This is a genomic window from Leptolyngbya sp. O-77 (assembly GCF_001548395.1).
Classification (GTDB): domain Bacteria; phylum Cyanobacteriota; class Cyanobacteriia; order Elainellales; family Elainellaceae; genus Thermoleptolyngbya.
Genome location: NZ_AP017367.1, coordinates 4,588,488 through 4,703,830 on the forward strand (window position 1 = coordinate 4,588,488; position 115,343 = coordinate 4,703,830).

The window sequence follows — 115,343 nt, forward strand, 5'->3', positions numbered from 1 at the left end:
CCGTCACCCCGTCACCCCGTCACCCCGTCACCCCGTCACCCCATCCCCTTCACATAACTCACTCTTGCAAACTGGGGTGCAAACCCAACCGAGTGATAGAGATCGTAAGCGGCGTTGGGGTTTTGGGTGTCTACGCCCAGCAGCGCCGTGTCCATGCCTTCAGCCTTTAGCTGGTGCAGACCGGAAAGCAAGAGCGATCGCCCCAGCCCCATCCGCCGAAAGCCCCGACGAGTACCCAGCGAGCCGATCCAGCCTTCGCGGCGGTCAAAGTGGGCGTTGGTATGGGTGCTGATGTAGCAACTGCAAAATCCTGCCAGTGTGCCGTCAGGCGCGACGGCCATCAGGTCTAGGTCGGGTCGATAGTCGGCTTCGGCAAGCCAGTGTTCATACACCTCCACCGTCAGCGGGTGAAAGCCCCAGTGATCGATAAAGGTCTGGTTGTACAGAGCCACCCAGTCTTGGGCAGGCACGCGGCGGATGTTGTCGATGATTTGAAACCCGTCGGGCAGTTGCACGGAGGAAATCGGGTCGAGGAGCGATCGCGCTTCGGTGAGAAAGCGGCGCTCGTACCTGAACCCGTTGCGTTCAAACAAGGCGAGGCGATCGCTCTCTGTGTCACGGCAGTGGACATAGAGCCTGGTGGGCAGGCTGCGGGCGCTGCCGATCTGGAGCAGGCGGCTTTCGCCCCAGCGCAACATATCGGGTTCCAATTGGCCGCGCCAGTCGGGATGCACCCGCAGCGACAAATGCCCGTCGAGGATGCCGTCGATTGGCTCTTTTGAACCCCAAAGGGACGCAATGCCCACGAGTTGTCCTGTTGGGTCTTCCCACAGGCGGCGATCGCGCTCTGGGTCAAAGTCGGGGCTGGTGGCATCATGGGCCAGTTCTTCGGCAGTAAAGAAATACTCGCGGTAGGTCGCGGCTTCGCAAAGGTTGAGAAAATCTGCAATGCGCTGATAGTCAGCGGCGGTGCTGACTGAGCGCTCGACTAAAGTCATCATGTCAAAAACTCCGGGCGAGGATGGATAAAACGCCATCTATCCAGCAGCTTTGTTTTGGGCAAAAAACAGTCAGAAATGATGCTTTTGAGCTTGTTTAAATGCACGCATATGGCACATAAAAGATCACGCTAAAAAGCAAGCCTTAGAACAGTCGCCGCTGCTGATAGTGACTGGCTCTGGATCGGTTCATCAGCTCTCTCGTATGAATATGTTGCTGATGCTCTAGCTGATGCGTTTGTGGGTCGAGTGCTGCGTCGGATTGGGCGGGCGCAGCGGGCGATTCGCGAAGGGATCGCTTCGCGAATCGCCCCCGTTGGGCTTTGTCTTGTGGCGGCAGAGCCACATCGGGCGCGTCTGCCGAAATCGAAGCAGGCAAAGGTTGAGATTCGCGAAACATCGTCGTTGCACCTCCGGCTTGAAAAATTCTGTAAAAATCGCGTGAAATCGTGAGAAAACCGCGCAGTGCAACTCACGCTGTCCACTACGCCCTCTCAGCCCGTAAAGGTCATGGGTGTTTTAATGCTACGAAAACTACAATATACTACAAGCCTGGGTCGCACTATCCCCCGATCGGGTAAGTTGCCCTTGCTAAGCCTGCAACGCTACCCGCCGCGCCATTCTCAAAAATCGGCAGCAAAAATCGGCAGCAAAAATCGGGTTCCAAGAGTGCCGCAGTTGCGACCCAGCTCAGAACCCGACTTGGACGGTTTATTCAAAATGGTCTATTCGAGCGAATCTGTTTAGCAGGTCTGTCGATATTGCCTATCAGTAAAGCGGCCTCAGGAAGAAAGCCTGACGAATCAGGCGGAACCCCGTCGCTTCAAGGAGGCAATCATTTGCTGCTTGACCGCACCAGCCCACTCGTCAAAGTTGAAATCTTCGGCCGGAGGGGTTGCAGGCACTTTGGGAGACAGCGGTTGCTTGGTGTCTTTGAGGTTTTGGCGGGCCATAAGGATCTCCAGCGATAGCGATGTTAAATGAAATTACCAAAGGGGAAAGTTCTATGCCTGTATCCGCAGGATGATCTGTAGCTATAGATACAGAACTTTTCTTCCATCATAACCCTATGCTGCCCAGCGGGTCACTGCTTCTAGCTTCCCAAATCTTCAAATACCCCAAATTCCCCCGACCAGGTGACTCCACGCCCCGCAGTGGCTGAACGTTGGCTGAACTTTCTTCGGCAGCTTGGCGGAGGGCGATCGCCCTGATTCCCCGCCAGCCATCACAGCCGAGGCTCTAAGGCATCCATTCACCCACAGCCGTTCAGCTTTTTAGAACCAACCTAAAACCGATTGAAAAAATGCCGCAGCCGCACCTTGCTGGAAATGTAAGGCGGAAACTGGTAATGCTCTGCCAGCAGCCAGGCGACCATCAACAGGTGGGCGGCAAACGTAATGCTGACCCAGACCACCGGAAACCAGGACCAGGGGCTACCGGGCAGCGGTGGAAAGGTGTAGGACGACAGCCAGACTATCCCCGTAGGCAGCACCACTAGCACCACCGCCACCAGCCAAACAAAGGTAGTGAGGTTGGGGTCCGTTTGATAAGCAGATTGCCAGTTCCAGCCTGTCCAGCGCCAGACCATTGGCTGCACGCTATCTGCCACCTGCACTGACTGATCCGCCAGATTTGCTGTAAAAATATGCCGACAGAAGTTGCAGGCGAAGGCATCCATCAGCGTCAGCCCGGTGATTTCACCGTGACGGCAAACCGGACAGGTGTATCGATCGCCAAAATCCAGCAGTCGAGATCGAGAGTTGGCCTGTTGGGAGCTAGCAGGCGATCGCTTGGAATGTTCGCTCTGTGGGGGGTTTAGACCTGGCATCATAAACGGACACTCCTGGCGACAGGCCGCGTGTCTGGTGGCCTTTAACGATAGCTCACTTCTCTAACGATAGCTAACTAGCGTGCTGCGATCGCCCACTGTGCGAACGATCTCTTGTCCATTGTGTTCCAAAATCACGCGGGGTTCCTGACCGTTCATTTCCACCCGCTTGATTAACACGGTGCCGCCTGCGAGGCGATCGCCCACCGAGGCATAGCGGCTGCCTTCTCCCGGCACTTCGACAATAATGCTGTAGCGGCCGCCCATTTGCAGCGCTCCGGTAATCTGGATGCTCTGAGGCACGCTGACGGGCGGCGCGGTGGGCACAGGCAGAACGGGCGGCGCAGCAGCCACAGCAACGGCGGGCGGCGCAGCAGGTACGGGCACCAGCGCCGGCAATTCGGGCAGAGACTGGGGCTGGGGCACTTCAGCAATCGGGCGATCCTCCGGCGGCACAGGTGGAATGGCAGGCTGGCGAATCACCACGGGCGTTGCGTCCAGCGAGGCAAACGGGTCGCTGCGGCCGGCGCTGACCTGGGGCAGGCGACTGGGCACGGTCGTAGATGAGATCAGTCCGGCGGCCAGTTGACCCGGCGGCAAGGGCTTGTCTGCGGCGGCACCGGGAGCTGCGGGCACGGTGGGCGATGCAAACATTTCAGCGGAAGTTCCAGCGGGCGTTGTGACTTCGGGTGCTGCTGCGATGGGCGATTCGGCGATGGTTTCTGCTGCCGGGTCTGGGTTGGCCGCTTCTGGTGTAGACCCGCCGCAGCTTGTGACGAGCAGCCCCAGGCAGCCTGCGATCGCCACCACAACGCGACCTTGCTGAGTCGCCCTCTGTCGAGTTTTAGGAGAAACCGGGTTCGGAAACTGTTTGCTCATTGCCGAGTCATTCCTCACAATCGCCCACTTGGCTTGAAAATTTATAACTCCCAAGCATAGCGCCGATTTCTCTGGGGCGATCGCCTGAATTATGAAGAATTCCAGGATGCTTGCGTTTGCAGATCCTGGTTTTCGCAATATCGCCGCGAACTCGCGCCGCCCCCGCTTGTGTGGTATTAAATCGCTGTTGGCAAGTTTTGCGAGGCGAGGATGGCAGGTCAAATTCCAACCGATCGAAACACAGGACGCATCGCCGACGAGGGCGTGCTGGATGCCTGGGTGAGCTATGAACCCGTTGAGGCGGCCTATTTTGAAAAGCGCCAACTCCGCCGCAATGTCGGCTGGGGGCTGCTGTGGGCGCTGGGCGTGGGTGCGGTGATTTCGGGCAATTTTTCGGGATGGAATTTTGGGCTGGCGGCGGGCGGCTTTGGCGGCATGGCGATCGCCACGCTGCTCACGGCCATCCTCTACATCTGCCTGGTCTACACGATTTCGGAGCTGTCTGCGGCGCTGCCCCACGCAGGCGGCTTCTATTCCTTTGTGCGCCATGCCTTTGGGCCGCTGGGCGGCTTCCTTTCCGGCATCACCGATTTGATCGAGTACCTGATTACGCCAGCGCTGATTGCGTTTTTCATCGGCGCGTATCTGAACAGCCTGTTTCCCGCCGTGCCGCCGCCCATCTGGTGGCTGCTGTTTTACGCCATATTTGTCGGCATTAATATCCTGGGTGTTGAACCCAGCCTTAAGGTGGGGCTGGTGTTTACGGTGATCGCCCTGGCGGTGCTGGTGGACTTCTACCTGGGCGCTATGCTGAGCGGCAAGTTTCAGCCGGGGTTGTTGCTAAACATCGCCCCCACCGAGGGAAATCCTGCCTGGTTGCCCAATGGGGTCAGCGGCATTTTTGGCGCAATTCCCTACGCGATTTGGTTCTTTTTGGCGATTGAGCAGTTGCCCCTGTCGGCAGAGGAAGCGACCGACTCTCGCCGCGACATTCCCCGCGCCCTGCTGTGGGGCATTGCGACGCTGCTGGGCGTTTCGCTGCTGACGCTGGTGCTGAACTCCGGCGTGCCCGCAACCCTCGTCACCGCAGACACCAACGAAACCTTTGTCGGCGCAGCGGCGATCGCCCGCACCACTGCCCCCCTGGCCGACGGACTGCGGGCCGTGTTTGGCGAAGGCACAGTGGCGACGCGCACGCTCACCTTTTTGGCGCTGGCGGGGCTAGTCGCCAGCTTCCATGCTGTCATCTATGCCTATAGCCGTTCTTTGTTTGCCCTGTCGCGGGCGGGCTACTTGCCCCGCTGGATTTCCGTCACTAGCCGCTACAAAACTCCGGCGATCGCCCTGCTGGTGGGCGCGGCGGTGGGGCTGTTCTGTATCGGGCTGATTGAACTGGCGGGTCAGGCCATCGGCCCGGCGCTATTGAATATGGTCGTCTTTGGCGCGGTGCTGTCCTATATTCTGGTCTTTGCCAGCTATCTCAAGCTCAAGCGCGATCGCCCAGAACTCTATCGCCCCTACCTCAGCCCGCTGGGGTCGGCGGGCGCATGGGTGGGGCTGGTGCTGTCGGTTGTGGCGCTGGCGGCCAGCCTCGCCGATCCAAGCTATCGCCCCGGCATTCGGGGGGTGCTAGTGGTAATCGCCATCCTGCTGGCTTATTTTTTCCTCTATTCGCGCCGCAGGCTGGTGTCTCGTGCCCCAGAGGAGGAAACGGCGCTGCTGCTGCGGGTGCTGCATGAATTGCGATGAGAGCGGTTTTAGATTTTGGATTGGCGATTTTGGATTTTGGATTTCTGAAATCACCAATCTAAAATCCAAAATCGATGTTAATCGGCGCGGCGCAGGAGCAGGTAGGTTTTCATTTGCCCTTTGCCCTTCACGTAAATCGTGCCACGCTCTTTGAATTCGTAGCGATCGCACAGCCGAACATACACCGCCTCCGTCACCTGGATCATGCCCGGAAGCCCCTGCGACTCCATGCGGCTGGCGGTGTTCACGGTGTCGCCCCAGAGATCGTAGATAAATTTTTTCACGCCGATCACGCCCGCTACGACGGGGCCCGTGTTGATGCCGATCCGCATATTAAACGGCGTGTTGTTTGGCGTTTGAAATTGGGCGATCGCCCGCTGCATGTCCAGCGCCATATTGGCGATCGCCTCCAGATGGTCTTCCCGCTCGATGGGCAGCCCGCCCACCACCATGTAAGAATCGCCAATGGTTTTGATTTTCTCCAGTCCGTGCTGCTCTGCCAGCAGGTCAAATTTGGAAAAAACCTGATTCAGCAGCCGCACCATCTCCTCCGGCGGCACGCCCGCCGACAACTCCGTAAACCCGACAATATCGGCAAATAGCACCGTCACTTCTGGAAAATGCTCGGCGATTGTCTGCTGGTTTTGCTTTAACTGCTTCGCCACCGACTCCGGCAAAATATTGAGCAGCAACCGCTCCGATTTTTCCTGCTCTGCCTCTAGCGCCTGCCGTGCGCGAAATTCTGCCCGTTGCAGCCGTTCATAGAGAAACACTGACAGGTTGCAAATCGCGCAAAACCAAAACAGATACAGCCACAGCGTCGCATCCCACATCGACCCCGCCGCTTCGCCTAATCCCAGCAGCGAGTTCACAATCAGGTAATAACCCAGCAGCCCTGCCTGGGCCATCAGGTGCAACGGCCAGCGCATGGGCAGCAGCGTCGCCTGCACCAAAAACACCAGCGTCCAGGCAAACACGCCGGGAAATGCCACGCCTCGCAGCGTTGCCCAAATCTGCTCGATCAGCGTGATCGACCAGGAACAGCCCAAAAAAATCAGCGCTGGATAGCGCCGCCCGATCTTGCCCCGATGGAGAATCAGGCATAGCACCAGCCCTAGTAAGGATGCACCCGCCATCGCAAACCAGCTTGGCGGAACCGTACTGCGATTGACCAAAACCAAAAGCACCCGCAGCAGAATAAACGTGAGATAAGCCAGAATCCCAATTCGCAGCGACAAACTCAGCCGTCGCCGCATAAAGCTCTGCTGCCACTCCAGATAGGCGGGATCTTCGTTGCCAAGGTCTGAGGGGAAGAGGGCTTCCCGAAATACGCTGGGCAGTTGGTGGAGGCGTTGAGTCAGCGACGAAAGGTTCACAGAACGCGGCTGGGGGAGAGGAGGTTCGGGGGGACGGAGACTCAACAAAAACTTAATGAGTATTGGCAGATGAGTATTGGCAGTAGGTGGGCAGCCAAATCGCAGACGCTTAAATGGCGCTTAATACAGACGCTTAAATCACAGACGCTTAACTGTAAAGGCTGATCCCAGTTCAGTTTGGATGAGTGATTCGCTTGAGCTATTCGTTCAGTGGCATCAGCCGCAGGGCTTGCTGAAATTCAGCTAGTTCGTCACGATGCCCAGTCACCACCAGCAGCGGCCCACGAATTTCAAGAGCGGCATCAGGGGTCAGATCGGCAATTTTTAGCGACACCTGCTCGGGTCGGGTAGATCGTTTCCAGTAGAATACCCCCGCCAGCGGAGCCAACAGCACCAATCCTAAAAATAGGTTGCCAACCGTGGGAAACAAAAACGAGAAGACAAGGGACAGGCACAGTAGCCCTACCGCAGCGAGAACCGAAAGAAAAATAGCCAGAAATGTGCTGGCGCGAACCAGTCCCTCATAGGTCACTTGGTTCTGGGCGGCATCCACGGCGGCGATGCGATAAGCCCGCTGGGTGAAGTATTGCTGGATGGCTTCGAGTAGGTCTTCCTCTGGGCGATCGCCCACCAGCCTTGCAACCTCAATCCGATCTTTGGTCGAAGCCCGAATAAAGAACAATAAACCTATTGCGAGTAATACGGTCAGCAGTGCAGTAGACGACAAGACCGGAAGTTCCATACACCTTAGCCAGGTTCTCTCTTGAAGGACATTGCTGTGGGGGTTAGATCCGCCCCCTTTAATGTACGAAAGATTGTGCCCTGATGGGTGATTTGGCCACAGTTCGCAGTCGGGGTCGAGTGGCTAAGAGTCAAAACAATGGCAAAAGCAGAGTAGCCGTCTGTGCAGCCACTCTGCAATCATTCTCGCAACCAGGCGGAATGCATAGGAAATCTCAGGTAAAAATCGTAGGGGTAATGATGATTGCTTAATTAAGACATAGGCTGAACGAGATCAATCAATTCATCATCAATCAATTCATCGTCAATCAACCTATCAGCCCCTACACAGCGATGGGATGCTCTGCTGAATTAGTCGGATGAATTAGTCGGATACGCCCACAGGAACGGTGGCATTGTTCTGGGTGTAGCTTTCCCACAGGCGGGACAGTTCCTCAGCGCGATCACGCCATTCGGGGGTAATTTGATACATCCGACGAGGACGACCGCGGCCTTCCACCTTCTTCCAATAGCCGATCACGGCGGCTCCATCTTCCAGAAACTTGAGGGCGCTATAGAGTACCGTATCCGACAGCCGATAGGCAGGATATTCCGTCTCTAGCAGGCTAATGAGCTCCGTGCCGTAGGAGTCCTGCTTGAGCAGCACAGACAGCACGTAGCACACCGCCAATTCCTTGTTCAGGTAGAACGGTGGCGGATTCTTGAAGAACTTGTAGATTTCGTCGAGTGTGGTTGTCATAAGGCTCAGCCCAATCACGCAAAACTAAAGGTTGTGGACAACTCTCCTGAGAGAGCCTAGAAAATACGTCGGAAGAGTGAAGTCTCAACAAGAGAGACACAGTTGGAAGTACGCTTGCCTTTGCCAATGCGCTCCAGGAACTCAAAGCACGTCGCCTGCCGAAATTACAGGCACAGACAAAGACCACAGAAGGGAAGACGGATGAGGGCGATCGCAGTTTGCCCATTGTTGTAGCCAACATTTAAGTAGACAGCGTTTAATCCTCAGACAGTTCCAAAAAACCTGCTTTAGTGTCACAAGTTTATCGGCAATATCCACAGGGCGGCTGTACTCAAAGTGACTCAGTACAATCTCATCTGCGACCCCAATCATCGACTGGAACAAAAACACAGTCCTCGCTGATAAAGCATGGAGCCATTTTGTGTAGGCAGATTGCGAGGTCTGCATACCGATGATTCTAGCCAGCCAGACAAAAATTGGCCCTCATTCTCTGGAGGTATTTGCTCTCAAGAGCAAGTATCTGGATATTGGATCTTAGTATCATAAGACGACATCCTGCAATCGGGTGATTTCAGAAATCTTAAGTATCAAATTTGCTACACCAGACCAGCCCTAAGAGCCACGACCGCGGCCTGCACGCGATCATCTACCGCAAGCTTGTTCATAATGCCGCGTACATGGGTTTTCACGGTGTTAGGGCTGAGGTAGAGCGCAGTGGCGATTTCAGGATTGCTCCGCCCTTCGACCATCAGCTTTAGCACTTCTAGCTCCCGCTGAGAGAGCTGCCCAACGGCGATCGCATCTGCGGCACTGGTGGGCGATTTGAGGTGATCCATCACCAGTCGGGCGACTAGTGGGTCGAGATAGCTGGCTCCCTCCCGTGCCGCCTCAATGGCTGCTAGCAGGCGCTCGACGGTCGTTCCCTTGACGCAATAGGCATCGGCCCCAGCTGACAGGGCCGCGATCACCTCATTTTCGGTGGTGTGAGATGTGAGCATGACAACTCGCACCTCAGGCAGAGATTCTTTGATCTTTTGCGTTGCGGCAATGCCGTCCATGCGGGGCAGCCCGATGTCCATTACCACGATATCGGGCTTGAGCTTCAGGGTTTCTTCTACTGCAAAATAGCCGTCATCAGCCCGACCCACGACCTGGATGCCCGGTTGGTTGCTCAAAGACTGCTCCAACCCAAGCTGCATCATGGGGTCGTCTTCCACGATTAAAACCCGCACCAGTGTTTGATTTGATGCTTGACTTGAGGCTTCACTCACACTGACTTCCTCCCTCAATCGCCAGATTTCTATGCCAGATTCCCAGACTAAGGCTATGACAGGCGGATATCCCTGTATCAGTAGTCTAGCGGCCTTAGAGCGAATTAAGGAACTTTAATAGTGCAGTGCGATCGCCCTCTGGCATAGTTCTAAATGCCTCGCGAGCGGATGCTGCCTCGCCCCCATGCCATAGGATAGCTTCTGCTAGCGTGCGGGCGCGACCATCGTGCAAATAGCCAGAATAGGGCAAAACGGTTTGCACCAGCCCAATGCCCCACAGCGGCGGCGTGCGCCACTCCTGCCCGGTTGCCCGAAAATCGGGACGATGGTCGGCCAGCCCTTCGCCCAGATCGTGCAGCAGCAAGTCGGTGTAGGGATGGATAGTCTGGTTTTGTAGCGCTGGAATTTCGTGCGGCCCAGTGTTTAGCGTTGGCACATGGCAGCCCGCACAATTCGCTGCATTAAACAGGCGCTCTCCTTGCAGCACCTGGGGATCTTGGCGTTGCGTGGGTGCAGGCACTGCCAGCGTTTGCACGTAAACCGTATTGGCCTTCAGCGTATCGGCATCAACCTCGTAGGAGCCATCAGGTTCCGGAAACAGGGGATTCGTCACGCCCATATCGTTGATATAGGCAGAGGCCCCTTGCTGAAGCAGGGTGGGATTGTTAGCCTTCCAGCCAAAGCGTCCCAGTTTCTCGCTGTGTTGTTCCACATCCCACACGAAATTCGGGCGGCCTGAAATGCCGTCTTGATTGGCATCTTCGGGATCGGCGAGCGCCAAAATTTCTGCCTCAGGGACGGCTTCTAGCAAACCTGTGCCAAATACGGGCGATGGGATGCGGGGCGACACGAGGATCTGTGACGGCAGGGGATCGCCGCTGGGCAACGTGATGTCGAACTGGGGCGATCGCAGCGAGTAGGGCGTTCCGTCGGCATAGGTTCCTGGTTGCTCTTGCCAGCGCAGTTTGACCTGCGCTTCGGGCAGGTAGCCATAGACTGCCTGATCCTGGATTTGTGTGCCAATGCCTGGCACGGGCGGCGCATTGCCCAGGCTGACCGAGGCCTCCAGGTGAGCATTGGCTTGCAGCACAGGTGCAGCCTCAGTCGGAGTGGACAGCACAGCTTCCGGCGAATCGAGCAAGCCCTGACGAGGCAGGCTGACTCGCAGCAAAAGCTGTCCAGGAACGGGCATTCCCCGCCCATCTCGAATGTGACATCCGGCGCAGGACGTGTTGTTAAACAAGGGGCCCAGTCCGCCATTGACCGGGGCCGGCGGCGTGACAAAGGCCGCTTCAAAGTGGCGATCGCCCACTTGATGCAGCGCTAGCCACTCGCGGCTGAGGTTGGGCGCAGGTTGGGAATAGCCCTGAGAAGTGCGGTTTTGAATCGTGGTATCACCACCCGCCAGGATCAGGGGCGACTGGGCCCAGCCCGTACCATGCAGCAGCAGCGAGGCCAGCACGCCTGCAATGGCAGAAAGGAGGGCGATCGCCCCAAATTGTCTTCTGGCGCGACGCAACCCAGCAATACGAGCTATTAAACGAGCCATCACTCTAATCACTCCTGCACCAGTGGCATAATCCACTGCTCAAACACGCCCCGCAGCGTCAGCAGCGAATCCCGCGCCGCTGCAATTCGGGGCTTTGCAGCCGGGTCACAGAGGGTTGTTTCGATAGGGCCAGGAATCGCCTTGACGGCTGATTCTGCGGCCAGCAGATATTGCCGCACCTGAGCATCCAGGGCTGGATCAATGCTGGCGACATAGCGGCTGAGGCTGTGGCGACCGGGGCGGCTGGCGCTGCCTGCAAAATAGGTCAACTCTACGCTGCGGAGGTTTTGATAAAAATCCTGAAGCGAACTGTGGCTAAAGCGGCTTTCCAGCAAGAAGGGATTTTGAGCATCCAGGGCCTCGCCAATTTTGACCGCGCCCAACTCATCCAGAATATCGATGATGCCCTGCACCAGTTCGGTTGCCGCCGCCTGGGGCGTGGGATACGCAGTGCTGCGATCGCCCGCCTCCACAAACTCTTTGCGATAGGCCGGATAGCCCTCTACGCCCTCGGCCCAGCTTGCCAACAGGTTCTCGGCTGTGGCTGCAAAATCCGCCCCAATCAACTGCAAATATTCCAACTCGCGGGGTGTGAAATCTGCCAGTCGCTTGTCGTTATTCCGCCCAAACAGCAAAAACTCAATGGTATGAAAGCCTTTTTGAGACGTTTGCAGTGTTTCCAAATAGTCAGGCGTAAGGGCATCCTGACTTTGCAAAACGGCAATCACGTCTACCTCATTCACGGGCCAGTCATCCAGGCCAGCGTCGTAACCCAGCGATGCCGCCGGGCCAAAGGCAAACGCTTCGCTGCTTTCCCAGGGCAAACGAGCCGCCAGCCAAGCTTGTCGGGCGGTCTGCAAGTTTGCCTGGGTGGGGCGAGCAGCAAACTCGGCGATCGCCCGATTCAGCCGTTGGGCAGCGCTGGTCAACTCGCCATAGGTGGGCAGCAGCACAGCATCCACGAAACTGGCAAGTACCTGGCGATCGCCAAAGGTCGAGCCTGGAACGGCTGCTGCACCATACACTCGCACCGGGCTGCTCACGGGCTGCACCGCTCCCGATTCGCCGCCTTCACCACCCCCCTCCACAGCAATTGCGGCGCAAAAGCCGACCGACTGGGGTGAAGCTCCCTCACCGCCTTCGCCCCCTTCACCGCCCGCCTGAGCCACACTCAAGGGAGCCGGGGCAACAGGATGGGGCTGCGTAGCGCTCGGGCGATCGCCCGTGCTAACTGCTTCTGGGATAGGGTCAGCGATCGCCTGGGTGCTAGCCTGTGTAATGACAAATGCACCAATGCCGACCCAAAGCTTCATCCGTCCGTTCATATCTCGATTCGTAAGGGCTTTCAACGGAGTAACTCCTATGTCATCTTCAAAAAAGGAGCAAAGATATCCTGAAATCGTTCTTCTGGGTTTATGCTCCAATGCTCAAACTGCAATCGCGCTGGCTTGCCCAACCTTGACCCCACCTTGACCTGTCTGCTGCACTGCCATGATCCTTTGCCTTGATGCCGTATTGACCGCTGAAGAGCTACAAACCATCTCTACTGCGTTGCAGTCAGCTTCTTTTGCAGATGGGAAAACGACTGCTGGCTGGTATGCCAAACAGGTCAAGCACAATACTCAACTCGAAGCGGGAAAAATTGCAGAAACCGTGCGATCGCTCATTTTGGCAGCATTACGGCGCAACGCCCTGTTTCAAATGGCCGCCTATCCGAAAGTCATTCGTCCGCCGCTGATCAGCCGCTATGAAGCTGGCATGAGCTACGGCACGCACGTAGACAATGCCCTGATGGGTGGGAGCGCCCTTTTATCCGGTGATTCTCAACAAACAGACCTGATGCGAACGGATCTGTCACTTACGCTATTTCTCAACTCGCCAGACGATTATGACGGTGGAGAACTGGTCATCGAAGATACGCTGGGGCATCACCCGTTTAAGCTGCCAGCAGGCGCAATGGTGCTATATCCCGCCACCACGCTGCACCGGGTAGAACCTGTAACACGCGGTGTGCGGCTAGTCGCTGTAACCTGGGTGCAAAGCCTGGTCAGAGATGCGGGCGATCGCGAGCTGCTGTTTGAGCTAGATACCGCCCGCCAATCCCTGTTTCGGCAGCATGGCAAAACGCCCGAATTTGACCAGATTACGAAATGCCACGCCAACCTGCTGCGCCGCTGGGTCGAGATCTGATGAAAGGCTAAAGAAACGGTTCAATTCCTCCAGCCCCACCAGCGCTGGCACTATTTCCAGCCGCCCCGATCCATAATCCGCAGTGCCTCGGCGTTGTTGCGCCCAAAGATCGCCGCATTTAGCTCGTCTTCCTTAAAAGAGCCAAAGCCCTCCACCACAGAATCAAGCGCCACACCAGACAGCACCGGATACTCGTTATTGCCCTTGGCAAAAATCTCCTGAGCCTGGCGACTGGCCAAATGCTCAATGAAACGCACCGCAGCTTCGCGGTTCTTCGCGTTTTTCAGCACGCCCGCGCCGCTGATATTGATATGGGTGCCGCGATCGCGCTGGTTGGGGAAGAAAATACCCACCTTATTCACCACGTCCTGGTCGGCAGGGTCGGTGGATTTCACCAGACGGGCAAAGTAATAGGTGTTGGCGATCGCAATGTCGCCCAGCCCCGCTGCAACTGCCTTGATCTGAGCCGTGTCGTTGCCTTCTGGCGGACGGGCAAAGTTTGCCACCAGCCCCCGCACCCAGGACTCAGTTTCCCGCGGGCCGTGGACATGCAGAATTGACCCCGTAAGCGACTGGCTATAGACATTGGTCGAAGAGCGCGTCAACACCTTGCCGCGCCACTTAGCGTTGGTTAGGTCTTCGTAAGTGGAAAGATCAGCCGGATTCACACGCTCCTTGCTGTAGTACAAAACTCGCGCTCGCTTGCTCAGCCCAAACCAATGGCCGTCTGGCTCTCGCAGATAGCTGGGAATTGCTGCTTCTAGCGTCCTCGACCGAATGGGCTGCAAAATACCTTCCTGCTGCGCTCGCCAGAGCCGGCCTGCGTCTACCGTAAGCAGAACATCCGCCGGGCTATTTGCGCCTTCGCTCTTGATGCGCTCGATCAGTTGGTCAGCCTCGGCTTCAACCAAATTGACCCGAAAGCCCGTCGCCTCAGCAAAGCTCTGGTAGAGGCTGTCATCGGTGTCATAGTGGCGAGATGAGTAAAGATTTACAACGCCTCGGCTTTGTTGGGCTGTGGCACGGCGACCCAGTTGCCCAACGGTCGTGGCGGCCAAGGCACTACCAGTGGCGATAAACACTCGCCGGGTCATTTTTCCCATAGGAATCTTCACTCCTGAAATTTGAAGAGATTAAAACAAAAGCGATGCAGGCTGTGAGGGAGAAGCAGGCTGTTACAAGGACAGCCCCAGTAGCTAGCTGTTTTGACCGGCCATAGCCAGCTTTCCCGGATTAGGTTTCGGCTACTGTGCCGCCGTTGAACGATAGGCGCAGCCAAAACCAATGTGTATTGTACCCTTAGTGCTATAAATTCTCAATTGATCTTTAAGGCTATGTCTGCTAAATGAATCTTATTCTAGAAGGAAACACCCTGTAAGCTTAGAACAAAAAGCCCTAAATAATTGTTCTGTCAAGGATCAAACAGGCATGATTTAGAAAAAACTTCTAAAATTTAGCGATTAGCTCCTATAGCAAGCCATAAAGATTATCATTAATTGGATCATTAAATTGGCATCCTCCGTTTTGATTGGGTGTCTTATGCGGTTCTCTGAGTCCACCTGCGATCGCCAGTAGAGCCTCTTTTGCACCTGCTTTTGCACCTGCAAAGACCCCTGCAAAGGTTTTGTTGTGCCTCCCTGTCGCGCCTATCTACCGTCTGTGTCTGTCACTTTTCCCATGCCTAAAGCCCGCACCCAGCGCGATATGCCAGCACTGATGCAGGCTCTATTTCGCCCGTGGCTGCTGATGTCGCTGGTGCTGCATACAGTAGTGCTGGTTCTGCCGCTGCTGCCGGGAGACTCTGGAGCCGATCCATCTCAATCCTTAGAATCGGACAACTCAGCGCCTGACCCGCCAGAGTTTTCGATTGCCCTATCGCCTACGCCAGCGAGGACTCCGGCGACTACTCCACCAGTGGCTCCACCGTCCCCCCCGCCTATCGCAACGCCTGCGCCCCTGCCCAGATCCGAACGGGCTGTCGTGCCCCGCCCGACAACAGTGTTACGACCGCCCGCCGCAGTGCGACCGCCCGCACCAGCCCCAACGCCCACGCTATCGCCCCAGCCAACTCCAACTCCGGCTGCTAGCTCTGCGCCCCCCGCCGCTTTGCCCGCACCGACCACCGCACCGACCACCGCACCGACCGCCACACCTACCCCCAGCCCGACGCTAGTGCCAATGTCCAGCCCCGAAGCATTGCCAGAGGTTGAGGAGTTGCCCAGCCCGATTCGCTACGCAAGCTTTCCCCATCCAGCAGGAGCGAGCAATGACTGCAGCGGGTTTCTGAACTGCTGGCGGCTCTCGGATGCAGACGGGCGACCAGTGCGGGCGATCGCCCGCGATCTGCAAGCCACGCTCCAGACCCAGGGCTATCAAACCCAACAGTTGGAACCCGCTGACGATACGGGTTCTAGCCTGTATCGAGTAACTCCTCCTGACGAACCGCCCTACTATGTCAACGTCATTTCCACGTTTAACCAGGGCACGGTGTATTTGCTGACCGATGAACCGATGACCGCTGCTGAAATCGCCAACGTGCGGGAGGGGCGCACTCCCATCCCCGAAGCCTCCGATGCGCCGCAGCCCCCGACCAACTGAAATCCTCCCTTCGGGTGATTCCACCGTTGCAATGAGACAGGCAGTATAGGGGATACCTTCCTCTCTTGCATGAGCCTTGCTACTCATGCTCCACATCCCCAGGTGCTTTTCAGCCCTTGCCTGAGAAGTGTCTGGGCTTTCCATTCTTACCAAATCAATCGCTTCAACCTAAACTCGCGTCCCTCAAACTTGCACCCCCCAACTTCCACCCATGCACATCGACCCTGAGCAGGTTCCTGCAAAAACTGGAACCGTCTATCCAGAGCCGTTTAAGGCGCGGCTGGCAGGTCGCATCAAGCGCCGCTTGGGAGATGCGGCTGGGCTAAAAAACTTCGGGGTGAACCTGGTGACGCTAGAGCCGGGGGCGATGTCGGCGCTGCGCCACTGGCATCAGCGCCAGGATGAGTTTGTATATGTGCTGGCGGGCGAGGTGGTGCTGATGACCGACGCGGGTGAACAAGTGCTGAAGGCAGGCATGGCGGCGGGGTTTCCGGCAGGTGAAGCAAATGGGCATCATTTGGTGAACCGCTCGACGGCCCCGGCCACGTATCTCGAAGTGGGCGATCGCACGCCAGACGACGAAATTACCTATCCAGAGGATGATCTGGTCGCTGGAGCAGGAGAGGCAGGCTGGGTGTTTTTCCATAAGGATGGACAGCCCTACTGATCCTCTCCGTCAACTGTCTGAGCTAGTTCAGAGGGGCGATCGCCGCCTTCCTGGGGAGAAACAGAGCTAAACGGCTAACTGGATTTGTCCAATATCTTTTGGTTATGTAGCTTAGCAATCTTGCATTTAGTTGCGCGATATACTTCTACAGCAAGTTTTTAGCAAGTTCTGGGGAACACTGGTAGTGACAATTTATTTTTATTTCTCGGCTGGTTCCCTGTGCAAGCTGATTTACCAAACTCTCTATTTCAAACGCTGCAAGATCCGGATGCTCGGTGCAATCTGCTGCAATCGGTCGTGCTTCATGCCAACGATTCGATTGTGATTACCGAGGCAGAACCGCTCGATGCGCCCGGCCCGCAAATTGTGTTTGTCAATGAGGCCTTTTGTAGAATGACGGGCTATCGCCCTGAAGAGGTGATTGGCAAAACGCCACGCATCTTGCAGGGGCCCAAGACCGATCGGGCCGCCCTTGCCCGCTTAAAGGACTCGCTGCGGCGGTGGCAGCCCGTCCTGGTGGAACTGCTGAACTATCGCAAAGACGGCAGCGAGTTTTGGGTTGAAATTAGCCTCGTGCCGGTGGCCAATGCCGACGGCTGGTACACTCACTGGATTGCAATTCAGCGGGAGACGAGCGATCGCAAAGCGACTGGAAGCAGACTGCTGAAAACGCTGCAAAAAGAGCGAGAACTCAACGACCTGCGATCGCACTTTGTCACCATGACATCCCACGAGTTTCGCACGCCGCTGACGGCGATTTTGACGGCGGCAGAAATGCTGGAATACTACGGTCGTCACTGGACAGAGGACGATCGGCTAGAGCAACTGCGGCTGATCCAGGTGATGGTGCATCGCCTGACGCAAATGCTAGACCATATGCTGCTGCTACATCGGGCAGATGCTGGCGACCTGAAACCTGCACCCGTTTGGTTTGACCCAGAAGCCTTTTGCAAGGCGCTGGTAAGTGAATGTCAGGCGGAGAGCAATCACAGTCATCACTGGAAAATCCTTAACCACTTGACCGAGCAAAGGGTTTACCTGGATCAAACGCTGCTGCGGCAGGTGTTGCTCAGTGTGTTGTCAAATGCGGTCAAATATTCCCCTGCCTATAGTTGCATCACGCTAGAAATGAGCGATCGCCCTGGAGAGATAGAGTTTTGTATCCGAGATGAGGGCATTGGGCTAGATCCGCAAGACCAGCCCCGACTAGGCGACCTGTTCTATCGCGGCAGCAATGTTGGCACAATTCCCGGTGCTGGGTTGGGGCTGGCAATCACCAAACGCTGTCTGGATCTGTGCGGTGGCAAAATTCGCTTTGAAAATTTGCCTGAGCGAGGAATTCAGGTGGCGATCGCCTTGCCCTGCCCCAAAGCATCACAATCCAGTTCATAAAGCGTTAAAAAGCCTGAAATTTGGGCCCCCTAATTTGGGCATCCTAAGAAGAGTCCCAGTTCGTGCTGGGCCGGCATTTTACCATTCTTTGCTCTAGCCCTCTCTGCAATTCAGAGGTGGCCTTTGTTAGGTGTGCAATTCGTCCGTAACTCGTTCATAATCCCCCCACACAACTCCAAGCTATTTGTATTTCGCCTCCAAGTTTATGGCCAAAATTTTAGTCATCGAGGATGACTTGACGATCCGCACGGCGCTGCTCAAAATGCTGAGTGCAGAAAATTACGAGGCGATCGCCGCCCCAGAAGGTCAAACCGGGTTAAACCTGGCCAAGGCACACCAGCCAGACTTGATCCTGTGCGACATCATGATGCCTGGTTGCGATGGCTATGAGGTGCTGACCCAGCTCCAGCAAAATCCTGCAACGGCGGGCATTCCGTTTATCTTCCTCACGGCCAAGGCAGACCGTCAGGACATCCGCCAGGGCATGGCGATGGGCGCAGACGACTATCTCACCAAGCCTTTTACCCGACAAGAGTTGATCGAGGCGATCGCCACGCGGCTGAGCAAACACGCCAGCATCAAGCAACCCTATATTGAGGAAATGAAGCAGGCCGTCGATCGGCTTAACCAGATTGCCTATCGCGACCCCGCGACCCAACTCGCCAACCGCATCCTGTTTCACCATCGCCTTCAGGAGCATCTGGAATCGGCAAAGGGGTTGGTGGCGCTGCTGCTGCTCAAGCTCAACGCCACGATGCCCGACGGCACGCCGCTGGACGAGGCAATGACAGAAACCCTGGCCGCAGTAATGACAGAAACCCTGGCCGCGGTGATGTCAGGCCGCTTGCGTAAGGCAATTCCCCAAGAAGCGGCGATCGCCCGGCTAAATAGCAACACCTTTGGCGTGTTTCAGTCCGTTGCCCACCGCCGCGATGCTGCCACGCTAGCCCAAACCCTGCTCAGCAGCCTGAATGAACCCTGCTTGATCGATAACTACACCCTGCATCCCAAGCTTTGCATTGGCATTACCCTCGCCCTCGACAACGGAGTCACTGCCAGTGAGATAACCGAACACGCCCGGCTGGCGGTGCAAACGGCCCATCGGCAGCCCAGCCGCTACCAGTTTTATAGCCTGGAAGTGGATGCCCGGAACAGGCAGCGGGTTTGGGTGCTTCAGCATCTCGAAAAGGCGATCGCAGAGGAGGAACTGTACCTGCTCTACCAACCGCAGGTAAACCTGATCAGCGGCCGCATCATCGGCGCAGAGGCGCTGCTGCGCTGGCAGCACCCGGATGTGGGAACGGTACACCCAGCCCAATTTCTTGCGGTTGCAGAAGAAACGGATTGGATCGAGAAAATTGGCGAGTGGGTACTGCAAACGGCCTGCGCCTGCGCCGTGCGGTGGAAAGAGGCCGGACATCCCAGCATGAAGCTGTCGGTCAACCTATCAGCGCGTCAGTTTCGCAAGCTCGACCTGCCAAGGGCGATCGCCCAGGCGACGACACAAACCGGGTTCGACCCGCAGCTTTTGGTGCTGGACATCACCGAGGCAACGTTACACGAAAATCGAGGGGTCGAAGGAAAAACCATGCAGGAACTTCAGCAATTAGGGGTTAACCTGGCCCTGGATGACTTTGGCACAGGTTATTCCTCGCTTTGTCATCTCCGACAACTGCCCCTCGACTGCGTGAAAATCGATCGCACCTTTGTCGCTGATTTGGGAGAACACGAGGAGGCGCTGTCTATTGCAAAAGCGATTGTGGCGATCGCCCAGGCTTTACAAACGCGGGCGATCGCTGAAGGGGTAGAAACCGACGCTCAGCTTAACCTGCTGCGGCAAATCGGCTGCTACGCCGCGCAGGGCATCCGCTTCAGTCCACCGCTCTCGGCTAGCGATCTTCAGCAATTGCTCCAAACCAACCCACGCCTATGGAAAAACGCGCAAGCAGTCTAGCGGAAATGGGTTAGCACCAGGTATAGCAATACGCAGGTTAGTGAGGACGTTCGTAATGAGGACTTAAGTCCTCACTAAGAGCCTCAATAGCAACTATGCCCGTCCTACATGTCCTAACCAAACAGTTAGCTGCTACAACACCTCAAAACCCTACGCAGCAGTACGTTATGGCTGTGCCTACAGTTTACAGTAGTCCTTAAAATCGCAGGGATGAGTCGCGAACCGCGCTACCCATCCCTATTCTCAAAATCACTGTCCTTCAAGCATTACTACAAGCATTACTAGAACTTAGGTTGGTAGTCAGCGCTTTAGCGCTGAAGCGCTGACTACGAGCCGAGGCATCACCCTAAAACTAAACCGTGACACTGCACTAGCCAGATTCGTCAACATCCAACCAGCTAGCGAGGCGTGATAACCAGGGGCGGACTTTCCGAAAGATCCTCACCTTCGCTCAGATCCCGATCCTGAGCGGAGTCAGTTAATACAGAGCCTCTGCCTTCAGGAGCCTTGGAAGCCTCACTGGCATGGGCTGCCCCATGATGAAACCGAATCCCCAAAAACAGGTCATACAAAAAGTTCAAGAAGTCCTTCGCCTTTAGCAGCCCGAGGGACTGGTGACAGCCCTTCGCATCCAGCAGCGGCCGAGTTGCATAATACGCCGCCTGGTAGTTATACCAAGGAATCGAGGGCCAGAGGTGATGAATCAGGTGATAGTTCTGCCCCATGATCAGCACATTCAGCAGCGCTCCAGGATAAACTCGCGCATTCTTCCAGCGGTTGCGCTCCTGAAACGGACGATGAGGCAGATAATCAAAGAACAAACCCAGCGCCAGCCCCACAACCAGAGCCGGGGAAAACCAAAAATTCATCAGATAGCTCAGAAACCCGTACTGCACTGCGTAATAGATCAGCAGCGCGACGGCAAGGCGGGCTAAAAACCACTCCAGAAGCTCGTACTTGCGCCAGAGCCTCCGCCTAAAGAAGAAAATCTCGTGATAGAAGAACCGCGCAGCAATTAGCCATAGCGGCCCACCCGTAGACACAAAATGGTCGGGGTCATTTTCTGGATCGTTTACGTTTGCATGGTGCTGCATATGCACTCGCGTAAAAACTGGGAACGAAAATCCCAGCATAAGAGCGCTGCCGTGGCCCAGCACAGCGTTCACTACGCGATTTCGATGTGCGACGTTGTGTGATGCATCGTGAATCACGGTTCCCACCAGGTGCAGCGCTACGACGTTTAGCACAAAGCACACCCACCCCAACCAATGCCAGCGCCAATACCCACAGACCGAAAGCGTTGCCAAAACCACTGCAAGCATAAAAATGAGCAGGGTTGGGTTGAATTTGCCGGGTGGGCCGAGAAGCTCTCTCGGGACGGTCGCGGTTGTCAGGGGCTTAACGGCCTCCGACATGATATATCCACTCCTCGATAAGTATCCTTCGGTAGTATAAGCCACCTAGACTCAAGAATGAAGTTTTGTGAAATCAGCTCATCTGATTCATAGGTTGATCGCTCATCGCACTCCTTAATACCTAGACCCGGCGAAGCAGTCTCGACAGATCTCTCGTTTTTTCAGTGACCCAGAGGAAGAAGCCAAAATAGTCCGAAAAGATCGCTCGAAAAGGTCGCCCGAAAAAACTGCCATTGGTATGACCGTCGGCTGCGCTGGGGGTCGCTTAACAATAACTCGCTTACCAGTAATTCGCTTAACAGTGGGTTGCTTGACACAGCATTTTCTGGCGGGGTGAGGCACGCACAGTCCTAACGAGGCAAACGCTTCTTGACTATCTACGGACCTCACTCGCTTCAAAAACGCTGTAGTGAGTTGCTTAATAGTTCCTAAGCTCAGTAGTTCCTAACATTCCATAGTTCTTAAACAGTTCTTAAACAGTGGGCTGACGTTTGGAGAGAACAGGAGGCGATCGCCCTTATTTTCCCACGGGTTTCCCCTGTCTCCCGATTAGCTCTGCCCCTCCAGTTACAACGTGTAAATTACTACGTGTAAATTGCAAAGCATAACGTAGTAGGGCGTTTACTGCTGCCTCAAAGCCTCATGCCATCAGGCTTGAGTGGTCGGCTGAGAAGCCGGAGCGCAACCATAGGGCTGGGCTGGTGTGCTACTAAACTGGCAGAACCTACGGGGATAGCTATACTGCTCTATTACAGGTGTCTATTACAAGTGAGTTCTCCCTCCATTTGGAAAAACAGGATCGATTAGTATTCGCCGATTAGAGGTTGGTCTGCGCCCTTGGATGTTTCAAAAACGACGCGAGCAAATTTTGAACGACAGATTCGCGGGCTACAGCGCGACGTGCTTCGCATGGGCGCCCTTGTAGAGCATTCCTGTCTGCTGGCCCGCAAGGCAATGTTTGAGCGCGATCTGGATGCCGCTCGACAGATCGCCATTCAAGACAAGCAAATCGACCAGTTCTATCGTCAGATTGAGCAGGATTGCGTCAAGCTGATGGCGCTTCAGTCGCCGGTCACACAAGACCTGAGGCTGCTGAGTGCGCTGATGCAACTGGTGCGAGATTTAGAGCGCATTGGCGACTATGCTAAAGATCTCGGTGAGGTGGCCATTAAGCTATTCCCCTACCCCACCCATCCGTGCATGGGGCAAATCCAGATCATGTCTGATCGGGCGAGGGCAATGCTGGCGATGAGCCTGGCGGCGCTGTCGAATCTAGATGCAGAGTCTGGGCTAGATGTAAAGCATCGAGATGATGCGGTGGATTCTGACTACGAAGAGGTGTATGACCTGCTAGCACACCAAACCAATGTGCAGGGTGTGATTGAACCCTATGTGCTGATGGTGCTGGCGATTCGCTATTTGGAGCGAATGGCAGATCACGCGACCAATATTGGCAAGCGGGTCGCCTATGTGGTGACAGGAAAACGCTGAACGCTCAACCCGCAAGCTTGTTGGATTGAGCAGTGCCCCAAGGCAGTGCCCAAAGGCAGAACCCAAAATTTGTTTGACACATGCGACTTGATGGGAAAGTATAAATACAATAGATGAAATGTGGAAAACAACGGAGTTTCTACTTTTGCATCTGTTCTCGTCCTGAGTGAGCGTGTGTTTAGAGCGCCAACGCCTTCCTTGCCCTGCGGTGGGTGATGTTGGCTCTGGGCATCTTTCGGGTAAACGCCTGAAGGGGTTTTCTTGGGCTGTTCTGGTGGCGACTGAGTGGATGTTTCATGCTAAGGGCGATCGCGCTCTTGGTCTGACTCCTGGTTTGTACCCAGTTTTGCACCCAGCCATCAAGGGGGCTGGAATCCTCTAGAACAGCGTGGGTAGCCTTAATCGGACTCGCAATCTGACTGGCTTCGGGCTGGCAATCGGACTGGCACTGCTGAAGCCGTTGCACAAGTAGTAGCCGCATCAGCAGCGATCGCTAAGCGGCAGTCTCTATACCTATCGCTCGGTCAATCAGCGTTGCTTTAGCGCCTGTATGGGCTGTTGCCGTTGCCAGCGCTGGACTGTGGGTGTCGCTTCTAGGTTGTGAATAGACTGCCAGACTGCAACCCCGTTTCACGGCGCGGGTAACGCAAGATGAAGAACGAAATGACCGCTAATCAGGCTTGAGAACTATCATTAACAGCGTTCGGTCGCGTTTGCTGCCGCAGCCGAGCGTTTTGCTTGGAACACCGAAGCGGGCTTCGACCGGGCAATGTTGCACCCTAACCCCTCCCAGGACTAGACGCAAGGATTAAGACGCTACATGGACTTTTCGATCGCCTCACTACTTTCCAACTTCCCAGACGACAAGCTGGTCGCTCCCAAGGCTCTAGAAAAAAAGCTGAACTGTGAAGACGATGCCAGCCTCCGCCGTTTGCAAATTGCGCTGGATGCCCTGGAGAAAATCGGCATTTTGGTGAAGGAGCGGGGCAAATATCGCCGCGTCTTTGAGGAGGACGTGGTGGAAGGGAAGCTGCGCTGCTCTAGCAAGGGCTTTTGCTTTGCAATTCAGGACGTTGAAGGGTCGGAGGATATCTACATTCGCGAGAGCCAGTTGAATACTGCCTGGAATGGCGATCGCGTCTTGGTGCGCGTGACCAAAGAGGGCAGCCGCCGCCGCAGCCCAGAGGGCGAAGTGCGGCTGATTTTGGAACGCTCTAATGCCTCCGTGCTGGCACGGGTAAAAAAAACCGAGGACGGGCAGTATCGTGCTCTACCGCTGGATGATCGCCTCCTGTTTGAGCTAGAGCTAGTGCCCGACGGCGAGCCGCTGGAGGAAGCGGTCGATCAACTGGTGCATGTAGAAATTGCCCGCTATCCGCTGGGGCAGCATCCGCCTATTGGCCGCGTTGTCCAAATCCTTGGCAGCGATGCCCAGGCGGCCTCAGATATCGACATCGTGTGCTGCAAGCATGACCTGCCGCGCGGGTTTTCCGAAGCCGTGCTGGAGGCAGCCAAGGCGCTCCCGACCAAGCTCCGTAAGACAGACTTAAAAAAGCGGCTGGATTTGCGGGAACAACTGACCGTTACCATCGACGGGCCCGACCATCCCCATAGCCCGGCCATCGATGATGCCCTGAGTGTGGAAAAAGTGGGCGACGATGAGTGGCGCTTGGGGATACACATTGCCGACGTGTCGTATTACGTAGCAGCGCGATCGCCCGTCGATCTGGAAGCCCAAAAGCGGGGCACGTCGGTCTTCCTAGGAGAATTGGTCGTGCCCATGCTGCCGGAGCATCTGCATCGCTGCTGTTCGCTGCTGCCCGGTGAAGACCGTCTGGCCATTTCGGTACTGGTGACGCTGAACGCCGCAGGCGAGGTGCAGGATTTCGAGATTCAGCCCAGCGTGGTGCGGGTGGATCAGCATCTGGACTACCAGCAGGCCCAAGCGGTGCTGCTGCGCGACGACCCAGAAGCCGCCGCCGAAGCCCGCTACCCGTTGCCCTCTGCCAAAGAGCTAAAGCATCTGGAACCCGTATTTGAACTGGTGGACAATCTGTTTGCCATTAGTCAGGCCGTGGCGGCGCAGCGACTAGCGCGGGGTGCGTTTGACCTGAACTTGCCAGAGAGCATCTTCCCCGATGAACACAATCCCGAACTGGGCAAGTTCCTCTCCACCAACTTTCAATACGACGACGAGGGCGAATTGGGGGCAATGGTGGTGTCGTCGCTGCTGCCCGCCCGCACGATCGTCACGGAACTAATGCTGCTGGCGAACCAACTGGTGGCGCTGCATTTGCAATGTCTCCAGGTGCCCGCCATCTACCGAGTTCACCGCACGCCTGACCCGTCGGACGTGCAGGAACTGGTGAAGCTGGTAAACAATATGGACATCGAATACCAGCTTGAAGACGAAGAGGTGGTGCATCCCCGCGACTATCAGCGGCTGACGCAGCAATTTGCCGAGTCTCACGCTGAGCGCGTTCTGACCTATCTGCTGCTGGAGACGCTGAAGCCTGCGGTCTATAGCACAACCCCTGGTACACACTTTGGGCTGGCGCTGGACAACGGTTATACCCATTTCACCTCACCGCTGCGCCGCTATCCTGACCTGCTGGTGCATCGGGTATTGCACGCGGTGTTTGAGCATGGGCGCGATCGCAAATCTACCCGCTCGAAGGATAAAGTAAACCTGTTCAGCAGCGAATGCCACGGCGCAATCGACTGGAAGGTGCTGCCGCCGGAGGTTCACGACGAGCTAGAGGAATATTTCAACAGCATCGTCAATCACCTCACCGAGCGCGAAAAGCTGGCGCAAGAGGCAGAATCTGACCTGGAAGGGCTGAAAAAAGCCGAATATATGCAGGAGCGTACCGGCGAAACCTTCCACGGGCTGATTACAGGCGTGCAGTCTTACGGGTTCTTTGTGGAAATCGAGGAACTGCTGGTAGAAGGGCTGGTTCACGTTAGCTCACTGAAAGACGACTGGTATGAGTACCGCTCGCGCCAGCAAAAGCTGGTCGGCCGCAAGAACCGCAAGCAGTATCGCCTGGGCGATCGCGTCGAGGTGCAGGTGAAGAGCGTGGATTACTACCGTCAGCAAATTGACCTGGTGGCTGTGGGCGGTGGCAGTGAGGCCACCGATGACGACGAGGAGGATCTGCTGGAAACTGAAGCCGACCTGCTGGAGGCAGAGGATCTATCCGCGGAGGAAGAGTAGGTCGATGCACCGCCCTCAGCGGATTGCAATTGTCGGTACGAGCGGCACCGGCAAAACCACGCTGGCGCAGCAAGTGGGACGACAACTCGGCATTACCCATGTTGAGCTAGATGCGCTGCACTGGGAACCGAACTGGACTGCTGCGCCACCGGAGGTGTTTCGGGCGCGGGTCGCTGAAGCGCTGACGGGCGATCGCTGGGTGGTTGATGGCAACTACAGCAGCGTCCGCGATCTGGTTTGGGGGCGGGCCGATACTATCGTGTGGCTGGACTATCCGTTTGGGCTGGTGCTGTGGCGATCGCTCCGGCGGGCAATTTGGCGCAGCACTTCGGGCATAGAACTCTGGAGCGGTAACCGCGAAACCTGGCGGCAAACCTTTTTCAGCCACGACTCCATTTTGCTGTGGGTGCTGCGAACCTATCATCGGCGGCGACGCGAGTATCCGCTGCTGTTTTCTCAGCCAGAATACGCCCACCTCAGGGTGGTGAGAGTGCGATCGCCCCAAGAGACCAGAAGTTGGTTAATCGGGTTAGCAGGTGACGGAATCAGTGACGGAATCAGTGACGGCGTAATAGATGGATGATGGATTGCAATGACTCCAGCACGCCCACCCACTCCCTATCGCTCCTCTAGCGCCAGCTTCACCAGCCGATCAACCAGTTCTGGGAAGGGCACCCCGCTGGCAGCCCACAGCATGGGATACATGCTGGTGGCGGTGAAACCGGGCATGGTGTTGATTTCATTGATGAAGACCTCGCCTGTAGACTCGCAATAGAAAAAGTCCACGCGGGCCAGACCGGCTGCGTCTACGGCTTCAAAGGCGCAAATCGACATATCCTGGATCTGGCGGGCGATCGCCGCTGGCAAGTTTGCCGGGATATGCAGGTCGGCCAGACCTTCGGTGTATTTCGTCTCGTAGTCGTAAAAGTCGCTGCTGTAGGTGATCTCGCCCACGACCGATGCCTGAGGATGGTCATTGCCCAGCACAGCGCACTCCAGTTCACGGGGTGAGGGCGCGGCCGCTTCCACAATCAGGCGGCGATCGTAGCTGGCGGCGCTGTCGAGGGCAGCTTCGAGCTGGGCGCGGGTGCGGACTTTGGCAATGCCGACGGAGGACCCCAGGTTAGCGGGCTTGACAAAGCAGGGATAGCCCAGTTCGGCTTCAATCTCGTCGCACAGCTTAGGGAAAACACAGGGATTGGAATAGACCTGCGATCGCCGCACCACCCTATAGCCCACCTGGGGCAGCCCCGCCTGGGCAAACGCCATTTTCATAGCGATCTTGTCCATCCCCAGTGCCGACCCCAGCACCCCCGACCCCACAAACGGAGCCTGCATCAGCGTCAGCATTCCCTGCACCGTGCCGTCTTCGCCGTTGGGCCCGTGCAACACCGGGAACCACACGTCCACGCCGCTGACCTGCGCGGTCGATTGCCAGCGTTCTACCGCCGCCACCGTTGGCACTTGCAGGGCGCTGGTTTCGCCCGACGGGTCTGCCGGAGCATCCGAACTGCCCAATTCCAGCGGCACTCCCGCCGATAGAACGTGAATAGCAGACTCTCCCGCCAGCCAGCGGCCGTCTTTCTGGATATACACGGGCGCAAGTTCGTAGCGGTCTGCGTTGGCAGGGTCGCTCAAGCCACGGGCGATCGCCTGTGCCGAGCGAATCGATACCTCATGTTCTCCCGAACACCCACCAAACAGCAGCCCCACCCGCAACTTCGCCATTGCCTCGCCCCCGTCTAAAACGTACAGAATCTATTAATCGGAGATAGCGTATCATCTTCGCGGTGGTTTTAGGAGAATGAAGTGACGGGCTACAGAAGACGCGGAGACAGAAGACGTAGAGACAGACGGATAGGTTTAGGTTACAGTTACTCCAGCCTTCTCACTGCATCACTCCATCAGCCCAAAACATCAATATGACCCAAATACGGCCAAATACGACCCAAATACGACCCCAATGACCCAAAACCCTTCCTCCCAAGCCACGCCCACTCTCGCCGCATTGCAGCGCCTGATCGACGTGGTGGCAACGCTGCGATCGCCCGACGGCGGCTGTCCGTGGGATTTAGCCCAAACGCCAGAAACGCTGATTCCCTACGTGATTGAAGAAGCGTATGAAGTGGTGGATGCAATTCGCCAGGGAAACCCAGAGGCGATCGCCGATGAGCTAGGCGACTTGCTGCTGCAAGTAGTGCTGCAAGCGCAGATTGCGTCGGAGGCGCAGCAGTTTTCGCTCAAGGAAATTGCCGAGGGCATTACCGAAAAGCTGATCCGCCGCCATCCCCATGTGTTTGGCGAGGTGACGGTGGCAGATGCGAGCGAGGTTGTGCAGAACTGGGAGCAAATCAAAGCCGAGGAAGAAAAGGCATCGGGGATTGAACGGCTAACCCCCCGGTTGGAACGCTACGGGCGATCGCTCCCGCCCCTCACCGCCGCCCTCAAAATTTCTCAAAAAGCGGCCAAAGCTGGCTTTGAGTGGGACAGCATCGAGGGCGTGTGGGACAAGTTTCACGAGGAGCTAGAAGAATTTCGGCAGGCGATCGCCCACGAACCCAAAGCCAACCAGCAAGCCGAACTGGGCGACCTGCTCTTTACGTTGGTGAACCTCGCCCGCTGGCACGACCTCAACCCCGCCGAAGCCCTCCACAGCACCAACCAGCGGTTTATCCAGCGCTTTGCCTTAGTAGAAGAGGCGATTTTGCAAGAGAGCGATCGCCCTTCAGGCGGTACAGAGTACCCTCGCCCTTTAGCCGACTACTCCCTAGAAGAACTCGAAGCCCTCTGGCAAACAGCCAAAGCTCGCCTGAAGCAGCGCGAGAAATAAGTTATGGACTCGATAATTTCAAAATTTGTCTCTAGAGCGTGCAAAAATTAGGACAACTGATTAAACTCAACGTCAGAATAGAGCAAGAAACCTTCTACTTTCCCAATTCACCTAAAAAGCGAAATACAGCGTTTTTGAAGCTAGTGAGGCACACGGATGGTCAATAAGCCCTTGCCTCGTGAGGGCGGCATGTGCCTCACCCCGCAAGAAAATGCTGTATCACTTAAATGGCTGCACTTTTATCTTAGCCGCCCTCAATCCAATCCATATATCTTGGTACACAAGCTGTACGTAAATTACGCAAATTGCTGTCATCAGAGACAACTGCTTTAGACATTTGAAGAAAAACGACAATTAGGTGAATCGATACTCAAAAGAAATGGAAACGATTCGACAGGTTGTGACCATAACCAGCGATCGCAAGATCGAAGTGACGCTGCCAGAGTCCGTACAGCCAGGACGGGTAGAAATCGTCATTGTGCTACAGCCGATTGCGGATGAATCTGTCTCTGTCCAGCCACCCAATTTCAAAGAGCTACTTGGCTTTTTGCCCAAACGGGTCGATCCGCTAGAATTTGAACGACAAATTCGAAATGAGTGGAACCGCTAATTCCTATTTGCTAGACACGAATATTTTCATCTATTACTTCAACGGTGAAGCTTTGCTAGAACCCCTGTTTGAAGATATTTTTTCAGGCAGGGCGATCGCCGCTTATTCTCCAATAACTTGGGTTGAGTTGCTTTGCTATCCCGCACTGACGGAAGCCGAAGCAGATCAAATTCGGTCATCCTTAAAAAGCCTAAAGCGTGTAGACTTGACAGAATCAGTTCTGGATACCGCTGCCCAAATTCGTCGAAGTGCGCGGATTACCTTACCAGACGCAATCATTGCCGCTTCTGCTCTCGAAACAGCGAGTCAACTCGTGACCAGAAATATCGCAGACTTTGCGCGAGTTGAGAGCTTAACGGTACTGAATCCTTTTTCAGAAATTTAATTGCGGAAATCTAAGCTAGAGCGATCGCCCTTCAGGCGGTACGGAGTACCCTCGCCCTTTGGCCAACTATTCCCTAGAAGAACTCGAAGCCCTCTGGCAATCAGCCAAAGCTCGCCTGAAGCAGGGTTAAACTGACGCAAACGAAACAGTTGGGCGATCGCCCCGCCGCTATGCTGACGGTCAACTGTTTCGCTCAGAACCTCTGATAGTCACTCACTCCCCCATTTCTCGCCCCTACGAGCCTTTGAAGCACCAGACGCTCGATCTCAAGGCCGCGCCGGATCTTAAGGAAAGCATTTATATCGGGCTGCATCGCGGCCCCGACGACCCGCTAGTACAGGCAAACACACCCAACCACGGCCCCAACCGGTATCCCCGCAACCTCCCCGGCTGGCGCGAGGCGGTAGAGCAATATTTCGATGCCATGCTGGACTTGTCCTACCAACTGATGCGGGGGCTGGCGCTCTCGCTCGACCTGGAGGAGCATCACTGCGACTCCCTGGCCGACGACCCCATGCCCATTTTGCGACTGCTGCACTACCCGCCCCATCCCGTACAAGCAGACGATCGCACTTGGGGCTGCGGCGCTCATACCGACTGGGGCTGCCTCACGATCCTGCTGCAAGACGCGGCGGGCGGCCTAAAGGTGAAAACCGCCAGCGGCGACTGGATTGCTGCCGAGCCGATTCCCGATACCGTTGTGATCAACATCGGCGACATGATGGCCCGCTGGAGCAACGACCACTATCAGTCCACGCCCCATCGCGTGGTGAACCGTTCGGGGGGCGATCGCTACTCCGTTCCCTTCTTTTTCGACATCAACTACCACGCGCTGGTCGAATGCCTGCCCACCTGCCAGAGCGAAACGAACCCGCCGAAATATCCGCCCATCACCGCAGGGGATCACATTGTTGAAATGTATCAAAAGACTTACCAGCGAGTAATGGGTTAGCGATGAGGAATAGCGCCCTCTAGTCCCTGGGGCCTGCGGCGCACCCCCAGCACCGACTTCACCGGCCGCTGAATCGGGCTGCCCTGAGCATCGACGCGACCCAAGACGGTGTTCCCGCTGACGTACAGCGAAGCGGAACTGCCGCCATCCAGGTTCATCGCGTTTACCACACCGAGCGATCGCAGAAAGTTCGACAGATCCACCAGCGACAGCCCAGAACTGGTCGGCGCGTTGGGGCGCTGAGCGGCCATCGCTAGCACAATGTCTCCATTGGGCAAAATCCCGACGGCAGAGCGGGCATTGGGCTGGGTGCTGCCAATGGCATCGCGGCCTGTGGCGGGGTCGGCAAAGCCTTCGGCTTCGAGCGTTAGGTCTGGCAGCAGGCGCGGGCCACCGCCAATCGCGTCTTGCAGCGTACAGCCGAAAGGGACGGCTTCGGCATGAAGGGCGATCGCATAGTGGTCGCGTTCCTGCCCCGGTTGCCCACAGCGATAGCGGCGAAACTCCGAGCGGTTCAGGATTTTGGGCAGGTAGGGCGTGAGGCTGGGGTTTTGCATGAGGCGATCGTTTTGACGCGGGTCGGCGACGAGTTGCCCGTTTTGCACGATGTAGGACGTGGTGAGTCCGTTCACTGGGTCAAAAAAGCCTGCGTTGATGGCTGCCACGGTTCCCGACTGCGCGGCAAACTGGGGCAGCGGCTGCAACGCTTGGGCGATCGCGGGCACAACCTCAAACGTGCGAATCGGCACTATCACCCAATGCACGTCCGCCGTGGGCAGGGCTTCTACGCGATATTGCACGTCATGCTGGTCATGCTGCACATCTGGGGAAGCTTCTGGGGACGAGTCTGGGGCGAGTAGCGCTGATAAAGCCGATAAACCCGTCGGGCTGCCTGCGCCTGCAACAGGGCGATCGCACCCCGCCAGTCCGCCTGCCAGTCCAGCAGCTAGTCCGGCAGCCAGTCCGGCAGCCAGTCCGCCTGCCACTAGCCAGCCCAGCCATCGCCCTTGCCAAACTCTCATGCCTGCTAAATCTCTAAGGTTTAACCCCAATTTGCCTCAGCGTTGTGAAGCGATATGGCTGACCCCAAGTTCCTGAGTCCCAGCCTATTACAGCAGATTTTTGAACAGCAGCACTACCCGTCCTGCGAGCTGGTCAAACAGGGGGCGATTTTGCCACTCGGCATAGGTGAGACACTGGCTATCGGCGATCGCCCCAATAAAGAACTGCTCCAGGTTTTGAGCCAGCGCCGGATAGCGCCCCGAAATGTTGAGTTCGTCATTGTGAAACGCACTGCGCGGGTCGAGGTTGGCGCTGCCCGTGCTGCCCCAGGCCTCATCCACCAGAATTAACTTAGCGTGCATCATGCTGGGCTGATACTCGCAAATCTCCACGTCTGCTCGCAGCAGGTTGCCGTATAGCTCTCGACTTGCCAGATGCACGAATTTTTTATCGGTCGCGTTGCTCATGGTCAACACGCGCACCTCAGCGCCGTTTTCGCGGGCGCGGATGAGTGCCTGGGTGATATTGCCATCGGGCACGAAGTAGGGGCTGGCAATCCACAGGCGATCGCGGGCTGCTAGCGCACTCAGTTGCACCAGCAGGCGAATCGACGACTCACTTAAACTAGACGTGCCGCTGGTGATGCATAGCGGGACTTCGCCTTCCGTCTGCACCGGGCTAATTTCCTGAGCCAAGTCTAAATCGCCGCCGCTATAGGCCCAGTGTTTCAGAAATTTGCCTTGCAGCAGCGTCACCACTTCGCCCTCGTAGGCCACTTCAAACTCTGCCCAGGGTGCAGTGTCGTGGTCAAATTCAGTGCCGTCCCAGTGGTTCGACACACCCGCCCCGCCGATCAGCACCTGCCGCCCGTCGATCATCAGCAGTTTCCGGTGCAGTCGCGAGTTGTATTTCAAGGGCGATCGCCAGTCGGGCGGCCGCAAAAAGCGATGTGGCCTGACGAATCGCGGCATTTCGGGCGGCGTAAATTTCATCCACAGATCGCCAAAACCCAGCCATGCGCCCAGTGGTGGATTCTGCACTGGTTAACCCCTCCACGCTCAGGGTAAAGCGGGGCTCGCTCAAGTCTGGTGCATTGGCGATCGCATATTCTGGCTGTGCCTCAAACACGCCGCGTAGGTATGCATAGCCGCCCGCCGTCAGCACCAAAAGCCCCAACCCCGCAGCCAGCCAGCCCCGCAGCCTGGCGAGAAGGGAAGATTGCTTTGGCCTCAGTGCCCTCTTGAAAACAGGCATAGTCAGGATATCAGGCAACAACGAGTTGATCTGTTTCTAAAATATCGGCTGGCGCAGGCCCGCCCTCTCTACCCCAGGGATAGCAAACAACTAGACAAGGGGCAGAGTCCGAGTTTCTGGAGTGCTGAAAGCGATCGCAGGGAGCGTTCGTCAGGCTACTCCTTCTCTTTCCGAGTTCTTTACCAGCGATTGCCTATGGTGTAGATGAACAAAGTCTGAGAGGAGTTTGAGATGCGTTTCTTAAATCGAACCGGTTTGATAGTTGTCGGTGCAGTCGGGCTGGTGGGCCTAGCCACGCTGGCGGGCTGCTCTACCCGGACTCAGGAAGCAGCGTCGGGGCCACCTGCCACACCGTTAGAATCCCCTTCTCTCACTGCTGCCGCAGACTATTCGGCGCTGACATCCGTTGTAGACAAGACAAGGGCTGCGATTGAAGCTGGGGATTTTGCAAAGGCTAAAGCCGAATTTGAAACCTTTGAGTCGGTTTGGGCCCCTGTAGAAGATGGCATCAAAGCAAAGTCATCGAGTGCCTACGACTCAATCGAGGAAAGCATGGACAAGGTTTCAGGCGCATTGAAGGCATCGCAACCCAACAAGGATGAAGTCCTGGCCGCCTTGAAGACAATGGACGAGGCGATCGCCAGCGTCTCGAAGTAATCGCCTTTTTCTTGCCTATCCAGAGTAGGGCGCGGAGGTAGTCACCATCGTGCCATGCTGCCTTCGCGCCATTTTTTTGCTCATTTCGTTTGCGACCGCTGCCATCTCTGCGATCGCTCCAACTTCTACTATTTCTGCAACCTCTAGAAGCCACAGGTAATTTCTATGAAACGAGCCTTCCGCAAATATCATCGACTGCTGGCGATCGCCCTCTGTTTGCCCCTGGGCTTAACGGTACTCAGCGGCATTGCCGTGACGCTAGTAGCGGAATGGGGCCTCGGCGGCGGGCTGATTTCTCGCAGCTTTTTACTCAGCCTCCACACCGGCGAAATCTTTCATTTAGAAGCAATTTATCCGCTCCTAGACGGAGTGGGGCTAGTGGGGCTGCTAGCCACTGGGCTAAGCATGACGGGGCTATTTCACAAAAAACACCCGACTCGCCTAGCTGGCTCCGCTCGGCACGACGATTAAACGGCCTACCCTTAAGGCGCAGGAGTTGATTCCTTGGGCACAGGAATTGATTCCTCGGTCACAACCAGTGCAAAGAATCAACTAACGAACTCAACTAAAGAACTCAACCTTTGAAACTGTTGCAGGTCGGCAGGCGAACGCAAAAGGTACTGCCGTCCCCCAACTGGCTTTGGACGCTGATTTGCCCGTGGTGGGCATGGGCAATGCTCTGGGCGATCGCTAGCCCCAGTCCTGTGCCCCCTTCTCGCTGCGATCGCGCCGGATCAGCCCGCCAAAATCGGTCAAATACATGGGGGATGTGTTCAGGTGCGATGCCCATGCCCGTATCACTCACATCGACCACCACCCATCCGCCCTCTGAGCGAGATTTTACGGTGATTTTTCCCTGACTTGGCGTATATTGCACGGCATTGCTCAGCAGATTAGAAAACAGGCGACGAAGCTGGGTCGCATCGCCACGTATGATGCTGCAAGACTGAAGCGAAAACTGGAGGGCGATCGCCTTTGCGTCTGCCTGGGGCACAAAGCTATCGACCAGATCTTCTAGCAAGTCGTCTAGTGGAATGTCAGCCGCCTGGTTTGCGAGGGGTGTCAGATTGCCATCATGCCGCGCCAGCAGCAGTAAATCATCCACCAGTTGCGTCATCTGGTCGGTGGCCGAGGCGATCGCCGCCAGCTTATTCACATCAGCCGGATGCACCCGTTCTGGATGGCTCTGCATCACATCAATTGAGGTCTTGATACCCGCCAGCGGATTGCGTAACTCATGGGAAGCGTCGGCAGTAAACTGCTTAAGCTGCTGAAAGCTTTGCTCAATCGGTCGGAGTGCCTGCCGTGTAAGCCAACCGCTTCCGAGTCCGCCGCCCACCAGCGCCACCAGCCCCCCCAACACCAGCCCCGCCCGCAGTCGCGACAGTTCCGCCTCGGTGCTTTCGATGGACTCGCTGACTCGCACATAGCCTTGAAGGATTGTGTTGGCTGGTTTTAAGTGGCTGCGATCGCCTGTTGAGGGGGTGTAAACGGGCACAGTCAGCATCCAGCACTCGTCTGTCCGTAGCCAATCTGCAACCGGATCAAGCGGTAGGGCAAAGAAACTCCGTCCGGCTTGCCCCAGGCGATCGCCCTCCGCATTAAACCATTCAATTCCCTGCGACGGCTTCCGCAAATCTTGCCACGGTAAATCCAGATCACCGTCATCGTCCAAGACACGATCAGGCTGCATGGAAACAGCATCAGGCTGTTTGAGCAAATCAGGCAGGCTGTGGGCAGCAGCATCCGCCAGCAAAATCAACCGGCGATCGCGCTCCTGCTTTAGACTATGCGACACAAACTGATACACGGCTGCTTCGGTTGCTGCCAGCGACAGTCCCAACACCGCCAGCGACGACAGCAACAGTCGCCATTGCAACGCACGAAAAGCAGGACTGGTCATGCAGCGATTTATCCAGATTGCTTAAGTCGATATCCTAAACCATACACAGTTTCAATAAAATCTGGCTCTGCCCCTGCTGCCATCAGCTTATGCCGCAGACTCCGCAGGTGAACCTTCACGGTCTCTTCGCCAGGGGGTTCTTCGGATGCCCAGAGGTGGTTCAAAATAACGCTGCGACTGAGGGTGCGTCCGCCGCTGCGAAGAAATAACTCTAGCAGCCCATATTCCTTGGGGGTCAGTGCAAGGGGCTGCCCGTCGTAGCTTACCTCAAAGGTTGCAGGGTTCAGACTCAGGCATCGCCACTCCAGCACAGGCGGCAGGGTGGCTCCGCTTCGCCGCAGCAGCGCTCGAATCCGCGCCAGCAATTCCTGCAAGTCAAACGGCTTGACGACATAATCATCCGCACCAGCATCCAGCCCGATTACCTTGTCGCTGCTGGTGTCTCGCGCTGTCAGCAGCAGCACTGGCGTCGAATCGTCGCTCTGGCGCATTCGCTGACAGAGTTCTATACCGCTTAGCCCTGGCAACATCACATCTAGCAGCACCAGACTATAATCATATGCTTCGAGCAAGTCCCAGCCCATCGGCCCATCGGCAGCCAGATCGACAGCGTAGCCTTGGTCAGTTAGGGCTTCGGCGAGGGCTTGCGAAATTCGTTCATCATCTTCTACTAGCAGCAGTTTCATGTTGAGTACTAACAACCACCTCCAGAAAGTGACTCCTATCATAGAAAGACTGGCTAAGAACTGACCGGATATGAAGACCAACGCCGCCCGCGCCCTGGATAAACTGGGCATTGCCTATGAGCTGCTGGAATATGAAGTAGACCCTGATGATCTAGCGGCCGAGTCCGTAGCGGCAAAGATTGGGCTAGAGCCAGAGCGCGTGTTCAAAACGCTGGTGGCCAGGGGCGATCGCACAGGTGTCATTCTCGCCGTCATTCCCGGCAACATGCACCTGAACCTCAAGGCGCTGGCCGCCCTCTCCGGCAACCGCAAAGTTGAAACCGTTCCACTCAAAGAGGTGCAGCCGCTCACGGGCTACATTCGCGGCGGCGTGACGGCCCTCGCCTGCAAAAAAGACTATCCCGTTTATATAGACGAGCTAATCGAGCTATTCGACACGATCACCATCTCCGCCGGAATGCGCGGTCTGCAAATCTTGATTGCGCCAAGCGACTACATTCAGGCTGTGAGCGGAACCGTCGGGGCGATCGCCCAGGAGAAGGAAAGTTAGAAGAGAGAAGAGAGAAGAGAGAAGAGAGAAGAGGGAAAAGGTGTCTTGAGATTTTCTTTTTTCGTTCTTCCTTTTTCTTTTTTCCTTTTCCCCCGTCACCCCAACGCCTGTCCGCTACGGCGAGATCGTGATATCAATCTGCTGTGGGCTGCTTCCTAGTGTCGAAAGCGGTGGCTGAATTGCAGCACTATTGCCCACTACAAGCGTCACCAGTTTGTCGGGCTGGAGATAGGTCTGGGCGGCACGGAGAATATCTTCGGCGGTGGTGGCTTCGACCTGCTTCTGATACTGGAAGATAAAGTCTTTGGGGTAGCCGTAGTATTCGTAGCGCATCAGGCGAGAGAGTGTCTGCCCCGGCGTTTCAAAGTTGAACACAAAGGCGTTGAGGGCTGAGTCTTTGGCCTGTTTTAGCTCCACGTCGGAAACGGGCGTGGTGCGGACTTTTTCGATTTCCGCCTTGAGCGCCTGGATAAAGGGAACAGTTGCATCAGAGCGGGTCTGTCCGCCGCCCACAAATACGCCTGGATAGTCAAACTGAGGCGACCAGTAGGCATACACCACATAGGCCAAGCCCTGGCGCGATCGCACTTCGTTCACTAGCCGCCCGCCAAAGCCGTTTAGCACGTCGTTTAACACCGTCATGGGTGCATAGTCCGGATCGCTCAGCTTGCCGCCGAGGTGCCCAATCAGCACGCTGCTCTGGGTAAGCTGGGGCTGATCAACCAGAAAAATGCCGCCGGGTTGCGCCTGGGCGACCGCAGGCAGTGGGTTGAAATCAGGATTGTCTAGCGCGGGGTTCCGCGCCCAGTCGCCAAACTGCGCTTCGATGAGCGATCGCATTTCGGCGCTGTCAAAGTCGCCCACGATGCCCAGCAGCATGTTGTTGGGATGGAAGTAGGTGCGGTGGTAGGCGATCGCATCTTCACGCTGGATGCGGTCGAGGGTGGCGTATTCTGTCGTGCGAGCGTAGGGACTTTGCGGGCCGTAGATTAGCTTGAAAAATTCGCGGCGGGCGATGTCTTCAGGGTCGTCGTTGCGGCGGGCGATGAAGCCACGCCGCTGACTTTTCACTAGCGCAAACTTGTCGGGTGCAAAGGCCGGCTGGCGAATCACCTCGGCAAATAGCCCAAACACCTCCGGCAAATCTTCGCTGAGGGCATAGAAGCTGGCATTGCCCGACGCATTGCTGATGCCGGTTTCCACATAGGCAGCGCGGCTTTCTAGCAAGGTGTTCAGGGCATCGGGCGTGTGTTTGAGTGTGCCCCCACTTCGCATCACCTCGCCCGTAATGCCGCTCAGTCCTACCTTGTCGGCGGGTTCCCAGCGACTACCCACGCGAAAGAGGGCCGTGCCGCTAACGAGGGGCAATTCGTGGTCTTCGACCAAGTACACCATCAGCCCGTTGTCTAGCTGAAACTGGGTGTATTCCGGCAGTTGCACAGGCGGCAGCGGCGGAAAGGTGAGTTGGTCGTAGGGCAAGGCAGTCGCCGCCCGCACCGGATCAGGCGTGAGCCAGAGTCCTAGTAGCAGCAGTGGGGCGATCGCCCCCCAAGCCAGTCGCCGCAGCCATTTCGAGCGCAAGCCGAGCCGCCAGTTCGATCGCAAAGCCGTCATCCACACCTTCCTCATGCCCTTAATCCTAACTAAGCTTTCCTGCTCTGACGTTGCAGCATCGACCCCCAACCCTTACTCCTCCGGCAGGAGTTTACCAATTGTCAGCTTTTGCGGCACAAATAGCGACTGGGCGACCCGCTGCACGTCTTCTGCCGTCACCGATTCAAACGCCTTCAGGTCTTCAAATAAATTGCGCCAGTCTCCAGTATTTGCTTCATATTCCGGCAGCAGGCTAGCCATCCCCCGGCCAGATGCCAGCAGTTGCAGCATTCCTGCCCGCGCTTGGGTCTTCACCCGCTCTAACTCTTCGGGCGCAACTGGCTCCGTTTTTAGCCGATCTAGCTCAGCGTTGAGGATGGCGGCGATTTCCTCGATGGTGTGTCCCGGCGCAGTTTGAGCAAAAAACAGCATCATGTTGGAATAGCGATCGCCCGGAAAGCCATTTGCCACATCCGTACTCAGCGAGATGCCTGTTTCCACGAGCGATTTGTAGAGCCGAGAGGTGCGGCCACCCGTCAGCACAGAGGCCAAAATCTGATAAGTAGCATTGTCGGCATCGTCGCTAGCAGGGCGCTGATAGCCGACCAGATACCAGGGTTCCGTCTTTTGTCGCAGCACCACCTCTCGCGGCCCAGTCTGGTTTGGCGCAGGAGCCGTAATGTTTGGGGCGCGGCTGCGGGTGCGGAAGCGACCAAAGTAAATCTCTGCCAGCCGCTTCACCTCGGCGGGATCAACGTCGCCCACCACCGCCATTGTGATGCGGTCTGGCGTGTAATAAGTGTCGAAAAAGTCCTGAATATCTCGGCGGGTCAGGTTGCGAATATCTTCTTCGTAGCCGATGATTGGGCGGCCATAGGGATGATCCGGAAAGCCCGCTTCTAGAAATGCTTCCACCATCTTGCCGATGGGCGAGTTGTCCGTCCGCATGCGCCGCTCTTCCAGGATTACGTCCTTTTCTTCGTAAAACTCACGAAAGACGGGATCAAGGAATCGGTCGGACTCCAGCGACATCCACAGTTCCAGCTTGTTGGACGGAAAGCTGTAAAAATAGCGCGTTGCATCCGCGGAGGTGGTCGCATTTAGCCCGACACCGCCTGCCCGTTCCACCACCTGCCCATATTCGTTTTGGCGGACGTACTGCGCGGCTTGCGATCGCACTCGGTCAAACTCTTCCTCTAGCTCGGCGGCGCGGCCGGTCTGTCCTGCGGCCTTGGCCGCCTGGATGCGGTCAAATAGCCGATCCAGTCGAGCCAGCAGCGGCCGCTCGGCGGCGTAGTCGCTGGTTCCCAGGCGCGTTGTGCCCTTGAATGCCAGATGCTCCAGGAAATGGGCGGCTCCGGTCTTGCCTTCGGCTTCGTAGGCTGCCCCCACATTCACATAGGTCATGAACGAAATCACCGGAGCCTGATGCCGCTCTAGCACGATGAATTTCATGCCATTGTCGAGGGTGAATTCGGTGACGCGATCGACCACCCGATCGATGTAGGGCTGGATCGACAGCGGTTCAGAGCGGGGAGCCGTGCGGGCGATCGCCACGGTCGGAAACAGGCTCCACAGGCCCAGCAGCAGGGCCAATGCAACCGCAGGAATCAGGGCCAATCGTGCCCGATGAGTCTTCAAAGTCATGCAAGCTGGGCGCAATCTATTCAGCGCAGTAAATTCCACAAGTTTCACGAAAAAATCCACAAGCCTCTTGCATAGTATCCACCGCAGGGGCGAGGCTGCCGCAGTAAATCATCGAAAATCTTCGATAAAAAAGGGTTTTCTATAAACTATTCTCGATTGTTGAGGCTTCTCAATCACCAGAATACTCGGGATGATCGGGATGCTTCCTACAGCGCCTCGCTCCAGTCTGGGCAAATCTCACCCTCCCAGCCAAAGGGATGAAACCCGCAGATCAGCAGTTGACGGCGATCGCCATAGCCATAGGCAACCCCGTGATAATGCTCGCAGCCCAGGCAAGACTTGGGGCGCGACGGCGGTGTTTCGGTAAACCCAAGCTGCGATCGCAAAATATGCAGGCGACTTTGGTGGCGATGCCAGCTTGCATGGTCGGCTTTTCGGAAGCTGTCGTTAGCGCGCCTGAAGGCATTGCGGGGAGCATTCATAGGTCTGCGCGGAGAGTAAAAAAACAAGCTGCTCAAGCAGAACATGCAGACGGCGGACATCCAGCCTGCTTCATCTACATTTTATAGTTCCCCGCAGTCTCCCACGGGCCAACAGCAATGAACCGCAAACCACCGAACCGCAAACTAGGGCTTAGAACCCGTCGTGCCGGGCTTTTGCCAAGTCGATGTTATGCAATATCCGGCGGTACTTGCGCTTTGCCCTGAGACTGCTGCAAAAACGCCTGAATCAGCGCTTGCAGGTTGGCACGAGTGACTTCAGTACCCGTATTCAGGTTCCCTGGTACTTCAAAAAAGATGATGCTGTCTACGCTAGTCATCGCTACCAGTTGAAATAGGATATGGGTGACAGGCATCGGGAACGCCATAATCTGGGGATCTTTTGCCAGCGGATTGGCCGTTGCGTCTTTCAGGCTGGCAAATGCATAAACCACGTTTTTTTGAGCATTGGTCTGGCTGCGATGGTTTAAAGTCGTCATCACCCATTGCTGCTCAAGGGTTTGTAGTATGTAATACTGGAGATGACGAAGCTGCTGAGCAATTTCCTTAAGGGCTGGGGCGATCGCCACCACTGCTGCTGGCGTTGCACCATCCTGTGGCGCATTCTGAACGAGGTCTTGAAGCTGCTGATCCAGAGTCATACCGTTTGTTAATGACGTGTGTCTTGATTGAGCTGTGTGCGCTTTGGGCTATCATCCTCATCAGTCTAGTTCAGAAGCTCGTTTACGCGTCCAGTTTGCCCGCCTGATGTTTCGGTACGGATGCTTTTTGTACAGATTTTGTACGGATGGCGGGCGATCGCCGCTGAATCACTCCTAAAGGTGACAACTTTAGGTGGCGGCTTTAGGCGGCGGCTTCAGTAAAGCAAAGCGGTAAAGCAAAGCTTGCTGAAGCAACGGCTTTTCCCCTCAACGCGCTATAATAGCGCCCTCCAGCAACCCGTAGGTTTGCTGACTCGACTTGAATCAGGCTGTTGATCGAGAACGCCAGTCTGGACACAGACTGGGGCTGCACTACCCCACCCTTGCCACTCCGTAGGGGTGTGTTAACGTTGTAACGATCTACATCCATCAGGGAGAGAGCACCCAAGGCGTGGAGGCTATTTTTAACCTGGTTTTTAACGAGCTGAAGCAAAGCACCCGTGCGTCTGAGCAAAACTGCCGCGACGTGACCTCCCGCATTACCGGAGAGGTCGCCCGCATTTGTTCAGAAAGCAAGCGCATTCAGTCGTCCGGAGAGGTCGAAGCCTGGTCAATCGCCCTTGCTCGCCACCGACTCAAGCAGTGTTTGAAATATTACCAGCTTGGGTCGCGCCGGGGTCGGGTTGACCTGCACAGCACCCTCAGCGCCGTGGTCTATCGCTACATCACGCCGCCCCAGGTGCAATCCAGCTATCAGGCGCGACTAGGGCTGATCGAAGATTTTCTGCAAATCTTTTATATCGAAGCCATCAACGCCTTCCGGCGCGAAAACCAACTTTCCCCCACCTACAGTCCGCGCACAGCGCTGGAACTGGCAGAATACATGGCTTTTGCCGAGCGCTATGGCAAGCGGCGGATTCCGCTGCCGGGTCGCCGCAGTCAGCAGTTGATCATTCTGCGGGCGCAGACCTTTTCGCAGCAGCAGCCGCCTGAAACGATGGTGGACATGGAGCAGGCGGCCGAAGGCGCAACTGGGGAAACCGACCAGTCGCGCAGCGGCGCGCCCATGCAGCAGGTGCGGGAACAGATGGTCGCCCAGGAGCCAGAGGTCGAAGAAGATTCCCTGCGGCATACTGTCGTCGCAGAACTGTTGAGTTATCTAGAAGAGCGCCAGCAAAAAGACTGTGCCGACTATTTCACGCTCCGGCTCCAGGATTTGCCGACGCAGGAAATCGAAAAAATTCTGGGACTTACGCCCCGCCAGCGCGACTATTTGCAGCAGCGGTTCAAATATCACCTGATTCGCTTTGCCCTGTCGCATCACTGGGAACTGGTGCATCAATGGCTAGAGGCAGACCTAGAGCGAAATCTGGGGCTAACGCCGCAGCAGTGGGACGAATTGCTCAGCCGCCTCAGCACGACCCAACAGGAAATGCTAAAACTCAAACAGCAGGGCAGACCCGACGGGGCGATCGCCCAATCTCTCGGCTGCACGGCAACCCAAGTGCAAAAACAATGGTCTAAATTGCTAGAACTTGCTTGGGAAATTCGTAACAATGTTGTGTCCGGAGCAGGAGTAATCGGGGATGAATAGTGACTCAGAAGCTGAGGATATTGTTTCCTGGCTCCTACAACAGCTAGATCAATCGACTGCTGCGCCATCAGGGGAAGCCGGTTTAGAAACCGGACGTGATGCGTTGGATGCAGCACATCCGCAATCGAATCACGATAATCTGCTCGACTCGGAACAGCTCAACACGCTGTTGAACTACTTGACCGAGTCGGACATTTTTTCTTTTCAAGACACACCATTATCCCATTCAGGAGAGATACCTGCTGTGCAAGACCGTTTTTATGCTTTGTTGAGACATCGGTTGCGGGAGGAAATCGAGCGCCGACCGCCCCTCTATCCCTGGGAAACCGAAGTGCGAGAGTATGAAGATGCCCTCGCGCCAGAGCTAGCGACTGCAACTGTCTGGGCATCCCAAATGCAGGCACTCAACCTGCCCGTGCCGATGCCCGAAGGCGTGCTAAATCGCCTGTTTGAACAGTGCCAATCGCTGCTGCAATCCTCGTTGCAGGAAGGCAGAAAGCTGGTACAAGCTGTGGAGTCTTTGTTTCCTGGTGAGTCGGCCGCGCTAAATCACCTCGCTGGCTATGTAATGGCGGCTCCTGCCCGTTCCGGAGCGTCTGCTCCTGTTTTGGAAGGCGTGCCCGATCATTATGATGCAGCGACCCAGCCTCAGCAAATGCTGCTGTCGCTGGTGGCAGCGCGGGAAATTTTGAATACGCTGGTGTTGACTGTTTCTCCTGCTCAGCCAGTGCTAGAGCGCGAATGGCATACCACGGCTGGCTTGCTGACTCTGCGGGCAATGCTACTGGAATCTGGTAGTTTGCGGCTGGTGGCCCAACTGCCCTGCGCCGGACGGCTAAAGCTGCAAAGCAGCGAGGTCGAAAAGAGCGCCCATCGCGCCAATGCTGGCCCAGTCAGCCTGGAGTTGCTGGAAGTGGAAGCATTGCAATCCTACTCGGTGCAAGTTGAACTGGAGCAAGCAGGCACGAAGTCGCTGTCGTTTGCGATCGCCATTGGTGAGTAAGTCAGATTTGTCGTGTGCCAAGACCGCACACCCAAATTGCACAGACTTATACAGCTAGCTAACTAATCGATTCAATCCCGTGTTTCATAAGCGCGGGATTTTTTTGTGCAGGATTGTATCTTGCACTACGCGATATTTGGCTATGAGTATCTGGCTATGAGTATCTGGCTACGAATATCTGGCTATAAGTATCTGGCTACGAATATCTGGCTATAAGTATCTGGCTAAGTATCTGGCTACGAATATCTGATGAGTATCCGATCCTACAAGCAACGCTAGAAACAATTCAGCGTGTCGCGGGTGTTGCGCCCGGTGACCGGATTCGTGCCCTGAGCCACCGCACAGAGCTTGTCCTGCATATCTTCGCGCAGCAGGACATCGGTAAAATCTGCCCCGTCGATGATTGCACCCTCGAATCGGGCGTTAAAGGCAAATGCGCCTTCCAGAATGGCGTTTTTGAGGTTAGCTTCGACCAAGCGGGCCGAATCGAGGGTGGCGTTGGTCAAGTTAGCTGCTTCCAGGTTGGCGCTCTCCAGATTTGCCGCAAAAAAGCTGACACCCTGAAGTTGGGTGTGGCTGAGGTTTGCGTTGCGGAGGTTAGCCTTAGTAAAGCTGGAGTCGGTGAGGTCGCGCCCCGAAAAGTCAGCATCGACGAGGTTTTCGCGGTTGTAGTCGAGCGCCTGAGCCGGAGCTGGAGAAAGTAGGGCGATCGCCCCCACCAGCACCAGGCTCCACCCCAGCATCCGCCAGCCAGACGAAATCAGGGGTTGCAACACCTGCCAAACCTCAGCGCCACCGACACGCAGCACCAAACCCGAATAAAACCCACGCATCATCTTCCTACCTGGCACAGTAAGTTATGTTGATTAAGTTACGTTGATTGCAGAAACGCCTTATATCGATTCTCGATTTTGGATTTGCGATTTTAGATTGCCCGTCAAGCGTCTGCGGGACTTCCAGCAACTCCATCCGTAGCTCTGCTTGGGGGAGTCGATATCAGACAGATTCCTACTTAAAAGATCCTACCCGAATCCCCGCGCAAGTCTGCGGCCGCCTGTTTCAGAATCCGTCGCCATACCCATGCCCAAGCCTGCTCCTCAGCCAGTCCCCAATCCTCGAAGCGCCGCAGCAGGCGAATTTGGGCTATTGGCCGAAGCGCTGGTGGCGCAATGGCTCATCCAGCAGGGCGCAACCATTTTGCAACGACGGTGGCGCTGTCGCTGGGGCGAACTGGATCTGATCGCCCAGCTACCGCCAACCGCAAAGGCTGCTGCTACGCTAGCGTTTGTCGAAGTGAAGGCGCGACAAAATGCGGGATGGGATGCGGGCGGGCTGCTGGCCGTGACCCCACAAAAACAGGCAAAGTTGTGGCAGGCGGCGGAGTTGTTTTTGGGAGAATATCCAGAATTATCCACAGGAAACTGCCGATTTGACGTGGCGCTGGTGTGGGGGCGATCGCGCCCCATGTCGCCCACCCGCTCAGCGCCTGCGCCCCACCTCCACATTCCAGACAGCCCCATCGAGCCGGGTCAACCCGTGGCGATCGCCCACTACACCCTCACCCTGCAACACTACCTCCCCAACGCCTTCAGCGCTATCTAGCTGCTCCGGCACCCCATCAATCCAACATCCCATCAATCCAACACCCCATCAATCCAACATCCCATCAATCCAACATCCCATCACTCCAACATCCCATCAATCCAACATCCCATCAATCCCAATGCGCCTCCACGTCATCAACCCCAACACCAGCCGCGACATGACCTACTCCATCGAGCAGATTGCGACGGCGAACGTTTCTGGAGAAACAGAAGTCCTCACCACCTGCCCGGCCCACGGCCCCGCCTCGATCGAGAGCTACTACGACGAATACCTGGCGATTCCCCATGTGCTGGCGGAGGTGCAGCGCACAAAGGCAACGACCGACGGCTATGTGCTGGCGTGCTGGGGCGATCCGGGACTGGATGCGGTGCGCGAAGTGACGACCAAGCCCGTGGTTGGCATTGCCGAAGCGTCGATGTATGCGGCAAATGCGATCGCCCCCCGCTGGTCGGTCGTGACGACGCTGCGCCGCAGTCACCACATGGTCGAGGCGATTGTGAAAAAGACAGGACTGATGGAGCGCTGCGCCTCGATCCGCTGTGTGGATATGCCCGTGCTGGCGTGCGAAGCAAACCCCGATGCGGTGATGGAAGGACTGGTTCACCTAGGCAAACTGGCGCTAGCCGATGATGGCGCAGAGGCGATTATCCTGGGCTGCGCGGGCATGGGCGGCATGGCGGAGTATCTGAGCGAGGAACTGGGCGCACCGTGCGTCGATCCGGTGGCGGCGGGCGTGCGCTTTGCCGAAATGCTGGTAAATCTAAACCTGCAAACCAGCAAGTGGTTAACCTACAAATTTCCAGAAAAAAAGCTTTTCAAGTAAAAGAGTTTCTGGTGTGAACTCTCCTGATTCTTTGCGTCTTTACTGCATCAGGGAAAACTCTCAGGCAGGCTCGATATTGGCAATGCGGAAGCCCATCTGACATTCATACTGCTCCGGTAGGTTTTCTGACGGCTTGCCCAAGGCGCGGCCACAGCGCAGTCGCCCCTGTTGCCAGCGAGGTTGACCGCTGCGATCCGCCATCAGGCAGCTTTGACACACTTGCTGCGGCTGAAGCAGTTGATCCTCCATAAGGATGACAAGCATAAGCACCTCCCGCAATAAGGGTAGGGTTGGTCTTACAACAATACCCTCGCCAATATCTTCCCAGTACCTTTATTGTATGGCAGGTTTTTTGAACCGCTAGTTAAGTTTATCAGAGGTTTATGACGGGCTTATGGGGCGTTTAGGGAGTTGCTCGCAAGAAACGGCGGGCAATCTCGCGCGATCGCCCAAGCGCCGTCGAATGGCTGATGGGGAGCTGCATCAGCCACTTTAGGGCGCAGGTTTGATATCAATAAACGATATCCTTAACCTAAAAGGATAATATCACTTCTAGATATCAAGTCAAGGTTCGATTGTAAATCACTGAAAAGCCACTCTGGAAAGCGATTAGAATAAAAGCGAGTAAGAAATGGAATATTCGGCTAAAAAGCTTTCCACACAAGCATTTGAGTATTCATTCGGTAAATCAAGATACAAAATGAGGCGTTTGATGCGTCTTATTTCTTTCTCTAGTATTTCTTTCTCTAGACAGATTTAGATAGGTTTGTAAAACGCTGTATACCGTATACAGGAAAGCGACAGACGGAGATCTATGCAAAACCTGAAGGCGATCGTGATCGGGGCTGGGATTGGTGGCTTGACGGCTGGCATCGCCCTGCAACAAGCCGGATATGAGGTGGAAATCTATGACCGCGTGAAGGAAATGCGCCCAGTGGGGGCGGGAATTTCCGTCTGGTCGAACGGCGTGAAAGTGCTGAACCGTCTGGGGTTGGGCGATCGCATGGCTAGCATTGGCGGCATCATGAACCGGATGCAGTATCACACCAAGGCGGGAGAACTGCTCAACCATATCGAGCTTGCGCCGCTGATCCACAAGGTGGGGCAACGCCCCTATCCGGTTGCCCGCCGCGATTTGCAAATGATGCTGATGGAAGCCTTTCCCGGCAAAATTCACCTGGACTGTCGCTGCATCGGCGTGGAGGAAGACGACCACGGCGTGACGGTGCAGTTTGCCAACGGGCGCGAGGCGCGGGGCGATTTTCTGGTGGCGGCGGACGGCATCCGCTCGGTGTTGCGGAGCTACGTGGTCGGGCGCGAGGTAGAGCCGCAATATGTGGGCTATGTGAACTGGAATGGACTGGTGCCTGCCGATGCTGATCTGGCTCCGCCGGAGAGTTGGGTAATTTACGTCGGCGAACACAAGCGGGCCTCGATGATGCCGGTAGCGGGCGATCGCCTCTATTTCTTCCTGGATGTGCCGCTGCCCAAGGGCACACCTGCCGATCCAGCAAATTATCGCGACGAGCTAAAGGCCCATTTCGCGGGCTGGGCCGACCCCGTGCAGCGGCTGATCGACCGCTTTGATCCCTTCGCCGTGGCGCGGCCCGAAATTCACGATGTCGGCCCGATCGACCGCTATGTGCGCGGGCGGGTAGCACTGCTGGGCGATGCCGCTCATGCGACCTGTCCTGATCTGGGTCAGGGCGGCTGTCAGGCGATGGAAGATGCGCTGGTGTTGGCAAACTATTTGCTGACCACGAATATCAGCATCGAGTATGCCCTGAAGCGTTACGAGTCGGAGCGCATGGCCCGCGCCAACGCGGTGGTAGAAAAGGCCCGCAAACGGGCCGAGCAAATCCACGGCAAAGACCCTGCCGTGACGCAGCAGTGGTATCGTCAACTGGCGACCGAAAAGCCGACCGACGTGACCGATGCCATTAGTAAGGTGATTTTGGCGGGGCCGCTGCGCTAGGCGGGTTGGGAAGCGGGGTTAAACGCTGGGATGTAGAGCAGGGTTAGAAATCGAGAAACGGGAGACAGCGTGATGGCGGGTAAGCTTACGACTCATGTTTTGGACACGGCGCATGGCCGTCCGGCAGCGCAGATGGCGATCGCCCTCTACGCGATTCACGGCGGCATTCATCCGAATGGCGACGGCCGCACCCTGCTGAAAACTGTCACCACCAACGCCGACGGCCGCACCGACGCGCCCCTGCTCAGCGATGGCAACTTGAAGGCTGGTGTGTATGAACTCGTCTTCTCGGTTGCCGACTACTTTGCCCAATTTCCTGACGCACTGCCCGAACAGCCATTTCTCAGCCAGATTCCCATCCGCTTTGGCATTGCCGATGCCGACGCGCATTATCACGTCCCGCTGCTGGTGTCGCCGTGGTCATACAGCACCTATCGCGGAAGTTAAAGCAAACGTTCCAGGCGCAACGCGCCTGGAACGTTTGCCAGTTCTAGCCAGCCTCCGCCTGCGCCACATCCAGCCAGGTCTTCACCACCGTATCCGGGTTCAAGCTGATGGAGTCGATGCCCTGGCTGACGAGGAATCGGGCAAAGTCGGGATAGTCGCTCGGCCCTTGTCCACAGATGCCGATCTTGCGACCGTTGGCTTTGGCTCGTTCAATCACGACGCGAATCATCGTTTTCACGGCTTCGTTGCGCTCGTCAAACACGTTTGCTACCAGCGCCGAGTCGCGGTCGAGTCCCAGCGTGAGCTGCGTCAGGTCGTTGGAGCCGATCGAGAAGCCGTCGAAGATTTCGCTGAACTCGTTTGCCAAAATAACGTTGCTGGGCACTTCGCACATGACATAGACCTGCAAGCCGTTTTCGCCACGTTTTAGGCCGTTGCGCTCCAGTTCTGCCATCACCTTGCGTCCTTCCTCCGGCGTGCGGCAGAAGGGAATCATGGGAATCACGTTGGTTAGCCCCATGTCGTTGCGGACGCGCTTCAGCGCCTCACATTCCAGCGCAAAGCCGTCACGATATTTCGGGTCGTAATACCGCGCTGCACCGCGCCAGCCCAGCATCGGGTTTTCTTCGTGGGGTTCAAAGGACTTGCCGCCCAGCAGGTTGGCGTATTCGTTGCTCTTGAAGTCTGACATGCGAACCACGACGGGCTTCGGGTAAAATGCGGCGGCGATGGTGGCCACGCCCTGGGCCAGCTTGTCTACAAAGTAGTCTGGCTTGTGGTCGTAGAGATGGGTGAGCTGGGCGATCGCCGCTTTTTCGTCATCCTCTGGCAGTTGATCATAGTTCAGCAGCGCCAGCGGATGCACACGGATATGGTTGGCAATGATGAACTCGAACCGGGCTAGACCCACGCCATCGTTGGGCAGGGCCGACAGGCGAAACGCCTCTTCGGGATTGCCTACATTCATGAGAATCTGCGTGCGCGGGCGGGGCAGGTCTTCGAGCGGCGTTTCCTCAATCTGGAACGGCAGGAACCCAGCATAGACGCGCCCTTCTTCGCCCTGAGCGCAGGAAACCGTCACCTCTTGCCCCGTTTGCAAGACCTGAGTCGCGTTGCCGCAGCCGACGATCGCCGGAATGCCCAACTCCCGCGCAATAATCGCCGCGTGGCAGGTGCGGCCACCCTGATCGGTGACGATCGCCCCTGCTTTTTTCATAATCGGCTCCCAGTCTGGGTCGGTACGGCTCGTCACCAGCACATCGCCTGCCTGAAACGTGTGAATATCCGCCGGACTGAGAATGACTCGCACCCTGCCCTGGCCGATCATTTCGCCCACAGCGCGACCCGTCACCAGCGGCTCGTGATGCGTGTAGGTGGTGTCTTCGGTTTTTGCGCCTGCCTCGCGCTCTAGGCGATAGCGCCGCAGTACGGTCTGCGCTTTTTGCGACTGCACGGTTTCTGGCCGCGCCTGCACAATATATAGCTCTCCAGTGATGCCGTCTCGCGCCCACTCCATGTCCATCGGCGTGTAGGTGCCGTGGGTTTGGGAATAGTGGTCTTCGATGATGCAGGCCCATTCCGCCAGCTTGAGAATGTCGTCGTCGCTGAGGGCAAAGCGATCGCGCTCAGTTTGTTCCACCGGCACCGTCTTGGTTAGATGTTCCCCGTCGGTGTCGTAGACCATTTTGATTTCTTTACTGCCCAGTCGCTTAGCTAAAATCGGTCGGAACCCTTCTCGCAGCGTCGGCTTAAACACCAGATACTCGTCCGGGTTGACGGAACCCTGCACCACCGTTTCGCCAAGACCATAGGCTGCCGTCACCAGTGCCGCATCGCGGAAGCCACTCTCGGTGTCGATAGAAAACATCACGCCCGATTCTGCCAGGTCAGAGCGCACCATTTTCTGTACGCCCACCGACAGCGCTACGCTGAAATGGTCGAAGCCCTTGGTGGTGCGGTAGGAAATGGCGCGATCGGTAAAGAGGGAGGCAAAGCAGTGGCGGCAGGCATCCAGCACAGCCTCAATGCCGTGGACGTTGAGATAAGTTTCCTGCTGGCCGGCAAAGCTGGCATCGGGCAGGTCCTCAGCAGTGGCACTAGAGCGCACGGCGACATCGGTTTCGGGCCCGTAGCGGCGGCAGAGTTCGGTGTAGGCCTGGGCGATCGCCTCTTCCAAATCTTGGGGAAAGGGGGCGTTGAGAATGAGCGATCGCGCTTCCCGCCCGTGGGTCTGCAAATTCTCTACATCATCCACATCCAGCGTGGCAAACAGGCGGTGCAGCGCGTCTTCTAGCCCTGCGCTCTGGATGAAATGGCGATAAGCATGGGCGGTCGTTGCAAACCCACCCGGCACCCGCACCCCCTTGGAGGTGAGCTGACGAATCATTTCTCCCAGCGAGGCATTTTTGCCGCCTACCAGCGGAATATCGTGAATGCCGACATCCTCAAACCACAGCACCAAACTCTGATCGTGCGGCATTGCGACGCTGCGTTCGGATAGCTGAACCATGAGTACCTCCTTGAGGCAAGCGTGTGGAAGCGATGAGGGACTGGTTGCATTGGCCCCCTCTTCTTCATGCTAATCAACCGGGCTGGAGGTGTCCTGATGGCTACAATTGAGCGGAGTCAACGAAAATTGCCCAAGCCTAGGTGCTGCCTGAGTTCGAGCAAGTGTTAAACTGTATAATTAATTACAATTCTTGACGAATCGGTCAGGGATCGACAAGAACGCTCCAAGAATTCACGCTTTTGGAGGCTGCGGTTTTTGGGTTTTGAGGTTTTCGCAGAGGGCGATCGCCCTTTGAAAAAATTTAGCTGTGCCTAAAATGACAGGGGTTTTCTGATAGAAAACAACCCCCTTTTGGGCGAATTCATTGACTGACTTTTTAACCTAGAGAAGTAGACTCTGACCTAATATCTTTGACCTGTATCTTTATGTGTGCATCCTCACACCAATCACTCAAAAGATTCCAATCACCCAAAAGATTCCGTTAGCCCAAATACTTTTTCAGCAGCAGTTCCAGCCTGGCTTTCGTCTCGGCGGGGGCTTTATCCAAGGGGGTGAGGATGGCGTATTTCAGCGCGTGGTGGGCTTCCGAGGGCGGCGGATTTTGGGCCAGGCGGCGGACGGTTTCCTGAATCACGCGCTGAGCATTCACCGCATTTTTCGTCAAGTTGCTAATCACCATTTCAACGGTCACGCTGTCGTGGTCAGGATGCCAGCAGTCATAATCTGTCACCAGCGCCAGCGTTGCGTAGGCGATTTCGGCTTCGCGGGCCAGCTTGGCTTCGGGCAGGTTGGTCATGCCGATTACCGTTGCGCCCCAGCTTCGGTAAAGGTTCGACTCGGCGCGAGTAGAAAAGGCCGGCCCCTCCATGCAGACGTAGGTGCCGCCCTGGTGTAGCCTTACATCGGGCAGATCGAGGGAGGCGATCGCCTCGCCCAGCACCGCCGCCAGGTTCTTGCACACCGGATCGCCAAAAGCGATATGCGCCACGATGCCTTCGCCAAAGAAGGTCGAGACTCGCCCCTTCGTGCGATCGATAAACTGATCTGGCAGCACCATGTCCAGCGGCTTTGCCTCTGCTTGCAGCGACCCCACCGCCGACGCGGAGATCAGATATTCTACACCCAGCGACTTCATGGCGTAGACATTTGCCCGAAACGGCAGTTCCGATGGCAGCAGCGTGTGGTTGCGCCCGTGCCGCGCCAAAAAGGCAACGGGCGTACCCTCCAGCGTGCCCACAATCAGCGCGTCCGACGGCTTGCCAAAGGGCGTTTCCACTTCGACTTCGCGCACGTCCTTCAGCGCCTCCATCTTGTAGAGGCCGCTGCCGCCGATAATGCCAATTCGCACATCTGTCATAGTTGCCGTCCTTAATCGTCCTGAAAAGATTCGCCCAACAGTAATCGGTAATCGGTTTAGAGATTACCAAGGGATGCTCTGCTTCCTAAGATTACAAGGGGTTTGGTTTTGCAGGAAGGCTTCGGCAGTTGAAGTATTACAGCATTTTCTTGCGTTCTTGCGGGGTGAGGCACGCACAGTCCTGACGACGAGGCAAACGCTTCTTGACTATTCACGTACCTCACTAGCTTCAAAAACGCTGTACCTGCTTCCTAAGCTTACAGGGGTTTAGAGGAAGAAATGGGAGAGGACGTAAAAGTCTGGCTCAACCGTTTGGCGATCGCGCTGGCATCGCAGGGCACAGGAGTCAGGCTGTTTTGGCTCATAGCACTAGCGCGGGCGTGACCTGCTGAAACTGCGCCCGAATTGCCTGAATGCACTCCAGCGTTGGCGTTGGGGTGCTGCTGAGCTGATAGTCGTAGCCCAACTGTTGCCACTTGTATTCGCCCATTTTGTGAAAAGGGATAATTTCTATTCGCTCCACGTTCTTTAAGCGGGCAACAAACTGGGCGAGTCCGGAGACATTATCTAGATTATCTGTTAGACCCGGCACGACCACAAAGCGAATCCAGGCAGGCTTGCGGCAATCGCTGAGATATTGCGCGAAATCCAGGGTGGGCTGGAGGCTAACGCTGGTTACCTGAGTATAAATCGACGGATTGAATGATTTGATATCCAGCAGCACTAGATCGACAAACTCTAGCACTGGATGGGCGATCGCCAGCGGACAGTAGCCCGACGTATCCAGCGCGGTGTGAATGCCCAGCGCCTTGCACTGCTGCAAAATCTCCTGCACAAACTCCGGCTGCATCAGTGGCTCGCCGCCGCTAATGGTCACACCACCGGGCGGGCGAATGTAAGAACGATATTTCTGAATCTCGGCGACGATTTCGTCGGCAGTGACCTCAGTGCCACCCGATATCTCGCGGCAGTCGGGGTTGTGGCAGTAGAGGCAGCGCAGGGGACAGCCCTGAGTAAACACCACGACTCGAAGGCCGGGCCCATCGACCGTGCCACAGGTTTCGATGGAGTGGATGCGTCCGGTGATTGACATATAAATTACCGTTTGGAGTCTTTTCGCCCTGCGTTGCGTCGGCTGAACGTCTTAAATGAAAGCGAATCTCTAACGAATGTCATCCGCGCCTAGACGCGATCATGAAAGGTGCGGCTGATGACATCCAACTGCTGCGCCTTGGTGAGCTTGATGAAGTTAACCGCGTAGCCCGACACTCGAATCGTGAGTTGTGGATATTGTTCAGGATGCGCCATCGCGTCGAGCAAGGTTTCTCGATTGAGTACGTTCACGTTGACGTGATGCCCCCGATCGTGGAAATAGCCGTCTAGTAAGCTCACCAGATTTTGGATGCGATCGCCCGTCTGCTTTCCTAATGCGTCGGGCACGATGGAAAAGGTATAGGAAATGCCATCTTTGGCGTGGGTGTAGGGCAGCTTGGCGACAGAGGCGAGGGAGGCGATCGCCCCCTTGGTGTCGCGGCCATGCATCGGGTTTGCACCGGGGGCAAAGGGCACGCCGGCCTTTCGCCCGTCGGGGGTGCTGCCCGTCTTCTTGCCGTAGACCACATTGGAAGTAATCGTCAGCACAGACTGGGTGGGCACGGCATCGCGGTAGGTACGATGCCGCCGCAGCTTGTTCATAAAGGTCGTCACCAGGTTTGCGGCAATGTCATCTACCCGGTCATCGTTGTTCCCAAATTTTGGATAATCACCTTCCACGTCATAGTCCACAGCAAGTCCAGACTCATTCCGCAACACTTTCACCTTGGCATAGCGAATCGCGGACAGCGAATCCGCCACCACCGAAAGTCCTGCAATGCCACAGGCCATCGTGCGATAGACCTCCCGATCGTGCAGCGCCATTTCTATCCGCTCGTAGCAGTACTTGTCGTGCATATAGTGAATGACGTTCAGCGTGTTGATGTATAGCTCTGCCAACCAAGTCAACAGTCTGTCGAATTTTTCCATCACCTCGTCGGGATTTAGATAATCCGACAGGATGGGGCGGAACGGGGGCGCTACTTGTTCGCCTGTATTTTCATCTCGACCACCGTTGATGGCGTAGAGCAGGGCTTTGGCCAGATTGACCCGTGCGCCAAAGAATTGCATTTGCTTGCCCACGCGCATGGCAGACACACAGCAGGCGATCGCATAATCATCGCCAAACTCAGGCCGCATCAGGTCGTCGTTTTCATACTGAATTGAACTGGTTTCAATGGAAACCCTGGCGCAATATCGCTTGAACGCTTCTGGCAGTCGTTCAGACCACAGCACTGTGAGGTTGGGTTCTGGAGCCGGGCCCAGATTCTTCAGCGTGTGCAGCATTCGGAAGCTGGTTTTTGTTACCAGCGGCCGCCCATCTTCTCCCATGCCGCCAATGGATTCCGTCACCCAGGTCGGGTCGCCCGAAAATAGCTCGTTATACTCCGGCGTTCGCAGGAACCGCACCATCCGCAGCTTCATAACAAACTGGTCGATGAGTTCCTGAATGTCGATTTCCGTAGCCGTGCCGTTTCGCAGATCCCGCTCGCAGTAGATATCTAGGAACGTAGACACCCGCCCCAGTGACATCGCCGCGCCGTTTTGCTCTTTCACGGCGGCCAGATAGCCAAAATAAAGCCACTGCACGGCTTCTTGGGCATTGGCGGCCGGGGCGCTGAGGTCACAGCCGTAGCTGGCGGCCATTTGCTTCAGTTCCTCCAGCGCCCGGATCTGTTCCGACAGTTCCTCCCGCAGCCGAATGGTGGGTTCATCGCTGAGGGTTTCAAGCGACCGCTTCTGGTCTTTCTTATCTTCAATCAGGCGATCGCACCCATACAGCGCCACTCGCCGATAGTCACCAATAATCCGCCCTCGCCCATAGGCATCGGGTAGCCCGGTGATAATGCCCGAACGCCGTGCCATCCGCATTTCCTGGGTGTAGGCATCAAATACGCCGTCGTTATGTGTTTTGCGATATTGCGTGAAAACGGCTTCTGTCTCTGGATCGAGCGTGTAGCCGTAGGCATTCAGCGCTGCCTTCACAACCCGAATGCCGCCAAAGGGCATAATCGCCCGCTTCAGCGGTTGGTCGGTTTGTAGCCCCACAATCCGCTCCAGTTCGCGGTTAATGTAGCCCGGCGGGTGGGAGGTGATGCTCGACACCACCCGCGTATCGGCATCCAAAATGCCCCGTTCTCGCTCAGCTTGCATGAATTGGGTCACTTGCTGCCACAGGGTGCGCGTGGCAGCGGTGGGACGTGCTAAAAACGCCTCATTCCCGGTGTAGGGCGTGTAATTTTTCTGGATAAAGTCGCGCACGTCAATCCGTTCTACCCAGACTCCGGGCACAAACCCGTCCCAGGGCGATCGCGCTTGACTGGCATCCGGTTCTAAAACAAGCGTTGGCATAGTGCCTCCTTGAACGTAAGACCTGAAGGTAAGACTTGAACGTAAGACTTGAAGGTAAGACCTGAAATTAGAAAAAGCGGCGGGTTCGCAGGGCCAGCCAGATTCCGGGCCGGCCCCGCGCCGGGGGGCTATGAGTCGTCCGCCGCTACAGAGGGAATTGAGGGCGGAATCGAGGGCATCTCCGCCATCACCGAGGCAGACAGATCGCCTACGTCCGCAGGTTCATGCTCGCTGGGGTTTGGCGCAAGCTGCTGACTGGCGCGGGCAATTTCTGCGCGATAGCACAGCGGCACGTCGTCTGGATCGGCCTGGGGCCCCTCATAGGCCAACACAAATAGCTCCTTCAGGTCTTGGATCAGCGGGTAGCGAGGATTTGCCCCCGTGCATTGGTCGTCGAAGGCGCGGTTGGCCAGGTTATCAAGCTGGGCATAGAACGAAGCGCGATCGCCCCCCGGATAGGAGGACTGCCCCATCTGACTGAGCGCTTCCGCCAGGGTTGCCGGAATCTCGACATTGCGCTTTAGTTCTTCCACCGCGATGATCAGCCGTTCCACCTTTTCATCGGTTGTGTTGCCCCCCAGGTGCAGATGGTCGGCAATTTGGGCATAGCGGGCCTTGGCGTTGGGGTATTTGTATTGCGGGAAGATTGCCTGCTTGAAGGGTTGATCTGTGGCGTTGTAGCGAATTACATGGGAGATCAGCAGCGCATTAGCCAGTCCGTGTGGAACATGGAACATCGCGCCAAGCTGGTGCGCCATCGAGTGGCAGATGCCCAAAAACGCATTGGCAAAGGCCATGCCCGCAATCGTGGCGGCATAGTGAATCCGCTCGCGGGCTTCAGCGTCACTAGCTCCGCTGCGATAGGAGCGCGGCAGATATTGGAACAGGAGGGCGATCGCCTCTAGCGCCAGCCCGTTGGTAAAGTCCGTCGCAAACACCGACACATAGGCTTCAACTGCATGGGTCAGCGCGTCAATCCCGCTCCAGGCCGTCAGCTTGGGTGGCATCGTCAGCACCAGATCCGGGTCTACAATCGCCAGACTAGGAGTCAGGGCATAGTCTGCTAGGGGATATTTAATGCCCTCCCGGTCATCCGTAACCACAGCAAAAGGCGTGACCTCAGACCCCGTTCCTGAGGTGGTCGGAATCGCCACCAGCAGGGCTTTTTGACCCAGCGGCGGCAGTTCATACACCCGCTTGCGAATGTCCATAAACCGCATCGCCACGCCCGCAAATTCCACCTCCGGCTGCTCATACATCAGCCACATGATCTTGGCCGCATCCATCGGCGAGCCGCCGCCCAGCGCAATAATCACGTCCGGCTGAAACCGCCGCAACTGCTCCAGTCCGCGATTCACATTCGATAGCGTCGGGTCAGGTTCGACCTCGTGAAACACGTCGTAGCGAATTTTCAAATCCTCCAGAACCCGCGTGACAGGGTTGACCATGCCCAGGTCAAAGAGCGGCTTATCGGTCACAATAAATGCCCGCTGCCTGCCTACCAAGTCGCCCAGCGCCATCGGCAAGCAGCCGCTCTTGAAGTAGACCTTGGGCGGTACACGGAACCAAAGCATATTTTCGCGCCGCTGCGACACGGTTTTGATATTCAGCAGGTGATGCACGGTGACATTGCCAGAGATTGAGTTGCCGCCCCAGGTACCGCAGCCTAGCGTCAGCGACGGATCGAGCCTGAAGTTATACAAATCACCAATTGCCCCCTGGGAAGCTGGCGTGTTGATCAGCACGCGCCCTGTTTGCATCCGCGTTTCAAAAAGCTGAATTTCGGAACGCTGGGCGGTATCGATGTAGAGGGCGGCGGTGTGCCCCTTGCCGCCAAAGTTAATGAGTTCTTCGGCACGGGCGATCGCCCCTTCAAAGTTGGCTGCCCGATAAAACGCCAGAATCGGCGACAGTTTTTCCCAGGCAAACGGCTCATCCAGGGCCACTCGGTCGGTTTCAGCCAGCAGCACCTTGGTTTGTGGCGGCACGGAGATTCCCGCCAGTTTTGCCAGCGTTTGTACCGACTGTCCCACGATGGCCGCATTCAGCCGCCCATTCTGCACAATCTGTTCACCCAGTTTCGCCTTCTCCTCTGGATTCAAGAAATGGGCCCCTCGCGCTGTAAACTCTTGCTTGACCGCATCGTAAATAGAATCAACCACAATCACCGACTGCTCTGACGCGCAAATCATGCCGTTATCAAACGTTTTGCTGAGTAAGATAGAACTCACCGCCGTCTGAATATCTGCACTTTCGGCAATCACGGCGGGCGTGTTGCCTGCGCCCACCCCCAGCGACGGATGCCCGGATGAGTAAGCCGCCTGCACCATTCCCGGCCCACCCGTTGCCAGAATCAGCTTAATCTTTGGATGCTGCATCAATGCCTGCGATAGTTCCACGGACGGTTCATCAATCCAGCCGATGATATGATCTGGCGCACCCGCAGCGACAGCGGCCTGAAGAATGATTCGTGCCGCTTCCACAGTACAGCGTTTGGCGCGGGGATGGGGCGAAAAAATGATGGCATTGCGAGTTTTTAGAGCAATTAGCGACTTGAAAATGGCGGTCGAAGTGGGGTTTGTTGTAGGAACAATACCCGCCAGGATTCCCACAGGCTCGGCAATTTTTTGAATGCCAAAGGTGTCATCTTCTTCGATCAGCCCGCAGGTGCGCTCATGCCTGTACCTGTTGTAGATAATTTCCGAGGCAAAGTGGTTTTTGATCACCTTGTCCTCAACAATGCCCATCCCGGTTTCTGCAACGGCCAGCTTGGCCAGATCAATCCGGTGGGCGTTAGCCGCTTGGGCAGCTTGCTTAAAAATCCAGTCTACCTGGCTCTGGGTGTAGGTTGCGTATTGAGCCTGGGCTGCCTTGACTCGTTCGATCAGCGTTTCCAATTCTTGAATCGTAGTAACCTGCATAGGGACTCCTTAACTGGTGTGAGTAGGTGTGGATCTGAGTCGGCGGTGTAGCGTCTACGATCTTCAAGCGTTAGCGCATCGTGTGTCCAAATACGTTTCCAGATACGTTTCCAAATGCGTTTCCAGACGTGCTTCCAACTGCGTTTCCAAATGCGTTTCCAACTGTGCTTCAGTAAAAACAGCAAGAGGATCTTTGGGCTTCACAAAACCATCTCTCTAGTTTCCTCACAAGCCGAACAGTTCCATCATCAATCCCTACAAAATTCCTGCAACGTGAGGGTCAAGGCAAGCTCAGGGTCAGGCTCGATACGCATCTGGTTTTGAGGCTCTTTGAGGCTCTTTCATGCTCTTTCTGAGCCTGACTCTCCTAGCTATGAGCGCGTCACGACTTCTTTTTCCTCAGCTTTCTCAATCAAAACTGGCTCTGCGACGGTGTTTGACGGCAATTCCTGAAGAGGTTCGTAGCCGAGTCTGCCCGTATGGTCTGCTTGCTGGCAGGCCACCATCGTTTTTACGTGTTCTCGCTCGTCATCGCGAATGGCAACAAACACGTCATACAGATTGTTAATTGCTGGACGACGTTCCTGCGGACGATGGGCCGTTTGAAACGCGTCAAATAGATACAGATCGCCCGTTTGGTAATATTCAAGGGCTACTTGAGGAGCAGACTGAGCCTTTAGGGTTTCGCCTTCCTGCACCAAGAACAGGTCGTAGGTATGATAGGCATGTTCCTCTACTAGCTCCATAAAGTGATACGCCGACTTGGGTGAGATAATATACAGCGCCACGATAATCCAGTAGTAGAGCAAGGCAACGCTGCGGGCTAGAAGGCGATCGCCCCAGGATTGGCTACCCCCCAACGCTTCCATAATCAGCAGATGGTGTAGCTCGTTCCAAGACTCGGCAAAGTGTACCTTGAGCCACTCCACACGCCGCCACAATCCCAGCGTCTCGTACAAATGCAAAACCGACAGGTAAGAAAAGTAGGGAACGCGAGCTACAGTTTCCAGCACGTAAAACCGAGGAATCGGACGATCGCGATAAATCTGGTTGATCACAAACACCAGCACGCCAACGAGTAACTTAACCATTCAGCCAATTCTCCAAAAAGTGAGTGTGCAACGGGCAGCTTGAAGCGGAATGGGATGTACCGGATGCACAAGTGCCCAGATGACAGCAGGACTAAGGCAGCGGTTTGTTGAGTACTTGCCTTTGCCCCCATGATGAAAGACACGCCTCAGGAGGACAAGACAGTTTCCAAAATGCACACCCAGTTACCCAGAGGAAAAGAATCAGATGGGTGCTGGATTTGGACGGAACTGGAAGAAAACGTTAAACCTGACGAATTCGTATCCCTTGCACTAATAGCCTGGTATCGGGTCGAAGAAGCTATTGGATGGATCACTTGCTAATCCTGAGATAGATCAATTGCACCCCTACAGTTCAGGAGATAGTCCGTTGGATTCTCGCTCTCATTCTTCCTCTGATTTCAAATGCCCGATTCAGTTTACGCTCGACTTGATTGGCAGCAAGTGGGCCATTTTGATTTTGCGCGAGCTGTTTGCCAGTGGGTCAAATCAGAATGGTCGCCCTGCCCGCCGAACCCATGAATTTCTCGATGCACTGCCAGGGCTAAGCACCAAAACGCTGATGGTGCGGCTGCGGGAGCTAGAAGAACACGGACTCATAGAGCGGACGGTCTATGCAGAGATTCCGCCCCGTGTGGAGTATCGGTTGACGGACAAGGGCCGAGAAATTCAGCCCGTGATGGCGGCGCTGCATCAGGTGGGGATGCGCTGGCTTCAGCAGGGGGTCTGCGAGTGTCCGCTGGATATGCCTCATCAGGAAGCGCCGCAATCCGACGCTTTGCCCGACGCTTTGCCGGCGATCGCCCCCAACACCCAGCCCCATCTCGCCGCCTGTAGCAGTAGCAGAGTAGAATCACAGGTGTAATCGCTGATTGCAATGCCGGCTGCAATCCCTGGCTGCAATCCCTAGTTGCGATGCTGGTTGAAATTCCGGGTTGCAATTCTTGATTGTAATTGCGGTTGCAACCGTCGCAATGCTTGCGAGTCTGTTCTTGAGTTGGGGCTGTTTGAACCAATGGATTTAACGGCTGCTTTGCCTGCATTTGTGGTGACGTTGCGCGAGGGCGTGGAGGCGGCGCTGGTGGTGGGCATCGTGCTGGCGTGCCCTCAGCAAAGCGGGGCAGTCGCGGCTGACTCGTGGGTGTATGGCGGTATCGGCGCGGGGCTGGCGGGCAGCGTGCTGGTGGGCGTGCTGCTGGGCGGCGTGCTGGCGGCGCTGAACCAGTCGCAAGAGAGCTATGCCCCCGTGCTGAAACAGGCACTAGAGGCGGGGTTTGGACTGGTGGCGATCGCCCTGCTGAGCTGGATGCTGGTGTGGATGACGCGGCAGGCCCGCAGCCTCAAGGCCGAGGTGGAAGGCGCAATTAACTCAGCGTTGCAGCAGGATGGCGCGGGCTGGGGCGTGTTTGGGCTGATTACCATCGCCGTGCTGCGCGAGGGATTTGAGACCGTGCTGTTTTTGGCGGCGCAGTTTCAGGAAGGGCTGGCTCCGGCGCTGGGCGCAGTGGCGGGGCTGGTGGGCGCGGTGATCATCGGGATTCTGCTGTTTCAACTGGGCGTAAAAATCAACCTGAAGCGGTTCTTTCAGGTGATGGGCGTGCTGCTGCTGCTGATTGTGTCGGGGCTGGTGATTTCCATGCTGCGTCATGTGGACATGGCGATCGCCGCCTGGGTGCAGCTTCACCCCGATTTGTCCTATCTCTGCTTTAGCGCCGGGCCAGACTGCGTGCTGGGGCCGCAGGTGTGGGATGCCCGCGCCGTGCTGCCCGACAAACAATTTCCCGGCGTACTGCTGAAGGCGCTGCTGGGCTACCGCGATCAGCTGTATCTGGGGCAGGCGATCGCCTATCTCGCGTTTTTGGGAACCGTTGGCTGGCTCTATTTTCAGAGCCTCAGCCCAGCCGCGCCCAAAGCCCCGTCCCTACAGCAAAAAGCGTAGAAACAGACTCGCCAAGCCTCCAAGGGCACTCACTACATTGCCAACGCCGTTGCTGCGCCGCTGGGCCCGCCGTTCCCGCTCTTCGGCTGCTAGGACTTGCTCAATCCCAGTGACAAACCGCTCCGAAAGCTGCTGCCCTGGAATGTTTCCCTGAGCCAAAAACATTTGTTGCGCCCGCCGTCCGTCTTCCATCGCCCCTGCTTCATCGCCCAACTGGAGCCGCGCAATGCCCCGCGCCAGCATCGCGTTTGAAAAGTCGGGCTGGCGGCTGAGGCTCTGGTTGAAATACTGAATCGCATCGGGGAAGTTGCCGCGCTGCGCCTCTGCCAACCCCCAGAGGTAAACTTGCTCCACCGACACCAGGGTTTCGGGCAAGCCGATTGCTCGCCACAAGTTTGCCCCGTCCAGCAGCGCCCCGGTCAGGTTTGCGCCATAGAGATAGGCTTCGCGCAAGTCTGCCCCGCGCAAATCGGCCCCGCGCAGGTCGGCTCCGCCCAGATTGGCATAGGACAACACCGCGCCTTGCAGGTTTGCCCCTTGCAGGTTTGCCCCTTGCAGGTTCGCCCGGTTCAAATTCGCCAGACTCAGGTCAGAACGGCTGACATCGACCCCCGACAGGTTTGTAAACACCAGCCCCGCCCGGTGCAAATCACACTGCTGGCATTGGCGATTCGCAAGCAACCGTTGCACATGCTCAAGATTTTCAGCGCGGGCAGGCAGGGCCAAACCTAGCGCAGCCAACAGTCCTAGCGAAACAAGTTTGGAGTTCATAGCGTTGTTCAAAACCGGGTGGAGGAGTTCCGCGATATCGCTGCAATACGGTGTGAGTCAACTATGGGATCTAACCCTGGGAATCAACCGCTGCAACATCACATTGCCCAAAAGTGTACTGAGAAATCGCAAAACCGGCGCATTAATTTTAATTTTGGCGCTGCACTAGGATAGCTGCTCTATGATAGAGTACATTTGTTCTTTTTTTGGAGGCGATCACGATGGCAGTCAAACCGATTCCTGATGGATATTCAGCGGTGACCCCGTATCTGATTGTGCATGACGCAGCCGGGGCGATCGCCTTTTATGAGCAGGCATTTGGGGCAACGGAGCTAATGCGTCTGGCAGACCCATCGGGCAAGCTGGCTCATGCCGAAATCAAAATCGGCAACTCGCCCATCATGCTGTCCGACGAGTTTCCGGAGATGAACCATCTTAGCGCTCAGGCAATTGGCGGTACGCCTGTCAACCTGATGGTCTATGTGGAAGATGTGGATTCGCTGTTTGATCAGGCGATCGCCGCAGGCGCGACGGAAATTCGCCCGGTTGAAAACCAGTTTTATGGCGATCGCGCGGGTACGCTGGCCGATCCGTTCGGCCATGTGTGGACGCTTGCGACCCACGTCGAAGATTTGTCGATGGAAGAGGTAAATGCCCGGTTCAGCGCAATGGTTTAGCGCAAGTTGGGGGTAGATCAAGAAGCAAGGAGGGGCGATCGCCCTCAACCCAGGCAACCGTCGAAGCGCTACTCGCTGGGCAACTCACCAAACCGCGCTCGATATTGCGCGAGGAGCGCTTCGGCCTGCTCTGCCCGCTGTCTTTCTTCCTCAGCGCGAATCCGTTCTTCCTCAAACCGCTGCCGCTCGATGGCGGTTGCCTCTTCGGGAAGCAGCACAAGCTGCCCGTCTGGCGTGAAAAACCGCAGCTTGCGATCGCGGACTCCCAAAAATAGCTGGAGTTGTTCGCTCCACAGCCAGCCCCGCGAGTCGGGTTCGAGGGGCTGATAGCGCCCGTCTACCAGGTGAAATCCGCAAAACTCCAGCGTATGGGGGTCAAACCAGAAATAGTCGGGCGTGCGGAAGGTGTCTTGATAAAGCTGTTTTTTCAGCCCGCGATCGACATTAGCCGTCGAGTCCGACAATAGCTCAATGATGACGTTGGGATATTTGCCGCCCTCTTCCCACACGACCCAGCTCTTGCGGGGCTTGGGGTCGGCTCCCAGCACCACAAAAAAGTCCGGCCCACGAAAGTCCTCCGACTTGCGCTCGCGCAGGCTGTAGTAGATGGTGAGATTGCCAAAGGCGTAGAAATCCCGGTGGGTGCTGGGGTCTGGCCCGCGCCACAGCCATTCAAGCGACTGAATCAGCAGCAAAATTTGGCGGAGATGCAGTTCAGATTCCAAGGGAGGTTCGTCGCTGTAGAGGTCACCGGGCGGAAAGGGAACCTTGTCCAGGTCAAGGCCAGAGTCAATACCAGCGGCCCAATCAGGCTCCAGGTTTTGTGGAGCGCTCGGCTCAGCACTCGGCATCGCCGCAGGTTCCGTGCCGCGATCTTCCAGGTCTTTTGCAATGGACATGGCGAGACGGAGTGAAGGATGAATTCAGTGTAGCGGACTGGACGCAGGCATTCCCAAACCGCTCGGCCGGGCGCTGTTTCCCACCTACTGCCACGCCTTGTAGTGGATGCCCGCGTCTTTCATGCGGCGCAGCGCCTCACCGAGGCGATCGCACTCGGCAATCAGGCTGATTCGCACATAACCCTCGCCGCCTTCTCCAAATGCATTGCCCGGAGTCACCACCACCCCTGTTTCGCCCAGCAGGTGCAGCGCAAAGTCGGTGGAGCCAATTCCCGGCGGGCAATCGACCCAGAGGTACATCGTCGCTAGGGTTTTGGGCACGTTCCAGCCCAGTTCGCCCAGCCCGCGAATCAGGAAATCGCGGCGGGTGCGGTAGCGTTCCTGCACCTCATGCAGATATACATCCGGCAGTTGCAGCGCCGTCTCGGCCGCCGTTTGCAGCACGCTAAAGATGCCGTAGTCCAGATTGGTCTTCAGCGTGCGGAGTCCCTGAATAATATGGCGATTGCCTACCACAAAGCCGACGCGCCAGCCCGCCATGTTGTAGGTCTTGGACATGGTATGAAACTCCACGCCAATCTCCTTTGCGCCAGGAATTTCCAGCAGGCTGGTGGGCTGATAACCGTCAAACGCCAGCTCTGCATAGGCCTGGTCATGAACCAGCAGAATCTGGTGCTGGCGGGCAAAGGCGACAATTTCTTCAAAAAACTCCCTCGGCGCAGTGGCGGCCGTGGGATTGCTCGGATAGTTGAAGTACAAAATCTTGGCGCGGCGGGCCACCTCGTCGGGAATCGCCGCTAGGTCAATCAGCCAGTTGTTTTCCGGCTTGAGAACCAGCGGGTAAATGTCGCCTCCGGCGATCGCCGGCCCGCGAAAGTGCGCCGGATAGGCCGGACTGGGCACCAGCACCACATCGCCCGGATTCACATAGGCAAAGGATAAATGCGTCAGCCCTTCCTTTGACCCCAGCAGCGGCAGCGCCTCGCCGTCAGGGTCAAGCTGCACCCCGTAGCGCCGCGCATACCAATCGGTAATTGCCTTGCGGAAGTTCGCAGTCCCCTCAAAGGGCGGATAGCCGTGGTTAGCAGGATTTTGCAGCGCCTTCATCGCCGCTTCTACGACGGGCTGAGGCGTTGCGCCGTCGGGGTTGCCCATGCCCAGGTCGATCAGGTCTAGCCCTTGCTCTCTTGCCCGCGCCTTCAATTCATCTAGCCGCGCAAACACATAGGGCGGCAGCGCACTCAGCCGATCGGCTGGGCTAATCCAATCCAGTTTCATTCCGACACCTCCGACGAAAAGGGATGCAGGAGGAAGGAGGAGGGATGAGTCGGCTGCGACCCGGCAGAAGAACTCGTTTCATCTGGCGATCGCCCTGCGCCCGCATCCTGCCCCCAGCTATCAGCGATTGGCGCAGTCGTGGACACCATCGCCGCCATCAGGTGAGCCGGGGTGACGGCAAAGGGCAGACGGTGAATATCAGAACGGTCTGCACAAGCGACTTCGGCCGCGTGTTGCAGTTGGGCAATGGTGATGTCACCCAGACCCAAATCGCTCAGCGTTTTGGGCAGGCCGATTTCGCTGTAAAACTGGAGGAGTTGCTGGCGGGCACTGCTGGCCAAGCGATTGCCCTGCACCATTTCCTCCAGCCGCAGTTGCACCAAAATGCCGTAGGCCACCTTTTCGCCGTGCAGCGTGCCGTGGCTCTGGGTCAGGTGGGTCAGCCCGTTGTGAACCGCGTGGGCCGCCACCGTGCGACACTGTGCCCCGCCGATGCCACCGATTACACCCGCTAGCAGCACTGTTGCATCCACCACGTCTTGCCAGGTTTCGCCACCGGGCGATCGCAGCGCTTCGGCCGACTTTTGGAACAGGATATCGCGCAGCACTCGCGCCTGCTGCACCGCCGCAATCAAAAACGTGCGCTCCGAGTGGCCACTGCTGACCGACGCTTCATACCATTTGGCGATCGCATCTCCAATGCCCGCAACCAGCGTGCGCGGGGCCGCCGTCTGCACCAGGTCATAGTCCAAAATCAGCAGATCGGGACAGCGGGGCAGCGCTACGTCGTAGAGAAACGCGCCCGCCTCGGAATACACGTTGGATAGCGCCGTCCAGGCCGCGCAGGTCGCGCCAGAGGTAGGAATCGTAACGATCGGCAGGTTCGTCTGGTGTGCCACCAGCTTGGCCGCATCCAGCGCCTTGCCGCCGCCCACGCCGACGACAAAATCTGCCCCATGCTGGGCGATCGCCTCCCGCAGCTTGGCCAGCGAGGACTCGCTGCAATCTGACCCATAGCTTGCCTCCACTGCGCTCAGCGAGTGCTTTTTGAACACGGGCTGGAGCCGTGGCCGTACCACCTTCAGCGTGCGATCGCCCCCAATCACCACGGGCCACTGGCCCAACTGCGCGATCGCCTCTGCCGCCTGGGCGATCGCCCCCTGCCCGCGCATTACCTGTGCCGGAGCAATTGTGGCGGTTATCAGCGTCGGAGGAGGGGAGAGTTTGTCCATAGGTTGGAAGACAAGTATTGCGGAGCGGGATGTTGGCGCATTGGAGCGTTTGAGGAGCGCTTGGGGGTGAGCATTGGGCGCTCCATCCCCCTGTTACGACAATCACTCCTCAAAAATAGAGATTTCCATCTTATCGTCGTTGCGATCGAACAGGGAGCGCTTGACCTGACCCAGATACACCAGTTGGGTTAGCCCTGCTTTCGGGTGGGTCACGGTGCGGGCGCGGATAGTCATTTGGTTTTCGCCGCCGCGGCCCAGGCGGCCGGGCGAAAAGAGGTCGCTGGCCGCCTGCTGGAGTGTGGCGGTGAGCTGTTCTTTGGTAATATCGGGCGGAACGGCGATTACAACCTGGGTGGAGCCAGAGTCATAGACTGTCGAAAAGCGCACCGCACCGGGAATTTCCACGCGGGTAATCGGCATTAGGCTAAGCGCAAACAGCCCCACCGTCAGCACGGCCATAAACCCGGTGATGCCCACGAAGCGGAAGCGGATGCCCCAACTGAACAAGAAGCCGAGAGCGGCGATCGCCCCAGCCACTAAAGTAATAACTCCCGCCCACTGGGTCGCCGTCAAAAATTCAGCAGGTGTTGGCATAGCTCAAGAAAATGCAGGATGAAGAGAACGCAGGACGAGCCATAGGTGGCGTCCCTGTATTCTGCAATATTCACCTTATCAGAAAGGGATGGGGCGTGATGGAGCGTTGGGAGGTTGGACAGAACTTGAACAGCCTGAAGATGAGGCGATGACGATCTCCTACTGACCCGTCAGCTTATTTAGCGCGTTCTGTGCCTGAATCGTCAGCAGTTCTGCCTCTTTGTAAACCGTCGTGCCACTGGGGATCGCCTTCAGTTCAGCGAGGATGCGGTTAAGCTGGCTGATTTGGTAATTGGCATCGGTGCTGCCTGCGAGCTGCTGAAACTGCTGAATCTCCTGGTTTACCCGCGCCAAGCGGCGCACAGCCTCGGCTTCGGCATCCCGGCGCACGCGAATTTCGCCCAGGTTTGCCTGATATTGCGCCAGCAGTTTTTCGGCCTCGGCTTTGCCTTGCAGATCATTGCTGGGGACTTGCTGGAGGCGGGCGATCGCCTCATTCCACAGATCCATCACCCGATCCCACTCTGCGACGGTATGGGGCGGGTTTTGGGCTGCTTTGGCCGCTTGCCAGGCAAACTGGCGGGCATTTTCAATTTGCGCGTTAACCTTAGCACTTTCGGCAGCCAGCCCAACGGTGGTGCGAAACTCGGCAACGGCAGCCGCGTGGCGGGTGCGGGCCGTGCGGCCGGCGAGGGTCTGGCTAGGAATCAGTTCCAGGTCTTGCAGACCAACCTGCCAAGCGGCGATCGCCCCTGCTTGGTCGGTCGGATTGGCGGCCTGCTGGTAGGCCTGTTTTGCCTGGGCGATCGCCTGCTCTGCCGTCACTAGCGCCGTTTGAGCGTTCTGCTCCTGAGCAGCCTTGGCTTGCAGGCGGGCCACTTCCATGCGGGCATTGTTAAAGCCTGCGGTGGTGAAGCTCCAGCGATATAGCCCGCTCCAGCCGCCATCCCAATAGTCGCGCAGCCACACGGGCAGTTCGTCCAGCCGCTTCTGCGCTTCGATGGCCTTGCGCTGACCCGCATCAATATCTTCGGGGCGGGTGGGGTTGTCAATCAGTTGTTTGGCTTGCTGCGTCAGGGCGATCGCCGCCTTGTAGTTGTTGTCCATGCTGACGTAGCTGGGCAACAGCAGCACAGGCGCTTTTTCCGCCACCGGGCGACGGATGGGCGCATAGGGCAGGTTGATGGCCCACAGAATGCCCACTGGAATGCCGACGAGCAGCCCCAGTCCCAGCAGCTTGCCCAAAAAATTTCCACTCCGGCGCGGCGGGGGCGCACTGACAGGACGCGCCTGGATTGCCTGCCGCCGCTCATGCTCTAGCTCTCGTTCAAGTTCGGTAAGCGATTTGGGCTTTGCGGGCAGCGGAGCGGACGGCGAAGACGGCGGGCTGGCAGGGCGAAAGACTCGGTTAAACAGTCCCATGATGGAGCGATGGAAAAGGAGTAGGAAAGAGGCAGCGGGAAACCCCGCAGGATCTCCATCCTAGCGTTCCCAATCGAGTCGCTGCTTCCGCCAAACTCGCCCGGATTGAGTACCCGCTAGACCACTTCCAGTGCAAAGAAGGTTTCGCGGATTTTCCGGCCAATGTCGTTGAGCGCGGTTTCCAGGTCATCGAGAAACTCATGCAGCCCGCGCTGGGTGATCTCTTCAACAGTAATGTAGTCCAGTTCGGAACGCAGTTTTCCGAGGGCGCGTTCTGCTGGGTTGCGCCATACGCCGCGAGAACTGCCCGTGATCTGGTGGAGCGATCGCTCTGCCTCTAGCAAGCAAAACTGAATCGACCGGGGAAACTCCCGATCCAGCACCAAAAAATTCACCACGTCCTGCGGCGTGATGCGGTGCTGGCGCTTGCGATACATCTCATAGCCGCTAGCAGACTTCAGCAGCGCAATCCACTGCAACTCGTCCAGCGGCGTGCCCACATCTTTGACTGAGGGCAGCAGGATAAAATACTTCACGTCCAAAATCCGCGCGGTCTTGTCGGCCCGCTCGATCATCCGCCCAATCCGCCCAAAGTGCCAGCCCTCGTTGTGCGACATAGTAGCGTTCATCACGCCTGCAAACAGATGACTCGACATCTTTACCTGCGAGAAAAAGTCCGACAAGTCCAGGTCATCGGGGCGCTGGCAGGCATCTTTCACCATGAAGTAGAAGTCGTTGACCTGCTCCCACATTTCCGAGGAAATGCTCTCCCGCACCGATCGCGCATTTTCTCGCGCCATTTGCAGGCAGGACAGGATGGAGTTAGGGTATTTGGCATCAAAGGTAAGGAAGCGGATCACATTGTCGGCGGTCGCTGCGCCATAGTTCTCTTTGAACAGCGTCAGGTCGCCCGTCGTCAGCACCAGTGGCTCCCACTGCTGCGCCACGCCCACGGGCGAATCCAGCAGCAGATTCAGGTTCACGTCTACAAATCGGGCGACGTTTTCGGCCCGCTCGATATAGCGGTTGAGCCAGTAGATGGAATCGGCAACACGGCTGAGCATTGATTGAAGAATTGGAGATTAGAGATAAAGGTTTGGATTTTGCGATTTGGATTTTGCTAACTATTGCCCACGACCCACGTATCCTTTGTGCCGCCGCCCTGGGATGAGTTGACAACCAGGGAGCCGCGCCGCAGGGCAACGCGAGTGAGTCCGCCCGGGTTTACATAAATCTCTTTGCCGTAGAGAATATACGGCCGTAGATCGACGTGGCACCCTTCGAGGCGATCGCCCATCAGCGTCGGGGCGCGAGACAGCGTCAGCGTGGGCTGGGCGATATAGTTGCGCGGGGTGGCGCGGATGCGTTCGGCAAAGTCTTCGCGCTGCTCTGGCGTGGCGTGGGGGCCGATCAGCATTCCATAGCCGCCAGACTCGTTCGCCGCCTTCACCACCAGCTTGTCCAAGTTTGCCAGGACATGGGCCTGATCCTGCGGCTCCCAGCAGAGATAGGTCGGCACGTTGGGAATGATCTGGTCTTCGCCCAGATAATACTCCACCATTTTGGGCACGTAGGCGTAGATCACCTTGTCGTCGGCTACGCCCGTACCCGGCGCATTGGCCAGCGCCACCCGCCCGCGCCGATAGACCTCCATAATGCCGGGAATGCCCAGCATCGAGTCGGGGCGAAACGTGGTGGGGTCGAGAAAATCGTCGTCAATGCGGCGATAGACCACATCCACCCGCTGGAGTCCCTTGGTGGTCTTCATTTGCAGATAGCCGTCCGCTACCACTAGGTCGCTGCCCTGCACCAGCTCCACGCCCATCTGCTGTGCCAAAAAGGAATGCTCAAAATAGGCAGAGTTATACATTCCCGGTGTCAGCACGACCACGGTGGGATCGTCCAAGTGGGGCGGAGCCAAATTTAGCAGGGTTTCCAAAAGCTGACCCGCGTAGTCGTCTACGGGCAAAATCGGCATTTGCCCAAACACCAGCGGAAACGTGGTTTTCATGACGCGGCGATTTTCCAGCACGTAGGACGCGCCAGAGGGACAGCGCAGGTTGTCTTCCAGCACATACCACTGCCCGTCGCGATCGCGCACCAGATCCGTCCCTGTGATGTGGCACCAGATGCCGTTGGGCGGCTCCATGCCCAGACAGGGTTTGAGAAAGCCCCTTGACGAATAAATTAGGTCTTCGGGAATCAGCCCATCTTTGACAATTTTTTGCTCCCCGTAAATATCGCTGAGGAAGCGATTCAGCGCCTCGACTCGCTGCTTGAGTCCGCGCTCTAGCCAGGCCCAGTCACTTCCAGATACGATGCGCGGAATAATGTCGAAGGGCAACACCCGCTCGGTGCCCTGATCATCGCTATAGACGTTGAAGGTCGCCCCCAGCCGCAGCAGGGCTTTTTGGGCAGACTGCTGACGCTGCTGCAAGTCTTCGATGCTCAAAGAGCTGATGCGCTCGACCAGGGGCAGCGCTTCGGGGCGAGGTTGTCCTTTTCTGACAAACAGCTCGTCGTAGAAATCTCCGGGATCGTAGTCGTCCAATTTCACGGCAAATAGAAATTAATTTTTCTAGTAATTTTTCTGGCTCGTCTCTTTGACTCGTCAAGGGGGGCGGGTGAATTACCCTTGCCTTCTGCTATGTGCTTGCCACGCCCCCACTATGGCAAACCGCATCTTCCAAATCGGCCAAAACGGATACTGTAAAAACCTGCTTTCAGTGTTGAACTGGTTCGCAAGCATCCTCTAGCGCTTCAAGATCCCCTAATCCCCGCTTGTTTTGGGCAGAGTCTTTGGGTCTGGCGTTTAGGATGTAGGGATAATACCAAACCTTTTTGAAATTCCCCTGGATTCCCTTTGAAAAGATAAAGGAAGATCTAGCTATGGCGTATGTTACAGACCTGGGTACGGGCCAGCGCCTCTGGATAGAAAGCCGCGATCGCCTCTCGATTTTCACGCTGATGAGCGCCAGCGCTGGGCAGCAGCAGAGCCAGCGAGTGTCGGTAGAAACGGGCGCATGGATCGCGCCGCCGCAAGTGTTTCGCACGGCTGCTGGGTTTGTGGTGCAGCTTGAGACGGAGGGCGGGTTGCGGTTTGTGCAGGTGCAGGGCGGCCAGATGCAGGTGCTAAGCGGGGTGCCCGTGCTGTCGGGGGCGATCGCGCTGCCGCTGCAAGCGGCCGTAGAAGACCCGATGCCGTCGATGGAGCCGATGGAACCCATGAAGCCGATGGAACCCATGAAGCCGATGGAACCCATGAAGCCGATGCCGCCGATGCCACCTATGAACGCTGGGCAGCCACTGCAAATGGGCAAATTGCAAATGGGCAAATTGCAAATGGGCGATATGGAAATGAGCCTTAACCCGATGCAGATGAAGATGGGCAACCTGGAGCTACGCATGGGCAGCGCCGAACGCCAGCCCCAGCAGCGATTTTGTACGCAGTGTGGCAGCGAGGTGCAGATGGGCGATCGCTTTTGTGCCCAGTGTGGTCATCGGGTGGGAGAACTGAGCCACGGCTGAGGCGAAATGGGTCTGTGCCCCAACTGGCGCTTGGTGGGCAATTTCCCAGCCCCAATTTTCTAGCCCAGATGTTTTCAAAACGCCTTTCAGCCCTGCTTTTCGCCCGCTTCGTCTTGTCCTGCTTTTCTTGGTCAGACTTGTAGCCGCGAAGTCTGACGTATTTTTAACCAAGTGTTAATCTACCGATTCAGATAGGGAAAACTGATGGATGATCAAAATCTTAAATTATTGATTTTATGCCACTAGATTTATACTCTTGCGCCAGCAATCTGGGTATGGTTAACAATACCTGCTTCTAGCCCAGCGGATTTCCTCGGAACGCCCTGTTCAGAACGCCCTGTTCAGAAACCCCATCAGAACGACAGCCTCGCTGATTTGCCCGACCCGCTCATTTGCCGAGATGCTCTGTAGACCTGTTTGCGATGCCTTTGCTGCCCCTACACGCTCGACAGTTTTTCGCTCGACACGCCGCCCCCGGAGTTGAGAATCTGCCCGCGAAAACCGAAAGACCTGCACCTGCTGACCGATGGTGCGATGTCCCATCTGTGCCTTTATCTGCCCCTCTGAAACGGTTTACCCCATCCTACCGATGGCGATCGCCCCTGGGCTGGGTGGGTGGAGCGCTGCTGCTGGTGGGTAGCCTAGCCGAGCCGGCAGCAGCGGCAAAAAAGCTCTCGATCAAGCTCGGCCCGGTGCAGTCTTCGGTGCAATTGTCTGATTTGCAGCACTACGCCAAGACCGGGGATGTGCAGGATTCGCTGCGGGGCTATCGGCTATTGCTCAGTCCATCTCTGCAAAGCACGCTGCAAAGCAGTATTCCACTTGATCCCAACGCTGGGCAGCGCCTGGTTAAGGATCTTCTGAGTTCCTCAGCGGGCGATCGCCTGCTCACAGCGTTGGAGCGCGTCATCCCCAATGGCGATCGCAAAATGCTGCAACTGGCGCTGACTCGTGCCGCCACCCACGCCAACGGGCTAAGCCTGCTGGGATTCTTGCAGGAATTTCCTGCTCCAGAAGTCGTGCTAGACCTGACGGCAGTTGCCTCGCTCACTTCGCAGATGAATCTGGCCTACTGGCAGAGTCAGGCGCTGACCTCGATTTTGGAGCGCGAACTGACCGTGCCCGAAGCGGCTCCCTTCCATGCGGAGCTAGACCCAACCCGTCCCGGCACTCATTGGGTACGCCAGCAGTCCCTCGTCTTCCGCGACTACGAACGGGCCCGCACGATTCCGGTCGATTTGTACTGGAGCTATCGCACGACTGGCCCGCTCATCGTCATTTCCCACGGCTTTGGAGCCGACCGCCGTTTTTTGGGCTATCTGGCGAGACACTTGGCTTCCTATGGCTTTGCGGTGGCTGCACTGGAACACCCTGGCAGCAATGTAGCCTGGATTACGGAAATTACGCAGGGCAGGCCGCGGGGGCAATATGGCACCGATCTCCTGCCTAGCCATGAATTTATCGATCGCCCTCACGACATCAGCTTTTTGCTGAGCGAACTGGATCGGTTGAATCGCCACTCTACCTTGCTCAAGGGGCGGCTGGATACCCAGCAAGTCGTGGTCATTGGCCACTCGCTGGGCGGCTACACGGCGCTGGCGCTGGCCGGAGCCAGACTCGATTTGCCCAATCTGCGCCAGTTTTGCAATAGCCCGGAGCGGGTCGCCCTGTCCATTGCCGACTGGTTGCAGTGTACGGCGGCGGATCTGCCCGACGAACTGCCCGATCTGCGCGATCGCCGGGTGGCACGAGTGATGCTGCTCAATCCGGTGATGGGTCGCCTGTTTGACGAAGAGAGCCTGGCGAAGATCCGCATTCCGACGCTGATTGTATCGGGTACTTCAGACGCAGTGATGCCCGCCGTAAGCCAGCAGTTGTTGCCCTTTACCCAGCTTCCGGCTGATTCCAAGCTCTTGCTCACGGTCATTGGCGGCGGCCACCTCAGCGTCGGTGATCCCGAAAATCTTAACCAGGCGCTCACCCATAGCCTATTTATGCGAGAACAGGGCGATCGCGAAACGGAGGCACTCCGACAATTGCTCAAGGGCATCTCGCTGTCCTTTGTCAAACAGCTTACGCCCGATGCTCGTCACTACGAGCCATTTTTGTCGGCAGAGTATGTCCAGTCGTTTTCCACTGCTACCCTCCAACTCCGGCTCAATGCACAGCTTTCAGAAAAGCTGTCGAACTGGCTTCAGATGGCAGCGCTGCCCCTAGAACAGATGACCTCCAGCACCCAGCCCCAGCCGCGTCAATACGTCAGAACTCAGGTGGCAGGAACGGGGATCACCGTGCTGCTGGCGGGGTTGCCGCTGGTGGTGTTTGTTCTGCCGGGATATTTATCCTCATCGGTGAATCGGGTGCTACGGCGCAAAGGTCAACCGGGACGAGCCGATTTGTCAGGACAATCTCAGTCAGGGCATTCTCAGCCAGGGCATTCTAATAGGCTACATTCCGAGCAGGCAGACGGGGAACTAACGGATCGAACTGCCCATGTGGGAATCGCAGACTCAACAGACTCAGAAGAAGCCGATAGATCCTGAATCTAGCGGATCAATTTGGTGTACAGCCTTTATGATTAAGGCCAGCCTCTTGAGACTGTTCGCATCGACCAGCGCAGAATTTAGAGTTTAGAGGACGTGCTGTTGTGGAGGCGATCGCCCTTCTGCTCTGCATTGATCCCACAGTTGGAACGTCAGCAAAACTGCTTTCGCTCGAGGTAATACACGAGTTCCCGAACGGCAACGCGAACGCCTTTTGCCTTTTATTTTGTCCTAACTATGCGCCCCTACGCCCTGACGAATTGCGTACTGCATACTGGTGAGCAAGATTTAGTCGATCACGCGCTGCTGATTGAGGGCGATCGCATTCTCGACATTCTCCCATCCTGGGATTTACCCGACTCTTTCAGCGTTATTGACTTGCAGGGCGACCACATTTCACCCGGCTTTGTTGATTTGCAACTGAATGGCTGTGGGGGAGTCATGTTCAACGACGAGATCACGGCTAAGACGCTGGAGATCATGCACACGACCAACCTCAAAAGCGGCACCACCAGCTATTTGCCAACGCTGATTACCACGTCGGATACCGATATGCTGCGGGCGATGGAACTGGTGCGCGACTATCGAAAATTTCGCCCCCATAACGTGCTGGGGCTACATTTGGAAGGGCCCTATCTAAACCCAAAGCGCAAGGGCATCCACAACGAGCGCTATATCCGTCGGCCCGAACCAGCGATGATCCAGCAGATCGCGGCGGCGGGTCGCAATTCTGTGTTGCTGCTGACGCTGGCTCCCGAAATCGTGGAGATGAACGATATCCTGACGCTGGCAGATGCAGGTATTCTGGTGTCCGCCGGCCATAGCGATGCCACCTACGAGCAGGCGATCGCCGGATTTGATGCGGGCGTGGGCATGGTGACGCATCTGTTCAACGCCATGTCGCCGTGGCTGGGGCGCAGTCCGGGACTGGTGGGCGCGGCGTTTGACCGCGACGACGTATATGCCGGGATTATTGCCGACGGGCATCATACGCACCTGCGCTCCCTCGCCCTGGCTCACCGCATGAAAGGCGAAAAGCTGCTAATCGTCACCGATGCCACGCCGCCCGTCGGCACTCAGATGAAATCTTTCATCATTGGCGGGCAGGAAGTGTTTTATCGCGACGGCAAATGCGTTTCGGCGGAGGGCACGCTGGGCGGCTCTGCGCTGACGATGATCGAAGCCATCCGCAACTGCGTCTCGATTGGGCTGCCTCTGGCCGAGGCCCTGCGGATGGCGAGTGCGTATCCCGCAGCGGCGATCGCCGTGAACGAGCGTCTGGGCTATCTCGCACCTGGCTACGTCGCAAACCTGGCGATATTCAACGACGCGCTAGAGATTACCGGCGTGTGCGATCGCGGCGAGTATCAAACACTAGCGGCGATCGCCCCACCTACAAGCTCCTAACCTACCGTCGCTCTAGCGCTTCAGTCAGGCGCTCTACGGCATTTGCCAGTCGTGTGTTGACCGCAGTCAAATCGGGCGCTTCGGGTTCTTCTTCCCGGCGCTTGAAAGCCGCAAACCACTTAATCAGCAAATACAGTGAAAAAGAAATAATCAGGAAGTTGATAATTGCCGCCAGAAAATTGCCCACTGGCACAGCGCCGATTGAGATACCTGCAATCCCCGCTGCCGGATCTGCGCCAAAGATCAGCCCGATGATGGGCATGATGATGTCATCTACCAGCGATTGCACAATCGAGCCAAAGGCCGCGCCGATAATTACACCCACTGCCAGGTCAATTACATTTCCCCTCAGGGCAAATTCGCGAAAATCGCGAAGAAAACCGCCTCCTGCACCATTTCGTCGAGCCATGATTTCTGTTCACTCCTAAACACAATCAATCAAACATCAATCAAACATCAATCAAACATCAATCAAACATTCAACTTGGAAATTTATCTCAGGCCAAAGCTTTGACCCGAAAAAATTTCTATCGTTCAAACCACGGCTCTAGGATCCCTTTCTGCCCATCGGCTTTTTGCCTGTGAGCTTTCTGCCCATAAGTTAGTGCGAGTTTTTTCAGATTGCAAGGTCAGCAGGCTGCTTCCTGAACGGTAGGGCTGGTTCAGGGCTGGTTCAGGGCTTGCTAACGCCGCCGCTTACCTCTCTGCAAAGCTTTGGGCTTAGGAGAGGCACTCCAGCCCTGCGTGGCGGCGTTGTAGATTTTTTCGTTTGCCTCTGCCGATTTGAACAAGTCCACCACGGGGTTTGGATAATCTACCCCCAGCCGCAGACCAAAGCGCTGCTGCTCGACAGGCAGCAACTTCCAGGGTTCATGCACCTTGGCAGCGGGCAGGTTGGCCAGCTCTGGCAGCCAGTGCTTTACGTAGTCGCCCTGCGGGTCGTAGTCTTTGGACTGCTTGAGGATGTTGAAAAAGCGAAAGCCGCGTGCGTCGTTACCCACCCCAGCGGTGTAATTCCAGTTGCCGTAGTTGCTGCATACGTCGTAGTCGATCAGCAGCGACTCGAACCACTCTGCGCCCATGCGCCAGTCGATGCCGAGATTTTTGGTGAGGAAGCTGGCAACGTTTTGCCGTCCCCGATTGGACATAAACCCGGTGGCAGCCAGTTCTCGCATGTTGGCATCTACCAGCGGAAAGCCCGTTTGCCCTTCGCGCCACCGATCAAACCGATCCCAGTCTTGCTGCCAGGGAATCGGAATACCCTGGAGACCAGAGGGATAGAACACCTTTCGACCGTGCTTGGCACAGATAAAGCGGAAATAGTCGCGCCAGAGCAGTTCAAAAATCAGCCAATATGTCGAGTCGTTTCTGACACGTTCTGACTCGTAACGCCCCACTTCGGCGTGGATCAGGCGCGGCGACAGGCAGCCCAGCGCCAGCCACGGCGAAAACTTGGAGGAATAGTCTGCGCCTAGCATTCCGTTGCGCGTGTCTTTGTAAACCCGCAGGCGATCGCCCTCCCAAAAATAATCCTTGAGTCGCGCCAGCCCCGCCGTTTCGCCGCCCTGAAACCGCAGCACACCCCGCGCATCGACCGCAGACGGCTCCAGCCCCAAATCTGCCAGGGTGGGAATTTCACCCAGATCTGGCAGATCGGCTGGCAACGGCGGCAGCGACTGAGGCGCAGGCAGCGGCGGGTTCACCGATGAGTCGCGCTCAACCTGCTTGCGAAAAGCGGTGAACAACTCCGGAAGCTGCGACAGATCAAAGGGCAAATCATCGGGATGATAGAGCGTGTGTCCCCAAAACGACTGCACCCGAACGCCCAGCGGCTTTAGGGCATTGCTGAGGGCGATTTCGACTGCTTGCTCCTCGGCGGTCGCTTCTGGGTGATAGAAGACCGCAGAAATCGCCAGTTTTGCTGCCAATCGGGGAATAATAAGTTCAGGGCGCTCCTGGCAAATGAGTAAATCACTGCCCAGGCCGCGGAGCGATCGCCGCAAATCGGCCACGCTTTCTAGCAGAAACTGCGCCCGAAAGGAACCCGTTTTGGGAAAGCCAAACGCCGTTTTGCTAAACTGACGCGGATCGAAACAGTAGACCGGGAGAATCTCTGCGCCGCTGGCGATCGCCCGATGCAGCGGTTCATGGTCGTGGAGCCGGAGGTCATTGCGGAACCACAGGAGAATGCGTTGGGTCACAGTTATCAGGAAACCGTAATTAGAACATTGTCGTTGCTACTCTCTTCTTAACATAGCGTTACACAAACCAATCGGGCCCCTCCACTAACCCCCATCTGCCGCCCTCAAACATAGCAGCCCATCCTGGCAGCAGAGCCAAGACCTGTTTGTAATGCTGATTTCAGTCGGCCCACTTAAGTGAGGACTGTACACGTTAAAGATTGTGGACTAGTGCAGTACAGGTTGTTAAGAATTTTTGGAGAGTGTAACTTGCTTGCTACCCTGAAGAAAAAGGGTGCATTGTCAATCAAGCAACTGAAATCGGTTTAAGGTAATCAGTTTAAGAACATTGACTTAGTCCCTTCGTCTGCTCAGTCAGACCCCTGTTAAAAGCTGCATGAAACTCGATCCTGGTGCCAACCATCCCTCTAGCAGCCATGCAGACAAAGCAGGGAGCGATCGCCGTCATCAAGCCGTGGTGAATAGCCAAACCGAGCTCGTTTGCCGCTTTTTGCCCAATGGCGTGCTGACGTTTGTGAATTCGGCCTATTGCGATCGCTTTGGCAAATCCGCAGCCGAACTGCTGGGGCAGCCCCTCGTCAGCCTGGTTCATCCCAACGAGCAGGGCCGCGTCACTCAGCAGCTGACCGAAATTCAAACCCTGACCCCAGATAGCCCGGTTCAAACCCACGAACATTGGGTCTGGAGCGCAACGGGCGAAATGACCTGGTATGAGTGGATTGTCCAGGGCTTTTTTAACTTATCTGGCGAACTGATTGAACTGCAAGCGGTCGGGCGCGACGTGACTCGCCGCAAACAGATGGAGCTAGAGCTAGAGCGCTATCACCAGGAACAGCGCACCCTCAACCGCATTCTGACGCTCAGCCTAAACGCCCAATCTACGCCGGATGTGTTTCGCTGCATTGCCGAAGAAGTGCGCCAGGCGACGGGCTTTCCGATTGTGGCCATTGAGCGATATAACATGACCCGTCAGACGATGGTGTTTGAGGGGCTGTGTGGCGTGGATTGTTCGGCAGATCCAGCCGTAGGGGAATGGGGCGGCGAATGGATTAATGAACAGACTCGCGAATGCAGGGGAGCCTGTACTAATGAACCGAGGCTGGAATTTCCAGTCACAGAAACGGTGTCAGGCGTGGTCCTGCAAACAGGACAGGTGCTGATCCAACATTACGAATCTGAAGCGACGGTTCCGGGCGATCGCACGTCACTGCTGCGGGCGCTGGGGATCGCGACGTTCGTGTGCCTGCCGCTAACCGCAGACGGACGCACCCTCGGCACCCTCAGTCTGGGACATCCCCAGCGGCAGGCGGTGTCGCCATCGCTGCTGGAATGGCTGCAAAGTCTATCGGGGGCGATCGCCGCCCTGCTCAAGCGCCAAGAGACAGAGCGATCGCTGCAAGACTCGGAACAGCGCTATCGGCTGCTGTTTGAAAGCAACCCCCTACCCATGTGGGTGTTTGACCTAGACACGCTGGCGTTTCTCATGGTGAATGAAGCAGCGGTGCAGAAATATGGCTATAGCCGCGAGGAATTTCTCAGCATGACCCTGGCAGAGATTCGCCCACCAGAGGAGATTCCTCGGCTGCTGGCGATGATATCTGCTGTGAATCAGGGCATAAAAGATTCGGGCATCTGGCTGCACACCCAAAAAGATGGCAGCCGGATTCAGGTGGAAATTACCTCGTACCTGCTCACCTATCAGGGGCGGCGGGCAGAACTGGTAATCGCCAAAGACGTGACTGAACAATTACAAATCGAAGCGGCCCTGCGCGAAAGCCAGCGCAAATATGAAACCCTGTTTCAAACGCTGCCTGTCGGCATTGCCATGACCGATGCGTGTGGTCGTATCGTAGAAGTCAATCCGGTGCTGGAGGAAATGCTGAGCATTCCGGCTGCTGAGCAAACGCGCTATACGTGCGATCGCCCTACTCAGCCGACGCTACGACCCGACGGCACGCCCATGCCGCCAGAGGAATTCGCCAGCGTCCGCGCCCTCAGGGAGCAGCAATCTGTTCACAATACTGAGCAGGGTATTGTTTGTGCGGATGGCTCGGTGCAGTGGGTCAACGTCAGCGCTGCACCGATTCCGCTGGAAAACTACGGCGTGGCGATCGCCTATATCGACATTACCCAGCGGAAACAGGCCGAACTCGCCCTGCAAGACAGCGAAACGCGCTGGCAAACCGTCGTCCAATCCACCAATGACGGCGTGTTTGACGCAGACCTGATCACGGGCAAGACCTTCCACTCCGAGCGCTGGAAAACCATGCTGGGCCACCAGCCCGACGAACCCTCAGAAGCCTACGAAGCCTGGGAGCAGCGCATCCATCCTGCCGATGAGGAGCGGGTCACGTCGACCTATGAAGCCTATTGCCAGGGAGCGCTGCCCCAGTTTCGGGTCGAGTATCGGCTGCGCTGCAAAGACGGCAGCTACCGCTGGGTGCTAGATCGAGCGCAGATCCTCCGCGACGAACACGGTACGCCCGTGCGGATGATTGGCACCATGACCGATATCCAACACCTCAAGGCTGCTGAGGAAGCGCAAACGCTACAGGCGGAGCGGGAACGGCTGCTGTCTCGTGTAACACGGCATATCCACCAGTCGCTCGATTTAAGCGAAATTTTGAACTTTGCCGTAACGGATGTGCGGCAGTTGTTTCAGTGCGATCGCGCATTAATCTATCGCTTTCACCAGGTTCATGCCTGGCCTGCCCAAGTAATTGTGGAATCAAGCTTGCCCGGTTGGGGCGTGGTGCTAGACGATCCCCAGGTCTGCGGTCGAGTCGAAGAAGTGCTATTGCGGCAATATGGCGATTCCCATAGGGAAAGTGCGCCGCACCGCTTGCGCGAACGCTTCGCGAATCGCCCCAGCACCGAAGTTCAACCCACCCGCATTGACAACATCCACACGGCGAACCTCTCGCCAGAGTTTCGCGAGATGCTGACCCGCGTGGGCGTGCAGTCTGGTCTGACGGTTACCATCCACTGCGACGGCAACCTGTGGGGGCTGCTGTGTGTTCACCAGTGCCAATCCTTGCGAGAGTGGCAGACTTGGGAGATAGATTTGCTGGTGCAACTGGCCAACCAGTTGGCGATCGCCGTTCAGCAATCAGAACTTTATAGCCAGGTACAGCGGGTCAACGCCGAGCTAGAAACCAAAGTCGCTGAACGCACCAGCGAACTGCGCCAATCCCTTGAGTTTGAAGCCTTGCTCAAGCGGATTACTGACCAGGTACGCGACAGCTTCGACGAGCGCAAAATTTTGCAAACTGCCGTGCAGGAACTGGGGCAAGCCCTGGACGTATTTTGCTGCGATACAGCACTTTATGATGCCAACTACCAAATTTCCACGATCTATTGCGACTATACCCACGGGGTGGACTCTAAACAGGGCGAACAGATTGTGATGGCGGATTATCCCGACCTCTACTGTCAGCTTTTGCAGGGAATGCATCAGCAGTTTTGCTATTACCAGAGAGAAGACCAGGGCGATCGCCCATTAACGCGCTCCATCGCCTATCAATCCGTGATCTTCTCCTGCCCCATCCGAGACGATCAGGGCGTTTTTGGGGATATGGTGTTGCTGCGCCCTGCCGATGAGTTCTTCAACGAGCTAGAGGTGCGGCTGGTGCAGCAGGTGGCCAACCAATGCGCGATCGCCCTCCGCCAGTCTCGCCTCTACCAGGCTGCCCAAGCTCAAGTCTCCGAACTGGCCCGCCTGAATCAGCTCAAGGACGATTTCCTTTGCACGATTTCCCACGAGCTGCGAACCCCCATCGCCAATGTCAAAATGGCAGCTCAAATGGTCGAAACCACGCTCCGGGCAGAGGGACTGCTCAACGATCCGACTCAGCCGCTCGGTCGCTATGTGCAGATTTTGCAAGACGAATGTCAGCGCGAAATCAACCTGATCAACGACCTGCTCGACCTCTCCCGACTCGATGCCGAAGTCGATCTGCTGCACCCTGTTCCAATTCACCTAGCATCCTGGATTCCTCACATTGCCGAACCCTTCCTAGACCGCATCCATCGCCACCAGCAGCACTTCAGCCTTGACCTGCCGCCCGACCTGCCGCCCCTCACCACCGACCTCAGCCACTTTGAGCGCATCCTCACCGAATTACTCAACAATGCTTGCAAATATACCCCCATCGGCGAACGCATCGAGGTGCAAGCCAGCCTCAGCAGCGACCGCATGGAGCGCGACGAGGTGGAACAAGATGGAGCCGAATCTGAAAGCCCGCTCTCCAGCCCCCCTCCACTCCCTCACTTCCTCATCACCATCACCAACACGGGGGTCGAAATCCCTCCAGAGGAGTGCGATCGCGTGTTTGATCGGTTCTATCGCATCCCCAGCAGCGACCCCTGGAAACACAGCGGCACTGGACTGGGCCTGGCGCTGGTCAAAAAGCTCACGAAACTGCTGGGCGGCCGCGTTGGCATTCGCAGCAGCGCAGGACAAACCACCGTCTGGCTCCGCCTTCCGCTCGTTCTGCGGCAGTGATTGCTGGAAACGTCGCCCCACTCAGCAGAGCGGGAAAAACTCGATAAACCGCCGAAGCGGTCTTTTCCAGATATTTCGAGAGATCTGTGATGTCGATCAGCTATCAAATCGTGACCGAAAAGCACGGCGGCAAGCTGGAATGCGTTTCGACTCCGGGTGAGGGAACCGAGTTTGTCATTCAAATTCCGCTGAAACAGCAGGCAGTGGCGATGTCTGATGCCTCAGCCTGACCGCCTCGCCTTGCCCCAGCCCAGCGGACAGGTCGCCAGATCCAGAACCAGCGCAGCAAGCTGGGGAGTCGCGCCAAACGGCGGATAAAGCCGAAACTGGCAGGTGGGAAACTGGGCGGACAGGTCGCGCACGTCCTGGGCGATCGCCTCGGTAATCCCGCCAGGAAACAGAAAAAACGGCAGAATGTCCACCTGCTGAGCGCCCTGAGCTGCCAGCCTTGCGGCCTGATCGGCAAGACCCGGCGGCACGGCCCAATAGGCCGCGATCGCCCCGATTTGTTGGGCCAGTGCTTCCACGGGCGCATTGCCTCCGGGACGACGACTGCCATGAGCCAGCAAAATTCGGGCGGCAGATTTAGAATTTGGTACAGGTAATAACTCTGCCAGCCTGGGGTGGCTGCCCAGATGGGGCGCAATCTCGATGGACAGGCGCGGGCTAGCCTGCTGGCGGGCGATCGCCACCTCAGCAGGGATGTCTTCCATCACATGCACCCCCGGCAGCAAAAATAGCGGGATAATCACGAGGCGATCGCCCCCCAGGGTCAGCGTTTGCGTCGCCGCTTGCAAGATTCGCTGATGCAGCGGCTTTGAACCCAACTCCAGCACAGCCGTCTCCACCAGCGGCGGCATTCCCCCCGCCCCCCGCCGCCGCAACTCCGCCGCGACCCGATGCGCCAAAACCCCAGCCTCGGCGTGAGGTCTGGGGTCACGGCTGCCGTGAGTCACCAAAAGATAGGCAGGAAGAGAGGCGGGCAATTCAGAATTTGGCTAGGGTTTGATAAAAGACAACCCCCAAGGGCAACCCCAAAGAGGAATCTGCCCTTTCATTATCCTCAATTCTGACTGGCTAAGGTGAAAGCGGGCGTGAGGCTGTCGTGGGCCAGGAAGTGCGACAGGTGGAAGGCGCGGTCTTCCGACTCCAGCAGAATTTTTTCATAGAGGTGGCGAGTCGCGCGATCGCCCAGGCTCTCGGCCTGTCCAGCCTGCCGCCGGATCACCTTGATGATTTCTTGCTCTGCGCTCAGATCATGTTCCACCATTGCTCGGCAAGAAAATACGCCGTCTGGCTCTGGCGTAAAGCAGCATAGCTCAGCCAATTTGCTGAAGCTAGCAACAGGCACGCCGCCCAGTCCATTTAGCCGCTCCCCAATTTCGTGGACATGGCCCTGCACTTCGTCATAGCTTTCCGAGAAAAATTCGTGCAGTTGATAAAACTCAGAACCTTCCACCACAAAGTGATGCTTTTGGTATTGCAAATACAGCGCTTGGAAGCTTGCCAGGACAATGTTAAAGCCTTCACAAACCGCTGTGGTGACGTTCATCTCCAACCCGATGGGGTTGTCTTTCATCTGCTCAAAGGTTTGAATCGGACTTGCCGTAATAGCCATAGGTGCGCTCCTCAGAAATCGCAGGTTTCCTGATTTTTTCAGTCGGTACTAAACACAGTATACAGATTAAAAAAAGCCGTCAACTACCATACAATTTCTTAATAAGAAAGATTCTCAAAACACAAAAAATCATGACAATTCACAACGAATTCAATAGCGATTTATACAAACCCAAGTCTTATTTGAGAAGTTTTGTATTAAGCATTGCCCAAAAAACATTAAAATATCGCCCAAGCATTGCTCTCCGATGCCACGACTATTCAGCAGCATAAGCATCTTTGGGTTGAACTTGAGTTTCCGCCAAAGGCTTAGAATCAATTGCCCATGCAGACCCTAGACTAATTAAATCTTCAACATCTCGCAGCATATTTTGACACATTGCATCCAGCGGTAAATCGTTTGCATCGGTGCCAAAGGGGTTTTCAATTTCAATGCCGATCTCTTCGATGCCCAGCAGCGTAAAGGTAATGAGGGCGACGATTGGCCCAGTCGCCCACTGTAAATCTGCGACTAATTGGAAGGGCAATGTCAGGCAATAAAGCAACAGTAATTGTTTCAAATGAATCACATAAGCCAGGGGAATGGGCGTTCTTAAAATTCGTTCGCATCCGCCCAACACATCGACCATCGTGCTAATCATTTTTTGCATCGTGTCGAGTTGATAAGCTGTAAGCCGATTTCGGCGGCGCTGCTTTTGTAAATAGCTGCTAATCCAAAAGGCAATTTCTAGCGGCGGCGTATTGGTCTTTTGCAGTTTGAAATAGTAATCTTTGGGCAGCAAATCAAGCAGCATCAGGTCTTCAAAAGACTGTTTGCGGAGATGCAGCTTGGTGGCGACGGCAAACGCAACCAACAATCGCAAGATAGAGATCTTTTGAGCGCGATCTTGAGAATTCTTTTCAGCCACATTTACCCAGATTTGCCGCGCTAGGTTGCGGGTGGTGTTGGTCAGGGTGCCCCATAGCTTTCGCCCTTCCCAGAAGCGCTCGTAGGCGGTGTTGGTGCGGAAGACCAGCAGCAGGCCCAGCACGATATTGGGAATTAGCCCAGACAGCGCGGGAATCGAGACAGCCCAACCCCTGGCATACAGCACGACGATGAGTTCCCCAAACAGCCCGCACAGCAGCGCCCTGGGCAGCACGTAGGGCACGACCGAGCCGCGCAGTTGCAGGGCAGAGCGAAACCAGCTTCGTTTTTGGGGCGCAAGGGGGAGTTGCCAGCGGTTTTGGGGCATGGGGGTTGGCAAGTTTGAGTAAAGCTAGGGTGGAGAGAGGCGGGGACTGAGAACACTGCATCACTACCTATCCCCAATTTAGTCATCCCCGATTTAGCCTAACCTCTAACTCCTATCTCTGGGTTTGGGCGATCGCCAAAAATCGCTGCACGGTGGGCGAGGGGTCTGACTGGCGTGTAAGCAGGGCGATCGCCGCTTTGGGGGTAGGTTCCTGGAGTTCGCGGTAGACGACCCCGGTGCGCTGGAGATTTTGCAGCGACAGGGGCACAATGGCTACACCGATTTCTGCGGCCACCAGGCTGATGATGGTCTGCATTTGGATCGCTTCCTGCACAATGGCGGGGCTAAAGCCGCCCTGCTGACAGAGGCTAATAATCTGGTCATAGAGTCCGGGAGCTAGCAGCCGAGGAAACAGGATAAAGGGCTTGCCCGCTAGGTCTTTGAGAGACACTTGCGGCTGCTGTGCTAGGGGATGCTGCTGGGGCAGGGCGACGACGAGCGACTCCTCAAACAGCGGCATCAGGCAAAAGTCTGGCTCATCTATGGGCGGGCGGACGAGGCCCACGTCCATGCGGCGATCGCGCAGCCATTGGATCTGCTGGTCGGTGGTCAATTCGTGTAACTCTAGGCTGACCTCCGGCGCGGCAGTGCGAAACCGCCGAAGCAGCGTCGGCAGCACGCTATAGGCAGCAGAACTCACAAAGCCAATCACCAGTTGCCCCCGCTCGCCTCGGCTCACTTGCTGCCCCAGTTGCACGGCCTGATCCAACTGCTGCATAATTCGCTGACATTCTGCCAGGAACACTGCGCCTGCCTCGGTGAGCTGCACGCTGCGCTTGGTGCGGTGAAACAACTGGAAGCCCAGTTTCTCCTCTAGTTGACGAATCTGCTGGCTGAGGGGCGGCTGGGCCATATGCAGCCGGGGCGGCGGCCGCCCAAAGTGCAGTTCTTCGGCAACGGTGATGAAGTAGCGCAGGTGACGCAGTTCGATCATGCGGGCGATCGCCAGCTATTTTTCCTCAAAGATCCGAGAAGGTGGATTGTGCAAGACACGCGCAACTCAACCGTTTCCAGCCCCCTCCCAATCAGGCGCTAGCCTTCGTGGTGAAAGTGCCAGTTGATCGGTGGCGTATGGGAGGCGGGATGAAACGGGTGCGACAGGTTCGCCTCGGTTTCCTGATCAAGCGTGGCGATCACCTGGTTATAGCGGTCTTCTGCGTCTTCAGGCGAGTCGCCAATGCTGGTCAGCCCCAGTTTGCCGTATTCCGACAGGCAGCCCATGATATGAAACACGCTGCCCGTTTCGGTGATGGGCGTGAAGTGGAGGCGATGCTGCGCGATGATGTCCATCAGGTCGCTGGGCAGCAGACCGAGATAGCGATCGCTCTGCAAATTATCGGTGGCAATGTAGTATTTCGGCTGACCGTGCTGATTGAGAAACAGTCCGGTTCGGGAGTCGTAGCTGCCACTGGTGAGCAGTTTCAGCGTCATAAAGGGGTGGGTTGTGCCGCCTTTGCGGACGTTGATTTCGATCGCCTGTAACTCCCAGTCTTCTGTCTCGTCTGGACGGACTGCCATGAAATCGATGCTAAATCGTTCTAAAACGCCCTTTTCTGCCAGCACTTTGCCCACAGCGTAGCCATACTCTTGCAGGCGCATCCGATAGGATTCGTCGGCGGGAAAGCGACAGCCCAAAAAGATTTGCCCGTCGGGCCCGCCCAAGATCTGGTCGTGGGTAGACAGCACCTCGACCTCTCCCAGCGGCGTAATCCGGCACTGGACGCTGGGCGATCGCTTTTCTTCCCCTTCGATGAACGCTTCGACAATCGCCCCCAGTTCGGGAATTTTGCTGCTGAAGTTGTCCCAGGTTTCAGTATCGCTCTGGAAACTCAGATGGTGAAATGCTTGGGCGATCGCCTCCCGTCGTGCTTCAGTCGAGGCCTGCCCTGGCGCAACGGCAGAGAGCGTCCGCAGATCCAGCAGCGCGTTCCCCTGGCCCGAAAAGCCCTCATTCAGCTTGACGACCATCCGCTTCAGGTCGGGCCGGCGCTCCCACAGGTCTACCGTCGCCAGCACCAGTTCCTCCGCCGTCCAGGTTTGCAAGCTGCCGTCGGGGTGGGGCACGTTGGCTTCGGCAAAGGCCTGGCGGCTGCCGCTCTTGGTGCCCCAATAGAGCAGGTCGGGGTCTAGCCCATACAGCGGAATGTCAAGCTGAAGGGACAGTTCCCGCTCTAGGGCAGTGGCATTAAAGCAAGACATGTAGGCTCTGTCGGGGCGCAGCAGCCCGCGCAGTTTTTCGACCAAGCGCGGCCGCTCCAGGATTTTTTGCGTTAGCGGCTTGGGATGCGAGTCATAAGTGGAAAGCAGGATGAGGCGATCGCGGGCGTGAGAATAGGGGATTTCTGGTAGCAGGTGCAGGTAATAGTCGATGATGCTGGGGTGAATCGGCTGCGACGTGATGTAAATCAGCCGCGTGCCCGGATTTCGCAGGCGAATTAGGGAAAACAGCAGGCGCTCTTCGTAATGGTGAACGCCTTTGACCTTTTGCAACTCACGCTGATCTAGGGTCAGGGATGGAACGATCAGAATGTCATGTTCTCCCCGGTCGAACTGGTCGATGGTTTGCCAGCGATCGCGCAATTGCCGTTGCAACGTGTGAAAGCGATCGCTACCCTGTACCGTCGGAGCCGCTGTCAATGTCTGCATAAATCCCCCAGTTTCGGGCATTTTTAAAAGATTGGTTGGATAAAGTGGACAATTTTTAGTGGAATGATCCAAAACGCTCTCAAATGAGGCTTGTGAAGAAGCAAAACACAGAGAGATTAATCTCTGGAGGTCAATCTCTGCTGGTAGGCGACCTAGAGGGCGATTCTGGCTCTATGCTGTCGATCCGCACTCAGCGCTGCAAATTACGTAAATTGCCAGGGCAGACCTCAATTCAGGCAAACCCAGCCTACCGAACCCTTGCACCCCGCGAAAGTGTTTGCAAATGCCTCTTAATGCCTCTTAATCGCCTCTTAATGAGGCTGTTTGATGATTCTATCGAGTGGCCATGCCAAATTACATCCTTGTCCAGAGTGAATCCGGCCGCGGGATGGGAGGGAAGGGGGAAGAGGGAAGAGGGAAGAACGAAGAGGGAAGAGGGAAGAGGGAAGAGGGAAGAACGAAGAGGGAAGAGGGAAGAGGGAGAATCGGATTACCACTCTGCTAGGGCGATCGCCACTTCTTGCCGGGTTTGTTCTGAAACTTGATGGTTGTTGGACAGTGCTGCGAGCTGCTGCCGTCCTTGGTCGGGGTGAAGCTGTTTGAGGGCGGCGATCGCATGGAGCTTTACCCCTAAATCTGGATCAGTCGCTAGTTGCACCAGGGCATCCAGCGCGTCGAGATCGCCCAAGTTACCCAATTGGAGGGCGATCGCCTGCTTCACGCTGGCCAGTTGCACAGTGGGTCGCTGCGTGTGCAGCAATTCTACTAGATAGCGGGCGACCTGCCAGCGCAGTTCCGGGGCTTCGACCCGACCCATCGCCTGAATCGTGGCCTGTAGCAGCGCGGCCGACGCAGGTTCCTCGCTCCACTGGAGCGCCAGCCGATGCAGACTGTGTAGGGCAGCGGGGGTGCCGATCCAGCCCAGCGCTTGCACCAGCGCCATTCGCTGCGGATGGGTCGTGTGGGGTGAGTGGGCGACGCGATAGAGGGCAGCCACAGCAGGATTAGTGCCCAGGCGACCAAGGGCGATCGCTGCCTGCTGTCCCACGCCAGCGTTAGCATCCAGCAGCAGCGGATGAATCAAGCTCACCAGGTCATAGTCGGGCAGCAGGTCAGCGCGAAAGCCCAGTTCTGTCACTGCCACCTGGCGCACCGCCGCAGAGGAATCGCTTAGGGATGTGATTAACAGGTCAGGAATATGGCGATCGCGGGCGCTACCAATAGCCGATAGTGCAGCAGCTCGCACCTGCGGGTCAGGATCGCGCAACAATTGCATCAGCGGCTGAATCACGCCGGGTTCTCGAATTTGAGCGAGGGTTTGTACGGCCAGCAGGCGCGTGTGCGGAGCCTGGAGCAGTTGGACAAGGGGAGCGATCGCCATTTTGCCAAAGCCTGCGATCGCCGTTGCGGCCATCTGCCGAAGGTCTTCGGTGCAGGATGTTTTCAGCAGGTCAATCAGCGCTGCAGCACCGCAGGTCGGCGAAAACTCACCTAGAATCCGGGCTGCAAACCAGCGCGTGTCAGGATCTGCGTCTTCGTCTTGCAGCAGGGAAACCAGCGGGTTGAGCAGCAGTTGCTCAACAGACTCTGACGTTTCAGCAGCCAGGGCTTCTAGCCGAGGAAACAGCTTGGCCACGTCCCAGCGATCCTGAAAATCGCCCTCGCCCAGCACGGCGATCGCCCACTGACTCAGCGTTTCTAGTTCCGTCAGATCGGGACGGATGCCGTGGGTCTGCAACTGTTCTTCCAGATGCCCCAAGCCTTGCTGTACCCGCTGCACTACCTGTTCCCAATCAGCAGGAATCGCCCCATCCTCCGCCTGCTGAAGCAACGGGGAGCTTTGCTGTTGGGCAGATAAAATACGCGGATTGCTGACCATACTTGTCTGTGCCGCCAGATAGAAAAATGCGGTCAATGTCTTGACTGCTCTTGGATTCTAGCCAGAAGCGCCAGGTTTTGTTGAGCCGGAATCAGACCCACTATGCAAGTTGTGCATTATTGCAATTCGTAAATTTCATATGACGAAAATTTTTGTAACAGAAGCTACGAATTTTCAAAATCAATGCTCTTAACGTGTCAATCATGCGAGGAGATGCAGGCTTGAATCGTTCGGCATTGGTCAAGCCTTCTGTAGACCCAAGTTTTAGTTAGCGCGGTTTCTTATCCCAAACGTTGAATCAAAAACGCGGGTCTACCCGCAGAATCGCTCGCAGTTTCTTCCATCCAAGGTCTCTTGCCATGACCAGTACCGTTCCAGCAGAAACCAGTCTGAATAAGTTCGAGAAGCTCAAGTCCGAGAAAGACGGTCTGGCGGTCAAGTCTGAACTAGAGGACTTTGCCCGTCTGGGCTGGGAAGCGATGAATGAGACCGACCGCGACCATCGCCTCAAGTGGATGGGCGTGTTTTTTCGCCCCGTCACGCCGGGTAAGTTCATGCTGCGGATGCGGATGCCCAATGGCATTCTCACCAGCGGACAGATGCGGGTGCTGGCGGAGGTCGTCGAGCGCTATGGCGAAGACGGCAACGCCGACATTACCACGCGCCAAAACCTCCAGCTTCGCGGCATTCGGCTGGAAGATATTCCCGATATCTTTCGGCGGTTTGAGCAGGCGGGGCTGACCAGCATCCAGTCTGGTATGGATAACGTCCGCAACATCACGGGTTCGCCTGTGGCGGGCATCGATGCCGACGAGCTAATTGATACTCGCGGGCTGGTGCGAAAGGTGCAAGACATGATCACCAACAACGGCGAGGGCAACCCGTCGTTTACCAATCTGCCGCGCAAGTTCAATATTGCGATCGCCGGATGCCGCGACAACTCGGTACACGCCGAGATCAACGACATCGCCTTTGTGCCTGCTTACAAAGACGGCAAGCTCGGCTTCAACGTGCTGGTCGGCGGGTTCTTTTCAGCGAAACGCTGCGAAGCCGCCGTGCCGCTCAATGCCTGGGTCGATCCGCGAGACGTGGTGGCGCTGTGCGAAGCCATCCTCATTGTCTATCGCGATCACGGGCTGCGGGCCAATCGCCAAAAAGCCCGCCTGATGTGGCTGATTGACGAGTGGGGCATGGATAAGTTTCGCGCAGAGGTAGAAAAGCAGTTGGGATATCCCCTGCAAACTGCTGCACCCAAGGACGAAATCCTCTGGGACAAGCGCGACCACATCGGCATTCACGCCCAAAAGCAGCCAGGGCTAAACTATGTGGGGTTGCATGTGCCTGTGGGTCGGCTCTATGCGCCCGATATGTTTGACCTGGCGCGGATTGCTGAGGTCTATGGCAGCGGCGAAATCCGCCTGACCGTTGAGCAAAATGTGATCATTCCTGATGTGCCCGATTCTCGCGTTGCGCCCCTACTCAAGGAGCCGCTGCTAGAGAAGTTTTCGGTCAGTCCGGGCTTGCTCGTGCGATCGCTCGTCTCCTGCACCGGGGCCCAGTTCTGCAACTTCGCCCTGATCGAAACCAAAAATCGAGCTATGGCGCTGATCAAAGAACTGGAATCCGAACTGGAAATCACGCGCCCTGTTCGTATCCACTGGACTGGCTGCCCCAACTCCTGCGGACAGCCCCAGGTGGCCGACATCGGCCTCATGGGCACCAAAGTCCGCAAAGATGGCAAGGCTGCCGAAGGCGTGGATTTGTACATGGGCGGCAAAGTTGGCAAACATGCCGAACTCGGCACCTGTGTTCAAAAAGGCATTCCCTGCGACGACCTCAAGCCCATCCTGCGGAATCTGCTGATCGAAAACTTCGGCGCACGAATGAGATAAGTTGTCAGAGATAAGTTGCCAGGTGTCAAATACCAGGCACTTAGTAACTTACCTTTACCTTGGTCTCTAACTCCGCTCCTCAAACCTGATTCCTAGCCCAGCCAGTTTCTCACCGGATCTTGACACCGGGCACAACTGGTAAGGGATTTTACATCCCAAAATTTGCCAACTGATTACCCTAGCTACAACCTGGAGAACTGAACCTATGTCTAGACTTTCTCGGCGGAAATTTATCTTCACGGCAGGCGTGACCGCAGGTGCCACAATCCTAGCGAATGGATGCAGTGGTGACTCGTCGCCCTCGGACACTGGCAGTCCTGCCGCCAACGCTCCAGCCTCGCCCGCTCCTGTGACCGCAGCCGACACACCCGAAGTGACCACGGCCAAGCTCGGCTTCATTGCGCTGACCGATTCCGCACCGCTGATCATCGCCAAAGAGAAAGGTCTGTTTGCCAAGTATGGAATGCCCGATGTGGAGGTGCTGAAGCAGGCTTCGTGGGCGGTCACCCGCGACAACCTGGAACTGGGTTCTAGCGGCGGCGGCATCGATGGAGCGCACATTCTCACGCCCATGCCTTATCTGATGTCGGCAGGCGCGATTACTAAGGGCAACCAGAAGGTGCCGATGAACATTCTGGCGCGTCTAAATTTGAATGGTCAGGGGATTTGCCTTGCTAACTCCTATAAGGATCTGAAAATCAGCACTGACAGTGCGCCGCTCAAGGAGGCCTTTGCCAAAGCCAAGTCTGAGAAGGGCGAAATCAAGGCAGCCGTGACGTTCCCCGGTGGTACCCACGACCTGTGGATGCGCTATTGGCTGGCGGCAGGCGGCATCGACCCTGACAAAGACATTTCGACCATTGTAGTGCCCCCGCCTCAGATGGTGGCCAACATCAAGGTCAACAATATGGAAGCCTTCTGCGTGGGTGAACCCTGGCCGTTGCAAACTGTGAACCAAAAGCTGGGTTACAACGCCCTCACCACGGGAGAACTGTGGAAAGACCACCCCGAAAAGGCGTTTGCGATGCGGGCAGAGTGGGTAGAGCAGAACCCCAAGGCGGCCAAGGCGCTGTTGATGGCTGTCCAAGAAGCGCAGATTTGGTGTGATGACCCCGCGAATAAGGAAGAGATGTGCAAGATTGTCTCTGGTCGTGAGTGGTTTAAGGTGCCCTACGAGGACATCATCGATCGCTCCAAAGGCATTTACAACATGGGGACGCGCCAGTTTGAGAGTCAGGATCTGATGCAGAAATACTGGCAAGATGCTGCATCTTATCCATTCAAGAGCCACGACCTGTGGTTCCTGACGGAAGATATCCGCTGGGGCTACCTGCCTGCCGACACCGACACCAAGGCACTGATTGATGCAGTGAACCGGGAAGATTTGTGGCGTGAGGCAGCGAAGGCGATTGGGCAAGAAGCCGCCATCCCTGCCAGCACCTCTCGCGGTGTCGAGACCTTCTTTGATGGCGTGAAGTTCGATCCGGAGAACCCCAGCGCTTACCTCAATGCTTTGAAGATCAAGAAAGTCTGATCAGGGATCAGGGTTTAGGGGTTGGGGGTTAGGTTGCCACTCAGTTTGCAGACTTTTAGGGTAACTTATCTTTTTTTACCCTATTCGGCTCCTAACCCCCAACCCCTAACCTCCAGTTCCTAATCCCCAACCCCTAACCTCTAACCCCTAATCATGACAGCCGACCTCTCTTCTCCTCGTCGCCCTGGGCGATCGCTCTCTTCTAACTTGGGCGCATGGCTTGGCAAGACCATTCGCCGTTCTATCCCAACGGCGATCGCCCTCTTTGTTCTCCTGGGCATCTGGCAACTGCTGTGTTCGGGCGAGAATACGCCGCTACCAGGGCCGATTCAGGTGGTGAAAGATACGTGGGATTTGATTATCGACCCGTTCTATCGCGGTAGCGGTACGGATCAGGGCTTGTTTTGGCAAATTGCCGCGAGTTTACAGCGGGTGGCGGTGGGATACACGCTGGCGGCGATCGCCGGAATTGCCCTCGGTATCTTGATCGGCGTGAGTTTGCTGATGTTTCAAGCGCTTGACCCCATTTTTCAGGTGTTGCGAACGGTGCCGCCGCTGGCCTGGCTGCCCATTTCCCTGGCCGCCTTCCGCGACTCTCAGCCCGCCGCCATTTTTGTGATTTTCATCACCGCTATCTGGCCCATCATCATCAATACTGCCGTCGGCGTACAAAACATTCCGCAGGACTATAACAACGTCGCCCGCGTGCTAAAGCTGTCGCGGATGGACTACTTCCTCAAGGTGCTGCTGCCCGCCACCGTGCCTTACATTTTCACCGGACTCAAGATTGCGATCGGTCTATCCTGGCTGGCGATCGTTGCTGCGGAAATGCTGACGGGCGGTGTGGGCATCGGCTTCTTTATCTGGGATGCCTACAACAGCGGTAGCAATAGCGAAGTGATCCTCGCCATCATCTACGTCGGTCTGGTGGGTCTGTTGCTGAATGCGCTGATTGGCTTTATCGCCTCCCGCGTTGTGCCCGAAGAGCAGAAGTAGGGAGTGAGGGATCAGGGTTTAGGGGTCAGGGGACAGGGGATCAGAAGTTCCCTCTCCTCATCCCCTCATCTCCCTCTCTCCTCATCTCCCCCTCTCCAACACTCCAACACTCCAACACTCCAACACCCCTCCCCAACACTCCCAAAATGCTGCCATTTGTAGAAATCGACCACGTAGATCAGGTCTTCCCGCTCCCTGGCGGTGGAGAATACATTGCACTGAAGAATATTGACCTGACGATTCGTAAGGGCGAGTTTGTCTCGCTGCTGGGCCACTCCGGCTGTGGCAAATCGACGCTGCTCAATATCATTGCAGGGCTGGCAAAACCAGCGGCGGGGGGCGTGGTGCTGGAAGGTCGTCAGGTCACCGAACCCGGCCCCGACCGCATGGTGGTGTTTCAAAACTATTCGCTGCTGCCCTGGCTCACGGTGCGCGAGAACATTGCCCTGGCGGTGAATCGCGTCATGGCGACGGCTTCCAAATCAGAGCGCAGCGCCGTTGTGGAACAGCACATCGACCTGGTGAACCTGCGCCACGCGGCCGACAAGCGGCCGGGGCAACTCTCCGGCGGCATGAAGCAGCGGGTGGCGATCGCCCGTGCCCTGGCGATTCGTCCCAAGCTGCTGCTGCTGGATGAACCCTTTGGGGCGCTGGATGCCCTCACCCGCAGCAGTTTGCAAGACCAACTAATGCAAATTGCCGAGGAGCATGAGCTGACCTGCATTATGGTGACGCATGACGTGGATGAAGCGCTGCTGCTGAGCGATCGCATCGTGATGCTCACCAATGGACCAGAATCCTACGTGGGGCAAATCATGGAGGTGCCGTTTGAGCGGCCGCGCGATCGCCTGGAAGTGGTGAACCATCCCAGCTACTACGGAATGCGGAGCGAAATTGTCTACTTCCTGAACCAGCAAAAGCAGGCGAAGAAGCGCAAAGCGGCGGTGCAGGTGGGGGCGATCGCCCGCAACGGGTTGGAAAAAGTCAACCTGGAGCTGGGCTTTGTGCCGCTGACGGACTGTGCGCCGCTGGTGGTGGCCAAAGAGCTGGGCTTTTTCGAGAAATACGGGCTGGAGCAAGTGACCCTCAGCCGCGAGCCAAGCTGGAAGGCGATCGCCGAAGGCATCACCAGCGGCGTCTCGACGCAGCAGCCCAGATGATCGCCGGGATGCCCTTGGCGCTGACCCTGGGCATGGGCGGCAAAGCGCCTGTTCCTATGACGACTGGTCTAGTTCTCAGCCGCAACGGTAACGCCATCACCCTCAGCAAGCGCTTTTTGCATGAAGGCGTGCGGACGCTGGCAGACCTGAAGGCGGCGATCGCCCGCACCCCCGACAAAGTGCCGACGCTGGCCGTGGTGCATCCCGCCTCCATGCACAACCTGATGATGCGCTACTGGCTGGCAACGGGCGGCATCGACCCCGACCAAGATGTCAACATCGTCACGATTCCGCCGCCGCAGATGGTGGCCGCCCTCAAGGGTGGCGGCATCGACGGCTTTTGCGTGGGCGAGCCGTGGAACTCTCGCGCCATTCAGGAAGGACTGGGCTATGCGATCGCCACCGACCTCGACATCTGGCCCGGCCACCTGGAAAAAGTGCTGGGCGTGCGCGAAGACTGGGCAAATCGCTATCCCAAAACCCACATCGCCCTTGTTACAGCCCTGCTCGAAGCCTGCGAATATTGCGACGATCGCCGCAACCGAGAAACCCTGGCAGAACTGCTCTCCCGCACCGAATACGTCGGCGCAAGCATCGAGCAGATCCGCCCAGGATTGGTCACCCCCTACGACCGGGGCACGGGCGACGAGCCAGAGCAAATCCTGCGGTATAACCAGTTCTTCGTCGATCGCACCAACTGCCCCTACCGCACCGAAGGGCTGTGGATCATGACGCAACTCGCCCGCTGGGGCATCACCCCCTTCCCGCGCAACTGGTTCGACATCCTCGATCGCACCCGCCGTCTGGATGTGTTCGGTGCTGCCGCCCGCGACCTGGGACTGCTCGACACCGAACCCAATCGCAGCCCGATCCATTTCGCCGACGGCAGCGTGTTCGATCCAGACGACCCCATCGGCTATCTTAACAGCCTCGCCATCAAGCGCGATGTGCAAATTGAGGAAGTCAGCGTTGATGTCGTAACCGTGTGAGGTGTAAAAAGCCAGCTCTATGCTCCATTCTCTCCTCTCTCTCAACCCCGAATCCTTAACAATGCAGACTCTCGACTCAAACCAACTCCAGCCGCAGCCTGTACCCACGACCGATGCGTTTTTGATGATCGAGAATGTCTCGAAGGTGTATCCCACCAAAGATGGCGGCACCTACACCGTGCTGGATGGCGTGAATCTGGCGGTACAGGAAGGTGAATTTGTCAGCATTATCGGCCATTCCGGCTGCGGCAAATCGACGCTAATGGATATGGTGTCGGGCTTCCGCACGCCGACTAGCGGCGAGGTGCGCCTGCGAAACCAGCGGATTACGGAACCCGGCCCCGATCGCATGGTGGTGTTTCAAAACTATTCGCTGCTGCCCTGGATGACAGCCTACGAGAACGTCTACCTGGGGCTACACGCGGCCCGGCCGGAGCTTTCCAAGAGCGAAAAGGCGGCGATCGCCCGTGAACATCTGGCGATGGTGGGGCTGACCGACGCAATGGACAAGAAACCCCGCGCCCTCTCTGGCGGCATGAAGCAGCGCGTCTCCATCGCCCGCGCCCTGGCCCTGCGCCCGGAGGTGCTGCTGCTAGACGAACCCTTCGGGGCCCTCGACCCGATCACCCGCGAGGAATTGCAAGAGGAACTGCTGAAAATCTGGACGGATCACCGCGTCACCGTGCTGATGATTACCCACGACATCGACGAGGCGCTCTTGCTGAGCGATCGCATCGTCATGATGACCAACGGCCCCGCCGCCAAGGTCGGCGAAATTCTCGACATTCCCTTCGCCCGTCCCCGCAATCGCAGCCGCGTCATGGAAGATCCGCGCTATTACGAACTGCGGAATGAAGCGCTGAACTTCCTGTATCACCGCTATGCCCATGACGACGTGGGCTGAGTTTGAGGAGAGAGTGAGAGAGTCGTGAAGGAAGAAATGCCAGTTAAAACCCTGTGCCCCTATTGCGGCGTGGGCTGTGGGCTAGAGGTCGTGCCATTGCAGGGCAAGGGGGCGTGGCAGGTGCGGGGCGATCGCACGCATCCGTCCAGCCAGGGGATGGTGTGCGTGAAGGGCGCGACGGTGGCGGAGTCGATTGGCAAGGATCGGCTGCTCTATCCGATGTGGCGCGAGTCGCTGGATCAGGACTTTCGGCAGATTAGCTGGGACGAGGCGCTGGACAAACTGTGCGATCGCATTCGCGCCGTCCTTGCCAGCCACGGCCCTGATGGCATCTGCATGTATGGCTCCGGCCAATTCGTCACGGAAGATTACTACACCGCCCAAAAGCTGATGAAGGGCTGTTTGGGAACCAATAACTTCGATGCCAACTCGCGGCTGTGCATGTCCTCGGCGGTGTCGGGCTATGGGCAGAGCTTTGGCGCAGACGGGCCACCCTGCTGCTATGAGGATTTGGAGCAAACGGACTGCGCGGTGATCGTCGGCAGCAACATGGCCGAGTGTCACCCGATCGCCTTCAATCGCCTGCGGAAGTATCACAAAAAAACGCCCCATGTCCGCCTGATTGTGGTCGATCCGCGCCGCACCCAGACCGCCGACGCTGCCGACCTGCACCTGGCCATTCGCCCCGGTACAGATATTGATTTGTTCAATGGCATTGCCTACCTGCTGATGCAGTGGGGCTATGAGCAGCCAGAATTCATTCAGCAGCATACAAACGGCTATGCCGACTATGCCGAAGTGGTGCGCCACTACCCGCCGGAGATTGTGAGCGATCGCTGCGGAATTTCTATATCCGACCTGGAAACCGCCGCCCGCTGGTGGGGCGAGTCGGGGCGAGTGCTGTCGCTGTGGTCGATGGGGCTGAACCAGTCCAGCGAAGGCACGGCCAAAGTCCGCAGCCTGATCAACCTGCACCTGCTGACGGGGCAAATCGGCAGACCCGGCGCGGGGCCGTTTTCTCTGACCGGCCAGCCCAACGCGATGGGCGGCCGCGAGGCGGGCGGATTGTCGCACCTGCTACCCGGCTATCGGTTTGTAGCCAATTCCCAGCACCGCGCCGAAGTGGAGCAAGCCTGGGGATTGCCACCCGGCCGCATTTCCGCGATGCCCGGCCGCACCGTGTGGGACATGATTCGCGGGCTGGAAGGGGGCGAAGTCGGACTCTTCTGGATTGCGGCGACGAATCCGGCCGTGAGCCTGCCCGACTTGGTGCGAGTAAAGGCGGCCCTGGGGCGATCGCCCTTCACCATCTACCAGGAAGCCTACTTTCCCACCGAAACCGCCGAATTCGCCCACCTGCTGCTGCCCGCCACCCAATGGAGCGAAAAGAGCGGCACCATGACCAACTCGGAGCGCGTGGTGACGCTGGCTAAAGCCTTTCAGCCTGCCCCCGGCGAAGCCCGCGCCGACTGGGAAATTTTCTGCGAAGTCGGCCGCCGCCTTGGGTTTGCCGCCCAGTTCCCCTTTCAAACCGCTGCCCAAGTCCATGCTGAATTTGTGAAGCTCACCCAGGGCCGCCCCTGCGACATGAGCGACATCAGCCATGCACGGCTAGAGCAGGAGGGCCCCTTGCAATGGCCGCTGTCCAGCAGTGAGAACCCTGAATCGCAGACCCAGTCCGCCAAGCGCCTCTACACCGACCTGCAATTTCACACGCCCGACGGACGGGCCCGCTTTAGCGCCGCTCACTCGCGGGGGCTGGCAGAACCCCCCGACCCCGACTTTCCGCTGGTGCTGACAACGGGGCGATTGTATGGACACTGGCACACCCAGACCCGCACTGGACGCACCGAAAAGATTACCCAGATGCACCCCAACCCCTTTATCGAAATTCACCCGCGCGATGCGGAGCCGCTGGGCATTGGGGAGGGAGACTTGGTAGAAGTGCGATCGCGCCGGGGTTGGGCCCGCTTTCCGGCAAAAGTGACAAAGGCGATCGCCCCTGGCACGGTCTTTGTGCCCATGCACTGGGGGGCACTCTGGGCAGACCATGCCGAAGCCAACGCCCTCACCCACCCCGCAGCTTGTCCCGACTCGAAACAGCCAGAGCTAAAGGCCTGTGCGGTAAAGCTGCTGCCCGTGCAAGTAGAAACGCCCGTGCGTCAGGAGTTGAGCGTGCTGGGGTAGGGGAGAGGGAAGAGGGAAGAAGGAAGAACGAAAAACGAAGAGAAGGGAAAAACGAAGAGGGAAGAAGGAAGAAGGAAGAAGGAAAACCTGTTCTTCTCTCTTCTTTTTTCTTTCTTCTCTCTTCCTTCTTCCCTAAACTGTCTTTGGCTGGCTGGATGAATAGGTGCTATGGCAAATGATCAGGTGCTGCGGCAAACTCTGGTGCGGCTAGATGGGCTGGGCTACAAGGCTTATAAAGAGATTCAGGGCAGCTATCGGTTTCCGGGCTTTACGCTGCATATTGACTTTGTGCAGGGCGACCCGTTTGCAGCTCCTAGTCGGCTGCGGGTCGTCGTGCCCCAGGCGGAGGCGGGTTTCCCGCCAGAAACATTCCACACGCGCAGCCGGGAAATCGCTCTGCGGGATTATCTGACGCGGCAGTTTGGCAAAGCAGCGGCGGCGGTGCGCGAAAAGCGGGGCAGCGGCAACAGTGGTCTGATTGCGATCGCCCCTACCAGTCAATACATCCTGGAGCGATCGGCTCTTTGGGTATCGGAGGCGGCTGTTGAAGCGCGATTTTGGGTGGGGCTGCCTGCACGGGGACGACAAATCTTGGGACGCACGGCGGCAGAACTGTTGTGCGACGACCTGCCGCTAATTGTCGGGCGATCGCTCTTTTACTCGGTTTTGAACCCGACTGAACTCCAGCAGCATTTGACCGTGGCAGAAGACACCGACTGGCTGCGCGACCAGTTGGCAGCGCGGGGGCTGGTGGCCTTTGTCCCCGATGGGGCGCTCTTGCCCAGACAGAGCGGCGTAGACGATCGCCCGCTCCAAGACTCCAGCGCCGTGCGATTTCGCTCGCCCGCGTCGCTGCGGGTGGAGTTCGATCGCCCCAACCAGGGCAAGATTTCGGGCATGGGCATTCCCAAAGGCATCACGCTCATCGTCGGCGGTGGCTACCACGGCAAATCTACCCTGCTCAGGGCGATCGCCCTCGGCATCTACACCGCCATTCCTGGCGACGGGCGCGAACATCTGGTGACCGATGCCGCCGCCGTGAAGATTCGCGCCGAAGACGGCCGCAGCATCACAGGCGTAGACATTTCGCCCTTTATCAACCACCTGCCCCAGGGCCGCTCGACGACGCGCTTTAGCACCGAAAACGCCAGCGGCAGCACCTCCCAGGCGGCCAGTATCGTCGAGGCGCTGGAGGCGGGAGCGCGAGTGCTCCTGATAGACGAAGACACCTCCGCTACAAACTTTATGATCCGCGATCGCCGGATGCAGGCCCTCATCGCCAAAGACAAGGAGCCAATCACGCCCCTGATCGACAAAATCCGCCAGCTTTACCAGGATGATGGTGTGTCTACAATTCTGGTGATGGGCGGCAGCGGCGACTATTTCGACGTGGCGGATACCGTCATTGCCATGACCGACTACCTGCCCCAGGATGTGACCCAACAGGCCAGAGCGATCGCCGCTCAGTTTGCCACTCAACGCACTGCTGAAGGGGGCAATCACTTTGGTTCACTCACCCCTCGCATTCCGCTCCCCAAACGGCTCGACTCGCCCGAAAAACGCTGGGAACAATCCTGGCACGGCGGCCGCCGGGGGGATACTCGCATGGTCGAGGGCGATCGCCCAGAACGCACCCCCAAACTGAAGGCACGGGACATCGACGAACTAGTGTTCGGTTCAGAAACGGTAGATTTGTCTGCGGTGGAGCAACTGGTAGAAGTAGGCCAGGTGCGAACTATTGGCGCGGCGATCGCCTATCTACAGCAGCACTACCTCGACGGTCGCCGCACGCTGCCCGATCTTCTGGATCAGATTGCACCCCAGCTTGCCGCCGACCAGATAGACGAACTGACGACCTATCCCCAGGGGGATCTGGTGGCGGTTCGACCTCTGGAACTTGCCGCAGCTTTTAATCGTCTGCGATCTCTGAGCTTGCGGTAAAAATAGGAAGTTTCTAAGAAAATTTTGGCTAACGAGCGCTTCTAGCGCGATTGATTGCCCGAAATCGTCTTTCGGCAGCGAAATACGCGCTGATTCATCGACCCAAAACCAGGGACATCGGCCCATTTCTCCCTACAACCCCAGCATGAAATCTATGTAATTGCCATCTTCGGAGCCGGTCGCCGTGATACCTTAGTGAAGGCGACGGTATCCTAAGCCGCAATTTTCAACAGACTCATAACGGACTCATAACGAGCGAACGCTAAACGCAAATCCTGACGGCCTGACAGGTTTGTCCTCGACAGGTTTGTCGATACGCCGAAGGAACTTGCCTACTCAATACTCACCTGAGCGTTTCCATCAGACTTTAATAAACTACAGCCTGCTCTGGAAACCAGCCTGCTCTGGGGACATCGCCCGCACTACAGGCTTCTCATAGCAAGACTTCCAAGCTATTAGACTGAATTCAACCTGGAGGAATCTTCGATACTATGTCCATTCGTCTTTATGTAGGCAATTTGCCCAAAGAGCTAGAGCGGCAAGAATTGGCTGCCCTGTTTGCGGAATTTGATGAAACCTTGACCACCAAAATCATCACCGACCGTAAAACTGGGAAATGCCGCGGCTTTGGGTTTGTCACGGTGAAAAGCGAAGAGCAGGCAGACCAGGTCATTGAAAAGTTTGATGGCTTCCTGTTTAAGGAAACCCCACTGAAAATTGAACGCGCCCAGCCTCGCGAAAAGGGCAGCGAGGAGGGAGAGGAGGCTCCTTCCACTGCCAGCAACGGCAACCGCAAGAAAAACAGCAAGGGCAAGAAGGCCACCGCAACGACGGAGCCAGAATCCGTGCAGCCCGATCCTCGCTGGGCCCAAGAGCTAGAAAAGCTAAAGGAACTGCTGTCTACCCAAACGGCAAACTCTTAGCTTGGCTGAGTGCGTGTGGCGCATAGAGTCCGATAGATTCTCGTTTCTTATATCGGTTCATTGAGCTTCAAGCTTCAAAGGGCGATCGCACTCCGGTCGTCCTTTTTGGTTGCCGTTCGCTGCGACAAACTTTAGGATGTAAGGCAAATCCACTTTTCAGGCTGTTGTTGGGGGAACGATTTCATGGCAAAGCGGCGACTGGCAAAACGACTGCGGTGGGTCATGGCGGGTATGGCGATGTCGCTGCTGGGTACTCCGGCGATCGCCTACATTGCCTCTATCAACTCAATGGAAGCGGGCGGTATCGATGCCCGTCGGGTGCAGTCCGAACCCTACAACCTCCTAGGCCGCAAAATTGCCATTGGTCAGGTCGAAATTGGTCGCCCGGCCCTGTTTGGACTCGATAAAACGGCTGCCAATAACTTCGCAGTGCGGGTACGCCAGGTGTTCTTTCGGGATGGGCTGGCCCGTCCAAACGATACGGTAGACCCCCATGCAGCAGGCGTGGCCAGCGTCATGGTGAGCAACGACAAGCTGGTGCAGGGCGTTGCGCCCGAGGCGAAGCTCTACGCAGCAGCAGCGGGCTTTGAGCGGCGCGGCGGCCAGCCGCAAGAGTGCCTCGCTTCGCAGACGGTGGCGCTGCAAAACGGCGACGATGTGCGGGCGATTAACTTCAGCTTTGGCGAGTCGCTGTCGCAAGACCCGCGCCCCAATGCCCAGCTAGACGGCAACGCCTTGCTGACGCAGTGTATTGACTGGTCGGCAAATCAGCATAACGTGCTGTACGTGATTGCAGGCAACCAGGGCGAAGGGGGCATTCCCATTCCCACCGATAATTTCAACGGCATGATCGTGTCGAACTCGATCGCCGTCAATGGCGTTTATCGAAAGGTCAGCTTTTTTGATCTGGGCAGTGAGCCGCCGCCGATCTACGGGCGATCGCGCGAGCCAGAAAGCAACGTCGGCCCGCGCCGCTCCGTTAGCTTGATGGCTCCGGGCACTAATATTCAAACCATCAACCCCGACGGAACCCTCAGCAACCCCGCCACGGGGACGAGCTTTGCTGCGCCCCATGTGACGGCGATGGTGGCGCTGTTGCAGGAATTTGGCGATCGCCAGATCCGCGAACAGCAGCCCAACTGGAGCCTGGATGCCCGTCGCCACGAGGTGATGAAAGCGGTGATGATGAACGCAGCAGACAAGATTCAGGACCAGGGCGATGGTCTGATGCTGGGCATGACGCGCACTGCCGTCAACAAGCAAAACCGCGACTGGCTCAGTTCTGATGCCTACACGGACGAAACCAAACCGCTGGATGCTGACCTGGGAACCGGGCATCTGCACGCCTATCGGTCGCTGATGCAGTTTGGCTCTGGTCAGTTTGCGCCCGATGCGCCCGTGCCGCCCATCGGCTGGGACTATCGCACCGTTGGCACCAGACGCGACGCGCCCGCCTATCGAGACTATGTGCTGGAGCGGCCGCTGGTAGCAGGCAGCCACGTCGCCATTACCCTCGCCTGGAACCGCGTGGTAGAGCTGAAGGATGCCAATCGCAACGGTCTGTATGACGTGGGCGAGAGCTTTGACGACAAGGGATTGAACAACCTGGATATTTACCTGATGCGGGCGGAGGATGAGGATTTGGGCGATCGCATTTGGTCATCCGTCAGCGCCGTAGACAGCGTAGAGCATATCTTTCACGCCGTCCCCGAAACCGGCCGCTACAAGATTCGCGTCGTGTATCGCGATCGCGCTAACACTCCGACCCAGAACTACGCCCTCGCATGGTGGACAGTTCCAGTGGAGTAGATGTTGGGGTGATGAGGTGTTGGGGTGATGAGGTGTTGGGGCAGTTCAGCAGGACTTTCTCCGCTCTGCCCGCTCATGACCTGCTTCAATCCAACTACTCAACACAGCTAATCGATAAAGTGCCAGATGCAGGGATAGCGATAGGGACGCTCCAGGTTGCTGGCGGACTGCACCATTGCAATGATCGGCATAATCACGCTGACGATGATTAGCCCGATCAGAAATGGAATGCCGATCAGCACAAACGACAGCACAAAGAAAATGATTCCCCAGATCAGCACTGTCAGGTAAAAATTGATGGCTTCTTTGGCGTTGCCCTGCACGACGGGATCTTCGGACACCAAGAGAAACACAATCGGCACCGCGACAGACACCAGCGCATAGCTAATCAACTGCGATCCGTGACAAAGGACAGAGTAAAGCTTTCGTTTTTCCAGATCAGTCATGGGTGTGAAGAGTCGAGTCAGGAGTACCATTGTCTTCACCAGATGAGCCAGCTTTTCCGGCGATCGCCCACGATTTGGGCTGGCTTGCTACGATAAAGGTTGCTTGCTGTATTTGCTTCTGAGTCTTTGCTGGCATGACCACCGACCTTCAGACTGAAATCGCCACTGCGGTTGACCAACGGCGCAACTTTGCGATCATTTCTCACCCCGACGCGGGGAAAACCACGCTGACGGAAAAACTGCTGCTGTACGGAGGCGCAATCCACGAAGCGGGTGCTGTGAAAGCCAAGCGAGCGCAGCGCCACGCCACTTCGGACTGGATGGAGATGGAGCAACAGCGGGGCATCTCCATCACCTCTACGGTGCTGCAATTTGACTACAGCGGCTACACGATCAACCTGCTGGACACGCCGGGACACCAGGACTTTAGCGAAGACACCTACCGGACGCTGGCGGCGGCAGATAACGCGGTGATGCTGGAAGACGCGGCCAAAGGTCTAGAGCCGCAAACCCGCAAGCTGTTTGAGGTGTGCCGGATGCGGGGAATTCCCATCTTCACCTTTTTCAACAAGTTGGATCGGCCCGGGCGCGACCCGCTAGAGCTGATGGACGAAATCGAGCAGGAGTTGGGCTTGCAAACCTACCCGGTGAACTGGCCCATCGGCATGGGCGATCGCTTCAAAGGCGTGTATGACCGCCGCAAAAAGCAAATCCACCTGTTTGAGCGCACGGCCCACGGCAGCCGCGAAGCCAAGGATACAGTCATCGATCTGGGCGATCCGCGCATCGAAGATCTGCTGGAGCAAGATCTGTATTACCAGTTCAAAGAAGAACTGGAACTGCTAGAAGCAGCAGGCACAGAGTTTGACCTAGCGCAGGTTCACGCGGGTAAGCTAACGCCTGTGTTTTTTGGCAGCGCCATGACAAACTTTGGCGTGGAGCTATTTCTGGAATCGTTTTTGGACTACGCGCTGAAGCCCGGTTCGCGCCGCAGCAGCCAGGGCGACATCGACCCCACCTATCCCGAATTTTCCGGGTTCGTGTTCAAGCTGCAAGCCAATATGGACCCCAAACACCGCGATCGCATCGCGTTTGTGCGCGTGTGTTCCGGCAAGTTTGAAAAAGACATGGTGGTGAGCCATGCCCGCACGGGCAAGACGGTGCGCCTGTCGCATCCGCAAAAGCTGTTTGGGCAGGGACGACAGTCCCTTGATGAGGCCTATCCCGGCGACGTAATTGGTCTGAACAACCCCGGCATGTTCGCCATTGGAGACACGATTTATAACGGCAAAAAGCTGGAATATGAGGGCATTCCGTCTTTTTCGCCGGAACTCTTTGCCTATTTGCGAAACCCCAACCCCAGCAAGTTCAAGCAGTTCCAAAAGGGCGTGAACGAGCTGCGAGAAGAGGGCGCAGTGCAGATTATGTACTCCACCGACGAGTCCAAGCGAGAGCCGATTCTCGCTGCTGTGGGGCAACTCCAGTTTGAAGTGGTGCAGTTCCGCCTGCGGAATGAATACAACGTGGAAAGTCTGCTCGATCCGCTGCCCTACAGTGTGGCTCGCTGGGTGGGCGGCGGCTGGGAGGCACTGGAAAAGGCAGGTCGCTTATTCAACACGGTAACCGTAAAAGATAGCTGGGGCCGCCCGGTGCTGCTGTTCAAAAACGAGTGGAACTGTCAGCAGGTGGAGGCAGAGCATCCCGCACTCGACCTGCGGGCGATCGCCCCGATCGCATCGGGTCAGGAACCCGCAGCGGTGTAATTCTAGCCTTATAGCAGTGCGATCGCGTGTCATTTCCGTATTTTCTGGGAAGCCTAGAGGCAAGCTGCATTTTTCCAAGTTGCACTTTTCTCTGGGCCGGTTTGCGAATAGCCCCTATGCTTGGGTTAGGGATTGTGTAACTTTCTCTAACGCATGACTAGCGCAGCATTTTAACGAGCCTTAGCGCTTGACTCAGCCTTTGGGCTAGATGATCCTTTGAGCCACGCCAGCGAGGAGCGGATATGAGCGAGCGGTCAAAATTGCCTGTATCGTCCGGTTCTACGGGCGCGGCGGCGCGGGCGCTGCTGGATGCGGGGCTGGCAGCGCTGAAGCGGCAGGAATATGGCACGGCGATCGCCCATTTGGAGAGCCTATTTCGCACGCCCGCCGAGCGCTCGGTGCAGCTCAAGGCGCGAATGGGGCTGGTGATGGCCTACGAAAAATCGGGCAATGTGCAGGAGGCGATCGCCCTCTGTCAAACCCTCAGCAACAGTTCCCACGTGCAGACTCGCCGCTGGGCCGCCAAAGCCCTGGCAGAGATTGCCCAGCGCCATCCAGAAGCTGCTGAACCTGCGGCTGCATCGGCACAGTCTTTAGACGCTCCCCCGGACGCTGCCCGGCCTGCGTCAGAAGATGACCTCGCGGCGGGGTTGACTCGCGCTCCCGGCAGTCGCCCTCCCAGCCGCCCGTTGCGATCGCCCAGCTATCCCCCCGCTGAATCGGCAAGCCCCCTGCCCAGCGGCACGGCGATCGCCCCCGTTCAAACAACACCCATCGACTGGCGGCTGGCCGGCCGCGCCCAGAAGTGGTCACCGCTGCCGATGGTGGATCGGGCGGGCCTGTGGGCGCTGGGCCTGGGAACGGCGATCGCCCTGTTTGGCTTGCTGCGGGGGCTTCTGCTGGCAGCGTTTTGGCTATTTAACCACACGATTGCCCGCATCACATTTCCGGTTGACCTTCGGTATTACAGCATTTACCGCGATCCGGCGGCGCTGGTGCTGTTGGGTCTATTGGGTCTGGCGATCGCCCTACCTTGGCTGATGACACTGCTGCTGCGTCGAACCTACCAGATGCAGCCGCTAGCAGTAGACACCCTGGAACAAGCCAGCCCCGAAGCCGCCCGCGTGCTAAAGCGAGTCTTTGGCCAACAGCAGCGCCCCCTGCCCAAGCTGGAACTATTGCCCACCGACGCGCCGCTGCTGCTGACCTACGGATCGCTGCCTCGCCTGTCGCATCTGGTCGTGAGTCGGGGGCTGCTGGCGCAGCTTCGGGATGACGAGATTGCGGCGCTGGTGGCCGGGGAAATCGGGCATTTGCAACACTGGACCGCAGGCGTGATGTCGTTCGTCGTGCTGGTGGGGCTGCTGCCCTATCTGCTGTATCGGGCGCTGGGGCAGTGGGGCGATTGCCAGCGCAATGCCGTTCTGCGCTCTCTGGCGATGGCAGTCTCGCTGCTATGCTATGGCATTTTCTGGCTATGTCGGGCCGTGGGGCTATGGTTTTCGCGGCGGCGACTGCTCTACAGCGATCGCGCCTCCTCTAACCTGACTGGCAACCCCAACGCCCTCAGCCGCGCCCTGCTGAAATGTAGCCTGGGCCTGTCGCAGGCTGTGGCCCAACAGCGCCAGACTAGCCCGCTGCTAGAAAGCCTGGAACTACTTATGCCCGTTGGGATCAAAACGTCCCTCACGCTGGGCAGCCTCTACGCCCAGCATCCCAGCCCCGACCTGCTCCAGTGGGATTGCCAAAACCCGCACCGCCACTGGCTCTCGGTCAGCAATGCCCATCCACCCCTGGGCGATCGCCTCCTGCACCTCAGCCGCTATGCCCAGCACTGGCGCTTGTTCCCAGAACTCGACCTGCCGCCCGCCGCCCCACCGCGCCTGTCCTGGAAGGAACGTCGTCCTTTGCTGCTGCAAGCCTCGCCATACCTGGGGCTGGGCATTGGGCTGGCGATCGCGCTCTTCCTCTGGCTGGTCGGCGGAGTCGCCACCCAGTTCAACTGGCGCGGGCTGACCTGGATGTGGGGCGATCGCACGCTGCTGATGGGCTGCGGGCTGCTGGGCTTTAGCTTCGGCACGTTTGTCCGTATCAATTCCTTCTTCCGCGACATTCCCCGCACGGCTCCCGCCGACCTGTCTCTGGTGGAACTGATGCAGCCCCCGGCTCCAATTCCCTTACCCGGCCAACCGCTACGCCTGCGGGGAACGCTGCTGGGTCAGCGCGGCATCTGCGCCCTGCCCAGCCAGGACTTACTGCTCCAGTGCGAAACAGGGCTAATCCGGCTGCACCACATACATCGCCTCGGCCCGCTGGGCAGCCTCCTCGCACCCGGTCGCCACCCCAGCGGCTTGATCGGCCGCCCCGTCACGGTTACAGGCTGGTTTCGCCGGGGTGCAACGCCCTGGATCGACGTAGAAACCATCCAAACCACCCAGGGCGCGGTCTGCCGCAGCGAACACCCCCTCTGGTCTACGATTGTGGCGATCGCCGCTGCGCTCTGGGGCTTCCATATCATCCTGACGGGCTTTTAGGATTTTGGGTTTTAGATTTTGGATTTTAGATTTGCGATTTTAGAGTACCTGTCTAGCGTCTGTGGGCTGCCAGGAATTTCATGAGTAGCGCCGTACAAGAGTAGCGCCATACAAGAGCGTCGGTTCTATCGCGGCAGGGTCTAGAAGAGATATACCCCTAGTCATGGATTCGGCGCTTTTTTGAGCCACTGTTCAAACTGTTTTGAATTTTTGAATTGTCATATCGCAGAACGAGTGACCCTATTCTGCACTGCCGGATTCTGCCTTGACCAGCGGGGCGGGGGCGATCGCCACCGGAGGCACACGGGGGCTGGACACACCGCTGGCGGCCAGCAACTCGGCGACTGTCGCACAGCGCATCGGCAGGCCGTAGGTGCTAGGATTGACGAAGTGCTGATGGGTAAAGTGGCGATAGCTCAGACAGAAGCGATCCCAGGCGGCCATCTGGATGCGGAAGAGGACAATGAGGAGATCGATCAGCCGACGAGTCAGCGGAATGCGGAAATAGATGCGCTTGCCCAGGTAGGCGCTCATGTCGGCGATCGCCCGGTTCACCGTAATCGGCTCGCTGCCCAGCACCAGTTCGCGTCGGTCGCCCAGTTCTGGTGGATGTTCTACGAGATGGGCGACGACCTGAGCAATGTCTTGGGCGTGGATAAAGTGAAAGCTGCCGTCGAGCTTGAGGAAGCGCAGTAGTCCGATCCATTTTGTGACCTCGGTAATGCCGCCGGAGAGGTGCGAGTAGGGCTTGGTGTCGTCGCCACCAAAGACGAGCGTCGGGAAAACGGTGGTAATTTGGGGGGCGATCGCCAGCTTAGATAGCCGCTGATGGCAGGCATATTTGGCGCGGATGTAGTCGGTGCCGATTTCGCCTGCCTGCTTAAGGGGCTTGCCCTCGCGATCCAAAATGCTGGCAGTGGAAAAATAGATGACCTGTTCGCACACATCCGGGTCGAGCAGGTTCATCAGCCGGATAGTTTTGATCACATTTACATCAAATACATCCTGCGCCCCGCCCCACACGGCCGCCGTCAGAATCGCCACGTCAATGGTTTTTAGCAGCTTATTGTGCTGCTCGATCTGGCGCATGTCGCCCACTAGCAGATGCACGCCCGGCCGCGCGTCCACGTTTAGCCGAAACTTCTGCGGATTGCGCACCAGCAAAAACAGCTCATGCTGCGTTTGCTGAATCAATGCGTCGGCAATGTAGTGCCCAACGCAGCCGCTTGCGCCCGTCAGGAGGATTCGCTTCGGAGTCATGTGGTGAGGGTGGCGGGGGATGGCGTAGCGGAGTGATGGAGCAGAGGGGTGGAGAGAGGGAGAGAGAGGGAGAGGGGGAGAGCGCACAGAATGCCCGCTCTAAATTCCGTCATTTTCCAACAGCAGCCTAGGCAGTGTTTAAAAACTTTCTAGGTCGTTGATTGCCTTGAGTCGATCCCCCTAAATCCCCCTTAACAAGGGGGACTTCCGGAGTAGTTCGGCTCGGTTCCCCCCCTTCCTTAAGGGGAGTTAGAGGGGGTGATCATAGGGGTTTTAAAGCACGCCCCAACCCCTAACCCCTAACCCCTAACCCCTAACCCCTGATCAGGCGATCGCCAGCAGCTTGTCGGCCTGCTTGGCGGTTTCAAAGAAGAAGGCGGCGTTTTCTTCCGGCGTGCCGGGGAGAATGCCGTGCCCGAGGTTGAGAATATGCCCCTGATTTCCAGCTTTACGAATCGTGTCGAGAATGCGATCGCGAATAAAGGCTTGCGACCCAAACAGCGCACAGGGGTCGATATTGCCTTGCACACCGACGCGGGGGCCAAGACGGCGACGCGCTTCTGCCATGTCCACCGTCCAATCTACGCTGACGATATCCACGCCCGATTGTGCCATGCGCTCCAGCAGCCCCGCGCTGCCGTTGATGTAGAGGATCATCGGCGTGTCGGGATATTTGGCTTTGACCTGGCGCACGACCTGCTGCTGATAGGGCAGGGCAAACTGGTCATAGTCTTGCGGGCTGAGGTGGCCTGCCCAGGAGTCAAACATCTGCACCACCTGAGCGCCATTTTCAATCTGATAGCAGACGTAGGTGGCGATCGCATCTGCCAGCTTGCTCAAGAACTGATGCAGAATCGCAGGTTCCGTAAATGCCATGCTCTTGATAATGGTGTAGTCCTTCGAGCCTTTGCCCTCGATCGAATAGGCTGCCAGCGTCCAGGGTGCGCCGACGAAGCCCAGCACTGCTGCATCGTTGCCCACTTCCTGCCGCAGCGTCCGCAGAATCTTGCCGACGAAGCTTAGATGCTGTTCGGGGTCGAGTTCATGAACCGCATCGACCTGCGCCTGGGTGCGAATGGGCGGGTCGATGATGGGGCCGCGGCTTTCGATGATGTCGAAGGGGATACCGATGCCCGGCAGCGGCGTGAGGATATCGGAAAACAGAATCACCCCATCGGGACGAAAGGCCCGCCAAGGCTGGAGCGAAATTTCCACTGCCAGATCAACCGTCTCCGAGCGCTCACGGAAGGAGGGATATTTGTCGCGCAAATCCCGATAAATCTTCATATAGCGCCCGGCCTGGCGCATCATCCACACAGGCGGGCGGTTTAGCACCTCTCCACGCGCAGCCCGAAGCAAGTATGGCACCTGGGTTGATCCTGTCATTGAAACGTCTCTCTTTTAAACGGGTTAGGGATGGGGTTGGGAATTCGAGTTTTGGGGGACTTGCGCTATCACTCTGCAAGGCTGCTACACAGTCTGAATAAACCTAGCGAAGTAAACCTAGCGAAAGGTAAGGTTGTAGGTCAGCCATAACGCAAACAAGCTGGGTTGAAAGTGCCCTGGACAAGGCGATTCACTCGACAGGTGAACCGGCCAGAGTGTCCTTTCCTGAAGCACAAACTCCGGCAGGTCAGTCACACACAACTGAGCGGTAACGTCTGATTATACGCGATCGCGCACCCCAAAAATCCCCTTTCCACGCCGCACAAAGCAAAGCAAATCCTGCCTTAGTGAAGCGTGTTTTAGAGAAAATTTGAACGCATAATTTGACGCAAATCTGCTCTAAAATTCGCAAAAATTAATGATAGACGCTCAGGATATAGTGTCCAAAAAGCAGGGCAAATGTCCAGTTTTGCGCTAAAGGGCGATCGCCCTTTAGAATGCCCTTTGAATGCCCTATGGACATCTTTTGAACATCCTTTGAAAGCCCTTTGAATACCCCTGAATTACCGGTTGAAACGCTAAGAAGATAGCAAAAAGACGTTAATCAACGGGCGATCGCCCAATCTAAAACTCAAAACAGGATACCGGACAGTACAGATAATGATCAGGGAATGATTAGGACAAGCACTCTCTATACACTCTTTAAATCACACGGGCAGGATGCAGTCGTGAATCTACCTGTCATCAAGACAGCAAAGTGCCTCTGAATGCAAAATCCACATCCAGAGGAACTTCAAACATGAAGCTGAAAAAGCAGTGGCGAAACCAAACGGTGTCTACTAAAGTCTCTTTGCCAAAACTTAGCCGAAACGACCACTCACGTAGTCCTGCGTGGCAACCTGCTGGGGGTTGTTGAAGATTTGCTGAGTCGGTGCATATTCCACTAGATAGCCCATCTTGCCACCCTTTTCAGTAGCCTGCGCGTTGAAGAAGGCCGTCATGTCCGACACGCGAGAGGCCTGCTGCATGTTGTGCGTCACGATGATAATCGTGTAGTCCTGCTTCAGTTCTTGCATCAGTTCCTCAACCCGCAGCGTCGAAATCGGGTCCAGCGCCGAGCAGGGTTCGTCCATCAGCAGCACTTCTGGCTCAATGGCGATCGCCCGCGCAATGCAAAGCCGCTGCTGCTGTCCACCCGACAGCGACAGCCCACTCTGCTTCAGCTTGTCCTTCACCTCGTCCCACAGCGCCGCCGACCGCAGAGAGCGCTCCACCAGCGTATCCATATCGCCTTTATAGCCGTTGATCCGCGCCCCAAAGGCAATGTTTTCGTAAATCGACTTCGGGAATGGGTTCGGCTTTTGAAACACCATCCCAACTCGACGACGCAGTTCAATCGGGTCAACCCTAGGGTCGTAGATATCCACCCCGTGATAGGTGATCTTGCCCTCAATGTGGGCCCCCGGAATCAGGTCGTTCAAGCGATTAAAACAGCGCAGAACCGTACTTTTGCCGCAACCCGATGGGCCGATGAACGCCGTAATCTTGCGGTCGGGAATGTCCATGTATACGTCCTTCACAGCCATCACAGGGCCGTAGAAATAGGACGTTTTTTCGACTCTAAAGGCAGTGCCCGTATCGACAGAAGAACTCACTTGCATGAATAACCTACCTCAAATAAAAAATGCAGCAGTTAGAGAACGACCGTTGGGGCAATAGCAACTTGGCGATCGCCCCCATCCCAAGAACCTAAAACCTGCGCTGAAACCTATTTCGCAAGTAAATAGCAACAGAGTTCATCAGCAGCAACAGCGCCATCAGCACGATAATCCCGGCCGCTGAGTTGATATGAAACGGCTTCTGAGGGCGAGACACCCAGTTGTAAATCTGAATCGGCAGCGCCGTGAACGGGTCTCTCCAAGACTCCGGCAAGAACGAAATGAACGTCAGCGCTCCAATCGTAATTAGCGCAGCCGTTTCGCCAATCGCACGAGACAGCGCCAAGATCATCCCCGTCAAAATCCCTGGAAACGCCTGGGGAAGAATTTGCTCTCGCACTACCTGCCAGCGGGTTGCCCCCAGCGCAAAGCCCGCCAAACGAAGACTATCGGGCACTGCTCTCAGCGCCTCGCGAGTAGACACGATAATCACCGGCAGCACCAGCAGCGCCAGCGTCAAGCCACCTGCCAATAGGCTGCGTCCGCCTGTAATCGGCTCCATTAAGCGCACGAACATCGCCAGTCCCAGCAGTCCGTAGATGATGGAAGGCACACCCGCCAAGTTAGAGATGTTGACTTCGATAATGTTCTCAAACCAGCTATCAGCAACAAACTCCTCTAAAAAAATGCCCGCGCCAACGCCAATGGGGAACGCAAAGATCGCCACAATGAACAGCAAGTAAATTGACCCCACCAGCGCCGACAGCAAACCTGCTTCTTCAGCACGGCGAGACGGAAAGGTGGTGAGGAACTGCCAACTGAGTCGAGGCAGTCCATCGGTCAACACGTCAATCAGCAAGACCAGCAAAACCAGGAGTGAAATCACAACGGCAGCCAGGGAAGCGAACCAGAAGATTCGATCCCAGCGATAGCGCTGCGCTGTTGCGGGCTTAAATTCGCTCTCAACCGGCGAAAAGCCACCCGATATTTGAGGATTCTGAACTGTCATTCGTACTTCTCCCGGAAACGACGCACGACCCAGAAACTAATAATGTTGAGCACCAGGGTCATCAGAAAAAGAGTCATCCCAACTGCAAAAATAGACTTGTAAGCCAGCGAACCCGCGGGCGTGTCACCCAAGCTGACCTGCACGATAAACGCCGTCATCGTCATCACAGGTACTAGCGGATTGAATCCTAGGGTAGGGTTCTGCCCTGCCGCCAAGCTAACGATCATCGTCTCACCAATGGCGCGAGACACCGCCAAAATGAACGATGCCACAATGCCTGACAGGGCTGCCGGAATTACAACCGAGGTAATGGTCTCGCGCTTGGTCGCGCCAATTGCATAGGAGCCTTGCCGCAAGCTGTCTGGCACCGAATAAAGCGCATCCTCACTCAGTGAAGCTACTAGCGGAATGATGGAAACACCCAAAATTAGACCCGCACTGAGGGCGTTGAATCCCTGGAGACCAGGGATGAAGCTCCTTAAAAAGGGGG

95 protein-coding genes and 1 pseudogene (1 of these 96 only partly in view) are annotated in these 115,343 nt (G+C 56.9%); 41 read left to right on the forward strand and 55 right to left on the reverse strand.

Going from position 1 to position 115,343, the window contains the following annotated elements; all coding sequences use genetic code 11:
• Positions 1 to 35: 35 nt before the first annotated feature.
• The 5 genes from O77CONTIG1_RS19325 to O77CONTIG1_RS19340 all read right to left on the reverse strand — a co-directional run bounded on the left by O77CONTIG1_RS19325 (position 36) and on the right by O77CONTIG1_RS19340 (position 3,705).
• Positions 36 to 1,001, reverse strand: coding sequence for a GNAT family N-acetyltransferase (locus O77CONTIG1_RS19325; protein ID WP_172799728.1), 966 nt, complete (start codon positions 999 to 1,001; stop codon positions 36 to 38).
• Between the two features lie 142 nt (positions 1,002 to 1,143).
• Positions 1,144 to 1,398 (reverse strand): hypothetical protein, encoded by a 255-nt coding sequence (locus tag O77CONTIG1_RS19330; protein ID WP_068513999.1) that lies wholly within the window; start codon positions 1,396 to 1,398, stop codon positions 1,144 to 1,146.
• A gap of 403 nt (positions 1,399 to 1,801) precedes the next feature.
• The gene (locus O77CONTIG1_RS24895) at positions 1,802 to 1,951 is read right to left on the reverse strand and encodes a hypothetical protein (protein WP_156435486.1); all 150 of its coding nucleotides are present in this window, start codon (positions 1,949 to 1,951) and stop codon (positions 1,802 to 1,804) included.
• A 332-nt stretch (positions 1,952 to 2,283) separates the two neighbouring features.
• Complete coding sequence (locus O77CONTIG1_RS19335) at positions 2,284 to 2,829, reverse strand: hypothetical protein (protein WP_225894623.1); 546 nt, start codon at positions 2,827 to 2,829, stop codon at positions 2,284 to 2,286.
• Between the two features lie 60 nt (positions 2,830 to 2,889).
• Positions 2,890 to 3,705, reverse strand: coding sequence for a hypothetical protein (locus O77CONTIG1_RS19340; RefSeq protein ID WP_068514002.1), 816 nt, complete (start codon positions 3,703 to 3,705; stop codon positions 2,890 to 2,892).
• Between the two features lie 210 nt (positions 3,706 to 3,915).
• Here O77CONTIG1_RS19340 and eat point away from each other — a divergent pair, with 210 nt between their 5' ends.
• Positions 3,916 to 5,454, forward strand: a complete 1,539-nt coding sequence (gene eat, locus O77CONTIG1_RS19345) for an ethanolamine permease (RefSeq protein WP_084782853.1) — start codon at positions 3,916 to 3,918, stop codon at positions 5,452 to 5,454.
• Positions 5,455 to 5,531: 77 nt separating this feature from the next.
• Here eat and O77CONTIG1_RS19350 read toward each other — a convergent pair whose 3' ends face one another.
• The 6 genes from O77CONTIG1_RS19350 to O77CONTIG1_RS19375 form a co-directional block, all read right to left on the reverse strand.
• On the reverse strand, positions 5,532 to 6,830 hold the full coding sequence (locus tag O77CONTIG1_RS19350; protein WP_068514005.1) for an adenylate/guanylate cyclase domain-containing protein: 1,299 nt from the start codon (positions 6,828 to 6,830) through the stop codon (positions 5,532 to 5,534).
• 199 nt (positions 6,831 to 7,029) lie between these two features.
• Positions 7,030 to 7,572 carry a cofactor assembly of complex C subunit B gene (locus tag O77CONTIG1_RS19355; protein WP_068514007.1) on the reverse strand — a complete coding sequence of 181 codons (543 nt, stop codon included), beginning with the start codon at positions 7,570 to 7,572 and terminating at the stop codon, positions 7,030 to 7,032.
• 363 nt (positions 7,573 to 7,935) lie between these two features.
• A complete protein-coding gene (locus O77CONTIG1_RS19360; RefSeq protein ID WP_068514009.1) occupies positions 7,936 to 8,310 on the reverse strand; it encodes a PadR family transcriptional regulator in 375 nt (124 codons plus the stop codon).
• Between the two features lie 596 nt (positions 8,311 to 8,906).
• The gene (locus O77CONTIG1_RS19365) at positions 8,907 to 9,581 is read right to left on the reverse strand and encodes a response regulator (protein WP_317134145.1); all 675 of its coding nucleotides are present in this window, start codon (positions 9,579 to 9,581) and stop codon (positions 8,907 to 8,909) included.
• A 94-nt stretch (positions 9,582 to 9,675) separates the two neighbouring features.
• On the reverse strand, positions 9,676 to 11,130 hold the full coding sequence (locus O77CONTIG1_RS19370) for a di-heme oxidoredictase family protein (protein WP_068516839.1): 1,455 nt from the start codon (positions 11,128 to 11,130) through the stop codon (positions 9,676 to 9,678).
• An 8-nt stretch (positions 11,131 to 11,138) separates the two neighbouring features.
• Entirely contained in the window at positions 11,139 to 12,479 is a 1,341-nt protein-coding gene (locus O77CONTIG1_RS19375; protein ID WP_225894624.1) for an imelysin family protein, read from the reverse strand.
• Between the two features lie 142 nt (positions 12,480 to 12,621).
• Here O77CONTIG1_RS19375 and O77CONTIG1_RS19380 point away from each other — a divergent pair, with 142 nt between their 5' ends.
• Positions 12,622 to 13,320, forward strand: coding sequence for a Fe2+-dependent dioxygenase (locus tag O77CONTIG1_RS19380; protein WP_068514011.1), 699 nt, complete (start codon positions 12,622 to 12,624; stop codon positions 13,318 to 13,320).
• A 50-nt stretch (positions 13,321 to 13,370) separates the two neighbouring features.
• On the opposite strand, the gene O77CONTIG1_RS19385 is transcribed toward O77CONTIG1_RS19380, so the two are convergent.
• A complete protein-coding gene (locus O77CONTIG1_RS19385; RefSeq protein ID WP_068514014.1) occupies positions 13,371 to 14,423 on the reverse strand; it encodes a Fe(3+) ABC transporter substrate-binding protein in 1,053 nt (350 codons plus the stop codon).
• Between the two features lie 574 nt (positions 14,424 to 14,997).
• Between O77CONTIG1_RS19385 and O77CONTIG1_RS19390 the strand changes: the two genes are divergently transcribed.
• The 4 genes from O77CONTIG1_RS19390 (at position 14,998) to O77CONTIG1_RS19405 (ending at position 19,931) form a co-directional block, all read left to right on the forward strand.
• Positions 14,998 to 15,918 (forward strand): hypothetical protein, encoded by a 921-nt coding sequence (locus O77CONTIG1_RS19390; protein ID WP_068514017.1) that lies wholly within the window; start codon positions 14,998 to 15,000, stop codon positions 15,916 to 15,918.
• Positions 15,919 to 16,129: 211 nt separating this feature from the next.
• On the forward strand, positions 16,130 to 16,585 hold the full coding sequence (locus O77CONTIG1_RS19395; RefSeq protein WP_068514023.1) for a cupin domain-containing protein: 456 nt from the start codon (positions 16,130 to 16,132) through the stop codon (positions 16,583 to 16,585).
• Between the two features lie 219 nt (positions 16,586 to 16,804).
• Positions 16,805 to 17,977 (forward strand): sensor histidine kinase, encoded by a 1,173-nt coding sequence (locus O77CONTIG1_RS19400; RefSeq protein ID WP_068514027.1) that lies wholly within the window; start codon positions 16,805 to 16,807, stop codon positions 17,975 to 17,977.
• Between the two features lie 205 nt (positions 17,978 to 18,182).
• Positions 18,183 to 19,931, forward strand: coding sequence for an EAL domain-containing protein (locus tag O77CONTIG1_RS19405; protein ID WP_068514030.1), 1,749 nt, complete (start codon positions 18,183 to 18,185; stop codon positions 19,929 to 19,931).
• Positions 19,932 to 20,329: 398 nt separating this feature from the next.
• Here the strand turns inward: O77CONTIG1_RS19405 and crtR are convergent, their stop codons facing one another.
• Positions 20,330 to 21,346, reverse strand: a complete 1,017-nt coding sequence (gene crtR / locus O77CONTIG1_RS19410; protein ID WP_084782855.1) for a beta-carotene hydroxylase — start codon at positions 21,344 to 21,346, stop codon at positions 20,330 to 20,332.
• 837 nt (positions 21,347 to 22,183) lie between these two features.
• Here crtR and phoU point away from each other — a divergent pair.
• A complete protein-coding gene (gene phoU, locus O77CONTIG1_RS19415; RefSeq protein WP_068514033.1) occupies positions 22,184 to 22,837 on the forward strand; it encodes a phosphate signaling complex protein PhoU in 654 nt (217 codons plus the stop codon).
• Between the two features lie 178 nt (positions 22,838 to 23,015).
• Here the strand turns inward: phoU and O77CONTIG1_RS19420 are convergent, their stop codons facing one another.
• A complete protein-coding gene (locus O77CONTIG1_RS19420; protein WP_068514036.1) occupies positions 23,016 to 23,318 on the reverse strand; it encodes a hypothetical protein in 303 nt (100 codons plus the stop codon).
• Between the two features lie 339 nt (positions 23,319 to 23,657).
• On the opposite strand from O77CONTIG1_RS19420, the gene O77CONTIG1_RS19425 reads away from it, so the two are divergent.
• Together O77CONTIG1_RS19425 and O77CONTIG1_RS19430 are read left to right on the forward strand one after the other, a co-directional pair.
• A complete protein-coding gene (locus tag O77CONTIG1_RS19425; protein ID WP_068514040.1) occupies positions 23,658 to 26,054 on the forward strand; it encodes a ribonuclease R family protein in 2,397 nt (798 codons plus the stop codon).
• A 4-nt stretch (positions 26,055 to 26,058) separates the two neighbouring features.
• Positions 26,059 to 26,637, forward strand: coding sequence for an AAA family ATPase (locus tag O77CONTIG1_RS19430; RefSeq protein WP_068514046.1), 579 nt, complete (start codon positions 26,059 to 26,061; stop codon positions 26,635 to 26,637).
• A 35-nt stretch (positions 26,638 to 26,672) separates the two neighbouring features.
• Here the strand turns inward: O77CONTIG1_RS19430 and O77CONTIG1_RS19435 are convergent, their stop codons facing one another.
• Complete coding sequence (locus tag O77CONTIG1_RS19435) at positions 26,673 to 27,782, reverse strand: D-alanine--D-alanine ligase family protein (protein WP_068514049.1); 1,110 nt, start codon at positions 27,780 to 27,782, stop codon at positions 26,673 to 26,675.
• Between the two features lie 235 nt (positions 27,783 to 28,017).
• Here O77CONTIG1_RS19435 and mazG point away from each other — a divergent pair, with 235 nt between their 5' ends.
• The 4 genes from mazG to O77CONTIG1_RS19455 all read left to right on the forward strand — a co-directional run bounded on the left by mazG (position 28,018) and on the right by O77CONTIG1_RS19455 (position 30,831).
• Positions 28,018 to 28,884 carry a nucleoside triphosphate pyrophosphohydrolase gene (gene mazG / locus O77CONTIG1_RS19440; RefSeq protein WP_068514052.1) on the forward strand — a complete coding sequence of 289 codons (867 nt, stop codon included), beginning with the start codon at positions 28,018 to 28,020 and terminating at the stop codon, positions 28,882 to 28,884.
• A gap of 379 nt (positions 28,885 to 29,263) precedes the next feature.
• Complete coding sequence (locus O77CONTIG1_RS19445) at positions 29,264 to 29,494, forward strand: hypothetical protein (protein WP_156435488.1); 231 nt, start codon at positions 29,264 to 29,266, stop codon at positions 29,492 to 29,494.
• Positions 29,478 to 29,879, forward strand: coding sequence for a type II toxin-antitoxin system VapC family toxin (locus tag O77CONTIG1_RS19450; protein WP_068514057.1), 402 nt, complete (start codon positions 29,478 to 29,480; stop codon positions 29,877 to 29,879). The genes O77CONTIG1_RS19445 and O77CONTIG1_RS19450 overlap by 17 nt, the downstream gene beginning before the upstream one ends.
• 244 nt (positions 29,880 to 30,123) lie before the next feature.
• Complete coding sequence (locus O77CONTIG1_RS19455) at positions 30,124 to 30,831, forward strand: isopenicillin N synthase family dioxygenase (protein ID WP_068514061.1); 708 nt, start codon at positions 30,124 to 30,126, stop codon at positions 30,829 to 30,831.
• On the opposite strand, the gene O77CONTIG1_RS19460 is transcribed toward O77CONTIG1_RS19455, so the two are convergent.
• From O77CONTIG1_RS19460 to O77CONTIG1_RS26400, 3 genes are all read right to left on the reverse strand, one after another.
• Positions 30,828 to 31,853, reverse strand: coding sequence for a phosphodiester glycosidase family protein (locus tag O77CONTIG1_RS19460; RefSeq protein WP_084782856.1), 1,026 nt, complete (start codon positions 31,851 to 31,853; stop codon positions 30,828 to 30,830). The genes O77CONTIG1_RS19455 and O77CONTIG1_RS19460 overlap by 4 nt on opposite strands.
• Before the next feature lie 87 nt (positions 31,854 to 31,940).
• Positions 31,941 to 32,711 carry a phospholipase D-like domain-containing protein gene (locus tag O77CONTIG1_RS19465; protein WP_068514065.1) on the reverse strand — a complete coding sequence of 257 codons (771 nt, stop codon included), beginning with the start codon at positions 32,709 to 32,711 and terminating at the stop codon, positions 31,941 to 31,943.
• Positions 32,647 to 33,087 carry a hypothetical protein gene (locus O77CONTIG1_RS26400; RefSeq protein ID WP_068514068.1) on the reverse strand — a complete coding sequence of 147 codons (441 nt, stop codon included), beginning with the start codon at positions 33,085 to 33,087 and terminating at the stop codon, positions 32,647 to 32,649. Before O77CONTIG1_RS26400 ends, O77CONTIG1_RS19465 begins: the two co-directional genes overlap by 65 nt.
• A 231-nt stretch (positions 33,088 to 33,318) precedes the next feature.
• Here O77CONTIG1_RS26400 and O77CONTIG1_RS19475 point away from each other — a divergent pair, with 231 nt between their 5' ends.
• Together O77CONTIG1_RS19475 and O77CONTIG1_RS19480 are read left to right on the forward strand one after the other, a co-directional pair.
• Positions 33,319 to 33,744, forward strand: coding sequence for a hypothetical protein (locus tag O77CONTIG1_RS19475; protein WP_068514072.1), 426 nt, complete (start codon positions 33,319 to 33,321; stop codon positions 33,742 to 33,744).
• 165 nt (positions 33,745 to 33,909) lie between these two features.
• Positions 33,910 to 34,215 carry a peptidase gene (locus O77CONTIG1_RS19480; RefSeq protein WP_068514085.1) on the forward strand — a complete coding sequence of 102 codons (306 nt, stop codon included), beginning with the start codon at positions 33,910 to 33,912 and terminating at the stop codon, positions 34,213 to 34,215.
• 103 nt (positions 34,216 to 34,318) lie between these two features.
• On the opposite strand, the gene O77CONTIG1_RS19485 is transcribed toward O77CONTIG1_RS19480, so the two are convergent.
• Both O77CONTIG1_RS19485 and O77CONTIG1_RS19490 read right to left on the reverse strand, forming a co-directional pair.
• Entirely contained in the window at positions 34,319 to 35,647 is a 1,329-nt protein-coding gene (locus O77CONTIG1_RS19485; RefSeq protein ID WP_068514088.1) for a sensor histidine kinase, read from the reverse strand.
• 8 nt (positions 35,648 to 35,655) lie between these two features.
• On the reverse strand, positions 35,656 to 36,333 hold the full coding sequence (locus O77CONTIG1_RS19490) for a response regulator transcription factor (protein WP_068514091.1): 678 nt from the start codon (positions 36,331 to 36,333) through the stop codon (positions 35,656 to 35,658).
• 70 nt (positions 36,334 to 36,403) lie between these two features.
• On the opposite strand from O77CONTIG1_RS19490, the gene ybaK reads away from it, so the two are divergent.
• Positions 36,404 to 36,883 carry a Cys-tRNA(Pro) deacylase gene (gene ybaK, locus O77CONTIG1_RS19495; RefSeq protein WP_068514094.1) on the forward strand — a complete coding sequence of 160 codons (480 nt, stop codon included), beginning with the start codon at positions 36,404 to 36,406 and terminating at the stop codon, positions 36,881 to 36,883.
• A 114-nt stretch (positions 36,884 to 36,997) separates the two neighbouring features.
• Here ybaK and O77CONTIG1_RS19500 read toward each other — a convergent pair whose 3' ends face one another.
• The 4 genes from O77CONTIG1_RS19500 to O77CONTIG1_RS19515 all read right to left on the reverse strand — a co-directional run bounded on the left by O77CONTIG1_RS19500 (position 36,998) and on the right by O77CONTIG1_RS19515 (position 41,264).
• Complete coding sequence (locus tag O77CONTIG1_RS19500) at positions 36,998 to 38,512, reverse strand: M16 family metallopeptidase (RefSeq protein WP_156435490.1); 1,515 nt, start codon at positions 38,510 to 38,512, stop codon at positions 36,998 to 37,000.
• Between the two features lie 57 nt (positions 38,513 to 38,569).
• Positions 38,570 to 40,123: a M16 family metallopeptidase gene (locus O77CONTIG1_RS19505; RefSeq protein WP_068514097.1), complete on the reverse strand. Its 1,554-nt coding sequence runs from the start codon at positions 40,121 to 40,123 to the stop codon at positions 38,570 to 38,572.
• A gap of 206 nt (positions 40,124 to 40,329) precedes the next feature.
• On the reverse strand, positions 40,330 to 40,605 hold the full coding sequence (locus O77CONTIG1_RS19510; RefSeq protein WP_068514099.1) for a hypothetical protein: 276 nt from the start codon (positions 40,603 to 40,605) through the stop codon (positions 40,330 to 40,332).
• Between the two features lie 188 nt (positions 40,606 to 40,793).
• Positions 40,794 to 41,264: a hypothetical protein gene (locus O77CONTIG1_RS19515; RefSeq protein ID WP_068514102.1), complete on the reverse strand. Its 471-nt coding sequence runs from the start codon at positions 41,262 to 41,264 to the stop codon at positions 40,794 to 40,796.
• Positions 41,265 to 41,715: 451 nt separating this feature from the next.
• Between O77CONTIG1_RS19515 and hetZ the strand changes: the two genes are divergently transcribed.
• Together hetZ and O77CONTIG1_RS19525 are read left to right on the forward strand one after the other, a co-directional pair.
• Positions 41,716 to 42,858 carry a heterocyst differentiation protein HetZ gene (gene hetZ / locus O77CONTIG1_RS19520; protein WP_156435492.1) on the forward strand — a complete coding sequence of 381 codons (1,143 nt, stop codon included), beginning with the start codon at positions 41,716 to 41,718 and terminating at the stop codon, positions 42,856 to 42,858.
• Positions 42,851 to 43,861: a hypothetical protein gene (locus tag O77CONTIG1_RS19525; protein WP_068514108.1), complete on the forward strand. Its 1,011-nt coding sequence runs from the start codon at positions 42,851 to 42,853 to the stop codon at positions 43,859 to 43,861. Before hetZ ends, O77CONTIG1_RS19525 begins: the two co-directional genes overlap by 8 nt.
• A 275-nt stretch (positions 43,862 to 44,136) precedes the next feature.
• Here O77CONTIG1_RS19525 and O77CONTIG1_RS19530 read toward each other — a convergent pair whose 3' ends face one another.
• Positions 44,137 to 44,697 (reverse strand): pentapeptide repeat-containing protein, encoded by a 561-nt coding sequence (locus O77CONTIG1_RS19530; RefSeq protein ID WP_286132421.1) that lies wholly within the window; start codon positions 44,695 to 44,697, stop codon positions 44,137 to 44,139.
• Between the two features lie 244 nt (positions 44,698 to 44,941).
• Here O77CONTIG1_RS19530 and O77CONTIG1_RS19535 point away from each other — a divergent pair, with 244 nt between their 5' ends.
• Complete coding sequence (locus tag O77CONTIG1_RS19535; protein ID WP_068514111.1) at positions 44,942 to 45,463, forward strand: YraN family protein; 522 nt, start codon at positions 44,942 to 44,944, stop codon at positions 45,461 to 45,463.
• A gap of 121 nt (positions 45,464 to 45,584) precedes the next feature.
• Entirely contained in the window at positions 45,585 to 46,289 is a 705-nt protein-coding gene (locus tag O77CONTIG1_RS19540; protein ID WP_068514115.1) for an aspartate/glutamate racemase family protein, read from the forward strand.
• A gap of 60 nt (positions 46,290 to 46,349) precedes the next feature.
• Here the strand turns inward: O77CONTIG1_RS19540 and O77CONTIG1_RS19545 are convergent, their stop codons facing one another.
• Positions 46,350 to 46,553 (reverse strand): hypothetical protein, encoded by a 204-nt coding sequence (locus tag O77CONTIG1_RS19545; protein ID WP_068514116.1) that lies wholly within the window; start codon positions 46,551 to 46,553, stop codon positions 46,350 to 46,352.
• Between the two features lie 550 nt (positions 46,554 to 47,103).
• Here O77CONTIG1_RS19545 and hpxO point away from each other — a divergent pair.
• Together hpxO and uraH are read left to right on the forward strand one after the other, a co-directional pair.
• Positions 47,104 to 48,264, forward strand: coding sequence for an FAD-dependent urate hydroxylase HpxO (gene hpxO, locus O77CONTIG1_RS19550; protein ID WP_068514119.1), 1,161 nt, complete (start codon positions 47,104 to 47,106; stop codon positions 48,262 to 48,264).
• A gap of 72 nt (positions 48,265 to 48,336) precedes the next feature.
• A complete protein-coding gene (uraH, locus tag O77CONTIG1_RS19555; protein ID WP_068514122.1) occupies positions 48,337 to 48,711 on the forward strand; it encodes a hydroxyisourate hydrolase in 375 nt (124 codons plus the stop codon).
• A 43-nt stretch (positions 48,712 to 48,754) separates the two neighbouring features.
• On the opposite strand, the gene ppsA is transcribed toward uraH, so the two are convergent.
• The 6 genes from ppsA to O77CONTIG1_RS19585 all read right to left on the reverse strand — a co-directional run bounded on the left by ppsA (position 48,755) and on the right by O77CONTIG1_RS19585 (position 60,033).
• The gene (ppsA, locus tag O77CONTIG1_RS19560; RefSeq protein ID WP_068514125.1) at positions 48,755 to 51,220 is read right to left on the reverse strand and encodes a phosphoenolpyruvate synthase; all 2,466 of its coding nucleotides are present in this window, start codon (positions 51,218 to 51,220) and stop codon (positions 48,755 to 48,757) included.
• 481 nt (positions 51,221 to 51,701) lie between these two features.
• Positions 51,702 to 52,577, reverse strand: coding sequence for an S-methyl-5'-thioadenosine phosphorylase (locus O77CONTIG1_RS19565; RefSeq protein ID WP_068514128.1), 876 nt, complete (start codon positions 52,575 to 52,577; stop codon positions 51,702 to 51,704).
• Positions 52,578 to 52,938: 361 nt separating this feature from the next.
• Positions 52,939 to 53,670, reverse strand: a complete 732-nt coding sequence (gene pflA, locus O77CONTIG1_RS19570; RefSeq protein WP_068514130.1) for a pyruvate formate-lyase-activating protein — start codon at positions 53,668 to 53,670, stop codon at positions 52,939 to 52,941.
• An 89-nt stretch (positions 53,671 to 53,759) separates the two neighbouring features.
• Positions 53,760 to 56,021, reverse strand: coding sequence for a formate C-acetyltransferase (gene pflB / locus O77CONTIG1_RS19575; protein ID WP_068514135.1), 2,262 nt, complete (start codon positions 56,019 to 56,021; stop codon positions 53,760 to 53,762).
• Positions 56,022 to 56,149: 128 nt separating this feature from the next.
• Positions 56,150 to 58,942, reverse strand: coding sequence for a bifunctional acetaldehyde-CoA/alcohol dehydrogenase (gene adhE, locus O77CONTIG1_RS19580; protein ID WP_084782858.1), 2,793 nt, complete (start codon positions 58,940 to 58,942; stop codon positions 56,150 to 56,152).
• A gap of 371 nt (positions 58,943 to 59,313) precedes the next feature.
• Entirely contained in the window at positions 59,314 to 60,033 is a 720-nt protein-coding gene (locus tag O77CONTIG1_RS19585) for an alternative oxidase (protein WP_068514138.1), read from the reverse strand.
• 367 nt (positions 60,034 to 60,400) lie between these two features.
• On the opposite strand from O77CONTIG1_RS19585, the gene O77CONTIG1_RS19595 reads away from it, so the two are divergent.
• Both O77CONTIG1_RS19595 and O77CONTIG1_RS19600 read left to right on the forward strand, forming a co-directional pair.
• The gene (locus tag O77CONTIG1_RS19595; protein WP_172799729.1) at positions 60,401 to 60,895 is read left to right on the forward strand and encodes a winged helix-turn-helix transcriptional regulator; all 495 of its coding nucleotides are present in this window, start codon (positions 60,401 to 60,403) and stop codon (positions 60,893 to 60,895) included.
• A gap of 150 nt (positions 60,896 to 61,045) precedes the next feature.
• Entirely contained in the window at positions 61,046 to 61,969 is a 924-nt protein-coding gene (locus O77CONTIG1_RS19600) for an FTR1 family protein (protein ID WP_068514143.1), read from the forward strand.
• On the opposite strand, the gene O77CONTIG1_RS19605 is transcribed toward O77CONTIG1_RS19600, so the two are convergent.
• Positions 61,952 to 62,740: a pentapeptide repeat-containing protein gene (locus O77CONTIG1_RS19605; RefSeq protein ID WP_068514150.1), complete on the reverse strand. Its 789-nt coding sequence runs from the start codon at positions 62,738 to 62,740 to the stop codon at positions 61,952 to 61,954. The genes O77CONTIG1_RS19600 and O77CONTIG1_RS19605 overlap by 18 nt on opposite strands.
• A gap of 221 nt (positions 62,741 to 62,961) precedes the next feature.
• Between O77CONTIG1_RS19605 and O77CONTIG1_RS19610 the strand changes: the two genes are divergently transcribed.
• Positions 62,962 to 63,417 (forward strand): VOC family protein, encoded by a 456-nt coding sequence (locus O77CONTIG1_RS19610; protein ID WP_068514153.1) that lies wholly within the window; start codon positions 62,962 to 62,964, stop codon positions 63,415 to 63,417.
• A 68-nt stretch (positions 63,418 to 63,485) separates the two neighbouring features.
• Here O77CONTIG1_RS19610 and O77CONTIG1_RS19615 read toward each other — a convergent pair whose 3' ends face one another.
• The 7 genes from O77CONTIG1_RS19615 to O77CONTIG1_RS19645 form a co-directional block, all read right to left on the reverse strand.
• The gene (locus O77CONTIG1_RS19615) at positions 63,486 to 64,316 is read right to left on the reverse strand and encodes a Uma2 family endonuclease (RefSeq protein WP_084782859.1); all 831 of its coding nucleotides are present in this window, start codon (positions 64,314 to 64,316) and stop codon (positions 63,486 to 63,488) included.
• Between the two features lie 84 nt (positions 64,317 to 64,400).
• Positions 64,401 to 65,594: an aspartate aminotransferase gene (locus O77CONTIG1_RS19620; RefSeq protein WP_068514155.1), complete on the reverse strand. Its 1,194-nt coding sequence runs from the start codon at positions 65,592 to 65,594 to the stop codon at positions 64,401 to 64,403.
• Entirely contained in the window at positions 65,591 to 66,826 is a 1,236-nt protein-coding gene (locus O77CONTIG1_RS19625; RefSeq protein ID WP_084782860.1) for an iron-containing alcohol dehydrogenase family protein, read from the reverse strand. The genes O77CONTIG1_RS19620 and O77CONTIG1_RS19625 overlap by 4 nt, the downstream gene beginning before the upstream one ends.
• Positions 66,827 to 66,928: 102 nt before the next feature.
• The gene (locus O77CONTIG1_RS19630) at positions 66,929 to 67,420 is read right to left on the reverse strand and encodes a Ycf51 family protein (RefSeq protein ID WP_068514158.1); all 492 of its coding nucleotides are present in this window, start codon (positions 67,418 to 67,420) and stop codon (positions 66,929 to 66,931) included.
• 159 nt (positions 67,421 to 67,579) lie between these two features.
• Positions 67,580 to 68,842: a hypothetical protein gene (locus O77CONTIG1_RS19635; protein WP_068514160.1), complete on the reverse strand. Its 1,263-nt coding sequence runs from the start codon at positions 68,840 to 68,842 to the stop codon at positions 67,580 to 67,582.
• A gap of 116 nt (positions 68,843 to 68,958) precedes the next feature.
• The gene (locus tag O77CONTIG1_RS19640; RefSeq protein ID WP_068514164.1) at positions 68,959 to 69,906 is read right to left on the reverse strand and encodes an alpha-E domain-containing protein; all 948 of its coding nucleotides are present in this window, start codon (positions 69,904 to 69,906) and stop codon (positions 68,959 to 68,961) included.
• A 56-nt stretch (positions 69,907 to 69,962) separates the two neighbouring features.
• Entirely contained in the window at positions 69,963 to 71,399 is a 1,437-nt protein-coding gene (locus tag O77CONTIG1_RS19645; RefSeq protein ID WP_068514167.1) for a circularly permuted type 2 ATP-grasp protein, read from the reverse strand.
• Positions 71,400 to 71,731: 332 nt separating this feature from the next.
• Here O77CONTIG1_RS19645 and O77CONTIG1_RS19650 point away from each other — a divergent pair, with 332 nt between their 5' ends.
• Positions 71,732 to 72,370: a zinc ribbon domain-containing protein gene (locus O77CONTIG1_RS19650; RefSeq protein WP_068514170.1), complete on the forward strand. Its 639-nt coding sequence runs from the start codon at positions 71,732 to 71,734 to the stop codon at positions 72,368 to 72,370.
• A gap of 327 nt (positions 72,371 to 72,697) precedes the next feature.
• Here O77CONTIG1_RS19650 and O77CONTIG1_RS25260 read toward each other — a convergent pair whose 3' ends face one another.
• Positions 72,698 to 72,913 (reverse strand): hypothetical protein, encoded by a 216-nt coding sequence (locus O77CONTIG1_RS25260; protein ID WP_068514172.1) that lies wholly within the window; start codon positions 72,911 to 72,913, stop codon positions 72,698 to 72,700.
• 2 nt (positions 72,914 to 72,915) lie between these two features.
• Between O77CONTIG1_RS25260 and O77CONTIG1_RS19660 the strand changes: the two genes are divergently transcribed.
• Together O77CONTIG1_RS19660 and nagA are read left to right on the forward strand one after the other, a co-directional pair.
• Positions 72,916 to 74,913, forward strand: a complete 1,998-nt coding sequence (locus O77CONTIG1_RS19660; protein WP_068514176.1) for an alpha/beta hydrolase — start codon at positions 72,916 to 72,918, stop codon at positions 74,911 to 74,913.
• 237 nt (positions 74,914 to 75,150) lie between these two features.
• Entirely contained in the window at positions 75,151 to 76,320 is a 1,170-nt protein-coding gene (gene nagA / locus O77CONTIG1_RS19665) for an N-acetylglucosamine-6-phosphate deacetylase (protein WP_068514180.1), read from the forward strand.
• Position 76,321: 1 nt separating this feature from the next.
• On the opposite strand, the gene mscL is transcribed toward nagA, so the two are convergent.
• Together mscL and O77CONTIG1_RS19675 are read right to left on the reverse strand one after the other, a co-directional pair.
• A complete protein-coding gene (gene mscL / locus O77CONTIG1_RS19670) occupies positions 76,322 to 76,729 on the reverse strand; it encodes a large conductance mechanosensitive channel protein MscL (RefSeq protein WP_068514181.1) in 408 nt (135 codons plus the stop codon).
• Positions 76,730 to 77,003: 274 nt separating this feature from the next.
• On the reverse strand, positions 77,004 to 78,521 hold the full coding sequence (locus O77CONTIG1_RS19675) for a DASH family cryptochrome (RefSeq protein ID WP_068514184.1): 1,518 nt from the start codon (positions 78,519 to 78,521) through the stop codon (positions 77,004 to 77,006).
• Positions 78,522 to 78,897: 376 nt separating this feature from the next.
• Here O77CONTIG1_RS19675 and O77CONTIG1_RS19680 point away from each other — a divergent pair, with 376 nt between their 5' ends.
• Together O77CONTIG1_RS19680 and O77CONTIG1_RS25265 are read left to right on the forward strand one after the other, a co-directional pair.
• Positions 78,898 to 83,025: a PAS domain S-box protein gene (locus O77CONTIG1_RS19680; protein ID WP_068514187.1), complete on the forward strand. Its 4,128-nt coding sequence runs from the start codon at positions 78,898 to 78,900 to the stop codon at positions 83,023 to 83,025.
• Between the two features lie 89 nt (positions 83,026 to 83,114).
• The gene (locus tag O77CONTIG1_RS25265) at positions 83,115 to 83,255 is read left to right on the forward strand and encodes a HAMP domain-containing histidine kinase (protein ID WP_197673247.1); all 141 of its coding nucleotides are present in this window, start codon (positions 83,115 to 83,117) and stop codon (positions 83,253 to 83,255) included.
• Here the strand turns inward: O77CONTIG1_RS25265 and O77CONTIG1_RS19685 are convergent.
• From O77CONTIG1_RS19685 to O77CONTIG1_RS19710, 6 genes are all read right to left on the reverse strand, one after another.
• Entirely contained in the window at positions 83,247 to 84,011 is a 765-nt protein-coding gene (locus O77CONTIG1_RS19685) for a sirohydrochlorin chelatase (protein ID WP_068514190.1), read from the reverse strand. The genes O77CONTIG1_RS25265 and O77CONTIG1_RS19685 overlap by 9 nt on opposite strands.
• A 77-nt stretch (positions 84,012 to 84,088) precedes the next feature.
• Complete coding sequence (locus O77CONTIG1_RS19690; RefSeq protein ID WP_068514193.1) at positions 84,089 to 84,643, reverse strand: Dps family protein; 555 nt, start codon at positions 84,641 to 84,643, stop codon at positions 84,089 to 84,091.
• A 256-nt stretch (positions 84,644 to 84,899) separates the two neighbouring features.
• Entirely contained in the window at positions 84,900 to 85,877 is a 978-nt protein-coding gene (locus O77CONTIG1_RS19695) for a bestrophin family protein (RefSeq protein WP_084782862.1), read from the reverse strand.
• A gap of 112 nt (positions 85,878 to 85,989) precedes the next feature.
• The gene (locus tag O77CONTIG1_RS19700) at positions 85,990 to 86,871 is read right to left on the reverse strand and encodes a LysR family transcriptional regulator (protein WP_286132422.1); all 882 of its coding nucleotides are present in this window, start codon (positions 86,869 to 86,871) and stop codon (positions 85,990 to 85,992) included.
• 98 nt (positions 86,872 to 86,969) lie between these two features.
• A complete protein-coding gene (locus O77CONTIG1_RS19705; protein WP_286132423.1) occupies positions 86,970 to 88,604 on the reverse strand; it encodes a peptide ligase PGM1-related protein in 1,635 nt (544 codons plus the stop codon).
• Between the two features lie 469 nt (positions 88,605 to 89,073).
• A complete protein-coding gene (locus O77CONTIG1_RS19710; RefSeq protein ID WP_156435496.1) occupies positions 89,074 to 90,498 on the reverse strand; it encodes a HEAT repeat domain-containing protein in 1,425 nt (474 codons plus the stop codon).
• 323 nt (positions 90,499 to 90,821) lie between these two features.
• Between O77CONTIG1_RS19710 and O77CONTIG1_RS19715 the strand changes: the two genes are divergently transcribed.
• From O77CONTIG1_RS19715 to O77CONTIG1_RS19755, 9 genes and pseudogenes are all read left to right on the forward strand, one after another.
• A complete protein-coding gene (locus O77CONTIG1_RS19715; protein WP_068514198.1) occupies positions 90,822 to 92,354 on the forward strand; it encodes a ferredoxin--nitrite reductase in 1,533 nt (510 codons plus the stop codon).
• 205 nt (positions 92,355 to 92,559) lie between these two features.
• On the forward strand, positions 92,560 to 93,888 hold the full coding sequence (locus tag O77CONTIG1_RS19720) for a CmpA/NrtA family ABC transporter substrate-binding protein (RefSeq protein ID WP_068514201.1): 1,329 nt from the start codon (positions 92,560 to 92,562) through the stop codon (positions 93,886 to 93,888).
• A 153-nt stretch (positions 93,889 to 94,041) separates the two neighbouring features.
• Positions 94,042 to 94,884, forward strand: a complete 843-nt coding sequence (gene ntrB, locus O77CONTIG1_RS19725) for a nitrate ABC transporter permease (protein ID WP_084782864.1) — start codon at positions 94,042 to 94,044, stop codon at positions 94,882 to 94,884.
• A 146-nt stretch (positions 94,885 to 95,030) separates the two neighbouring features.
• Positions 95,031 to 97,033: pseudogene (locus tag O77CONTIG1_RS19730) on the forward strand (nitrate ABC transporter ATP-binding protein).
• 61 nt (positions 97,034 to 97,094) lie between these two features.
• Positions 97,095 to 97,937 carry an ABC transporter ATP-binding protein gene (locus tag O77CONTIG1_RS19735; RefSeq protein ID WP_068514206.1) on the forward strand — a complete coding sequence of 281 codons (843 nt, stop codon included), beginning with the start codon at positions 97,095 to 97,097 and terminating at the stop codon, positions 97,935 to 97,937.
• A 36-nt stretch (positions 97,938 to 97,973) separates the two neighbouring features.
• On the forward strand, positions 97,974 to 100,124 hold the full coding sequence (locus tag O77CONTIG1_RS19740) for a molybdopterin oxidoreductase family protein (protein WP_068516847.1): 2,151 nt from the start codon (positions 97,974 to 97,976) through the stop codon (positions 100,122 to 100,124).
• A 168-nt stretch (positions 100,125 to 100,292) separates the two neighbouring features.
• Positions 100,293 to 102,065, forward strand: a complete 1,773-nt coding sequence (locus O77CONTIG1_RS19745; protein WP_068514209.1) for an ABC-ATPase domain-containing protein — start codon at positions 100,293 to 100,295, stop codon at positions 102,063 to 102,065.
• A gap of 491 nt (positions 102,066 to 102,556) precedes the next feature.
• Complete coding sequence (locus tag O77CONTIG1_RS19750) at positions 102,557 to 102,988, forward strand: RNA recognition motif domain-containing protein (protein ID WP_068514212.1); 432 nt, start codon at positions 102,557 to 102,559, stop codon at positions 102,986 to 102,988.
• 183 nt (positions 102,989 to 103,171) lie between these two features.
• The gene (locus tag O77CONTIG1_RS19755; protein ID WP_172799730.1) at positions 103,172 to 104,797 is read left to right on the forward strand and encodes a S8 family serine peptidase; all 1,626 of its coding nucleotides are present in this window, start codon (positions 103,172 to 103,174) and stop codon (positions 104,795 to 104,797) included.
• 107 nt (positions 104,798 to 104,904) lie between these two features.
• Here the strand turns inward: O77CONTIG1_RS19755 and O77CONTIG1_RS19760 are convergent, their stop codons facing one another.
• On the reverse strand, positions 104,905 to 105,273 hold the full coding sequence (locus O77CONTIG1_RS19760; RefSeq protein ID WP_197673248.1) for a DUF4870 domain-containing protein: 369 nt from the start codon (positions 105,271 to 105,273) through the stop codon (positions 104,905 to 104,907).
• 104 nt (positions 105,274 to 105,377) lie between these two features.
• Here O77CONTIG1_RS19760 and prfC point away from each other — a divergent pair, with 104 nt between their 5' ends.
• Positions 105,378 to 107,006, forward strand: a complete 1,629-nt coding sequence (prfC, locus tag O77CONTIG1_RS19765) for a peptide chain release factor 3 (protein WP_068514218.1) — start codon at positions 105,378 to 105,380, stop codon at positions 107,004 to 107,006.
• 242 nt (positions 107,007 to 107,248) lie between these two features.
• Complete coding sequence (locus tag O77CONTIG1_RS19770; RefSeq protein ID WP_068514221.1) at positions 107,249 to 109,540, forward strand: M48 family metalloprotease; 2,292 nt, start codon at positions 107,249 to 107,251, stop codon at positions 109,538 to 109,540.
• Between the two features lie 240 nt (positions 109,541 to 109,780).
• On the opposite strand, the gene O77CONTIG1_RS19775 is transcribed toward O77CONTIG1_RS19770, so the two are convergent.
• The 5 genes from O77CONTIG1_RS19775 to pstC all read right to left on the reverse strand — a co-directional run.
• Positions 109,781 to 110,800: an NAD-dependent epimerase/dehydratase family protein gene (locus O77CONTIG1_RS19775; protein WP_084782865.1), complete on the reverse strand. Its 1,020-nt coding sequence runs from the start codon at positions 110,798 to 110,800 to the stop codon at positions 109,781 to 109,783.
• A gap of 324 nt (positions 110,801 to 111,124) precedes the next feature.
• A complete protein-coding gene (gene hemE, locus O77CONTIG1_RS19780; protein ID WP_068514224.1) occupies positions 111,125 to 112,186 on the reverse strand; it encodes a uroporphyrinogen decarboxylase in 1,062 nt (353 codons plus the stop codon).
• Between the two features lie 860 nt (positions 112,187 to 113,046).
• Positions 113,047 to 113,847: a phosphate ABC transporter ATP-binding protein PstB gene (gene pstB, locus O77CONTIG1_RS19785; protein ID WP_068514226.1), complete on the reverse strand. Its 801-nt coding sequence runs from the start codon at positions 113,845 to 113,847 to the stop codon at positions 113,047 to 113,049.
• An 88-nt stretch (positions 113,848 to 113,935) separates the two neighbouring features.
• On the reverse strand, positions 113,936 to 114,853 hold the full coding sequence (gene pstA, locus O77CONTIG1_RS19790; protein WP_068514229.1) for a phosphate ABC transporter permease PstA: 918 nt from the start codon (positions 114,851 to 114,853) through the stop codon (positions 113,936 to 113,938).
• Positions 114,850 to 115,343, reverse strand: the end of a protein-coding gene (gene pstC, locus O77CONTIG1_RS19795; protein WP_317134147.1) for a phosphate ABC transporter permease subunit PstC. 511 nt of this gene lie beyond the right edge of the window; 494 of the gene's 1,005 nt are visible here — the last part of the coding sequence; its start codon lies beyond the right edge, outside the window; the stop codon is at positions 114,850 to 114,852. Before pstC ends, pstA begins: the two co-directional genes overlap by 4 nt.

Bases quoted from the DNA above. Each gene is read 5' to 3' on its own strand.
- O77CONTIG1_RS19565 (WP_068514128.1), bottom strand. From the start codon at position 52,577: ATGACAGATGTGCGAATTGGCATTATCGGCGGCAGCGGCCTCTACAAG.
- pstB (WP_068514226.1), bottom strand. From the start codon at position 113,847: ATGCAAGTGAGTTCTTCTGTCGATACGGGCACTGCCTTTAGAGTCGAA.
- O77CONTIG1_RS19540 (WP_068514115.1), top strand. From the start codon at position 45,585: ATGCGCCTCCACGTCATCAACCCCAACACCAGCCGCGACATGACCTAC.
- O77CONTIG1_RS19630 (WP_068514158.1), bottom strand. From the start codon at position 67,420: ATGCCAACACCTGCTGAATTTTTGACGGCGACCCAGTGGGCGGGAGTT.
- O77CONTIG1_RS19745 (WP_068514209.1), top strand. From the start codon at position 100,293: ATGGCAAATGATCAGGTGCTGCGGCAAACTCTGGTGCGGCTAGATGGG.
- hemE (WP_068514224.1), bottom strand. From the start codon at position 112,186: ATGACAGGATCAACCCAGGTGCCATACTTGCTTCGGGCTGCGCGTGGA.
- O77CONTIG1_RS19385 (WP_068514014.1), bottom strand. From the start codon at position 14,423: ATGGGAAAAATGACCCGGCGAGTGTTTATCGCCACTGGTAGTGCCTTG.
- O77CONTIG1_RS19450 (WP_068514057.1), top strand. From the start codon at position 29,478: ATGAGTGGAACCGCTAATTCCTATTTGCTAGACACGAATATTTTCATC.
- O77CONTIG1_RS19740 (WP_068516847.1), top strand. From the start codon at position 97,974: ATGCCAGTTAAAACCCTGTGCCCCTATTGCGGCGTGGGCTGTGGGCTA.
- O77CONTIG1_RS19775 (WP_084782865.1), bottom strand. From the start codon at position 110,800: ATGACTCCGAAGCGAATCCTCCTGACGGGCGCAAGCGGCTGCGTTGGG.
- O77CONTIG1_RS25260 (WP_068514172.1), bottom strand. From the start codon at position 72,913: ATGGGACATCGCACCATCGGTCAGCAGGTGCAGGTCTTTCGGTTTTCG.
- O77CONTIG1_RS19585 (WP_068514138.1), bottom strand. From the start codon at position 60,033: ATGGTTAAGTTACTCGTTGGCGTGCTGGTGTTTGTGATCAACCAGATT.
- O77CONTIG1_RS19465 (WP_068514065.1), bottom strand. From the start codon at position 32,711: ATGATCGACGGGCGGCAGGTGCTGATCGGCGGGGCGGGTGTGTCGAAC.
- O77CONTIG1_RS19420 (WP_068514036.1), bottom strand. From the start codon at position 23,318: ATGCGGCTACTACTTGTGCAACGGCTTCAGCAGTGCCAGTCCGATTGC.
- O77CONTIG1_RS19760 (WP_197673248.1), bottom strand. From the start codon at position 105,273: ATGGTACTCCTGACTCGACTCTTCACACCCATGACTGATCTGGAAAAA.
- O77CONTIG1_RS19625 (WP_084782860.1), bottom strand. From the start codon at position 66,826: ATGGACAAACTCTCCCCTCCTCCGACGCTGATAACCGCCACAATTGCT.
- O77CONTIG1_RS19395 (WP_068514023.1), top strand. From the start codon at position 16,130: ATGCACATCGACCCTGAGCAGGTTCCTGCAAAAACTGGAACCGTCTAT.
- O77CONTIG1_RS25265 (WP_197673247.1), top strand. From the start codon at position 83,115: ATGTCGATCAGCTATCAAATCGTGACCGAAAAGCACGGCGGCAAGCTG.
- O77CONTIG1_RS19355 (WP_068514007.1), bottom strand. From the start codon at position 7,572: ATGGAACTTCCGGTCTTGTCGTCTACTGCACTGCTGACCGTATTACTC.
- eat (WP_084782853.1), top strand. From the start codon at position 3,916: ATGGCAGGTCAAATTCCAACCGATCGAAACACAGGACGCATCGCCGAC.
- O77CONTIG1_RS19505 (WP_068514097.1), bottom strand. From the start codon at position 40,123: ATGACTTTGAAGACTCATCGGGCACGATTGGCCCTGATTCCTGCGGTT.
- ybaK (WP_068514094.1), top strand. From the start codon at position 36,404: ATGAAGACCAACGCCGCCCGCGCCCTGGATAAACTGGGCATTGCCTAT.
- uraH (WP_068514122.1), top strand. From the start codon at position 48,337: ATGGCGGGTAAGCTTACGACTCATGTTTTGGACACGGCGCATGGCCGT.
- O77CONTIG1_RS19600 (WP_068514143.1), top strand. From the start codon at position 61,046: ATGGATTTAACGGCTGCTTTGCCTGCATTTGTGGTGACGTTGCGCGAG.
- O77CONTIG1_RS19500 (WP_156435490.1), bottom strand. From the start codon at position 38,512: ATGAGGAAGGTGTGGATGACGGCTTTGCGATCGAACTGGCGGCTCGGC.
- O77CONTIG1_RS19475 (WP_068514072.1), top strand. From the start codon at position 33,319: ATGCGTTTCTTAAATCGAACCGGTTTGATAGTTGTCGGTGCAGTCGGG.
- O77CONTIG1_RS19370 (WP_068516839.1), bottom strand. From the start codon at position 11,130: ATGGCTCGTTTAATAGCTCGTATTGCTGGGTTGCGTCGCGCCAGAAGA.
- O77CONTIG1_RS19490 (WP_068514091.1), bottom strand. From the start codon at position 36,333: ATGAAACTGCTGCTAGTAGAAGATGATGAACGAATTTCGCAAGCCCTC.
- O77CONTIG1_RS19435 (WP_068514049.1), bottom strand. From the start codon at position 27,782: ATGGCGAAGTTGCGGGTGGGGCTGCTGTTTGGTGGGTGTTCGGGAGAA.
- O77CONTIG1_RS19445 (WP_156435488.1), top strand. From the start codon at position 29,264: ATGGAAACGATTCGACAGGTTGTGACCATAACCAGCGATCGCAAGATC.
- O77CONTIG1_RS19705 (WP_286132423.1), bottom strand. From the start codon at position 88,604: ATGCCCGAAACTGGGGGATTTATGCAGACATTGACAGCGGCTCCGACG.
- O77CONTIG1_RS19390 (WP_068514017.1), top strand. From the start codon at position 14,998: ATGCCTAAAGCCCGCACCCAGCGCGATATGCCAGCACTGATGCAGGCT.
- nagA (WP_068514180.1), top strand. From the start codon at position 75,151: ATGCGCCCCTACGCCCTGACGAATTGCGTACTGCATACTGGTGAGCAA.
- O77CONTIG1_RS19485 (WP_068514088.1), bottom strand. From the start codon at position 35,647: ATGACCAGTCCTGCTTTTCGTGCGTTGCAATGGCGACTGTTGCTGTCG.
- O77CONTIG1_RS19605 (WP_068514150.1), bottom strand. From the start codon at position 62,740: ATGAACTCCAAACTTGTTTCGCTAGGACTGTTGGCTGCGCTAGGTTTG.
- O77CONTIG1_RS19380 (WP_068514011.1), top strand. From the start codon at position 12,622: ATGATCCTTTGCCTTGATGCCGTATTGACCGCTGAAGAGCTACAAACC.
- O77CONTIG1_RS19615 (WP_084782859.1), bottom strand. From the start codon at position 64,316: ATGTCCATTGCAAAAGACCTGGAAGATCGCGGCACGGAACCTGCGGCG.
- O77CONTIG1_RS19620 (WP_068514155.1), bottom strand. From the start codon at position 65,594: ATGAAACTGGATTGGATTAGCCCAGCCGATCGGCTGAGTGCGCTGCCG.
- hpxO (WP_068514119.1), top strand. From the start codon at position 47,104: ATGCAAAACCTGAAGGCGATCGTGATCGGGGCTGGGATTGGTGGCTTG.
- O77CONTIG1_RS19405 (WP_068514030.1), top strand. From the start codon at position 18,183: ATGGCCAAAATTTTAGTCATCGAGGATGACTTGACGATCCGCACGGCG.
- O77CONTIG1_RS19460 (WP_084782856.1), bottom strand. From the start codon at position 31,853: ATGAGAGTTTGGCAAGGGCGATGGCTGGGCTGGCTAGTGGCAGGCGGA.
- O77CONTIG1_RS26400 (WP_068514068.1), bottom strand. From the start codon at position 33,087: ATGCCTGTTTTCAAGAGGGCACTGAGGCCAAAGCAATCTTCCCTTCTC.
- ntrB (WP_084782864.1), top strand. From the start codon at position 94,042: ATGACAGCCGACCTCTCTTCTCCTCGTCGCCCTGGGCGATCGCTCTCT.
- O77CONTIG1_RS19700 (WP_286132422.1), bottom strand. From the start codon at position 86,871: ATGATCGAACTGCGTCACCTGCGCTACTTCATCACCGTTGCCGAAGAA.
- crtR (WP_084782855.1), bottom strand. From the start codon at position 21,346: ATGTCGGAGGCCGTTAAGCCCCTGACAACCGCGACCGTCCCGAGAGAG.
- prfC (WP_068514218.1), top strand. From the start codon at position 105,378: ATGACCACCGACCTTCAGACTGAAATCGCCACTGCGGTTGACCAACGG.
- pstA (WP_068514229.1), bottom strand. From the start codon at position 114,853: ATGACAGTTCAGAATCCTCAAATATCGGGTGGCTTTTCGCCGGTTGAG.
- pflB (WP_068514135.1), bottom strand. From the start codon at position 56,021: ATGCCAACGCTTGTTTTAGAACCGGATGCCAGTCAAGCGCGATCGCCC.
- O77CONTIG1_RS19425 (WP_068514040.1), top strand. From the start codon at position 23,658: ATGGACTTTTCGATCGCCTCACTACTTTCCAACTTCCCAGACGACAAG.
- mscL (WP_068514181.1), bottom strand. From the start codon at position 76,729: ATGGCTCGACGAAATGGTGCAGGAGGCGGTTTTCTTCGCGATTTTCGC.
- O77CONTIG1_RS19770 (WP_068514221.1), top strand. From the start codon at position 107,249: ATGAGCGAGCGGTCAAAATTGCCTGTATCGTCCGGTTCTACGGGCGCG.
- O77CONTIG1_RS19430 (WP_068514046.1), top strand. From the start codon at position 26,059: ATGCACCGCCCTCAGCGGATTGCAATTGTCGGTACGAGCGGCACCGGC.
- O77CONTIG1_RS19515 (WP_068514102.1), bottom strand. From the start codon at position 41,264: ATGACTCTGGATCAGCAGCTTCAAGACCTCGTTCAGAATGCGCCACAG.
- O77CONTIG1_RS19360 (WP_068514009.1), bottom strand. From the start codon at position 8,310: ATGACAACCACACTCGACGAAATCTACAAGTTCTTCAAGAATCCGCCA.
- O77CONTIG1_RS19690 (WP_068514193.1), bottom strand. From the start codon at position 84,643: ATGGCTATTACGGCAAGTCCGATTCAAACCTTTGAGCAGATGAAAGAC.
- O77CONTIG1_RS19340 (WP_068514002.1), bottom strand. From the start codon at position 3,705: ATGAGCAAACAGTTTCCGAACCCGGTTTCTCCTAAAACTCGACAGAGG.
- O77CONTIG1_RS19750 (WP_068514212.1), top strand. From the start codon at position 102,557: ATGTCCATTCGTCTTTATGTAGGCAATTTGCCCAAAGAGCTAGAGCGG.
- mazG (WP_068514052.1), top strand. From the start codon at position 28,018: ATGACCCAAAACCCTTCCTCCCAAGCCACGCCCACTCTCGCCGCATTG.
- O77CONTIG1_RS19325 (WP_172799728.1), bottom strand. From the start codon at position 1,001: ATGATGACTTTAGTCGAGCGCTCAGTCAGCACCGCCGCTGACTATCAG.
- O77CONTIG1_RS19545 (WP_068514116.1), bottom strand. From the start codon at position 46,553: ATGCTTGTCATCCTTATGGAGGATCAACTGCTTCAGCCGCAGCAAGTG.
- O77CONTIG1_RS19635 (WP_068514160.1), bottom strand. From the start codon at position 68,842: ATGGGACTGTTTAACCGAGTCTTTCGCCCTGCCAGCCCGCCGTCTTCG.
- O77CONTIG1_RS19530 (WP_286132421.1), bottom strand. From the start codon at position 44,697: ATGATGCGTGGGTTTTATTCGGGTTTGGTGCTGCGTGTCGGTGGCGCT.
- O77CONTIG1_RS19680 (WP_068514187.1), top strand. From the start codon at position 78,898: ATGAAACTCGATCCTGGTGCCAACCATCCCTCTAGCAGCCATGCAGAC.
- O77CONTIG1_RS19510 (WP_068514099.1), bottom strand. From the start codon at position 40,605: ATGAATGCTCCCCGCAATGCCTTCAGGCGCGCTAACGACAGCTTCCGA.
- O77CONTIG1_RS19535 (WP_068514111.1), top strand. From the start codon at position 44,942: ATGCCCAAGCCTGCTCCTCAGCCAGTCCCCAATCCTCGAAGCGCCGCA.
- ppsA (WP_068514125.1), bottom strand. From the start codon at position 51,220: ATGGTTCAGCTATCCGAACGCAGCGTCGCAATGCCGCACGATCAGAGT.
- O77CONTIG1_RS19755 (WP_172799730.1), top strand. From the start codon at position 103,172: ATGGCAAAGCGGCGACTGGCAAAACGACTGCGGTGGGTCATGGCGGGT.
- O77CONTIG1_RS19720 (WP_068514201.1), top strand. From the start codon at position 92,560: ATGTCTAGACTTTCTCGGCGGAAATTTATCTTCACGGCAGGCGTGACC.
- pflA (WP_068514130.1), bottom strand. From the start codon at position 53,670: ATGTCAATCACCGGACGCATCCACTCCATCGAAACCTGTGGCACGGTC.
- O77CONTIG1_RS19610 (WP_068514153.1), top strand. From the start codon at position 62,962: ATGGCAGTCAAACCGATTCCTGATGGATATTCAGCGGTGACCCCGTAT.
- O77CONTIG1_RS19640 (WP_068514164.1), bottom strand. From the start codon at position 69,906: ATGCTCAGCCGTGTTGCCGATTCCATCTACTGGCTCAACCGCTATATC.
- O77CONTIG1_RS19335 (WP_225894623.1), bottom strand. From the start codon at position 2,829: ATGATGCCAGGTCTAAACCCCCCACAGAGCGAACATTCCAAGCGATCG.
- O77CONTIG1_RS19330 (WP_068513999.1), bottom strand. From the start codon at position 1,398: ATGTTTCGCGAATCTCAACCTTTGCCTGCTTCGATTTCGGCAGACGCG.
- O77CONTIG1_RS19480 (WP_068514085.1), top strand. From the start codon at position 33,910: ATGAAACGAGCCTTCCGCAAATATCATCGACTGCTGGCGATCGCCCTC.
- O77CONTIG1_RS19735 (WP_068514206.1), top strand. From the start codon at position 97,095: ATGCAGACTCTCGACTCAAACCAACTCCAGCCGCAGCCTGTACCCACG.
- O77CONTIG1_RS19695 (WP_084782862.1), bottom strand. From the start codon at position 85,877: ATGCCCCAAAACCGCTGGCAACTCCCCCTTGCGCCCCAAAAACGAAGC.
- O77CONTIG1_RS19525 (WP_068514108.1), top strand. From the start codon at position 42,851: ATGAATAGTGACTCAGAAGCTGAGGATATTGTTTCCTGGCTCCTACAA.
- O77CONTIG1_RS24895 (WP_156435486.1), bottom strand. From the start codon at position 1,951: ATGGCCCGCCAAAACCTCAAAGACACCAAGCAACCGCTGTCTCCCAAA.
- adhE (WP_084782858.1), bottom strand. From the start codon at position 58,942: ATGCAGGTTACTACGATTCAAGAATTGGAAACGCTGATCGAACGAGTC.
- O77CONTIG1_RS19650 (WP_068514170.1), top strand. From the start codon at position 71,732: ATGGCGTATGTTACAGACCTGGGTACGGGCCAGCGCCTCTGGATAGAA.
- O77CONTIG1_RS19715 (WP_068514198.1), top strand. From the start codon at position 90,822: ATGACCAGTACCGTTCCAGCAGAAACCAGTCTGAATAAGTTCGAGAAG.